At 57.9% G+C, this 113,215-nt stretch carries 106 protein-coding genes, 1 tRNA gene and 1 pseudogene (2 of these 108 only partly in view); 60 read left to right on the top strand and 48 right to left on the bottom strand.

The window, feature by feature from the left end; genetic code table 11:
- The 13 genes from K3G63_RS04715 to K3G63_RS23020 form a co-directional block, all read right to left on the bottom strand.
- Positions 1-1,646 carry the 5' portion of a hypothetical protein gene (locus tag K3G63_RS04715; protein WP_220612918.1) on the bottom strand. 25 nt of this gene lie to the left of the window's left edge, so the window shows 1,646 of its 1,671 coding nt (coding positions 1-1,646); the start codon lies at positions 1,644-1,646; its stop codon lies beyond the left edge, outside the window.
- On the bottom strand, positions 1,643-4,705 hold the full coding sequence (locus tag K3G63_RS04710) for a tape measure protein (protein WP_220612917.1): 3,063 nt from the start codon (positions 4,703-4,705) through the stop codon (positions 1,643-1,645). The genes K3G63_RS04715 and K3G63_RS04710 overlap by 4 nt, the downstream gene beginning before the upstream one ends.
- Positions 4,702-4,908 (bottom strand): hypothetical protein, encoded by a 207-nt coding sequence (locus tag K3G63_RS04705; RefSeq protein ID WP_220612916.1) that lies wholly within the window; start codon positions 4,906-4,908, stop codon positions 4,702-4,704. Before K3G63_RS04705 ends, K3G63_RS04710 begins: the two co-directional genes overlap by 4 nt.
- 107 nt (positions 4,909-5,015) lie before the next feature.
- Positions 5,016-5,489 (bottom strand): hypothetical protein, encoded by a 474-nt coding sequence (locus K3G63_RS04700; protein WP_220612915.1) that lies wholly within the window; start codon positions 5,487-5,489, stop codon positions 5,016-5,018.
- 80 nt (positions 5,490-5,569) lie between these two features.
- Positions 5,570-6,499 carry a phage tail tube protein gene (locus K3G63_RS04695; RefSeq protein ID WP_220612914.1) on the bottom strand — a complete coding sequence of 310 codons (930 nt, stop codon included), beginning with the start codon at positions 6,497-6,499 and terminating at the stop codon, positions 5,570-5,572.
- Positions 6,500-6,508: 9 nt separating this feature from the next.
- Entirely contained in the window at positions 6,509-6,916 is a 408-nt protein-coding gene (locus tag K3G63_RS04690; protein WP_220612913.1) for a phage tail terminator-like protein, read from the bottom strand.
- Entirely contained in the window at positions 6,913-7,296 is a 384-nt protein-coding gene (locus tag K3G63_RS04685) for a hypothetical protein (RefSeq protein ID WP_220612912.1), read from the bottom strand. Before K3G63_RS04685 ends, K3G63_RS04690 begins: the two co-directional genes overlap by 4 nt.
- The gene (locus K3G63_RS04680; RefSeq protein ID WP_220612911.1) at positions 7,293-7,637 is read right to left on the bottom strand and encodes a hypothetical protein; all 345 of its coding nucleotides are present in this window, start codon (positions 7,635-7,637) and stop codon (positions 7,293-7,295) included. The genes K3G63_RS04685 and K3G63_RS04680 overlap by 4 nt, the downstream gene beginning before the upstream one ends.
- Positions 7,634-8,113: a DnaT-like ssDNA-binding protein gene (locus K3G63_RS04675; RefSeq protein ID WP_220612910.1), complete on the bottom strand. Its 480-nt coding sequence runs from the start codon at positions 8,111-8,113 to the stop codon at positions 7,634-7,636. The genes K3G63_RS04680 and K3G63_RS04675 overlap by 4 nt, the downstream gene beginning before the upstream one ends.
- A 2-nt stretch (positions 8,114-8,115) precedes the next feature.
- A complete protein-coding gene (locus tag K3G63_RS04670; RefSeq protein WP_220612909.1) occupies positions 8,116-8,442 on the bottom strand; it encodes an E3 binding domain-containing protein in 327 nt (108 codons plus the stop codon).
- 55 nt (positions 8,443-8,497) lie between these two features.
- Complete coding sequence (locus tag K3G63_RS04665) at positions 8,498-9,610, bottom strand: major capsid protein (protein WP_220612908.1); 1,113 nt, start codon at positions 9,608-9,610, stop codon at positions 8,498-8,500.
- Between the two features lie 63 nt (positions 9,611-9,673).
- A complete protein-coding gene (locus K3G63_RS04660) occupies positions 9,674-10,432 on the bottom strand; it encodes a hypothetical protein (protein WP_220612907.1) in 759 nt (252 codons plus the stop codon).
- 15 nt (positions 10,433-10,447) lie between these two features.
- Positions 10,448-11,479, bottom strand: a complete 1,032-nt coding sequence (locus tag K3G63_RS23020) for a phage minor head protein (RefSeq protein WP_220612906.1) — start codon at positions 11,477-11,479, stop codon at positions 10,448-10,450.
- A 99-nt stretch (positions 11,480-11,578) separates the two neighbouring features.
- On the opposite strand from K3G63_RS23020, the gene K3G63_RS04650 reads away from it, so the two are divergent.
- On the top strand, positions 11,579-11,740 hold the full coding sequence (locus K3G63_RS04650) for a hypothetical protein (RefSeq protein ID WP_220612905.1): 162 nt from the start codon (positions 11,579-11,581) through the stop codon (positions 11,738-11,740).
- Positions 11,741-11,767: 27 nt separating this feature from the next.
- Here K3G63_RS04650 and K3G63_RS04645 read toward each other — a convergent pair whose 3' ends face one another.
- Genes K3G63_RS04645 through K3G63_RS04625 form a run of 5 tightly spaced genes read right to left on the bottom strand, consistent with a single transcriptional unit; the run spans position 11,768 to position 16,758 of the window.
- Positions 11,768-13,159 (bottom strand): DUF4055 domain-containing protein, encoded by a 1,392-nt coding sequence (locus tag K3G63_RS04645; RefSeq protein WP_220612904.1) that lies wholly within the window; start codon positions 13,157-13,159, stop codon positions 11,768-11,770.
- A complete protein-coding gene (locus tag K3G63_RS04640; protein ID WP_220612903.1) occupies positions 13,159-14,397 on the bottom strand; it encodes an SGNH/GDSL hydrolase family protein in 1,239 nt (412 codons plus the stop codon). Before K3G63_RS04640 ends, K3G63_RS04645 begins: the two co-directional genes overlap by 1 nt.
- Positions 14,397-14,708 carry a hypothetical protein gene (locus K3G63_RS04635; protein WP_220612902.1) on the bottom strand — a complete coding sequence of 104 codons (312 nt, stop codon included), beginning with the start codon at positions 14,706-14,708 and terminating at the stop codon, positions 14,397-14,399. Before K3G63_RS04635 ends, K3G63_RS04640 begins: the two co-directional genes overlap by 1 nt.
- Positions 14,709-14,768: 60 nt before the next feature.
- Entirely contained in the window at positions 14,769-16,067 is a 1,299-nt protein-coding gene (locus K3G63_RS04630) for a terminase large subunit (protein ID WP_259404266.1), read from the bottom strand.
- Positions 16,051-16,758: a terminase small subunit gene (locus tag K3G63_RS04625; protein ID WP_220612901.1), complete on the bottom strand. Its 708-nt coding sequence runs from the start codon at positions 16,756-16,758 to the stop codon at positions 16,051-16,053. Before K3G63_RS04625 ends, K3G63_RS04630 begins: the two co-directional genes overlap by 17 nt.
- 266 nt (positions 16,759-17,024) lie before the next feature.
- On the opposite strand from K3G63_RS04625, the gene K3G63_RS04620 reads away from it, so the two are divergent.
- Positions 17,025-18,785 (top strand): hypothetical protein, encoded by a 1,761-nt coding sequence (locus tag K3G63_RS04620; RefSeq protein WP_220612900.1) that lies wholly within the window; start codon positions 17,025-17,027, stop codon positions 18,783-18,785.
- Between the two features lie 27 nt (positions 18,786-18,812).
- Here the strand turns inward: K3G63_RS04620 and K3G63_RS04615 are convergent, their stop codons facing one another.
- On the bottom strand, positions 18,813-19,028 hold the full coding sequence (locus tag K3G63_RS04615) for a hypothetical protein (RefSeq protein ID WP_220612899.1): 216 nt from the start codon (positions 19,026-19,028) through the stop codon (positions 18,813-18,815).
- Positions 19,029-19,165: 137 nt separating this feature from the next.
- On the opposite strand from K3G63_RS04615, the gene K3G63_RS04610 reads away from it, so the two are divergent.
- Positions 19,166-19,675: a hypothetical protein gene (locus tag K3G63_RS04610; RefSeq protein ID WP_220612898.1), complete on the top strand. Its 510-nt coding sequence runs from the start codon at positions 19,166-19,168 to the stop codon at positions 19,673-19,675.
- A gap of 151 nt (positions 19,676-19,826) precedes the next feature.
- On the opposite strand, the gene K3G63_RS04605 is transcribed toward K3G63_RS04610, so the two are convergent.
- The gene (locus tag K3G63_RS04605; RefSeq protein WP_220612897.1) at positions 19,827-20,063 is read right to left on the bottom strand and encodes a hypothetical protein; all 237 of its coding nucleotides are present in this window, start codon (positions 20,061-20,063) and stop codon (positions 19,827-19,829) included.
- Positions 20,064-20,393: 330 nt separating this feature from the next.
- A complete protein-coding gene (locus K3G63_RS04600) occupies positions 20,394-21,212 on the bottom strand; it encodes a hypothetical protein (RefSeq protein ID WP_220612896.1) in 819 nt (272 codons plus the stop codon).
- A gap of 523 nt (positions 21,213-21,735) precedes the next feature.
- On the opposite strand from K3G63_RS04600, the gene K3G63_RS04595 reads away from it, so the two are divergent.
- From K3G63_RS04595 to K3G63_RS04565, 7 genes are all read left to right on the top strand, one after another.
- A complete protein-coding gene (locus K3G63_RS04595) occupies positions 21,736-23,922 on the top strand; it encodes a VapE domain-containing protein (protein ID WP_220612895.1) in 2,187 nt (728 codons plus the stop codon).
- Between the two features lie 107 nt (positions 23,923-24,029).
- Positions 24,030-24,917, top strand: coding sequence for an AAA family ATPase (locus K3G63_RS04590; RefSeq protein ID WP_220612894.1), 888 nt, complete (start codon positions 24,030-24,032; stop codon positions 24,915-24,917).
- A gap of 13 nt (positions 24,918-24,930) precedes the next feature.
- Entirely contained in the window at positions 24,931-25,386 is a 456-nt protein-coding gene (locus tag K3G63_RS04585; RefSeq protein ID WP_220612893.1) for a hypothetical protein, read from the top strand.
- Positions 25,387-25,408: 22 nt separating this feature from the next.
- Positions 25,409-26,482 (top strand): ATP-dependent RecD-like DNA helicase, encoded by a 1,074-nt coding sequence (locus K3G63_RS04580; protein WP_220612892.1) that lies wholly within the window; start codon positions 25,409-25,411, stop codon positions 26,480-26,482.
- Positions 26,479-26,676: a DNA-binding transcriptional regulator gene (locus K3G63_RS04575; protein ID WP_220612891.1), complete on the top strand. Its 198-nt coding sequence runs from the start codon at positions 26,479-26,481 to the stop codon at positions 26,674-26,676. Before K3G63_RS04580 ends, K3G63_RS04575 begins: the two co-directional genes overlap by 4 nt.
- Positions 26,669-27,136, top strand: coding sequence for a hypothetical protein (locus K3G63_RS04570; RefSeq protein ID WP_220612890.1), 468 nt, complete (start codon positions 26,669-26,671; stop codon positions 27,134-27,136). Before K3G63_RS04575 ends, K3G63_RS04570 begins: the two co-directional genes overlap by 8 nt.
- Before the next feature lie 336 nt (positions 27,137-27,472).
- On the top strand, positions 27,473-27,817 hold the full coding sequence (locus K3G63_RS04565) for a hypothetical protein (RefSeq protein ID WP_220612889.1): 345 nt from the start codon (positions 27,473-27,475) through the stop codon (positions 27,815-27,817).
- A gap of 16 nt (positions 27,818-27,833) precedes the next feature.
- On the opposite strand, the gene K3G63_RS04560 is transcribed toward K3G63_RS04565, so the two are convergent.
- The 5 genes from K3G63_RS04560 to K3G63_RS04540 form a co-directional block, all read right to left on the bottom strand.
- The gene (locus tag K3G63_RS04560) at positions 27,834-28,349 is read right to left on the bottom strand and encodes a hypothetical protein (RefSeq protein ID WP_220612888.1); all 516 of its coding nucleotides are present in this window, start codon (positions 28,347-28,349) and stop codon (positions 27,834-27,836) included.
- Between the two features lie 2 nt (positions 28,350-28,351).
- Complete coding sequence (locus K3G63_RS04555) at positions 28,352-28,630, bottom strand: helix-turn-helix domain-containing protein (protein WP_259404263.1); 279 nt, start codon at positions 28,628-28,630, stop codon at positions 28,352-28,354.
- 165 nt (positions 28,631-28,795) lie between these two features.
- Positions 28,796-30,526, bottom strand: coding sequence for an AlwI family type II restriction endonuclease (locus K3G63_RS04550; RefSeq protein WP_220612887.1), 1,731 nt, complete (start codon positions 30,524-30,526; stop codon positions 28,796-28,798).
- A 2-nt stretch (positions 30,527-30,528) separates the two neighbouring features.
- A complete protein-coding gene (locus K3G63_RS04545; RefSeq protein WP_259404354.1) occupies positions 30,529-32,424 on the bottom strand; it encodes a Dam family site-specific DNA-(adenine-N6)-methyltransferase in 1,896 nt (631 codons plus the stop codon).
- A gap of 288 nt (positions 32,425-32,712) precedes the next feature.
- Positions 32,713-32,786, bottom strand: a tRNA-Met gene (locus K3G63_RS04540).
- A gap of 135 nt (positions 32,787-32,921) precedes the next feature.
- Here K3G63_RS04540 and K3G63_RS04535 point away from each other — a divergent pair.
- The 7 genes from K3G63_RS04535 to K3G63_RS04505 all read left to right on the top strand — a co-directional run bounded on the left by K3G63_RS04535 (position 32,922) and on the right by K3G63_RS04505 (position 41,111).
- The gene (locus K3G63_RS04535) at positions 32,922-33,332 is read left to right on the top strand and encodes an START-like domain-containing protein (protein WP_220612885.1); all 411 of its coding nucleotides are present in this window, start codon (positions 32,922-32,924) and stop codon (positions 33,330-33,332) included.
- 127 nt (positions 33,333-33,459) lie between these two features.
- Positions 33,460-34,893: an LptF/LptG family permease gene (locus K3G63_RS04530; RefSeq protein ID WP_220612884.1), complete on the top strand. Its 1,434-nt coding sequence runs from the start codon at positions 33,460-33,462 to the stop codon at positions 34,891-34,893.
- Between the two features lie 165 nt (positions 34,894-35,058).
- The gene (rpsO, locus tag K3G63_RS04525; protein ID WP_220612883.1) at positions 35,059-35,334 is read left to right on the top strand and encodes a 30S ribosomal protein S15; all 276 of its coding nucleotides are present in this window, start codon (positions 35,059-35,061) and stop codon (positions 35,332-35,334) included.
- 201 nt (positions 35,335-35,535) lie between these two features.
- Positions 35,536-37,695 (top strand): polyribonucleotide nucleotidyltransferase, encoded by a 2,160-nt coding sequence (pnp, locus tag K3G63_RS04520; protein ID WP_220612882.1) that lies wholly within the window; start codon positions 35,536-35,538, stop codon positions 37,693-37,695.
- A gap of 149 nt (positions 37,696-37,844) precedes the next feature.
- Entirely contained in the window at positions 37,845-38,708 is an 864-nt protein-coding gene (locus tag K3G63_RS04515) for an RNA polymerase sigma factor RpoD/SigA (protein ID WP_022823752.1), read from the top strand.
- Between the two features lie 169 nt (positions 38,709-38,877).
- Positions 38,878-39,825, top strand: a complete 948-nt coding sequence (trxB, locus tag K3G63_RS04510; protein ID WP_220612881.1) for a thioredoxin-disulfide reductase — start codon at positions 38,878-38,880, stop codon at positions 39,823-39,825.
- Positions 39,826-39,959: 134 nt separating this feature from the next.
- On the top strand, positions 39,960-41,111 hold the full coding sequence (locus tag K3G63_RS04505; RefSeq protein ID WP_259404259.1) for a M23 family metallopeptidase: 1,152 nt from the start codon (positions 39,960-39,962) through the stop codon (positions 41,109-41,111).
- Positions 41,112-41,294: 183 nt separating this feature from the next.
- Here K3G63_RS04505 and K3G63_RS04500 read toward each other — a convergent pair whose 3' ends face one another.
- Positions 41,295-42,320 (bottom strand): aldo/keto reductase, encoded by a 1,026-nt coding sequence (locus K3G63_RS04500; RefSeq protein WP_220612880.1) that lies wholly within the window; start codon positions 42,318-42,320, stop codon positions 41,295-41,297.
- A 251-nt stretch (positions 42,321-42,571) separates the two neighbouring features.
- Between K3G63_RS04500 and bshB1 the strand changes: the two genes are divergently transcribed.
- Positions 42,572-43,291 carry a bacillithiol biosynthesis deacetylase BshB1 gene (bshB1, locus tag K3G63_RS04495; protein ID WP_220612879.1) on the top strand — a complete coding sequence of 240 codons (720 nt, stop codon included), beginning with the start codon at positions 42,572-42,574 and terminating at the stop codon, positions 43,289-43,291.
- Between the two features lie 36 nt (positions 43,292-43,327).
- Here the strand turns inward: bshB1 and K3G63_RS04490 are convergent, their stop codons facing one another.
- Positions 43,328-43,642: a hypothetical protein gene (locus K3G63_RS04490; protein ID WP_220612878.1), complete on the bottom strand. Its 315-nt coding sequence runs from the start codon at positions 43,640-43,642 to the stop codon at positions 43,328-43,330.
- 304 nt (positions 43,643-43,946) lie between these two features.
- The gene (gene accC / locus K3G63_RS04485; RefSeq protein WP_220612877.1) at positions 43,947-45,455 is read right to left on the bottom strand and encodes an acetyl-CoA carboxylase biotin carboxylase subunit; all 1,509 of its coding nucleotides are present in this window, start codon (positions 45,453-45,455) and stop codon (positions 43,947-43,949) included.
- A 261-nt stretch (positions 45,456-45,716) separates the two neighbouring features.
- Between accC and K3G63_RS04480 the strand changes: the two genes are divergently transcribed.
- Together K3G63_RS04480 and K3G63_RS04475 are read left to right on the top strand one after the other, a co-directional pair.
- Positions 45,717-46,967, top strand: coding sequence for an aminotransferase class I/II-fold pyridoxal phosphate-dependent enzyme (locus K3G63_RS04480; RefSeq protein ID WP_220612876.1), 1,251 nt, complete (start codon positions 45,717-45,719; stop codon positions 46,965-46,967).
- A gap of 240 nt (positions 46,968-47,207) precedes the next feature.
- Positions 47,208-47,381: pseudogene (locus K3G63_RS04475) on the top strand (histone H1); the annotation flags it as partial.
- A 419-nt stretch (positions 47,382-47,800) separates the two neighbouring features.
- Here the strand turns inward: K3G63_RS04475 and tyrS are convergent.
- A complete protein-coding gene (tyrS, locus tag K3G63_RS04470; RefSeq protein ID WP_220612875.1) occupies positions 47,801-49,099 on the bottom strand; it encodes a tyrosine--tRNA ligase in 1,299 nt (432 codons plus the stop codon).
- 233 nt (positions 49,100-49,332) lie between these two features.
- Here tyrS and holA point away from each other — a divergent pair, with 233 nt between their 5' ends.
- From holA to K3G63_RS04440, 6 genes are all read left to right on the top strand, one after another.
- Positions 49,333-50,409: a DNA polymerase III subunit delta gene (gene holA, locus K3G63_RS04465; protein WP_220612874.1), complete on the top strand. Its 1,077-nt coding sequence runs from the start codon at positions 49,333-49,335 to the stop codon at positions 50,407-50,409.
- A gap of 61 nt (positions 50,410-50,470) precedes the next feature.
- Positions 50,471-51,064, top strand: a complete 594-nt coding sequence (locus K3G63_RS04460) for a hypothetical protein (RefSeq protein ID WP_220612873.1) — start codon at positions 50,471-50,473, stop codon at positions 51,062-51,064.
- 104 nt (positions 51,065-51,168) lie between these two features.
- Entirely contained in the window at positions 51,169-51,630 is a 462-nt protein-coding gene (locus tag K3G63_RS04455; RefSeq protein ID WP_259404258.1) for an MbcA/ParS/Xre antitoxin family protein, read from the top strand.
- A gap of 9 nt (positions 51,631-51,639) precedes the next feature.
- Complete coding sequence (locus K3G63_RS04450; RefSeq protein WP_220612872.1) at positions 51,640-52,101, top strand: RES family NAD+ phosphorylase; 462 nt, start codon at positions 51,640-51,642, stop codon at positions 52,099-52,101.
- Positions 52,102-52,313: 212 nt separating this feature from the next.
- The gene (locus tag K3G63_RS04445) at positions 52,314-55,667 is read left to right on the top strand and encodes a DEAD/DEAH box helicase (protein WP_220612871.1); all 3,354 of its coding nucleotides are present in this window, start codon (positions 52,314-52,316) and stop codon (positions 55,665-55,667) included.
- A 146-nt stretch (positions 55,668-55,813) separates the two neighbouring features.
- Positions 55,814-56,095, top strand: a complete 282-nt coding sequence (locus K3G63_RS04440) for a hypothetical protein (RefSeq protein WP_220612870.1) — start codon at positions 55,814-55,816, stop codon at positions 56,093-56,095.
- 15 nt (positions 56,096-56,110) lie between these two features.
- On the opposite strand, the gene K3G63_RS04435 is transcribed toward K3G63_RS04440, so the two are convergent.
- Together K3G63_RS04435 and K3G63_RS04430 are read right to left on the bottom strand one after the other, a co-directional pair.
- Positions 56,111-57,805 (bottom strand): alpha/beta fold hydrolase, encoded by a 1,695-nt coding sequence (locus tag K3G63_RS04435; protein ID WP_220612869.1) that lies wholly within the window; start codon positions 57,803-57,805, stop codon positions 56,111-56,113.
- An 81-nt stretch (positions 57,806-57,886) separates the two neighbouring features.
- Positions 57,887-58,738, bottom strand: coding sequence for a hypothetical protein (locus K3G63_RS04430; RefSeq protein ID WP_220612868.1), 852 nt, complete (start codon positions 58,736-58,738; stop codon positions 57,887-57,889).
- Between the two features lie 201 nt (positions 58,739-58,939).
- Between K3G63_RS04430 and K3G63_RS04425 the strand changes: the two genes are divergently transcribed.
- From K3G63_RS04425 to K3G63_RS04380, 10 genes are all read left to right on the top strand, one after another.
- Positions 58,940-59,398, top strand: coding sequence for a hypothetical protein (locus tag K3G63_RS04425; protein ID WP_220612867.1), 459 nt, complete (start codon positions 58,940-58,942; stop codon positions 59,396-59,398).
- A gap of 198 nt (positions 59,399-59,596) precedes the next feature.
- Positions 59,597-62,857 carry a tetratricopeptide repeat protein gene (locus K3G63_RS04420; protein WP_220612866.1) on the top strand — a complete coding sequence of 1,087 codons (3,261 nt, stop codon included), beginning with the start codon at positions 59,597-59,599 and terminating at the stop codon, positions 62,855-62,857.
- A gap of 186 nt (positions 62,858-63,043) precedes the next feature.
- The gene (locus tag K3G63_RS04415; protein ID WP_220612865.1) at positions 63,044-64,738 is read left to right on the top strand and encodes a hypothetical protein; all 1,695 of its coding nucleotides are present in this window, start codon (positions 63,044-63,046) and stop codon (positions 64,736-64,738) included.
- Positions 64,739-64,926: 188 nt separating this feature from the next.
- The gene (locus tag K3G63_RS04410) at positions 64,927-66,189 is read left to right on the top strand and encodes an SPOR domain-containing protein (protein ID WP_220612864.1); all 1,263 of its coding nucleotides are present in this window, start codon (positions 64,927-64,929) and stop codon (positions 66,187-66,189) included.
- Positions 66,190-66,298: 109 nt separating this feature from the next.
- Entirely contained in the window at positions 66,299-67,033 is a 735-nt protein-coding gene (locus K3G63_RS04405; protein WP_110979255.1) for a MotA/TolQ/ExbB proton channel family protein, read from the top strand.
- Between the two features lie 78 nt (positions 67,034-67,111).
- Positions 67,112-67,522, top strand: coding sequence for a biopolymer transporter ExbD (locus tag K3G63_RS04400; protein WP_110979256.1), 411 nt, complete (start codon positions 67,112-67,114; stop codon positions 67,520-67,522).
- A 164-nt stretch (positions 67,523-67,686) separates the two neighbouring features.
- Positions 67,687-68,577, top strand: a complete 891-nt coding sequence (locus K3G63_RS04395) for a hypothetical protein (RefSeq protein ID WP_220612863.1) — start codon at positions 67,687-67,689, stop codon at positions 68,575-68,577.
- Positions 68,578-68,768: 191 nt separating this feature from the next.
- Positions 68,769-70,070 (top strand): folylpolyglutamate synthase/dihydrofolate synthase family protein, encoded by a 1,302-nt coding sequence (locus K3G63_RS04390; protein WP_220612862.1) that lies wholly within the window; start codon positions 68,769-68,771, stop codon positions 70,068-70,070.
- A gap of 134 nt (positions 70,071-70,204) precedes the next feature.
- On the top strand, positions 70,205-70,867 hold the full coding sequence (trmB, locus tag K3G63_RS04385; RefSeq protein WP_220612861.1) for a tRNA (guanosine(46)-N7)-methyltransferase TrmB: 663 nt from the start codon (positions 70,205-70,207) through the stop codon (positions 70,865-70,867).
- A 178-nt stretch (positions 70,868-71,045) separates the two neighbouring features.
- Positions 71,046-71,879: a maleylpyruvate isomerase N-terminal domain-containing protein gene (locus tag K3G63_RS04380; protein WP_220612860.1), complete on the top strand. Its 834-nt coding sequence runs from the start codon at positions 71,046-71,048 to the stop codon at positions 71,877-71,879.
- An 87-nt stretch (positions 71,880-71,966) separates the two neighbouring features.
- On the opposite strand, the gene K3G63_RS04375 is transcribed toward K3G63_RS04380, so the two are convergent.
- On the bottom strand, positions 71,967-72,587 hold the full coding sequence (locus tag K3G63_RS04375) for a hypothetical protein (protein WP_220612859.1): 621 nt from the start codon (positions 72,585-72,587) through the stop codon (positions 71,967-71,969).
- 316 nt (positions 72,588-72,903) lie between these two features.
- Here K3G63_RS04375 and mnmA point away from each other — a divergent pair, with 316 nt between their 5' ends.
- From mnmA to K3G63_RS04345, 6 genes are all read left to right on the top strand, one after another.
- Complete coding sequence (gene mnmA / locus K3G63_RS04370; protein ID WP_220612858.1) at positions 72,904-74,052, top strand: tRNA 2-thiouridine(34) synthase MnmA; 1,149 nt, start codon at positions 72,904-72,906, stop codon at positions 74,050-74,052.
- Between the two features lie 148 nt (positions 74,053-74,200).
- Positions 74,201-74,956: a hypothetical protein gene (locus K3G63_RS04365; protein WP_220612857.1), complete on the top strand. Its 756-nt coding sequence runs from the start codon at positions 74,201-74,203 to the stop codon at positions 74,954-74,956.
- Between the two features lie 151 nt (positions 74,957-75,107).
- A complete protein-coding gene (locus tag K3G63_RS04360) occupies positions 75,108-76,823 on the top strand; it encodes a S8 family serine peptidase (RefSeq protein WP_220612856.1) in 1,716 nt (571 codons plus the stop codon).
- Between the two features lie 207 nt (positions 76,824-77,030).
- Positions 77,031-77,351, top strand: coding sequence for a hypothetical protein (locus K3G63_RS04355; RefSeq protein ID WP_220612855.1), 321 nt, complete (start codon positions 77,031-77,033; stop codon positions 77,349-77,351).
- 202 nt (positions 77,352-77,553) lie between these two features.
- The gene (rpe, locus tag K3G63_RS04350; RefSeq protein WP_259404257.1) at positions 77,554-78,258 is read left to right on the top strand and encodes a ribulose-phosphate 3-epimerase; all 705 of its coding nucleotides are present in this window, start codon (positions 77,554-77,556) and stop codon (positions 78,256-78,258) included.
- Positions 78,259-78,269: 11 nt separating this feature from the next.
- Positions 78,270-80,822 (top strand): carboxypeptidase-like regulatory domain-containing protein, encoded by a 2,553-nt coding sequence (locus K3G63_RS04345; protein ID WP_220612854.1) that lies wholly within the window; start codon positions 78,270-78,272, stop codon positions 80,820-80,822.
- 272 nt (positions 80,823-81,094) lie between these two features.
- Here K3G63_RS04345 and K3G63_RS04340 read toward each other — a convergent pair whose 3' ends face one another.
- Both K3G63_RS04340 and K3G63_RS04335 read right to left on the bottom strand, forming a co-directional pair.
- Positions 81,095-81,253, bottom strand: coding sequence for a hypothetical protein (locus tag K3G63_RS04340; protein WP_220612853.1), 159 nt, complete (start codon positions 81,251-81,253; stop codon positions 81,095-81,097).
- Between the two features lie 105 nt (positions 81,254-81,358).
- Positions 81,359-82,345: a DUF2911 domain-containing protein gene (locus K3G63_RS04335; RefSeq protein WP_259404351.1), complete on the bottom strand. Its 987-nt coding sequence runs from the start codon at positions 82,343-82,345 to the stop codon at positions 81,359-81,361.
- Positions 82,346-82,544: 199 nt separating this feature from the next.
- Here K3G63_RS04335 and K3G63_RS22720 point away from each other — a divergent pair, with 199 nt between their 5' ends.
- From K3G63_RS22720 to K3G63_RS04285, 11 genes are all read left to right on the top strand, one after another.
- Positions 82,545-82,667, top strand: a complete 123-nt coding sequence (locus K3G63_RS22720) for a hypothetical protein (protein ID WP_259404256.1) — start codon at positions 82,545-82,547, stop codon at positions 82,665-82,667.
- A 205-nt stretch (positions 82,668-82,872) separates the two neighbouring features.
- Entirely contained in the window at positions 82,873-83,724 is an 852-nt protein-coding gene (gene hisG / locus K3G63_RS04330; RefSeq protein WP_220612851.1) for an ATP phosphoribosyltransferase, read from the top strand.
- Between the two features lie 117 nt (positions 83,725-83,841).
- Positions 83,842-85,137, top strand: coding sequence for a histidinol dehydrogenase (gene hisD, locus K3G63_RS04325; protein ID WP_220612850.1), 1,296 nt, complete (start codon positions 83,842-83,844; stop codon positions 85,135-85,137).
- 45 nt (positions 85,138-85,182) lie between these two features.
- Positions 85,183-86,235 carry a histidinol-phosphate transaminase gene (gene hisC / locus K3G63_RS04320; protein ID WP_220612849.1) on the top strand — a complete coding sequence of 351 codons (1,053 nt, stop codon included), beginning with the start codon at positions 85,183-85,185 and terminating at the stop codon, positions 86,233-86,235.
- Between the two features lie 88 nt (positions 86,236-86,323).
- A complete protein-coding gene (gene hisB / locus K3G63_RS04315; protein ID WP_220612848.1) occupies positions 86,324-87,436 on the top strand; it encodes a bifunctional histidinol-phosphatase/imidazoleglycerol-phosphate dehydratase HisB in 1,113 nt (370 codons plus the stop codon).
- Between the two features lie 144 nt (positions 87,437-87,580).
- Positions 87,581-88,171, top strand: a complete 591-nt coding sequence (gene hisH / locus K3G63_RS04310; protein ID WP_220612847.1) for an imidazole glycerol phosphate synthase subunit HisH — start codon at positions 87,581-87,583, stop codon at positions 88,169-88,171.
- Positions 88,172-88,261: 90 nt separating this feature from the next.
- The gene (hisA, locus tag K3G63_RS04305; RefSeq protein ID WP_220612846.1) at positions 88,262-88,978 is read left to right on the top strand and encodes a 1-(5-phosphoribosyl)-5-[(5-phosphoribosylamino)methylideneamino]imidazole-4-carboxamide isomerase; all 717 of its coding nucleotides are present in this window, start codon (positions 88,262-88,264) and stop codon (positions 88,976-88,978) included.
- A 15-nt stretch (positions 88,979-88,993) separates the two neighbouring features.
- Positions 88,994-89,752, top strand: coding sequence for an imidazole glycerol phosphate synthase subunit HisF (gene hisF / locus K3G63_RS04300; RefSeq protein WP_220612845.1), 759 nt, complete (start codon positions 88,994-88,996; stop codon positions 89,750-89,752).
- Positions 89,753-89,877: 125 nt separating this feature from the next.
- Entirely contained in the window at positions 89,878-90,519 is a 642-nt protein-coding gene (gene hisIE, locus K3G63_RS04295) for a bifunctional phosphoribosyl-AMP cyclohydrolase/phosphoribosyl-ATP diphosphatase HisIE (RefSeq protein WP_220612844.1), read from the top strand.
- 383 nt (positions 90,520-90,902) lie between these two features.
- Positions 90,903-91,688: a glycosyltransferase family 2 protein gene (locus K3G63_RS04290; RefSeq protein WP_220612843.1), complete on the top strand. Its 786-nt coding sequence runs from the start codon at positions 90,903-90,905 to the stop codon at positions 91,686-91,688.
- A gap of 15 nt (positions 91,689-91,703) precedes the next feature.
- A complete protein-coding gene (locus tag K3G63_RS04285) occupies positions 91,704-92,357 on the top strand; it encodes a lipid-A-disaccharide synthase N-terminal domain-containing protein (protein ID WP_220612842.1) in 654 nt (217 codons plus the stop codon).
- Between the two features lie 99 nt (positions 92,358-92,456).
- Here the strand turns inward: K3G63_RS04285 and K3G63_RS04280 are convergent, their stop codons facing one another.
- Positions 92,457-93,428, bottom strand: coding sequence for a GDP-mannose 4,6-dehydratase (locus K3G63_RS04280; RefSeq protein ID WP_220612841.1), 972 nt, complete (start codon positions 93,426-93,428; stop codon positions 92,457-92,459).
- Between the two features lie 153 nt (positions 93,429-93,581).
- On the opposite strand from K3G63_RS04280, the gene K3G63_RS04275 reads away from it, so the two are divergent.
- Together K3G63_RS04275 and K3G63_RS04270 are read left to right on the top strand one after the other, a co-directional pair.
- A complete protein-coding gene (locus K3G63_RS04275; protein WP_220612840.1) occupies positions 93,582-94,487 on the top strand; it encodes a glycerophosphodiester phosphodiesterase family protein in 906 nt (301 codons plus the stop codon).
- 71 nt (positions 94,488-94,558) lie between these two features.
- On the top strand, positions 94,559-96,241 hold the full coding sequence (locus tag K3G63_RS04270; protein WP_220612839.1) for a glycosyltransferase family 39 protein: 1,683 nt from the start codon (positions 94,559-94,561) through the stop codon (positions 96,239-96,241).
- Positions 96,242-96,396: 155 nt separating this feature from the next.
- Here K3G63_RS04270 and K3G63_RS04265 read toward each other — a convergent pair whose 3' ends face one another.
- Positions 96,397-97,467: a hypothetical protein gene (locus K3G63_RS04265; RefSeq protein WP_220612838.1), complete on the bottom strand. Its 1,071-nt coding sequence runs from the start codon at positions 97,465-97,467 to the stop codon at positions 96,397-96,399.
- Between the two features lie 392 nt (positions 97,468-97,859).
- On the opposite strand from K3G63_RS04265, the gene K3G63_RS22715 reads away from it, so the two are divergent.
- A complete protein-coding gene (locus K3G63_RS22715) occupies positions 97,860-98,075 on the top strand; it encodes an EcsC family protein (RefSeq protein WP_310794557.1) in 216 nt (71 codons plus the stop codon).
- Positions 98,076-98,259: 184 nt separating this feature from the next.
- Here K3G63_RS22715 and K3G63_RS04255 read toward each other — a convergent pair whose 3' ends face one another.
- From K3G63_RS04255 to K3G63_RS04240, 4 genes are all read right to left on the bottom strand, one after another.
- Positions 98,260-99,402: a tetratricopeptide repeat protein gene (locus K3G63_RS04255; protein WP_220612836.1), complete on the bottom strand. Its 1,143-nt coding sequence runs from the start codon at positions 99,400-99,402 to the stop codon at positions 98,260-98,262.
- Positions 99,403-99,488: 86 nt separating this feature from the next.
- Entirely contained in the window at positions 99,489-102,062 is a 2,574-nt protein-coding gene (gyrA, locus tag K3G63_RS04250) for a DNA gyrase subunit A (protein WP_220612835.1), read from the bottom strand.
- Positions 102,063-102,189: 127 nt separating this feature from the next.
- Positions 102,190-102,432 carry a hypothetical protein gene (locus K3G63_RS04245; RefSeq protein WP_220612834.1) on the bottom strand — a complete coding sequence of 81 codons (243 nt, stop codon included), beginning with the start codon at positions 102,430-102,432 and terminating at the stop codon, positions 102,190-102,192.
- Between the two features lie 16 nt (positions 102,433-102,448).
- Positions 102,449-103,144, bottom strand: a complete 696-nt coding sequence (locus K3G63_RS04240) for an HD domain-containing protein (RefSeq protein ID WP_220612833.1) — start codon at positions 103,142-103,144, stop codon at positions 102,449-102,451.
- A gap of 352 nt (positions 103,145-103,496) precedes the next feature.
- Here K3G63_RS04240 and K3G63_RS04235 point away from each other — a divergent pair, with 352 nt between their 5' ends.
- Positions 103,497-104,060 carry a fasciclin domain-containing protein gene (locus K3G63_RS04235; RefSeq protein WP_220612832.1) on the top strand — a complete coding sequence of 188 codons (564 nt, stop codon included), beginning with the start codon at positions 103,497-103,499 and terminating at the stop codon, positions 104,058-104,060.
- 161 nt (positions 104,061-104,221) lie between these two features.
- The gene (locus tag K3G63_RS04230; RefSeq protein WP_220612831.1) at positions 104,222-104,860 is read left to right on the top strand and encodes a flavin reductase family protein; all 639 of its coding nucleotides are present in this window, start codon (positions 104,222-104,224) and stop codon (positions 104,858-104,860) included.
- A 24-nt stretch (positions 104,861-104,884) separates the two neighbouring features.
- On the opposite strand, the gene K3G63_RS04225 is transcribed toward K3G63_RS04230, so the two are convergent.
- The 7 genes from K3G63_RS04225 to pdxH all read right to left on the bottom strand — a co-directional run bounded on the left by K3G63_RS04225 (position 104,885) and on the right by pdxH (position 112,270).
- Positions 104,885-106,132, bottom strand: a complete 1,248-nt coding sequence (locus K3G63_RS04225; RefSeq protein ID WP_220612830.1) for an ATP-binding protein — start codon at positions 106,130-106,132, stop codon at positions 104,885-104,887.
- 11 nt (positions 106,133-106,143) lie between these two features.
- Complete coding sequence (locus K3G63_RS04220; protein ID WP_220612829.1) at positions 106,144-106,590, bottom strand: response regulator; 447 nt, start codon at positions 106,588-106,590, stop codon at positions 106,144-106,146.
- Between the two features lie 5 nt (positions 106,591-106,595).
- Positions 106,596-108,914 carry an ATP-binding protein gene (locus K3G63_RS04215; RefSeq protein ID WP_220612828.1) on the bottom strand — a complete coding sequence of 773 codons (2,319 nt, stop codon included), beginning with the start codon at positions 108,912-108,914 and terminating at the stop codon, positions 106,596-106,598.
- Entirely contained in the window at positions 108,896-109,456 is a 561-nt protein-coding gene (locus K3G63_RS04210; RefSeq protein ID WP_220612827.1) for a biliverdin-producing heme oxygenase, read from the bottom strand. Before K3G63_RS04210 ends, K3G63_RS04215 begins: the two co-directional genes overlap by 19 nt.
- A 140-nt stretch (positions 109,457-109,596) precedes the next feature.
- Positions 109,597-110,223, bottom strand: a complete 627-nt coding sequence (locus K3G63_RS04205; RefSeq protein WP_220612826.1) for a Maf family nucleotide pyrophosphatase — start codon at positions 110,221-110,223, stop codon at positions 109,597-109,599.
- Positions 110,204-111,529 (bottom strand): DUF1015 domain-containing protein, encoded by a 1,326-nt coding sequence (locus K3G63_RS04200; RefSeq protein ID WP_220612825.1) that lies wholly within the window; start codon positions 111,527-111,529, stop codon positions 110,204-110,206. The genes K3G63_RS04205 and K3G63_RS04200 overlap by 20 nt, the downstream gene beginning before the upstream one ends.
- Positions 111,530-111,619: 90 nt before the next feature.
- Positions 111,620-112,270 (bottom strand): pyridoxamine 5'-phosphate oxidase, encoded by a 651-nt coding sequence (pdxH, locus tag K3G63_RS04195; RefSeq protein WP_220612824.1) that lies wholly within the window; start codon positions 112,268-112,270, stop codon positions 111,620-111,622.
- A 263-nt stretch (positions 112,271-112,533) separates the two neighbouring features.
- Between pdxH and K3G63_RS04190 the strand changes: the two genes are divergently transcribed.
- Both K3G63_RS04190 and K3G63_RS04185 read left to right on the top strand, forming a co-directional pair.
- Positions 112,534-113,100, top strand: a complete 567-nt coding sequence (locus tag K3G63_RS04190) for a YqgE/AlgH family protein (protein ID WP_220612823.1) — start codon at positions 112,534-112,536, stop codon at positions 113,098-113,100.
- Positions 113,101-113,145: 45 nt separating this feature from the next.
- Positions 113,146-113,215: the start of a DUF349 domain-containing protein gene (locus K3G63_RS04185; protein WP_220612822.1), read on the top strand. The gene runs 2,162 nt beyond the window's last position; only the first 70 of its 2,232 coding nucleotides appear in the window; the start codon lies at positions 113,146-113,148; its stop codon lies off the right edge, out of view.

The following is a 113,215-nucleotide window of genomic DNA, read 5'->3' as shown; positions in this document are numbered from 1 at the left end:
TGGCCCGTGGCTGCATTATCCGAGATGCCGACGACCAGAAAGTCAGCGCCATTTTCCAGACCATAACGGTCATAGGTCAAGCGTACCACATCACCCAAGAAATAGCGATACAGCGTTTTGTAAACCGGCACCTGAAAAACCATTCGCTTGACGCTGTACACGGCGGCTAGGCGCGCTAACAAGGTCTGTGCGTCGGCGACATTCGACAGGCTTGTTTCAAAGACGCGCTCCGTTGCCAGGTTGTTTTTCAGGCGCACGTTCTCGTTTTCATAGGTTATGTAGCGGAAAGCCTCGGTGACAAAACTCTGCACGTCGCCAGTTACGCCCCCCGCTAGATCGTTTTCGCTTTGCACGACGACCGCAGGGGCGTAACCGACCTTGATCCGCCAGGCGGGAGGGATTACTTGCTGCAGACGTAATCCGGCGGCGTCGATGTGCTTCACGTCGGCCACGGCGCCAGTGGGAGAGGAAACCGCACCCGCGTACAACATGCCCTGACGGGTAAAGGTCCAGTACGCGCCAGCCGGGTTGAATAGGGCATCCAGAACGTCCGAGCCGGTCACGTCGCTGTTAATGTACAGCCCGGCAGGGCCAGTCAGCACTGTCCCAAGTCGGGCAAATGAGCCTTCGTCAATGTCGGCGCTGGACAGGGAATATACCCCCAGTCGAGTTTTCAGGACTTTCAAGGCAATGGCCGTGGCAGTAATTGGAACACTGCCCTGGTTGTCGCCCTGGACATCGGCCGTCACGAGGCCAGCAGGAGTGGAGCCAAGCCGGATGAATCCGCCCGACAATTGGGTAACATACTGACTAGGGCCAGGGGTGGCCGTGGTGATATGCGCCACGTCGCCGCCGTAATCGAGAATAATGCCTCGATCGCGTACCGCATCCACGGCCGCAATTGATCCATCATGCACCTGATAAATCTGCATGGCGTAGTTGACCAGCACCAGCGGCGCGTTCTTCACCACACCATAACACAGCGGTTTCTGTGCGCCAGCCAAGGTGTCGTCCCCATCTAGGCCCCCGGTACCGCCGTAAATCGTCGCCCGAACCGGTTTGTCGGTTTTGGCGCGGTTGTCCCGAATAGTTAGGATGATCCGGGCATCGTCACTCTCCAAGTTGTCGATCGAGCCTTCAAAAATGGTGGCAAAGTCGTCGTAAGCGAAATCTAGCGCGCCCGCCTTCACCACCACGCGCCGCCCGGACCAGTGATAAGCAAAGAAACGGTCCAGCTTGCCATCGGCGTTGATGATCTCAATACCGCCATATGATTGACTGCCGCCGCTGAACCCATCCCCGGACAGGATGTTGGTGTCGAACTGCAGCGGATTGGTCACCCGGCCCAAAAACAGGCGGTTCGGGTCGCTGGCGGTGGGTTCGCTGATGAAGCCGCGATCAGACAGGCGCTCTTTCACTTCGCCGCCTACGTAGCGTGTCATCGTGTCGCCCAGGGCAGTGACACCGGGAAATAAGCCTATGGTGCGGACTGATGCTGGCTTGGTTTCATTGAATGGATACAGCTCTAACAGGTAATGGAGTTGTACGCCCGGCTGATTGGCCAGCGCCGCAAACGGATCGTGTGTGCCGACATACAAGCGCGTATCGAAGTCGCCGAGTGCGTAAAAGCCTAGTTCAAACGTCATGCTGCCGCCGCCAGTTTGTTCGAGAGGCGGAAATTCTCAGCTACCAGTCGGCCAATATCTTCTCGCATGGCCCGTATTTCCTCGACCACGCTCTGATTGGTGCTGATGATACTGGATGCTACGTTCTGGCCGCTATAGCCGGTTTGCTTGGCTACCGATTGCACCGACGACTTCACAAAACCTTCCAAACCACTGAAATCTGCGCCGGAGGCATACACGTCGCGGCCAACCCCCAGCAGGGTATTAGCCGAGGCCAGCAGATCCGGTGTGACGCTCAGATCGCCTCCCTGTGCTTTCTTGAGCAAACTATCAAAGCCTGATTGCGCCACGTTCAGCTTTTGGAGCGGATTCAGGCTGGAATTGGTCCCTAGCACCTGACCTGTGAAGAAGCCGTCAAAAGCCGCGGTTAACTGCTCAAACGAAGAAAAGCCCGCTTGCTGCGCTTTGATATTGCCTTCCAGCGCGGTTTTCTGCTTGGCATACTCGGCGTTGATTTTTTCCAGAGGGAAGCCCAGCTTGTTGGCCCAGCCGAACATGGTATCAAACTGATCGTTTAGCGCCTGCATCGGCTCTTTCAACGGATCGACGGTTTTGCCCAGGCTGTCATACCATTGGCCAAAGGTGAAGGCTTCCGACAAGCTGCCGGTATTGGGACCGACGACCTTGACAATTTTCTGAAACGTCTCGCTCAGCCCGGTGGTGCTGTCCAGCACCTTCTGCATAATGGCCGCGATAAAGGCTTGCGAGTTGGTGCCGAAATTGCCCACGCCCTGTAAACGCAGCCCGTCGCGGTTGCCCACGGTAAAGCCGACATTGCCGCTGAGCTGGCCGCCGACGCTCTTGAGCAGGTTTGCCAGGCTGGATACTTCATTGAGGATGGAATCCCGAAAATCAGCGTTTTGCTGGCTGAACTTCTTACCCGTCATGCCCTCTTTGTAAGTGCCGAGGTTCGACAGGTTGATTACACCGGTTTGCGACATATCGGACGGCTTTTTGCCCCCAAACAGCCCGCCCAAGGCCGTGCCCAGGAACGAGCCAGCCGCAGCACCCAGCGGACCACCAACAGACCCGATCAGGCCGCCGATGGTGCCGGTCGCCGCGTTGACGTAAGGGTTTTTATTGCCGAGCCCCAGCAGATTGGCCCCAATACCGCCCGCAAACCCGCCCGCCAGGTTTCCTAGCGTGCCCGCGTTGGTGAAGAACTTTTGTACCGCGAGGTTCTGAGAGAAGTTGCCGCCTAGAAACGCACTGGCCTTGCCTGCAAACTGGCCCAAGCCGCCCGTGATGCTACCACCAGCTAGCAAGGACTTGCCGACACCCAGCAGCGACGAACCGGCGCTGGCCAGACTGAAACCGTTGCTGATGCCGCTGGTGCCAGTGCCGAGTACAGAGGCTTGCGCTCCGGAGGAAATGCCCGCTGCACCCGCGCCAGCACCAATCAACGAAACCACGATGGGCCGGATAAGCGCCTGATAGGAGAGGTCAGCCAGGAAATTCACAAACATGCCCTTGATACCATCAAGCATGCGCTTGAAGATGCTGCCGTTCTTGTCGAGGCTGAATGCATTACGCCAGGCGTCGGAAAAGCTGTCGTCAATGCTCTTGGCGAAGCGCTGGAAGGTTTTGCCGGCCGGGCTGTCCAATTCCGCTTGCACGCGCAGCTTGTCCAATTCCTCACGGGCATTGGCGATGTTCTTGGTGATGGCCTCGGTCTGCTCGGCGGTTTTGGCCAGCGGCTTAAGGCGCTCCATCTCGGCCATTCTATCATAGAGCTTTTCGTACTCGTTGCGCGAGGACTTGACCGCATCGTCCAGATCGTTTTGCAGCTCTTTTTGTTCTTTCAGGGCTTCGCGCTCGGCTTTTTTACGGGCCTTCTCGGCTTCGCGGGCGGCTTTCTTGTCACCACCCAAGCCAGCTGCAATCTGAGCGTAATCTTGTGAAATAGCGCGTTTATTCGGTGTGATCACCGATGCAAAATCATCCCCGAACAAGCCTTTCTCACGAGCCTTGCGGGCGGCATTAGCAGCAGAAAATACACTGCCGACCTCAACTGTAGGCGATAGGCTGAAACTGGTCCCGTCATAGCCCGGAATGAGGCGCGATACGTCATTTATCGACTGCTTGACCTTGTTGATGGCGATGTCGATCAGGTTGACGCCTTCCTGAATGCCGGCCACCAGATAATCAAACGTGGTGCCCAGGCCGTCGTAAATCGCTTTGGCACCCTCACCAACCACGCGCAGGGCCATGCCGATGCCATTGGTGGCACCAGTGGCAGCGTTGGCTTGAGCAATAACCTGCTCAAAACTGCTGGCCATCTGCTTAGCGCCTTGAGAGGCTGTTTTGGGGAATTGTTCAAACTCGGCCCGGACCTTCTCCGTCTGGTTCAACAGCGCGGCAAACACGTCGCTCGACAGCAACTTGCCCTCAACCACGAGCAGGCGCATCTGGCCGGTAGTAACACCCAGTTGATCGGCAATGGCTTTGCCGACCGCTGGAATGTTTTCCATGATCGAATTGAATTCCTCGGCGCGGGTGTACTGGCTTGATAATGCCTGACCTAACTGCGTCAAACCGGCTTTCATGGCTTCCGGCAGGGCACCGGAGGTTACGCCCAGCTTGGTCACCGTTTCGGTGAAGGCCAGCATATCGTTGTTGGTGGCCTTAATTTCGGAGCGCACGAACGAAAGACGCTGCAGAATGGAAAGGCTGGTTTCCATCTCGCTGCCGGTATCGCTGGAAATCTTGCGCAGCTCACCCATGACCCGCGTCGTTTCGCGGGTGCTCTTGGTGATGCCGTTGATCCTCGCTTCCATGACCGTGAACTGGTCGGCCGTGCGAATAATCTCACGAACTCCGTAGGCCGCTGCCATGGCCTTAAAAGCATTTCCTAGCCCTTGGGCCGCACTCGTGGTTGAGCGGATTTGCTGCTCTAGGCGCTGATTTTCGTTTACCGCTTTGCGGGACGTGCTGGCGACATCATCCAGGGAGCGTTTGATAATCCGCGCCCCGCTATCATCGGCCTTGATGCCAACTACAATCCCGACATCGGTGGTCACTTGTTGGCCTCTTTCGCCTCATGTTGCAGCAGCACGGCTTCCAAGGCGCGGATATGGCTCTCGAACAGATCGAAGTCTCCGACATCGTAGCGTTGCGCGTACCTATCGAGGGAGGACCACGGTATCGGGCCGGCGACCATCCCTATCGGCCTATCATAGCGCAGGGAGTTGAAAGCGTCCAGATAGAAATGCAGGTGCGGCATGAGGCGCGGCTGGTGGTCAAGTGCCTCGATTCTCGCGCCTTTGGCTTGCGCCACCATCAGACCTTCGAGATGCGGACCCCAGCGCAGGTTCCACGCTAGGGCCTCGGTTAGTTTTTTTCCTCAGCCTCGTAGCGCTTGCGGAAATTGGCCCCGGTCAGGGCTTCGGCTTGCAGTAGGGTATAAAGGTCCGGCGTAACGGCCAACAACTCTTTGACTGCAGCTTTTGTAGCGGCGTTGTATTCGACCTTATTACCGGCCACGTCTTTTAGGCCAATGATGATGGTTTCCGCAAACACGTCGCGGTTCAGGGCCTCCAGCTTGGGATCGTCGCCCTTGACGGCTTTTGCTTCCGGACTGTCCTGATAGGGGACGACCTTTTCGCGGTAAGCCGTGATGAATTTCTGATTTCGGCCATGGGCGCGCAGAATGGTGAAGGTGCCGACGCCATCCACTTCGATGTCAACGCCTTTTTGAGTCTCCAAGAAGGGGTCGTTTTCGTATTTGTCGCGGGCAGCTTTTAGGATGCCGGCCAGAACATCTTTTGCAGCCGGGCTGGCTTTGTTGGCTGGTTTCGTAGTCATAGTTTGCCTTTCGGGTTAAGGGCGGCGCTTCCCGACCCGATCAGGAAGCGCCATAGCATAGGCTTCGGGTCGCCATTTGGTTAAGGGGTGGCGTCGATGCGGGTAATGATCAGCGAAGCGCCATCAGTCGTGTCGTAATTGGCCGTGAACGCCGTGTTCAGCATTACGTCCTCGTTGTTGCCCGGCGTATTTTTGGCCGTGTTGGCCAGCTTGACGCGGGACATGACGAATTCATAGGTGCCGTCCGTGTCGTTGCCGATCGTCAGTTTCAGGTCGACATAGCCGTCCGCGCGTTGCAGGTCGCGCAGGGCTTTGGTGCGGAAATATGTCGTCAACTCCCCGCCGAAGTCAAACTTGCCTTTGCGCATGCCGTCTAGATATGGCGAGAACAGCTGCTCACGGCCTTGCATATTATTGGTTCCGGAAATCGTCAAGGCCATGAGGTAGCCGACGACAGCCCCGTTGATCATCAGCTCACCACTGGCCTCGGCACTCGAAAACACTGAAGTCTGCGGCGGCTCGGCATAGGTGGAACCCGTGATCGGCGCTGTATTGGCCTGCATTTCACTGGCCATAACGCCGAACGAGCCGGTCATCAGGCTGCGCGGGCTGATGCTGAGGTTAAACGTGTTGATCTGGCAGTTTTTGAACAACTCGTAATCGAACACGCCACCGCCCATGTTGTCGGTTCGCTCATAGGCGAAATACTTGTCTAGGGTGCCGGGCTTGAGCGTGTCGGTTGCCCAGTTGTTGCACATGAATGCCGCCAACAGGTCATCAAAGCTTTCATAGGACATCTCGAACGGGAAATCGCCGCCCGCTTCTCGCGAGGTCAAGCGCATGTCGGAGTTCTGACGATCAGAGCGGATCTCGTTGCTGGTGGTGTAGCCGGATTGCTCACTTAGACCACCGCCCGTCAGGCGGAGTTTCTTGAAGGCTGGATTGGCAGGAACGGCACCGTAAGCAGATTGCATCACATAGGCGTGGCGGGTCAGGGAACTGTCGGTCATGCTTTACTCCTAAGCGTAAGTGTCGTATTCAAATTCAGTTTTAATGTTGATATGATACCAGCCCGTCGAGCCGTTGCCAACCTCATTTAAGCGCACATCTTGGAAAGCAATGCCCGCCACGCGCCCAATACGCTGGAAAATCGGGTTGACCTGATCGGCTAGCTGCATGGCCTTGATCTTGCCGTTACCAGCCGGGGTGAAAATCTGCACCGTTACCAGCCCCTCACGGCGAAAAGCATTGCTACCTGGCGCGCCTACCGTAGCCTGATAGCCCAGGGCGTGCTGCACGATTAAGCGGACCCACGGTTCGCCGTTGGGAATGTCGAAAGGCACGTCATCATATGCGGCTGGCGTGCGCTTGTTCCACTCAGCTTCGAAATGTCTGTTGATAGCGGCGGCGGCGGTTTCGTAGTTCACTTTGCCCCCCGTTTGGCCGCAGCTTCCGCCTGGCGCTTGGATAGCATGACGCCGAGTTCCACAAAATTCGCGGGAGCCTGTGTCGAAGATCCTTCATTCAGCTTCTCGATGTAGGGAAGGCCGTTGGAGACATACAGCATCTTTTCCTTGCCGGTGATCTGGGCGTCGTCATAAGACTGTGGCGTGGTGCTTTCGCTCGTGCTCAGGTCGGGCGTCTCGGCGCTCAGGTTCCAGTTGGCGCGGGCGGTTCCTTCATCGACCGGTGTGGCCTGGCTGACATTGCCAGCAACACGCAAAGCGGTTTCACGCATCAAACCGGCCTGCACGTTATAAACCTTGGCCTTCATAGCGGCGGCGATCTGGTCCTCGACGGATTTCATCGCCGCACCTGCACCTTGCTCAAAATCAGCGTGTCGCCCGGCTGGACGGCCTCGACATTCACAATAGCATACTGGTCGGCACCATCAACGATAATTTCCTTGCCATCAACCGCGTCCGCAATCAGGCAGCGCTTGTCGCCTTGCTTGATCACGGTACCGTCGATGTCCTTGGCTTTGTAGCTGGTAAAGACGGCCCGCACTGTGCGCGTCGTGTCCGTGGCATCGGTCATAGTATTAGTCAGCGGATCATATGCCCCGAGCTGCTTGTTCAACAGGGTAATGTCACGGCCTTTTTCGGCAATCTGATTGAGAGCCAGTTGCGTGAAGCGGTCATAATTCATCTGCGCACCACCGGCACATTCAGGCCGCTGAACGATAGGAGCGGGGCTAGGTAGCCAGTCACAGCCGGGCGGATCGTTGGGCGCTTAGCTGCCTCGAAATACTCGACTTCCAGCACGTCAACCTTTTCGCGCTTGACCTGCGGTTCGCTAGTGATGTTCGGGGTCAAACTTCCGGCCATCGCATCAAGCGCCAGTTCAGCCGCGGCCTTTCTCAGCGCCTCCGGGATGGTTTCGCTATCATAAGCTAGGGTATAGCGCGGCCAGGAGAGAACAGTGTTAAGGGCAACGGTACCGATAAACCGTTGGCCGTAAACCTGCTCGATGTAATCCGTGGCCCGGATTATGGCAGCTTGCTTTGCTGCATCGTTGCCGGTCCAAGAGGCATTGCCGCGAAGGGAGTGGTAGGCGTCAGCGTATTCCACGCTGATCAGCGCGTTAGCCTCGTCACCATTCAAACCCGTCGCGGCAATGAACATGTTTACTGCTGGCCTTCAGCGATGGCTTTTTCAACGTCGGCTTTGGTGATGCCGCCATTTGAGCCAGTCCCTGTGACCGTGTTCAGGTCAATGCCGTTTTCTTCGGCCAGTTTCTTTGCGGCAGCCGAGGCATTCACCGGATCATCAGATTCGTCGTCGGCAGCTTCAGTAGCGCCAGCAGCCGGTCCGTCAGCAGTAGATGCTTTCTGCTTTACCACCTGGGGTGTGGTACCGTCCGCCAGAGTACAAGCGGGCTTACCGCCGACTTTGGTGTCGTAGGGGTTGTGCTCGGTGTTGCTGTCCGAAGGCTCATAAACATCGTTGGGCATAGTGTGAACTCCTTGTGAAATGAAAAGAGCCACCGTAAAGCGGCTCCTTGATAGATTAAGCGGCTTTTGCTTTGAAAGCGATAATGCCGACTTCCTTGGCGCTGTACACGCGGTTCCAGTTGGCCGAGGTCGCCAATTCGGCGTTGTTCGGCGTCGGATCGACAGTGGTAGCGTTAACGTTCCAGTTGAAGCCGTTCGGGTGCATGATGTACTTCTTGCGGCTAACCGAATATTCCTGACCGCTGTTAACCAAAGCCTGACGCTCAGCTTCGATTGGCGTTTTTAGGCCGGCTTCCTGATAGGTCACCGCGCCACGCTTGCCCAGGTACAGGGTACCGATCCCGGTACCGGCGTCGTATGGCAGGCCATCATCCACGATAACCGTTTTGTTCAGGTATTGTGGGATTGGTTCGCCTTGTCCAGCCACTGGCAGGAAGGTGATCAAGTTCTGCAACAACAGCTGCAGGTAAAATGCCGAGTGCATAGCCACAGTCACAATTTGATCTGAACGATCACCAAGCTTATTGGAGGCGATGAGGAAGGATTTTGGATTGATTACCGCATCGGCGCCCGCATTGCCCGAGATGTCATAGACGTTTTCAGCAGCAGAAGACGCACCCAGCGCACCCTTAAGCACGTTGATTAGTACAATTTGCTGGCGGGGCAACCAATATTCGGCCCAGAACTCAGCGATATCATCAAGCGGGTCATCTCCGCCCAGGTCAACGGCCATGTCGGTAACGCCATACGATTGACCACGGGCGAATACCGGCGTGCTCTGCGATCCATAGGTGAACTTATTGACAACCAAATCTTTGGTGTCGTTCAGGATTTGCTCAGGATCGTTCGGGCGGTTGCGGAACTTGGCGGTAACGAATTTGCCACCCTTGTCCAATTCATCGCCGAGCTGCAAGCCAACTTCCGGATCGGCTGAATTGCTTACAAAGCCTGAGCGGAAGAAGGCGGAACGGTCGATCAGTTTTTTCTTGATCAGATTATTGAGGGTAACGCCGACAGTGCTGCCGGGAATAATTAAGTCAGCAAGTTTCGTGATGGTCACGAGAGCCTCCAAGAATGAAAAAGGGAACGTGTTTGGAAGCGTCTCGCCTCCGAGATGATGGGCAGCCTCTCGCTGCCCTCTTGCGCTTCTCATCTCGATAGGGCGCATATGCCAATAGTATGGCACAAGTCCAGCTATAAAAAAAGCCCCTTTTTCAGGGGCTCTAAGAAGTTACCTGGCGGCAGGTTTTTCAATCTTCGTCCGGCGTTCAATCTCGGCTTTCGCCAGCGGGTCCTTACCTTCCAAAAGCGCCAGCTCAGTGATTGATTTCTTACTGTAGTCCGTGGCTGTCGAACCGCCCTGACCGCCCGAACCGCCGCCGCTGTTATTCGGGGCCGTGACAAAGTATTTGCCCTCGTCACTCTGGGCATACGCTTTCACTTTATCAGCCACCGGCATGTTATCGATAGTGACGACAACTTCGTCGCCTTCATACTCGACCTTGATCTGATCGCGCAGCATGGCCTTAACGGCCTTTTGGGCGTGTGGCAGCGTGATATTGGCTTCGGTCATGGCCGACATCAGGGCGTTTTCGCTGTACAATCGGTCGGCGCGGGCAGTGGCTTTCTGCAGCTGCTCTTTGGCTTCATTCAATTTACTGTCATACTGCTTGGTCAGGCGTTCGCGCTGTTCGGCTAAGCGCTGATCAACCTTGCCGCCACCTCTGTCGAGCGAAGCCACGATGTCGTCGCCGGTCAAGTCGTCGGGCACGCCAGCAAAACGTTCCTGCAACTCGGCCAGCTTGGTTTCGGCATCCTTTTTCTCTTGCCGCGCTTTTGTCAGGGCGCTCTTGAGCCCTAGCGCGTCGGGATGCTCTTGCAAGCCATCCACGTTCAGGTAAAACTTTCCGTCGCGCTCAGTATAAGCTGCTTTTATGGCCTCATCCAGTACATCATAGCTGGCGCTGTCCAACAGGGCTTTTAATCTCATTCATCACCTTTCGGGTTAGGTTAAATCTTTGGCTTTCAACTGTGCCAGTGTATAGAACTGGCCGGTTTCGTCAATGAACTTCTTGACGGGCTTGCCACTCTCACGATACAGCCGCGCGCGCTTGATGCCCAGGACGTCGTTCTGAAACTCTTTGGACTGGCGCCGCAGGAACGTATCGTAATCCGTACTACCCGGTACCGGCCCGAACTGGCTGGCCCGGTTGCCGTGCTCGTCATCGGCGAAATAGGCAATCACGATACTGCGACAATTCCAGTGGCGCGGGGTCCAGATCACATCGGCATACTGGCGGTAAATGCGGTGATCGTCGCGGATGCAGACCGGGCTGGTTCGGCTGTCCAGCGTCGAAATCTGCTGCCAGGCCCTGATGATGTCGGCGTTGGCCTGGTACACCTCGGCCTTGGCGCGGGACTGCACATGCGCGACGGCGGTGCGCACCACAGCAGTCACGTCACGCTTGGAAGCGTTCAGGGTGCCATCGGTATAACTCGCGGCCTTGGTCCCGCGCAGCCGGCGCACAATCTGCTCTATGGTCTGGTTTTGCGTGATGCCGATATTGATGGCGTCCTGGATCCGATTCAGGTCGGCCATCTGGTTATTGCGCACCCATGCTTTGAGCAATCGGCCCTCGAACGGCTGTGTGGTAACAATAGCTTTCAGTTGAGCATTGGCCGGCACACCGGACAGTGTGACGCCGACGTTCTCATGCAGTCGCACCTGAAAATCTGCTTCGTACTGCGAGAAATCGACCAGTTCACCCGATAGCTGGGCCTCAATGACCGCGTACACCTGGGCGCGTTTGATCGTCAAGTCTCCCAGGAGCCGCTGCAGGCGCTTAGTTTCCGCGGCCGACAGCGTATAACCGCGCTGCTCGATCTTGACCAACCGGGCGGCAATCAGCTCGGCCAGGTCATCATTGGACTTGTCCAGCAGGGCCAGAATATCGCGCAGGACGCCGGTTTTGTAGCGTTCCAGATAGATCGAATGGCGCAACTGCGCGTCAAGAATTTGCTCGTTAATCGTGGGCACTTATGTACACCTACTACCTTTATGGCCTGAGCGGGAGGAATGGGATAAGCCCGTATCTTCACGATAGCACGTAATTATAAATTGCTCAACAGCAGACCCATGCCAACTCCATCTGAAAATGCCGCTATTGAAAAGTATGTAGGCCTAAAAATGCAAATGCAGTTCAATCCCGAAAACACGGACGAAAAAGTAAAGGAGGCTGCTCTCAACACTTTTTCTGCCGCTGAAATCGAGATATTAAAAAAGCTAGGCTGGCTATAGAGCTTATCAACAAACCTAAGGTTTCTATCAAGCCTCGGAGGGTGGTAGGACAATAGGCCCGGCCTCGACAACCTTTTCCTGGTCTTCCTCATAGTTGAAGTCGTCGGGCACGATCTCGGCGTAAGCCAGCAGGCCGCCGAACACGTCTTTTGAGAATGCCGATTGCTGCACCAGTGACCACGCTTTAGCCAGGTCGTCAAAGGTGACATTCCATGGCACGAGGTCTTTGTTCAGCTCAACCAGAATGTCTTTGGTCTCATAGCCCATCCAGTCGGCGGCAAAGGTCACCGCCTTAGTCAGCTGACGGCTAACCACGCCTACCAGTGCGGCCAGGACGCTGTTTTCCCCGCCGCGCCGGATGCTGGCGGTCTCGGCAGTCTCGGCCTGCTTCTTCTCCGGTGCCACCATACGCGCCCCAAGCGCCGCCATATGCTGTTCCTTGCGGTCCATGGCCTTTTCTATCGAGGAAAAGCCTTCCGAGCCGACTTGCAGGAATTCAACCGTAGCCCCCATGTCAGGGATGACAAGTGCGGTGCTGGTCCCTAGGGCAATTGGGCCAGCATTGTCCGGCTGCTGATAGCCAATGATCACCGCCGTGGGCAGGCCGGAGATATGCACGCCATTTTCGAGGTCGGCGCTGTTGCGGTAATGGGCGATATTGACATCGACCAGATCCTCGATCGGGGGAGGGCCAACCTCGATAGTTGGCTTGTCGGCCGAGATAGGGTAGAAGGGGATTTCCATTATAGGCCCGCCGTTTTTTAGCGGCGTAACCCGTGAATACTCAACCCAGCTTTTGCCCACTGCTTCCCGCCAAACGATCTGTTCATACTGGCCGCTGTTCATCGACAGTTGACGGATTTGCACCTTAAGCTTGCCGTCATCATCCGCATAGCTTTCCTGCAGAAAGACGTTTTTCAGCCGATACGCGCCATTGATGCGGGCGCGCTCCCAGTTGATGATGCTTTCGGCCTTGTAGAGTGTCAAGTAAGGACGAAGTTGCAGGGCAGCAGCTTGGGCGGCGGTGAGAGGTCCCGTCGATACTTCCATATCGACCAGCACGCCAGGGCGGGAGCGCAGGGTTTCGCGGATACAGTCGGCGGCGAGATCGTCTAGGCTTTCATCGGTCAGGGTGATGTCATCGCGCCATCCCAAAATAGCTTCCGGACCCTTAAGTGTCAGAGGCTTGCGCATGGCCATGCCGACATAGCCTTCCACCGTGCGCCCGGTAGCATTGAAAAAACTGGCTCGTTCCAGATAAGCGTCGTTGCTCTCCTTCTCGTGGCCGATCAGCTCCGGCAGGTACAGCTTGCCGCGTGCCTTGATTGCCCGTTGCCCGGCAATGGCATCACCGCATTTCTGCCAGACGGGCAAATAATCGAGGTAATCAGGATGCTTCAGGGAAGGGTCGAGGGTCATCAGTAAATCACCAGTTGCTCATTCAGCAGTTCGATGCTGCCCGCCAAGGGGCCACCCGTCGTGTTGGCCTCGATATTAAAACGGCCCTCAACATAGGTAGCTGCAGGAATGGCCATCGCTGGGGTGCGTAGCAGCAGCGTGCGACCTTTCGCACGCATGAATTCAAGCATGAGGTCTAGCCCCATGGGGTCAGACGTGCCTGCCCGGTCATTGCCAATGGACAGGGAACCAACAGATGTCTGCAATTCTGCGCTTAACGTGCGCCAGATGCCGCTTCCGATACCGGCATTCAAGATGTCAAGTTCGACCTCGTAATAGGCGTACTTGCCGGTTTCGCCCGATGATGTCAGGCGCTGAATGCATCGGAAGTTATCGGTAGCCGATCCGCCTGCAGGGAAGTCGAAATCCATCCGCTGACCGCCTCGGCTGGTCTTACTGAAGACGCGGCCAGCCGTTCCTGTTGGCGCACTCCCAAGCGACAGATGGTTCGCAGCGAGACTACCTGTACACCCACTAAGCGAACCGCCGCTGCCAGCGAAATTCGTGTTCACAAAGCGGTTGTTGGGGTCAAGTCTAAATTCACGTACGCCGTAAATGGGGGTGAAGATGTCATAGAGCGTGCGCATAATAAGGTTAGCGCCCGCGGCATTCTGATGCAGATCGTCCAGCGTTAGGCCGACTTTGGCCTGGCGATCAACTGGATCAACCCACAGTGAATAAGCGTCAGCATAGCGCACAACCGGGCTGGCCAGTTGCTTAAGTGCAGCATTGACAATCTCGGTATTGTCTTTGGCGGTGACGATTTCGCTGGCTGTGAATCCCGCCGCCACAAAGCTGGCATCACGACGGGGCAGGTGAGAAATGATCGTTACTTTTTTGCCGACAGCGGTGATTGCGGCCACGATTGCCGTAACGTTGTCGATGGTGGTTTGCGCCGGGAGTTTGCCTGCGCGGTCATTCGCGCCGAGTAACACGATAACCTCTTGGGCCGAGCAATTGACGACTTCCGACACACGGGCAAGCGCTTGGGCGCTGCTGTTTCCGGATACCCCAAAGTTGAGCGAGTGATTGAAAATGTACCGCTGGCCGGTAACCATGTTTAACTGAACCAGCCAGCCATTCCCCTCAAAGCGATTGGCAGCAGCAGTATTCTGCGCTGTCTGGCTGTCGCCAAAAATCGCAATCCCTACAGGCTCATAGATATTGGGTCGGGAGCCTTTGAAAGGAACTTTGAGCATTAGTTGGTGTCCTTTAGCCAGACCTTGAGGTTGGGCGACGTTGCCCCGCTCAAAACGGCCCGCAGGCGGATGCCACCCGTTCCGAATTCAAGGTTGCGCATCGATTGGGCGGTGATGTTGACCACGTTGCCGGCCTGATCGGGAATGTCGAACCACGTTACATCGTCGGGCGAGGCTTGGAATTTCAATGTGCCGCCGCCGAAGGTGCCGGCGACGAACAGCGTGCCGAGGTAGCTTTGAAAGCGCGGCACCTCGCCGACATAGCCCATATCCGTGTTGCCGTTGCCGGTGATGTTGAACGTATCAGGCATATGTCGCTCCTTGTTGTTGCCCGACAGTATGCCACAGCCCCAGACTGCGCGCAAGCCGGATTACTTGCCGAGCGTAACGCGCTGGATGCCACGGCCGCGGATGGGGTAAAGCTTGGTGATGCAGTAGCCCGCCCCATCGTTCGGATGGTCGAAGCCTGATTTCTTGTCGGGTTCGCCTTTGTCGTCCCAGACCTGACGTTCCAGTGACTTCGTATAGACCGGGCACTTAGCCGTGTTGACTAGGTAGCGCCGTTCTCCATAGGTGTTACAGAACATGGCGTTCATGCTGTTGATGCGGTCTTTCACCGACGGGTTTGCGGCATCGACTATGACGGTGTAGCCCGCTTTCCGCAGTAAAGCAATGTCGGTGGCGCTGGCGTTGGTGCTCTTGCGGTTGTCGCCCGAAGCATCCGGGTAGATGATAATGCGATGGCCCGGAAAGGTCGCGTCAATTTTCTCGATCAGCGCCGGGGTGTCGAAGATGTTGACCAACTCCATAAGAGCCATTGGCTTACCGTCGCGGATGACATGGACGATGCCGGCCATCTTGCTGACGTTGAAATCCGCGCCGATGTGCAGATCTTCACCGGGATTGATTAACGCCGTGGTGTTGTTCAGGCGACGGTCGAAGCAGTAGTAAATAACGCCCTGGTAATTCTCAAAGCTGGCCTCGTATTCCTGCCGAAACGTGCGCAGGTCCAGATTTCGCCGGGCGGCTTCGATTTCCTCGGCCGGCACGTTGCCGCCGTCGAGCGAGGTGTACAGCCAGCTTTTGTGGTCCGGCTCCTTACCCTGCCCGTCTTGATACGTGTCGTAACAGTGGTTAAATCCTTTGGGCGTACCGATCCGCAAGGCATGACCTCCGACGCGCTGCACGCCGTTGACGACGTACTTACAGGTCGAGAGCATGGGGCGCAGCACCTCTTGCCATGCCTCATAGGGGCAGTCGGCCCATTCGTCAATCAACACGAAGAACAGGCCCGAGCCGCGCAGGTTGTCATAGGTGTCAAGGCCGACAATGCGGATGACGTGGCCAGTGATCAGCGTGATGGAACATTCGGTTTCGTTGGGCTTACCTGTGCGCCAGTTGGCGGGGATAGCCTGCTTGAGCCGGCGCCAGAACACCCGCTTGGCCTGCTTGAACGTCGGGGCCGCATACCAGATCTCATCTTCAACGCTGACGTTCCACTGCATGGCCAGCCGGGCGGCGCGGCGCATTTCGGCCTTGCCGAGGAATGTTTTCCCAAATCGGCGTCCGCAGACTGCATCACGAAAACGGGCCGATACCTGCCAGCCCCAAACAAATATGTTGGCCTGTTTAGGGGTGAGCGCGACCGGGCCGTTAGAGGATTGGTGCATCAGGCACGTCCTCGTCGGGCTGCAACGTGTATTCCTGTTGTGGAATAACATCAGCGGCAGCAGGCGGTGGCGCAGGCTTCTCGGTGAACATGCCCAGGTGACGCGCCACGTTTTCCAGCGCCTTAATCTGGCTGTTTAGCTTCACTTCCATGCCGTCGCGGCTCTGCTTGATACCGGCATACAGCGCCTTAGCTGGGCCGCTGAGCTTGCGCGTGTCGCCCAAGTGGACATCCTCGCGGCCTTCACCGCGGCAATCGGGACATTTCGGGTGCGGGTCCAGCGTATGATCGAACCCAAATCCCCCAGCGTTGACAGGTATAGGCTTATTTTCCTGTATGGCGTTTTCCTCAGCACGGCGAAACTCCTTTTCGGTCCACTGATACTCATGGTCCTTGCCATAGCAGAAGCGGCAGCAGACCCGGCGCAGCTGAATGATTTCGTTGGGGTCCACCGTGGCAATCTCCCAAAAGCGTTTCAGCACCATATCGGCGGTTATCTCGGTACGCTGTGACCGTTCCTTGACCAACTGCTGAATGTATTCCTGAATTTCAGGTTTACTCAGGTTTTCATTCCCAATAGAATAGGCCGTCCGCGCCGAATAGCCCGCTTCCTTAGCGGCTCGCGTTGCATTCAGGTCGATGATGTATTCTTCGCAGAAGCGTTGCTGCTTGAGATTGAGCTTTGAGGCCATGCACCCAGCTTATCCTAGCGGCATGTCGTTGGTCAAGATAGTTTGCCCGTTTGCCTCTATTTCTCGGTGTCCTACAACCGCCACTGGCCGGCATCTCGATAAAGGCTTGGTATGCTAGGTTGACGGGCGCAACCCCCAGAATAGACGGCGTGGCATAGGGTGATTATGCACTATGCAGGGACACGTCGTCAATAGGTCAATCTAGTACTTGCCGAGTAAGGTTTAATCAATAGATTGCGAGGCAACGGGCTTAGAAAATCTATCATATGCGCCAATATCTGCTTGTAACGTTTGACCAGATCTATGACGAGCCCATTAGACCAAAGGAAGAGTATTTAGCAGGAATAGACCGGCCGACCCTACTTCAAATAGCAAATTATCTGCTTAACATCCAGCAGCTTGAAGATTTTCGGAAAACCTTCCCCCGTGTATTCGGACATCACAACCGAGAAGAGGCCGAGCGTATTTATCGAAAACTCGAACAGATAGAGCGCCAAACTAATGCGCTTGTCAGCATAGCCGCTCCAGAATCTGCCCTCAAGATTTTTCAGTTAATCTTTCCGCGTCCCGACGAGCCCGCGACACAGTCAGAAGTTGAAATAGAACAAAATCTATTTCGGCTTTTCTTTGCTGTCAATGACGAGGTAGTCAACGCTGAAAATACATCGCTAGACAATGCTCCTGAATTGCCGGGGGTTGATCGCTTTGCCCGACTGGCCCTGCTCAATAGTCATTCTCGGTTCGATATAAATCAAGAAGGGATCGAAAAGCTCATGATCAGCCAGATGGCTAAGTCGATACAGCTTTTTACTTTCTTGCAGGAACGGGAAAAGTATCACGATTTACTTGCTGCATTCCTGAAAAACATGGAGTGCGAAACATGGCAGGAATACAGCCGGCGTATTTTCAGCTTGATCAAGATCATTTGGGATCAAACCAAGAGCAATTCGACAGGTACTATCGTAGTTCAGGAAGAGGATGATCGAAGGTTTCTTGATCATTTCATACTAGCTGACGGGGCCAATTTGATTACCGACGACTATTTCTCGGTTCGTGAAACCCCTTTGTTTAAGCTAAATGAAAGGGAGTATGTTGTGGTCTATCCCCGTTTCGTGGTTGAGATGCTGCACAAAGGGCTTTACTGGCGTATTAAAAAACTGAACGATGCGTCTGGTAGGGCCTTATTGAAAGGAGAAGAATGGGGCACGCTCTATAAAAAGGAGTTCTCCGAGGAATACATGCTCAATCCAATTATGGATGCCATTTACAAAAAGCGCGGCATTGCAATAAGCGGTAAAGAGATGGAGGACAGTGGCATATTAGCTGACGATGGTGGCGTTGAACCTGATTATTATTTTCGGGAGACCAAGCGCGTCATTATCCTAGAGTCAAAAGACGTTGATATCAATAAGGTATTTAAGAAGGGTGATAACTTCAGCGGCTTCGTAGATGAGTTAGGGAGTAAATTCTTCCGGCGCAGTACCGATCCCGTTACTGACCGGCTCAGCAAAACCGCGGTGTTGCAATTGTTGCGTAACATCCAGCGCGTTTTGTCGGGAAACGCCGCGTATGATAAAATTGCGCAGCCAAACCACCTAATTATCTACCCCATCTTGCTTGTACACAATTCTGTTTACAACATGCCAGGTCTGAACGCTTTAGTAGACTCTTGGCTGCAGCAGGAACTGATCCGACTACGCGCCAAGGGTTTGATCGCGCAACACGGTCGCGTGCGCCCCATCACCATCATTGATATTGATACGCTGATTACTTATCAGGATCATCTTATTGCAAACAAGAAACTTCGGCTGTTGGACCTTTTGGAACAGTACTATTTATACGGTAAGGGTCGTGAACGGGGCTCGAACCCTAAAAACCAGCAAGATTTGATAGCACGGGTGATGAAAGGTACCAAACCGTTTGCGCAATTCTTGGAGGGTTATGCCAGCTCGAAGGGAATAGCCCCAGTCTCGGACACACAGGTTGGAATAGTCAGGAACTACTTATTGGCCAACGGAGGAAAATAACTCATCAACTATGGGCTGACATATCGTTCAGTTTTTCAATGCTAGCTTCGGGAAAATGGGCAGCTGCTTGCCGGCCTCGTGCTGGTCGGTAGCCTGAAACAGCGTTTTCAAAAAATGCTGGTTGCTCGACGTATCATTTGGGTTGCGGCGGGCTTCGGCTGCCTCCAGGTGCGCGGCGATAGGGGTATAGTCTAGGCCGGTGATAGCTTGGCGGTTTTTGGTCCAATTGGTAGCGATGGTCATGCATACCCTTTCTGCGGGCGTTGATTAGAAGCTTCGACCGTATGCAGCAGAACCGGCGCTGTCAATAATAATATGAAATAGTTGTGAAGTATTATGAATATTTATATATTAGAAATACCAACTTAATTTAAACTCCTATGGCAGAGATACCTGAAAACATTAAAGCGGAAATCCGCAAAAACGTCGATTGGATTTGGACAGAGGCTGGCGATGCAGCTCCCGCAAGCTTAAAAGCTTGGCTGGTACCAATTCCTGTAGGCGGAGGCATAACTTCAGTTAGAGGGCCGCTTGGACCCAGGACATGCGGCAACTATGCAGTATTATGGGCCTTAGCAGGTGATAGAAAGAAGGCCTTAGAATGGCTTAATGTATGCCAATCTCATAATGAATCTGTTAAAGCGCAATTCAATCAATATTCCGAATACACGGTTGACTATGCAAAAAGCCAACATGAGAAAGATGCCGTCACTCAGTTAGGGATACTTACTGCCGGAATGAGCTTCCCAGTACCTTTGCATTACATCACTGGGGTGCTAAATGCATTAAAAGGTCACAACCCAGATCGAAACCCCGCGCATCTACAGCCTCCTAAAGTAATAAAGACCAGTGATGAACGTGCAACTGGCGGGGGGAGACTCGGTAAATGACAAGCTGTATGTACGCAGAACGACTAAATAGAACCTAAAAAGATGACGCAGTGATAACGATAACAAAAAAGCCCCGCGCTGGTGAAAGCGGTGGGGCTTTTATTGGAGGGCGGCGCCGAGCTTACGCTCCTCGCCATTTGTTGCAGTGAAACTAAGAAGGGCAGACTAAATCGAACGCGCCCAGGTAAGCGTCTGGAATCCCTAATTTCACGAGAAAAGCATGAACTGTCGTCACAAGCAAGCCGATATTGATGAAGTTAAAATGTGCCATAATTTTCAGGGTTAGTTTTACGATTAGTACGGCGATGACCCCCTTGAGGTAGCCGATGACAATGATGTTTGCTAAAACAACCAAGAAAGAGATAACGGTCCATTTTTGAGGCATCAAGAGAGACCACAAGGATGGGTTCCACTGCAACAAGCAGATCTTTGATAGTACCGATTGTACCATCTACAATACAAATATACAAAAATAATTTGAGAAAAGAAAGGATATGTCAGAAATAGTTTTATGGAAAGGTTGCTGAATACTAGCAAAACTGCCTAAAGACCAAATATTTTTGTACCTTCGTAAAACAGAAAGGCCGCCACGCTTTCGCGTAACGGCCAGTCTGGCGGGCGGAATGGTTTTGGAGGCCATTCCCTCTCGTTCGGTAACACCTCAGGTCAGGATTGGTGTCCTGTCCTGCTGCACAGCATTTGCTACTAAAAAGTTGCCCTAGTCGGCAGTCGTTGGAGCGACTGCCGATTTTTCTTTTACTACATTCTGCTCCAGCATCCGCAGCAGGCCGGAATATTCTTCTTTCAGTATCTTAAAAAGGTTTTTGCTTACGAAGTCGTTTTCGGTTCCGGCTAGCGTTAAGCCAAGATCTTGCAAGCGTTCATGCAACTTCTGGCGGTACTTGTCCCGCAGTAACACGGTGGTTTCTGTTTCGTCTAGCTCGTAGAAGTGGGGGAGGGCGCTCAACATGATCTTGTAGTTCCCGCGTAATGCCGCGACGCCCACCAAATCGCTTTTACGACCATCCTTGAGCCCATCGGCCACAAGCTTGTTTTCAAATTCCTTGTCAGGTAACAACTGGTGAACCCCCTCAGCTACTTCATCGGTAAGTAGGAAAGTATCCCGTTCAGTTATAACCCGAACGATTGCATCACGCAGCTCACCCCGGACAAACACTGAGTTCTTCTTGCGCCGTGGCTTTTCATGTTCAGTGTCATTCTGCTTTCTTTTTGCAAAGAAATCCTTGATACTGTCCTGAAACTCGTTGGTCGTAGCAAGCTTAGCTTCCAATCCAGGGTATATCGTCCGAAGGGCTTCAAGTGCCGCCCCTACCTGATGCATTGCCTCCTGGATATTGCCAATTTCCTCCCGGTGGCGTTCAACCTCCCGTTCGTGGCGGGCGTATTCTTCATCTTCGTCGCGTTTCAATTCATCAAAACGACGTAAGATATCCGCGAACACAACACTACGCGCCAACGCCGCCTGATCAACAGGAGCTTGTTCGGATGGGTTGAGGTGTTGTCCTTCGCTGTTCATGTTCCAAAGGTACGGGGGTTGATTGTTATCACGCAAGCAATCTCTAAAATAAATCTCTGCCATGCGGATATGGTGCCGATTGGTGATGTCCGTAACGCAATCGGATAAAATAATGTTACGCTAACCCCGGCCTGGGAGTAAGCATTGATAGGCCTGTTATCCGATGGGCTCACGCTTGGCATGAGCCTGCTCTGGTACAGATCATTCTATGCCTTCCAATGACTTAATCACAGATTGTACCAGCGTATCCACCCAAAGTTACCCGAACGAAACCCGAATCTCTGTTGAGAGTAGGGTGTATCGTCTTTTTTATATATTATATTATTATATAGTAGTGGTACAAGTAGGGGTATCCCCCTGTTTCTATTGAAAAGATCTGTACCGAACCTGTACCGAGACTGTACCGGAAACCATAGTTTTCGTCCGAAAAAGCTTAATTCCGTCCAGTTAAAAACATCTTGCAAATGCTTTTTAGTGGGGTATGGTAGTGGTGTTCAACACCAAAAGACCAGAGTGCCCTTACATGAAAGATTTTACGGGAGAGTTTTACGACTTTCTAAAAGAAGCTGGTATCGAGCCAGTTGGCAGCACGGAAATTATAGCCGACGATAAGAAGCATCGCTACTCCACCACGACCAAACATAAGCAAAGCGCAGTATATCAACTAGCCGTAGATGGCGATTACGCCTATGGCTGGGCATTGGATTATCGCGACGGGGTGTTACACAAGTTCACGAGCGCTAACAAGCGGCGTATGACGGCCGACGAGCGAGAAGCGCACAAGGCGCGGGTAGCGCTGGCGAAGGCACGAGCCGACGAGCGGCGGCTTATGGAGAAGCAGAACGCCCAGCGGATGGCCGAGCAGATATGGGCGCGAGCGGATGCCTCCGCACTGCCTACTGATTATGAGACTCGAAAGCGGATTGGACGCTACGGGGCGCGTGTTCTGCATGGCAAGCTTCTGGTAGTCCCGGTCCTTAACACTGACGATGATATCGTCGCGGTGCAGATAATTGGTCCGGATGGCAAGAAGCGCTTCAACACCAGTGCCGACAAGGCCGGACACTGGTTTAGGTTTGGGGATTTGCCGGCGTGGGGAGAAGATTTATACTTGTGCGAGGGCTACGCCACCGGGGCCAGCATTCATGAGGCAACACAAAAAACGGTTATCTGCGCATTTGACGCCGGTAATCTGTTGAATGTGGCACAAAAGCTTGGTAAGAAATACAACATAGTTGTTTGCGCGGACGATGATCAGGAAACCCTAATCCGTGGCAAACATGTGAATATCGGTCTTCTACGGGCGCAGGAAGCCGCCGATGCAGTGAATGGGCGGGTTTGCGCCCCGCCTGGCAAAGGTGTTGAACACCCCGCCCGTTCACGTGATTTCAATGACATTCATGTTGAAGAAGGGCTGGACGCCGTTCGCGCCGCCCTGGGTATTGTAAGCCAAGCAGTTGAAGTGCCACCTGATCCCCAGGATACTTCGTGGCAACTACAGATCATGCGCGGAAAGAACGACCGTCCTATCCCGAATAGCCTCATCAACCTTGAATTGTATCTGGAGAACCATCCGGACATCAACACAATCTTTGCCTACAACGAGTTTTCCTTGCGGGTAATCGTGCATAAATGCCCACCGTGGGAGCTGTCACGCAACTTTCAGGTGCATGACCTAAATGCCAACGATATGACACGGTTTCTAATCTGGTGCGAACATCAAGGACTGAAGCCCTCTAAGGAAGCAGCATGGGATATGGTGGTGGCACGCGCCAATAACAATGCATTCCATCCGGCCAGAGCCTACTTTGATAGCCTGACGTGGGATGGAAAGCCTAGACTGGAACATGTCCTGACTGAAATCTACCACTGCGAGGATGACCCGCGATACTTGCGATTTGCTTTTCGGAAATGGCTGATCGGGGCAGCCAAGCGGATTTATGAACCGGGCTGCAAGTTCGATACCATGCTGATCCTGGAAGGGCCTCAGAACATCGGTAAGTCACGGTCTCTGCTTAACCTATGCACCTTCAATGGCAGCTCATACTTTGCTGATAACGTCAAGGATATCCAGAACAAGGACACCATTATGACGATGCAGGGTAAGCTCATCATCGAGTTTGCGGAGCTGGCAGCATGGCGAAATGCGGAAACCAACGACTTGAAGGCATTCGTATCCCGACAGGTGGACATGTACCGCCCGCCCTATGAGCGGACAGTTTCGGAGATACCCAGGCAGTGCGTATTTGCGGGCACGACCAACCCCACGGGCGGGTACTTCCGCGATGTGACGGGAAACCGCCGCTTCTGGCCGGTTTATTCCAACAGAATCAACCACGATCTGCTCAACGATTGGAAGGAACAGCTTTGGGCGGAGGCCGTTCACCTGTACAAAACAGGCGAACAGGTTTGGCTGAATGATGCCGAGTATGCTCTGGCTACCGAGGTGCAACAAAGCCGCATGCAGGAAGATGCCTGGCTGGACGACATCCAGGAGCATTTAAAAGATTATGATTATCCAGGCGCGTTCGTAGCTAATGGGGATTTGTACGGCGCAGTAGGGGTGGAGAAGAACCGCAAGGACGAATACACGCTCAAGCGCATCCAGAAAATTATGACTTCGCTGGGCTGGACGGAAACCCGTGGTAGCGTTGGCAAGACCCGGCCCAGAGGATGGAAATCAGGCAAAAAATACTTTAGCGATTTTTGATTTTTCTGCTTGACATGTTTAAACAGGGCGTTTAAACATGTAGATGCAATCAAGCAAAACCGAAAGCGGAGCCGGTCATATGCTCCCAAAGAAAAGGAGAGTGGCGAATGGCCACCAAATCCAAACTAAAAGCAGTATCGCCGAAAAAAGCGGAACCGAAAAAACCGAAGATCCTCATTTACGGCAAGCCTGGTGTCGGTAAGACATGGGCGTCTCTCGATTTCCCGTCCTGCTATTACATCGACACGGAAGGCGGGGCCAATCTTGATCATTACACGGATAAGCTGCTGGCTTCTGGCGGTCTGTACATGGGGCCGGAACAGGGCTCGCTCGACTTTGACACCGTGATTGAGCAGGTTCAGGCGCTGGCGACTGAGGAACACGATTTCAAGACGCTGGTTATCGACTCAATTTCCAAGCTGTTCAACACGGCGATTGCGGTGGAGGCCGAGCGTCTAGGTGATAAGAATGCTTTCGGTGCGGACAAGAAGCCTGCCGTGGCTAACATGCGCCGACTGATCAACTGGCTGACGCGACTTGACATGAACGTGATCTTGATCAGTCACGAGAAACCGGAATGGGGCCTTAATGCTAAGGGGGAGCGCGTCGAGATTGGCGCCACCTTCGATGCGTGGGACAAGCTGGAATACGAACTGGACTTATGCCTGCACATCCTCAAGGCGGGCAATGGTCGAGTGGCACGCATCCGCAAGTCCCGCATTGTTGGCTTTAAGGACAGCGATGCTTTTCCGTGGTCCTATGCGGAATTCGCCAAGCTATACGGTAAGGACGTGATGGAGAAAAAAGCGGAAACGATCGAGCTGGCCACCCCCGAACAACTGGCCGAGATCAAGAAGCTACTGACCACCGTCAAGTTGCCGGAGGGACAAGAAGAAAAATGGCTCAGCAAGGCCCAGGTCGAGGGATGGGAAGAAATGTCTACCGACCGCATTGCCGCCGCCATTGAGCACATCAAGACAACCTTTCTAACCTAGTGGAGCATTGAAAATGAAGTTTACCCCCAAATCCGATAAGGAACTCAACGAAGATCGTTTGCTGCCGGTCGGTGAATACGATTTTACCATCAGCAAAGGTCAAGACACAGTAAGCAAAAAAGGCAACGAGATGATTGAGTTGCTGATCCGCGTGTTCAAACCGGACGGCACTTTCATCCTTGTCACCGACTATCTGATGGAGTCTATGCTATACAAAGTCAGCCATGCCGCTCAGGCATGTGGTTTGGCCGATAAATACAACGCCGGTAATCTTCTCGGCGACGATTTTGAGGGCAAATCCGGACGCTTAAAACTTGGCATCCAGGTCGATAAAGAAGGCAATTATCCTGACCGCAATGTAGTCAAGGATTACATTGTTGATAAGGATCACGCCACTTCTCTCAAGGCCCAAGCGCCCGTGTCAAAAGTCAGTGCTTTGGCTGATCTCGATGACGAGATTCCTTTCTAATTTTTAATTCGGAGCCTATGCAATGGACTTGTCACTTGACCAAGAAAAAGCCTACCAAGCCATCCGGAATTGGTACCGGTCGAGCGACAAGTTCTTTGTGCTGGCTGGTTACGCCGGCACCGGAAAGACTACGCTGGCCAAACTGATTGCCGAGCGCCTCGGCGCGGATGACGTCGTGTTCTGCGCCTATACCGGCAAAGCGGCCAATGTGCTACGCGAGAAGGGCTGCCAGAACAGCGGCACCATTCACAGTTTCCTCTATCAGTTCATCCGTATGGAAAACGACAAGCCTGTTTTCCGGCTTGATCCAAAGTTTGGCGCGGCCAAGCTGGTCATTGTTGATGAGTACAGCATGCTCAGCGATAAAATCATTGAACATATCAACAACAGCGCGAACCGTGTCCTGTACCTAGGCGACCCATTCCAGTTACCGCCCGTCAACAACCAACAGACGCTGTTGAAGCCGGACCTGTTCATGGAGAGCATTCAGCGCCAAGCGTTGGAAAGCCCGATTTTACGCTATGCCACGAAGGTTCGACAAGGCGATCTGGTCGATTACTGTGACGAAGGCGATTTCAAATACGTTCGCCGCAATACGCTGACACTGGACGAATACATGAACGCCGATCAGTTTATCTGTGGCCGTAACGACACGCGGAAAGACTTTAACAATCGGGCCAGGCGCTACCGGGGATTTACCTCGGCGTTGCCCCAGCGGGGCGATAAGGTGATTATCACCCGCAACAATCCGGCTGCAGGTGTTTTCAACGGCATGATCGACATCGCGGCAGCGGATGCAAATCCTTTTCACGAGGGTAGCAAATATCAGCTGGCCCTATCTGAGGTCGGAACGCTCAACTTCCTAGCCGATCCCGCCCGTTTCGATTTCAGCGTGCATAAGGATCTGAACACGCTGGATTACGCCTACGCCATTACCTGTCATAAATCGCAGGGGTCCGAGTTTGATCACGTCATCGTGTACAATGAGCCGATCGGTAAGGATAATTTGGAAAAGCGTCGCTGGGCTTACACCGCGGCCACCCGGGCCAAGAAAACACTAATTTTAACTGATGCTAGAATAAGGGACTATGCATGACCCAAGACGAATTTACTGCTCTTGTTAAGGAAACTAGACGCCGCACTGGCCTAAGTGGTCCGGTGCTCGGCAGCCGCATCGGCGTGTCGTTTATGACGATCCACCGTTGGGAAAAGGGACGCACCATGCCGAAAGACGATGCAGTTGCCTATTGGGCCGCTGCCTTGCGCGCCGTGGAGCCCGCAAATGTCTAGAGCCATCCTCGGCATAGATCCTGGCATGACGGGCGGCTTGTGCCTGCTGTCAGACGCCGACCGCCTGACGTGGGAAATGCCGGTGTACGAGGTCATCAAGAACGGCGGCAAGCGCAAGAAGATCGACACGCTGGCGCTGCTGCGCATTCTGAAAGAAGCCTCGCCTTCTCACGTCTGGATTGAGCAGGTGAGCGCTCAGCCGAGCAACGGCTCGGCCTCGGCTTTCACTTATGGTTTCGGTGCTGGTGTTATCGAAACCGCAATTGTGGCCTGCGGCATCCCGTTCACCTACGTACTGCCGCAAGTCTGGAAAAAGGCGTTAAGCGTCCCCAAGGATAAGGATGCTGCCCGATTGCGCGCCTCGCAGCTCATGCCTGACCTAGCGCATAACTGGTCGTTGAAACGACAGGACGGTGTGGCTGAGGCGGCGCTGATTGCACTGTACGGAGCGCAACGATGAAGCTGGAAGTTCCACAGCGCCGCCCTAGGGATTGCGCTGGTCGAGAGTTGGCCGACGGATCGGTTCTATACCACGCCGGTATGTGTCTATACGCCCACGGGGATACTGACGAAAACTACAACACGGCTCGTGCCTATGCCAACCGTATGGGTCTGAGCCGAGCCAACGCAGAGATTTTGCGGCAGGATGGCCAAGTGCTGGTCAGACTGACGCGGGATTCCATTTTATAACAGGAGAAAATATGATCCGCGAGACTATCAAAGACATCATCGGCTTGGCCTTTCTAATAGGGATTATCGCTTGCTTCACCCTAGCTATGGTTGCGGCAGGTGTGCGATGACCATCAAGTGGACTCCACGCCTGGACAAAGAACTGCTGGACCTGCACCGGGTGCGGCTGTTCTCATTCACGAACTGCGCTACCATTCTGAGCGCCAACCATGGCTTGATCATTGGCCGCAATGCGTGTATCGGTCGCTATAACCGCATCCGAAAGCGCGAGGCCGGCGAAACGCACGGCTGGACGAATTATGAGATAGGGGAGAGCTTCTTCACGCTGATGGACCGCCAGCGGCTTGACAACTCATACCAATGGGCCAGGAAACGCTATGGCGTGGTTTTTACCATCAAGAAGGCAACGCGCAAAGGGCAATACGGCTTTTCGTGCAAGCGGATCGCCTAAGCGGGTGTGGGGGTTATTATCGGCCCCCTCTGCCTTTTTCACGGTCGCGCTGTTGTTCTTCGCGGCGCTTGTTCATGCGTTCTACGGCTTCTCTTTGCTTATCAATGTTTCCGCCTGGACGCTCGGTTTCGGATGATCTTTGTTGGGCCAATCGGTCGGAATAGCTCTGTTTTTTGATAGATCCTCGATCAGTGTAGCGCACAATCTGTTCGTCGTTGGCATCGCCGGGTATCATACTATCATACGCGGCAAAAAGAGCCTTTTCTTCTCTTTCTTGTTTCCTGACGTCTCGATCAAGGGTCTCGTACCAAGCTTCTTCCATGTCCACCTGCGGCATGGTTGCGGCGCGGTTGTCCCGTACGGCGTCCATCTGAAACTGCCGCTTGCCATCTTCCATGACTTTGCGGGCTTCCGGGCTTTCGACTTTCATCAGCCTTTTTAAAAGCTCGTTTGTCTCCGGACTTTGGGCCATAAAATAGCCCAAGTTGAAATTCAGCTTATAGGCCTCGTCAACTTTGGTTTCGTCTGCCATGGCTAAAAAGTGCCTTTAACGTACTTCTCAATATACGCCAGAATACTTTCCCGGTCGTAGAGTATAATCTTCTTTTCCGGCTGGCTGTAACGGATCGCCCCGGTGTCGCGCAGCTTCTGTAGTGTGGTGGGCGACTTGATCCGCAGCATGCGCATGGCTTCCTGACCGTCAATCCAGCGATCAAGTGCCTTTTCTCCAAACTCGGCGCGAATCTGAGCCACCACCTGTTGCAGGAGGGCTTGAAATGCCTCGTCTTCCAGGGTGATGATCTTCAGGTCCATGGTGGAAGATAGGCAGGGCCAGGGAGCCGCGCAATAGGCTGGTGTGATGTGGCTCGATGTGATGCGATAAAGTTTAACTAATGATTTTTAATAGTTGGAAGTCCTTGTGCAAAAAAAAATGGCAGGCCATAATAGCCTGCCATCCTGAGTAGTTTGATCAACGCATTATGATCTTATAGTCTGCTCAACAATTGTTGTTACAGACTGCTTCCATATGGGCGCTTCTTGGTTAGCCTGTGCTCGACATCTTAGAAGTACAGTTTGAAGAATGCCTGGCATTCGATCTAGCTTGTCTGCTCCATAAGTGAACAATTTAAGAAAGTCATCTAACCTTATCGGCACGATTTGCAAATTGATTTTGCTGTCGTCTTTCTTAAACCAGTCTCCGGTACGGAATGTATGGGCCGTATTACTATCAATATTGACAGCAATAAAAAGTCCATATACAGGCTTGCCTGAAGCACCTTGCTCTTCTGCATATTTGGCAACATGCCTCCTAACTGGCTCTCCCTCCGCAGCCTCTTGTCTAGACGAGTTAGTAAAGGTTACTTCTACTACAAGGATGGCATCCGCAAACTCGAATACTAAATCCGGACCGTTTCCAGGGGCAGTACTAGTTGGAAGAAAATCTTGATCTACTTGAAATCTTCTGGCTTCCCATGGTTTATTTGAGAGAGAATTTATAGCAAGGAAAGCCCTCCAAATAACCCATTCAAAATACGCTGGAGCCTCACCTTTAGGAATTTTTATTCTCTCTCCATTTGGCAGTAAAGCAGAACCATTAATTAGGGCTTCAATCCAGGCTTTAATATCACCAACCTTACTGGCTTGTTCTCGAGAGTAATTTTCTTCTTCAAGCTTATTAAGTTGATCCTCCAGTTCGTGTCTTCTTAATGCTAAGTCTTCACCAGTCTGCAATGCGGCGGCTGTTCCCCCTTTAGAACGGACTCTATTAACCAGGTCGTTTACTACCTTTTCAGCGGCGGTGGCATTGTCCGTTGGTAAGTCCGCCCCGTTCCAAAGATTGACCAAATAGTCTTCATCAGAAAGGGAAACCTCCGCAGATGTATGTATTAGGGATGCTAGCTCCTCCTTGATAGGATTCAATGTGATGCCGCGACCTTTTGCCTTGAATAGGCCGGTGGCCTTCAGGTAGCGCAGCGTACAATCACCATAATCGTCGAGAGTTTGTTCTTCTATAGGAATAGAATCAGCGACCGTCTTATATTCTGCACTATCAAAGGGGCGGACGCTGCCGCTATGCGCTAATCTTCTTCTTCGAAAATCAAGAATATTATCAACAACTCTATCAATACCATCGTCAGGAGACGATGTTATTACGCATAGTGCTGTTTCTTCAAATGATAAATAGTCTCCTTCTGACCGAGCTCTAAGCTCAAATAGCAGATCAATTACGAACTTAAGCGGAGAGAACTGGGTGCAAGTAAATCTATCTTCAATAGGGGAAGGAAGTTTAATGCCTAGAATTGCACGTAGAAATACTTCTTGTTGAGCCGCGATTACCTCGGCGCTTATTAATCTCTGACCACTTGGTGTAATTTCATAAGGACGTCCTGATATACCTGGTATTCGTGCAGATATAGGCGCCAATAAGGGGTCTACATCTCCTGATGCAACTGATCTAGAGAGTTTTTGAGTAATAAATCCCAGCTTGGTTAAAGCTGAGCGCCACTTTCTGCCGAAGTCAGAGAAGTTAGCGCCCGCAACATTGATACGCTTAACATCAGCAACCCCTGCCTCATGTAGCAATACGGCGAAGACGCTCTCTTGCGCTCCTGATAAGTCGCCGTTTAAAGGTGAGGCTTGGAGCGCAATCAAAGCGTCTCTCAAGCGGTATGGTGTTCTAATGGTCGTGTTGCCCAGATGCCAAAGCATACTTAATAGCCGATGAAGATATATTCCTGTGCACTATTGCCTGTTGCTCCTTCTTTTTGAGTTCCGAAGGAGTACCTGTAATCAATTTTTTCTACTTCTACGTGAGACTTGTATTTAGACATCAAACCCACCATTTCATCTAGGGTTGGAAGAGAGTTGGATGAGTATGATACTAGCAATATGCTGTCTTTGAACCTCTTGAATAACTTATCGAAAGCATCATAGGCCCCCTTTTGTGAAGAAAATGGGGTTGGATAATTTTTGAATTTGCGAGTTTTGGTATGCCATTGGATTTCTAATCCTTCCCAGTCACATGCCAGTCCTTCGATAAAGTGATATCTGCGCACATACTCATTGTCAGAAAGAGGGCTGAAGTATGGCGGGTCGATGTATACCAAATCCGCATCCTTACGGATGTTCATCGCATCACCAACTCGGGAAATATTTTCTCGGCCATTGTCAAAAACGGCCTCGTTTATCTCTTCAACAGCTTTAAGAAACTGCTCGGCAAGTGATAATTGAAGGTCCTTTCTCCCATCGTCATATCGATTACCAACATAAGTGAAAATCCCTCTTGGTCGCTTTTTAGTGCATGCTCTCATTAAGGCTGACAAAGCAATAGCTTTCTCATACTTATTAGACAGCCTTTTTATGTTTGATCGAAGTATATCAATTAATAGGTTCTCTTCGTCCGTAAAGTATAGACCCTGAAAGGTTTCTTGAACAAAACAATCAGTTAACGGAGATGAAAGGTTGAGCAATCCCTCAGCCTTTTCCTTGGAGAGCTTTGTCGAATTATTCTCAACCATAGCTTTCGTATATGTACCAGACAGGTGCATATAGTCATTGCTTATGACCTCTTTGCCCATGGACTTTAGCATGTATCCGACAATACCAGAGCCGGAGAAAAGGTCCATTGCAGTATCAAACTCAAAGCGTCTTGAGATTAACTGAATGTGAGACAGTAACTTGCTTTTGGAACCCATCCAACGGGTAGATGGATATTTATCTACTTGATTAGGTAAAAGGTCGGGTACAATCCGAATTGATGAAGTTGGCTTGGGGGGAACCGTTACAATTATATCTTCGCCGGTTCTGTTACCCGCATCGCTATTGATAAAGCGCTTAGTCTTGACAACTTCTATTTTGAAGTTGCTATATAAAGTGTGTACTAACGGATGATTAGAGTTAGTAAGTATAACATGACAGCCTAGCTCGTGCAGGCGTTGTACTTCCGCTGCCAGCTCTTTGTGATCTTCTTCGTAAAACTGTTCTTTAGTATATCTTTTGAAGTCGCTGTACTTTGAGATAGGAAGATAGGGGGGGTCTAAGAAGATTAGATCTCCGGGTTCTGCATGCTCGTTCAGAATAGCTTTGTAGTCACCGCAGTTGATAGAAGCATGTTGCAAAGCTTGAGAGGCGACTAGCAACGTATCAGTGTCGCAGATATTTGGATTAACATAGCGGCCATAGGGTACATTGAATTGTCCCTTCTTATTAACGCGATAGAGCCCGTTGAAGCACGTTTTGTTCAGATATATGGTTCGAGCTGCTGTCTGAAATGGATCTAGAGAGCCAACGTCAGTTGAACGTAGCTGATAAAAAAACTCCTCGCTATTTATATAAGATGATAGATGTTTGATGATCTGCTCAGGATCTTCTTTGAGGCACTTATATAGATTAACAAGTTCGGGATTTAAATCTGCGATGATCGCCTTTTCAGGAGTTAAGTTGAAAAACAGAGCTCCACCTCCAAAGAATGGCTCTATATATTTATTGAAGCTTTTAGGTATGCTTTTGTGCAGCTCCTTTAAGAGCTGAGCCTTGCCCCCTGCCCATTTCAGGACCGGTTTAGCTTGTATATGATCAAATAAATTTAAAGTTGCGGCTACTCTCATCACAGTCCCTGTTCTAGTTTCACCCGATGGTAACGGCGAAGCTGATTTCTTGCAATATTAACTACAGAACCCCCTTGGGCTAGCTTCCTGCAGAGGCTAATTTGAGCGTTAAAATCGGGCTTGATAGGAGCGAAGGGTATAAGTGCTTATGCCTCAAGTATCAATCATTATACTAACCTCAACAACAAGTCTTAGCCTGGCTAAATATGCCTAAAAATGAATCTTAGAGTTGTTGTCCCCATGTTGTACCAACGAAAAAGGCCACCCGAAAAGGTGGCCTTTTTAATGTAGCGGGGACGAGAGTTGAACTCGTGACCTCAGGGTTATGAATCCTGTGCTCTAACCAACTGAGCTACCCCGCCGTTTTGATGGTGCAAAGGTAAAGACAAGATTTAACGCAAAGCAAGCATTGCGCAAAAAAAAACCCGTGTATATTGGCTCCCAGGCGAGTTTTGTCGAGAAAGCGCGTCTACTAAATCCTTTACACTGTTTTGCTTATGCCCCTTTCTGCCACTCGCCTCAAACATCGGTTTACGGTTGAATATCCCATCAATGCTTCCCCCAAGATTCTGTATCCCTACCTGGCTTCCGCTTCTGGTCTCTCGCACTGGTTCTGCCAAGACGTTCGGATTGAGGGCGGGCGTTACAACTTTATCTGGGACAATCAGCCGCATTACGCGGAAATGGCCTCGCACCGTACTAACCGCTCCGTGCGCTTTGTCTTTCTCGACGAGAACAAGCGCCATGCTACCGACGCCAACTACCTGGACTTCCTGCTCGAAGAGTCGCAGCTAACGCAGGAGGTGTATCTGCGCATCGTGGATTATTCAGAGGAGACGGACACTGTTGAGCTGCAGGAAATGTGGGATAGTTTGATTCAGAAGCTGCGGGAACAGGTAGGAGGGTAGCCTTTGTTCTTACGCCAATGCTGGGGAGCAGACGCGAAACGAGCCGTATCTTCGTTTCCGTTTGCTCCCTTCGCTTTTCCTGGAAGCTGCTTGCTTACCCTAGTAGTGTAGTGGCTTCACTTTCGCCATGAAAAAACTCGATAAACTGATCTTACGGGCGTTTGCCGGCCCTTTCCTGCTCACCTTTGCCGTCGTGCAGTTCATCTTTCTGATGCAGTTCATGATGAAGTACATGGACGATCTGGTGGGCAAAGACCTGGGTATGGGTGTAATTGCGCAGCTGTTGTTTTATTTCAGCGTGCTGATTGTGCCTATTTCTCTGCCGCTAGCTGTGCTGCTTTCCTCGCTCATGACGTTTGGCACGCTAGGGGAGCACCATGAGTTAACTGCCATCAAAACGGCGGGTATCTCTCTCACGCGGATTTTGCGCCCCGTATTGATTTTTAGTGTACTGCTGGCGGGTGGGGCGTTCTGGTTTAACAACACTATTGTGCCCCTGGCGAACTTGGAGGCATACAGCTTACTCTGGGACGTGCGGCAGCAAAAGCTGGCCTTGGATATCCGGGAGGGAGTTTTCTACAACGGCATTCCTGGCTACACCATCAAGGTCAACCAGAAAATGGGGGAGAATGGCGACATTCTTAAGGGGGTGATGATTTATGACCACACCCAGAGTTCGGGAAGTATGCGGGTAATTCTGGCCGACTCCGGCCGGATGTTCACCCGCTTCGGGGGGCAGTACCTGGGACTGGAATTGTTTCGAGGGCGCATGTACATTGAGCAGCCCAGCGCTGATAACCGGGCCGGTGCCAACTTTATCCGGCAGAATTTCTCTCAAAACCTGATTACCTTTTCCCTGGCTTCTTTCGGGCTGGACCGGACCAAGAAAGACCTGTTCAAGGAAAACAAGATGATGCTGAATTTAAGTCAGTTGAATCACTATACTGACTCCCTGCATCAGCGCTTGCAAAAGGAGCGGGTGCTGCTCATTGCCCAGCTAAACCCCTACTACACGTATCTGCGCCTGGATACTACCGGGCGGGCAGCCCTGCGGCGGGTGGAGGGCTGGCAGGTACCAGTGGCCGAGCTGCAGCCTGTCAGCCTGAATATCACCCAGCAAGCGGCTAACCGGGCCCGCAACGTGCGCTCATTCCTGGGTACCTCGGCGGAGCGCTTAACCAACATGACTAAAGAAACGGCCAACTACCGGATTGAGATGTTCCGCAAATTCACGCAATCGGCGGCTATTTTGCTGATGTTTCTCATCGGCGCGCCGCTGGGGGCTATTATCAAGAAAGGGGGCCTGGGAGTGCCCATCCTAGTATCCATTGTCTTCTTTATAGTGTACTACGTGCTGTCCATTATGGGTGAGAAATATGGGCGCGAGATAGTGATGCCGGTGGGCCTGGGTATGTGGATGGCTACTTCGCTGCTGCTGCCAGTAGGGCTGTTCTTTCTCTACCAGGCTCGGCACGACTCCGGCATTCTGGATGTGGACTGGAATCGGGTGCTGCCCTCGTGGATGCGCTGGCCCCTCCGCGGCTATAAGAAAACGGTGTAGCTAGTCAGCTGCTAGAAAAGCGCCGCTCTCGCTGCGAAGAAAACCAGGGGCTTTTCTTCGCGTCGTCGTTACTCTTGCGGAAAACCTCTATCTTTGCCGACACCCCGAAGTGCGGGGTGAAATTCTTCTCATTTTTCAATCTAAGACGGGGAAACCTATCTGCCGATGCAACTCACCACTGACGCAAAACAGGCGATTTTCGAAAAGAACAGCCTGCAGAAGTCCGCTAACGACACCGGTTCGGCCGAGTCGCAAATTGCCTTGTTTACCCACCGCATTGCTCACCTCACTGAGCACCTGAAAGTGAACAAGAAAGACTACTCGACCCGCCTGGGTCTGCTCAAACTCGTTGGTAAGCGCCGTCGGATGCTGGACTACCTCCAGCACCGCGACATCAACCGCTACCGCGCCATCATCAAGGAACTGGGTATTCGTAAGTAAGCTCACGCTCCGGAGCAGGGAGCCTTTCCGCTGGGGGAGGTTCCCTGCTCTTTTTTTGTCTGAAGCCGGCTGCATTATTCTGCCGGTTTCGTTGTTTACTACCCCGGAAGAACTTTCCCCAGAGCAAACCGAGGCCACTGCCGGCCCTGGTTTTACGGCTGCTCGCCCGCTGCACGCTTTCTAAAAAAGCAACCCTAGAAGATGCCCAATTACACCGCGGTTACCAAACACATTACGCTGCCCGATGGGCGGCAGATTTCCATTGAGACCGGCAAGCTGGCCAAATTCGCCGATGGCGCCGTTGTGGTTCGCCTCGGCGACGCCATGCTGCTGGCCACGGTGGTTTCGCAACCCAGCGCCCGCGGCGACGTGGATTTCCTGCCCCTGTCGGTTGACTACCAGGAGAAGTTTGGCGGCGCCGGTAAAATTCCCGGCTCGTTTCAGCGCCGCGAAGGCCGCCTCTCCGATTACGAAGTGCTCGTTTCTCGCCTCGTGGACCGCATCCTGCGCCCAATGTTCCCCAAGGACTACCATTACGAGGTGCAGGTAATGATTTCGCTGATTTCAGCCGACAAAAACGTGCAGCCCGACGCTCTGGCTGCCCTGGCCGCTTCGGCTGCCCTGTCGGTTTCTGATATTCCGTTTGCTGGCCCGATTTCGGAGGTGCGCGTAGCACGCATCGACGGCAAACTACAGATCAACCCCCTCACTGCTGACATCGAGCGCGCCGACATCGACCTGATTGTAGGGGCCACGGCCGACTCGGTAGCCATGGTGGAAGGTGAAATGGACGAAGTGAGCGAAGAGGAAATGGTGGAAGCCATTGCCTACGCTCACGAGGCCATTAAAGAGCAAGTACGCGTGCAGCAGGAGCTAGCTGCCGCCGTAGAAAAGTCGCACGTAAAGCGCGACTACCCCAAGTACGAAGAGAACGACGAGCTGAAGCAGCGCATTACCGAAGCGGTTTACCAAAAGGCCTACGAAGTAGCCAAGTCGGGTAACACCAGCAAATCGGGCCGCAAGGAAGGCTTCGGCGCTATCAAGAAGGCGCTGGTAGAAGAGCTGCAGACCGAAAATCCGGAGCTGGACATGAAGATGTTCGGCCGCTACTACGGCTCGGCTGAGAAGAAAGCCATCCGCGACATGATGATCAAGGAGCGCACCCGCCTCGATGGTCGTCAGCTCACGGAAATCCGCCCCATCTGGTCGGAGGTCAACTACCTGCCCGGCGCGCACGGCTCGGCCTTGTTCACGCGCGGTGAAACTCAGTCGCTGACTTCGGTGGCCCTAGGTACCAAGCTCGACGAACAGATTGTGGACTCGGCCATGGTGTCGGGCTACAACAAGTTTATGCTGCACTACAACTTCCCGGCCTTCTCGACCGGCGAGGTAAAGCCAAACCGCGGCCCCGGTCGCCGGGAGGTAGGCCACGGCAACCTGGCCATGCGCTCCATCAAAAAAGTGCTGCCTTCGGAAGACGAGAACCCCTACACCATCCGCGTGGTGTCGGATATTCTGGAGTCAAACGGTTCGTCGTCAATGGCTACCGTGTGTGCTTCGTCGATGGCCCTGATGGACGCCGGTATTAAGCTGCGCGCTGCCGTATCGGGTATTGCCATGGGCCTGGTGCAGGACAAGGAAACCGGCGACTACGCCGTACTCTCCGACATCCTGGGCGACGAAGACCACCTGGGTGACATGGACTTCAAAGTAACTGGCACGGAGAAAGGCATCGTGGCTTGCCAGATGGACATCAAAATCCAGGGGCTGAGCCACGAGATCCTAACGGCCGCTCTGCATCAGGCCCGCGAAGGCCGCCTGCACATCCTGGGCGAAATGGCTAAGACCATTGCTGCCCCCGCAGCCGAGCTGAAGCCGCACACCCCCCGTTCGCACAAGATGCTCATCGATAAAGAGTTTATCGGTGCGGTAATCGGGCCCGGCGGCAAGGTGATTCAGCAGATCCAGAAGGATACCAACGCCACGGTAATCATCGAGGAGAAGGACGAAAAAGGCCACGTAAGCATCTTCGCCTCCAACCAGCCGGACATGCAAGCTGCCATTGACCGCATCCGCGCTATTGCTGCCGTGCCAGAGGTAGGCGAAACGTACAAAGGCAAGGTTCGCTCGATTCAGCCTTACGGCGCTTTCGTGGAAATTATGCCGGGCAAAGATGGCCTGTTGCACATTTCTGAGGTAGCCCATGAGCGTCTGGCTTCTTTGGAGGGGGTGCTGGAAGTAGGTCAGGAGATTGACGTAAAACTGCTCGATATCGACAAAAAAACGGGTAAATACCGTTTGTCGCGCAAGGTGCTTCTGCCCAAGCCTGAGCGTGCCGCAGACTCGAACGGCGCCGCGTAACTGCCTCTTCCCGAACTTTCGCAGGTACCGGCGTGTTGGACAGAATCAATGCCGGTACCCGCGTTCGGGTATCTTCCGTATTAATGCGTATTAATCGGACTGACAACGACGTTTACAAGCATCCATAACTCAATTCTCACGCGCCCGCAATGAGACAGCTAAAAATCAGCAAGCAGATCACCAACCGCGAAAGCCAGTCGCTGGATAAATACCTCCAGGAGATTGGCAAGGTGGATCTGCTGACCCCCGACGAGGAGGTGACGCTGGCGCAACGCATCAAGGAAGGTGACCAGCAAGCACTGGAAAAACTGACCAAGGCCAACCTGCGCTTCGTGGTGTCGGTGGCCAAGCAATACCAGAACCAAGGTCTGTCGCTGGGCGATTTGATCAACGAGGGAAACCTCGGTCTGATTAAAGCCGCCAAGCGCTTCGACGAAACTCGCGGCTTCAAGTTCATCTCCTACGCCGTATGGTGGATTCGCCAGTCCATTCTGCAGGCCCTGGCCGAACAGTCGCGCATCGTACGTCTGCCCCTGAACCGGGTAGGCTCGCTGAATAAGATTTCCAAGTCTTTCTCTGAGCTAGAGCAGAAGTTCGAACGGGAGCCCTCGCCCGAAGAAATTGCCGAAGTGCTGGAACTCACTACCTCCGAGGTAGTAGACACCCTGAAGATTTCGGGCCGCCACGTATCCGTGGATGCTCCTTTCGTGCAGGGTGAGGAAAACCGCCTTTTGGACGTACTGGAAAACGAGGACGAGGAGTCGCCTGACACGGGCCTGATGAACGACTCGCTCCGCAAGGAAGTGCAGCGCGCGCTGAGCACCTTAACCAAGCGCGAGGCCGACGTTATCACGCTTTATTTTGGCCTGAACGGGGAACACTCGCTCACGCTGGAAGAAATTGGGGAGAAGTTCAACCTGACCCGCGAGCGGGTCCGCCAGATCAAGGAGAAGGCAATCCGCCGTCTGCGCCACACTTCCCGTAGCAAAGCGCTGAAGCCCTACCTGGGGTAATCTTTTTTACCCCGTAGCAAACAACCCCGACCTAGTGTTGGGGTTTTTTGTTGTACTGTGGAGGTAGCAACGCCACCGGTTTCATGAAGGATGGTACTCCTGCTTACCTTTGCATTCCACTTCCCTTAACCACTCATGGTACTGGCTGCGGCTAGTGCTTTATTTTCTCATGGCAACTACCACTCCGGAACACATCAAGTGTTTGATTATCGGCTCCGGCCCAGCAGGTTATACTGCAGCTATTTACGCTTCTCGTGCCGGCCTTACGCCCATCATGTACCAGGGCCTGCAGCCCGGCGGCCAGCTCACCATTACCAACGACGTAGAAAACTTCCCCGGCTACCCCGATGGCATCATGGGCCCGGAGATGATGGAAGACTTAAAGAAGCAGGCGGCCCGCTTTGGCACCGATATTCGCTACGGAATTGCTACCGCCGTAGACTTTTCGGGCCACCCGCACCGCGTAACCATTGACGAATCGTTGGAGCTGACGGCTGATACCGTCATCATTGCTACCGGGGCTTCAGCGAAGTGGCTGGGCCTGCCTTCGGAGCAGCGCCTAAATGGTTCGGGCGTGTCGGCCTGCGCCGTGTGCGACGGGTTTTTCTACCGCGGCAAGGAAGTAGCTATTGTGGGCGCCGGTGATACCGCTGCGGAGGAAGCTACCTACCTGGCCAACCTGTGCTCTAAGGTGTACATGATTGTGCGAAAAGGAGAGATGCGCGCCTCCAAGATTATGCAGAAGCGTGTGCTCGATAATCCCAAGATTGAGGTCCTGTGGAACTCGGTGACGGATGAAATCCTGGGTGAGCACGCCGTGGAAGGGGCCCGCATCAAGAACGTGCTTGATGGCAGCACCCGCGACATTGCCATTGAGGGCTTCTTCGTAGCTATTGGCCACGAGCCGAACTCCAAGATTTTCCAGCCCTACCTGCATCATGATGAGCAGGGCTACTTGAAAACCATCCCGGGTACCGCCAAGACGAACGTGGATGGTGTATTTGCCTGCGGCGACGTGCAGGATTTTACCTACCGCCAAGCGGTTACGGCCGCCGGTTCGGGCTGCATGGCCGCCCTGGATGCCGAGCGTTACCTCGCTGCTCTCGGCGACCATTAACAGTGAGTGAGCGAATAAGTGAATGAGTGATGTAGCCGGTCCATACACTAGCCGAAACGGGGAAACGTTGAGCCTGCTACTTCTTTCATTCACTTATCTGCTCATTTACTTATTCACTCATTAAATTTTCGCTCTTGCTGAATTTTGTAAAACACTGGCTGCTGCCGCTGCTACTGATCGGGCTGTTTCTTGGCTTGCCCGGTCAGCTGCTGGCCCAGCGGCGCAAAGTGCCAGAGCCTAAGGCAAAAGCTGGCTCGGCGGGCAAGCGGAAAGATTTCTTCCGCATCAAGTCCCCCACCATCCGCTACGTGCGGCCCGATACCACCGTCCTCATCGAGACGGAAGAACTGCCCGATGAAGGCTCGGACGCGGCCAAGTCCATCTTCTTTAATCCAGCTAAAAAGCTCTCCATCGTCAGCGAGGATACTACTACGCTCAACGAAGGGGAGCAGCATATCGTGGAGGTGAAGGAGGAAGTGCAGATTGACTCCAGCTGGATTCAGGTGGCGGGCTACTACGCCATCTGGGATACTCATAACATCAACCCGTACCGGGTGGATGGCCGGCGCATTAAGGACACGCTCAATCTGAAGCTGACGGAGCCGGAAAAGCAGCGCTATGCCAAAATGCCGCTGAATCGCACTCCTATCACTTCCGACTTCGGGTTCCGGGGCTACCGCTGGCACTACGGCGTGGACTTGGACCTGGAAACGGGTGACTCGGTGAAAGCGGCTTTCGATGGGGTCGTGCGCATTGTGAAGTGGGACGGCTCAGGCTACGGCAACTATGCTCTGGTGCGCCACTACAATGGCATTGAAACGCTATACGGCCACATGCAGAAGACGCTGGTAACGCCGGGTACCTTCGTGAAGGCCGGTCAGCTGATAGGTTGGGGCGGCAGCACCGGACGCAGCAGCGGCTCGCACCTGCACTTCGAGGTCCGTTACGAAGGCAACCCCATTGACCCGGAGCGCATGTATGACTTTCCTGACTACCGGTTGATTAAGGATAACTTCCAGATTACTTCGGCCTTATTTGCCTACTATAGCAAGTCGTTGCGCTACCGGGGAGGGAGCGTGCCGGGTGCCGGCAGCGGAACCAGCAGTAGTAGCCATAGCAGCAGCGGCAAGCCCACAGCAGCTCGGCGTACCGTCACACACCGCATCCGCAGCGGCGATACACTGTCGGAAATAGCCCAGAAATACGGTGTTTCTCAAAGCCAGCTACGGCGCTTAAACGGCAACGTAGGCACTTTGCGCCCCGGCCGGACCCTGCGGATTAAATAAGTCGCCTGCCAACCAAGATAGATAGCAAACGCCCCGCCGAGGTAAGACCTCAGCGGGGCGTTTGCGGTAGTAAGGCCTAGCTCCCGCCTCGCGTTTCCTTGAACGATTGCTGCCGATTTGATACAGTAATCAGCAATGAAACCCGTAACGAAGCCGAGAGCTACCGTTCGGGGTTGTTATCCATTATACCAGCTTCGGGTGCAGCATGGGGAAATTGCGCTGGTGCCAGTAGGGGTAGATGGGCGGTGTGTCGCTGGCGGCATCCAGTTTGGCTATCTGCTCGGGCGTAAGATTCCAGCCCGCGGCGGCCAGGTTCTGACGCAACTGCTCCTCGTTGCGCGCCCCAATGACGAGGTTCACTACCGTAGGGCGTTGCAACAACCAGTTCAGGGCTACCTGAGCCACGCTTTTCTCCGTTTCGGCAGCTACCTCATCCAGCGCATCAATAATGTTGAACAGCAGCTCATCGGGTACTTTGGGGCCCTGGCCGCCACCCTGGGCCAGGCGGCTGCTCTCGGGAATGGACTGGCCGCGACGGATTTTGCCGCTCAGCAGGCCGGCCGATAAGGGGCTCCAAACGATAGTGCCTACCCCTTGATCCAGGCCGAGGGGTAGGAGCTCCCACTCAAACTCCCGGTTGGCCAGCGAGTAGTAGGCCTGGTGACCTACGTAGCGGGCCCAGCCGTAGCGCTCCGACACGCTCAGGGACTTCATCAGGTGCCAGCCCGAGAAGTTGGAGCAGGCAATGTAGCGCACCTTACCGCTCTGCACGAGGTCATCGAGGGCGCGCAGGGTTTCCTCTACCGGCGTGTGGGCGTCGAAGCCGTGCATGTGGTAGATGTCGATGTGGTCGGTGCCGAGGCGGCGCAGGCTGTCTTCGCAGGCTTTGAGCAGATTCTGGCGCGAAGAGCCGTAGCCATTCGGGTTGTCGCCCATGGGGAAGGTAGCCTTGGTTGAAATCAACACCTCGCCGCGCCGGCCTTCCAGGGCTTTGCCCAGAATTTCCTCCGACATGCCCTGGGAGTACACGTTGGCCGTGTCGAAGAGGGTAACGCCCGCTTCCAGGCAGATGTCGATCAGCCGCCGGGCTTCCTCGACCTGGGTACTGCCCCAGGCTTTGAAAAACTCGTTGCCGCCCCCGAAGGTGGCCGTGCCGAAACTCAGGACTGGGATGCGCAGGCCCGAGCGGCCTAGTTGTCTGTATTCCATAGGATGAGGGGGTAGGGGCGCCCGTGCGCCGCTGGTGAAAGGTGCGGACCGGTGGCAAGTTACCGGTCGTAAATCGGGTTGAATAACTTCCGGGTGTGTCCCTGGGTTTTCAGTTGGGCTGCTCCCAGTGCCCTGCTCCCCCGTAAAAGCCCCGTAACCTTGTACTTTTGCTGCCGTCTATGCCGCGTTTACCTTGACTAGGGCATGGCCGCCGAAATTCCGGCAGCTTCTCTGTTTTCTCCCCTTACCGCATGAAACTTGATATCCTGGCCTTCGGCTCTCACCCCGACGACGTAGAAATGTCGTGCTCCGGCACGCTGCTGGCAGCTGCCGCGGCCGGCAAGAAAATCGGCATCGTCGATTTGACCCGGGGCGAGCTGGGCACCCGCGGCACGCCCGCTACCCGCGCCCAGGAAGCCGAAGCGGCCAGCCGTATCCTGGGCCTGAGCGCCCGCGAAAACCTGGGTTTGCCCGACGGTTTTTTTCGTAATGACCGGGAACACCAGCTGCCCGTAATTGCCGCCCTGCGCCGCTACCAGCCCGATGTGGTGCTCTGCAACGCCATCCACGACCGGCACCCTGACCACGGCCGCGGCTCCCAACTGGTTTCGGAATCGTGCTTTCTGGCAGGCCTGCGCATGATTGAAACCCCCGGCGACGACGGGCAGCCCCAGCAGCCCTGGCGCCCCCGCTTGGTGTTCCACTACATCCAGGACCGCCAGATTCCGGCCGACTTCGTGGTCGACATTTCGGCCCATTGGCCTAAAAAGTGGGAAAGCATTCAGGCCTACCGCACCCAGTTCCACGACCCCACCAGCACCGAGCCCACCACCTACCTCTCCACGCCCGTGTTCAGCAACTTTATGGAAGCCCGCGCCCGCGAGTTCGGCCACCTGATTGGGGTAGAGTTCGGGGAAGGCTTCACCCGCGAGCGGCCCCTGGGCGTGCGCGAAATAACGGAGCTGATTTGATGAAAGTAGGGGTCCGTCTTAAGTAAAATCAGTGCGCTAGCCAGCTCCAGGCTCCGTAGAACCTGGCGTAGTAGTGTAGCGGGCACTCCATTCCGCTTCCAACGATATTACCAGTGCCGACTCGTCAGTAAGCCACTGCAAAGCCGACTCCGAATCAGAGAAATACTGCGAATCGAAGCGAATAGCTGGCTGCACTAAGTCGTGCAGCGCGTCAATGGCCAGTTGGTTGTGTACTTGGCTACTGTCAATTACCAACACTAACCGCTCAAGTGCAGACGCCACCAAAGCCGGCATCCAATGGTCGCCTAGCCACAGCTGGTCGGCAACTGGCAGGTCGGGCACCGTATTCATATCAATTAATAGGCACCGTACGCGGAGCTCCCGTATCAGTAGCATGAGCGTATGCGCGCTGATTTGCAGATTTGCCACTTGACTGCCAGGTGCCCACTCTAGGCGCAGCACGCGTAGGTGCTGTTCATATTGCAGAATAAAGTGGGGGATGTGGCGAAGAATCAAGAGAAATACAGCTCGGATAAGCGAAGGTAAGCACTAGGCCGTACCCGGGATGTGCGCTTTCCCAAGCAGAAGCCTTACTGCTACAAACGAACAGAGCCCGACTAAATTAATCGGGCTCTGTTCATTTACACATTCTCTTCTACCGCACGCCCAACCGGTTCCGCTTCCAGGCTGAGCCGGTAGTGGTAGCCGGCGCATCCGAAGCGGCTGCCGGGGCTTTCTTTTCGGTCAGGAGCATGGCCGTGAGCACGGCAGCGAGCTTGGCGGTAGCCTCGTCTGGGGCAGCGGGTTTCAGGACTTCGGGGGTAAAGTGGTCCTTGATGAAGTTCGTATCGAAGTTGCCGCTCACGAAGGCGGGGTGCCGGAGCACGTAGCGGCCGAAGCCCAGGGTGGTTTCGATGCCGGTAATCTGGTACTCGTCGATGGCGCGCAGCATCCGCTCGATGGCCTCTTGGCGGGTAGCCCCGAAGGTGACGAGCTTGGCAATCATGGGGTCGTAGTAAATCGGGATGTCCATGCCCTGCTCGAAGCCATCATCTACCCGCACGCCGGGGCCCTGGGGGCGCACGTAGGTCGTGAGCGTGCCGATATCGGGCAGGAAGTTGTTCTGCGGATCTTCGGCGTACACGCGCAGCTCCAGGGCGTGCCCGTTGATCTGCAAATCTTCTTGGCGGAAGGAGAGGGGCTGGCCTTGGGCTACCTTGATCTGCTCCTTTACCAGGTCGAGGCCGGTGATTTGCTCCGTGACGGGGTGCTCTACCTGCAAGCGCGTGTTCATCTCCAGGAAGTAGAAGTTGCGCTGGTCATCGAGCAAAAACTCCACGGTGCCGGCCCCAGTGTAGTTGCAGGCGCGGGCCACATCCACGGCGCAACGGCCCATTTCGGCGCGCAGCTCGGGCGTGAGCACCGACGAGGGGGCTTCCTCAATCACCTTCTGGTGGCGGCGCTGAATGGAGCACTCCCGCTCGAACAGGTGCACGATGTTGCCGTGCTCGTCGCCGAGCACTTGAATTTCGATGTGGCGCGGCCCGGTCACGAACTTCTCAATGAACACCGCGCCGTCGCCGAAGGCCGAGGTAGCCTCGTTAATGGCCAGCTGCATCTGCTCCTCAAACTCGCTTTCCTGGTGCACCAAGCGCATGCCCTTGCCGCCCCCGCCGGCCGAAGCCTTAATCAGGATAGGGAAGCCCACCGTAGCCGCAATCTGCTTGGCCTCGCCGACATCACTGATGGCCTCGTCGGTGCCCGGTACCAGCGGAATGTCGTAGGCCTTCACAGCCTGCTTGGCCGAGAGCTTGTCGCCCATGATGTCCATGGCCTCGGGCGAAGGACCCACGAAGATGAGCCCGGCTTCCTTCACCAGGCGAGCAAACTCGGCGTTTTCGGAGAGGAAGCCGTAGCCGGGGTGAATGGCATCGACGCCGAGCTGGCGGCAGACTTCCAGAATTTTGTCGCCGCGCAGGTAGCTGTCCTTAGAGGCCGGCGGGCCTACGCACACGGCCTCATCGGCGTAGCGTACGTGCAGGGCGTTGCGGTCGGCTTCGGAGTAGATGGCCACGGTTTGCAGGCCCATTTCTTTGGCCGAGCGCAGCACGCGCAACGCAATTTCGCCCCGATTAGCAACGAGCAGCTTGGTGATTTTTTTCATGTGAGAGAGTAGGCGGGTGGGAGAGGAAGTAGCTAGAAGCTGTGCTGAGCGGCGCTCAGAATAACAAGCAGTTTGGCATTTGTACCGTCAAAGAAACGCCATTCCGGGCGCACCAGAAAATGCCTCCGGGCATTTTCGTGGAGGTTGGATGCAGACCGAAAGCGGCTACCTTTGCGGATTGCCATAACTTTGTACATTACTCGGGCGTTAGGTCCTTGGGCCTAGCTGCTCGCTTTCGTTTCACATTCAACCCGTTCCCTCGTGGATCTATTTGAGAAGATTGCCGCCAACCGCGGCCCGCTGGGTAGCCATTCACATTACGCGCACGGTTATTTCACTTTCCCCAAGCTGGAAGGCGAGATTAAGCCCCGCATGATTTTCCGCGGCAAAGAGGTTCTCACCTGGAGCCTGAATAATTATTTAGGCCTGGCTAACCACCCTGAAGTACGCAAAGCCGATGCCGACGCGGCTGCTGAGTACGGCATGGCCCTGCCCATGGGCGCGCGCATGATGTCGGGCAACTCCAACCTGCACGAGCAGCTGGAAAATGAGCTGGCCGAGTTTGTGATGAAGCCCGACTGCATGCTGCTCAACTTCGGCTACCAGGGTGTAGTATCAATTATTGATGCCATGGTAGGCCGCCACGACGTGATTGTGTACGACGCCGAGTCGCACGCCTGCATCATCGACGGGGTGCGCCTGCACGCGGGCAAGCGCTTCGTGTACGTGCACAACGACATGGCCAGCCTGGAGAAACAGCTGGAGCGCGCCCAGCGCATCATCGATGAGACGGGCGGCGGCATTCTGGTAATTACCGAGGGCGTATTCGGCATGTCGGGCAACCAGGGCGACCTGCGCGGGGTAGTGGCCCTGAAGGAGAAATACCAGTTCCGCCTGTTCGTGGACGATGCTCACGGCTTCGGCACGATGGGCACTACGGGGGCCGGAACGGGCGAAGAACAGGGCGTACAGGACGGTATCGACCTTTATTTTTCGACCTTCGCCAAGAGCATGGCCAGCATCGGCGCCTTCGTAGCGGGCCCCGAGAACGTAATTGAATATTTGCGCTACAACATGCGCAGCCAGATTTTCGCCAAAAGCCTGCCCATGCCGCTTGTAGTGGGCGCTTTAAAGCGGTTGGAGCTGCTGCGTACCCGCCCCGAGCTGAAGGAAAACCTCTGGACCATTGTACGGGCCCTGCAGAGCGGCTTGCGCGAAAAAGGCTTCAATATTGGCACTACCACCTCGCCCGTAACACCGGTGCTGCTGGAAGGCCAAATCCCCGATGCTACGCAAGTAACCTTCGATCTGCGTGAGAATCACGGTATTTTCTGCTCAATTGTAGTGTATCCGGTGGTTCCGAAGGGTGTTATCATGCTCCGGATCATCCCGACAGCGGCCCACACCCTCGACGACGTGGCTATCACGATTAAGGCCTTCGAAGCCGTGCAAGAGAAGCTGCGAACCGGGCAATATTCCAAGGCGGAGATTCCTGCCGGGCTGCAACACTAACCGGGCCCTCCCTAAATGCAAAAGCCGACTTCTACAACGAGGTCGGCTTTTTGTTTTAGGATTAATTATAGAATATACTAGTAAGCAGGTAACCTATTGTGGAGATGTTTGCGTATAAAAAGTGCCCTAACAGGCTCGAAAACGGGTTTAAAAAAAAACTTGGCAACTTGCTTGTATTTGAAATCCCTGTATATTAGGGCCGGTTAAACACTTTTTCCACACCATACAACCCCTCCCAAAATGAGCAATTTTAGCCAACTGAAAGACCTCGTGATGTCGCTGGAAGCTGACTTCGAGAAGTTCTACGACAAGGGCAACTCGGCCGCTGGCACCCGCGTGCGCAAGGGCATGCAGGAGCTGAAGAATATGGCCCAGACCATCCGCACCGAAGTGCAAAACAAAAAGAACGAAGGTGGCGAGGCCGCTCCGGCCAAAGCTGCTCCGGCTAAGAAGGCTGCCGCTCCGGCCGCTAAGAAAGCCGCCCCTGCAAAAAAGAAGTAATTCGGCCCCGCAGCCTCTGCGGTAGTAATAGCTTCATCTAAGGCCCCATCAGATACTGGTGGGGCCTTTCTGTTGGCACCGGGGTAGGAGGCTGGCCGCCCGGGCTGGCCGCTAATGCCGTCCGGTCAGTTGACGCCCGCGCCATTCGCTTCGCCGGAAGGGTTTCCGCCTACCCCCGAAGTTGGCCCAACCCTTTCGGCAGGTCTCAGCACGAGGCCAACGAATTGGGTGCCTCTGGCAGCAGATGGGGGCGTTCTGGATATTCCAGAAAAGTAAACCCCTGCTGCTACCAAGAGCAACAGGGGTTTGACCTCGCGCAGCGTCTGGTGGACTTACACTACTTTGATCAGGTAGTAGTTCTTCTTGCCTTTCTGGGCCACCATGTACTGGTCCAGCAGCAGCGGCACTTCTATAGCTTGTTGCTCCGGCGTGGCTTTCGTGCGGTTTACGCTTACGCCGCCGCCCTGAATCATCTTGCGGGCCTCGCCTTTAGACGAGAAAATAACGCCATTGGTGGCTTCGCTCAGCAGCCCAATAACGTTCTGCTCAGCCAGCGAGGCGCGCGGCACTTCCAGGCGCGGTACCCCGGCAAACACGTCCAGCAGCGTTGCTTCGTCGAGGGTGGCCAGGTCGCCGCCGCCGAAAAGCACCTGCGAGGCCGATAAGGCTGCTTCGAAGGCTGCTTCGCCGTGGACCCGGATGGTAACGTCCTTGGCCAGGGCTTTTTGCAGGGTGCGCAGGTGCGGGGCCTGGGCGTGCTCGGCTTCCAGGGCTTCGATTTCCGCCTGGGGTAGCAGCGTGAACACCCGAATCAGGCGGGGCACGTCGGCGTCGGCGGCGTTAAGGAAAAACTGGTAGAACTGGTAGGGCGAGGTCATGGAGCCATCCAGCCACACGGTGCCGGTTTCGCTCTTGCCGTACTTGGTACCATCGGCCTTGGTGATGAGCTGGCCGGTGAGGGCGTAGGCTTTGCCCTCGCCACCCGACATGCGCCGAATCAGCTCGGTGCCCGTGGTAATGTTGCCCCACTGGTCCGAGGCGCCCATTTGCAGGGTGGTGCCCAGCTCTTTGTAGAGGTGGAAGAAATCGTAGCCCTGCAGCAGCTGGTAGCTGAACTCGGTGTAGCTCAGGCCCTCAGCCCCCGACTCCTCGTTGCCGCTGATGCGGCGCTTCACGGAGTCTTTGGCCATCATGTAGTTCACGGTGAGGTGCTTGCCTACCTCGCGCAGGAACTGCAGGAAGCCAAACTCCTTGAACCAGTCGTAGTTGTTCACCACGCGGGCGCCGGTAGGCGAGTCGTCGAACACCAGAAATTTCTCCAGCTGAGCCCGGATGCCGGCCTGGTTGCGGCGCAGGGCCTCTTCATCCAGCAAATTGCGCTCCGCTGACTTGCCCGAGGGGTCGCCAATCATGCCGGTGGCGCCGCCCACCAGAGCCAGGGGCCGGTGGCCGGCCCGCTGCAGGTGAACCAGCAGCATAATGGTAGCCAGGTTGCCGATGTGCAAGGAAGGCGCCGTAGGGTCGAAGCCGATGTAGCCGGTGATGGGCGCGTTCTGGCGCAGGTGCTCGTCGGTACCCGGCATCATGTCGTGAAACATGCCCCGCCAGCGCAGTTCTTCTATTAAATCCAAGGGTGAAGCGGAATTAGTAATTAGAAATTAGTAATGAAGAATTAGACCGGTGGGGTAGGCCAGTGGCCTAGCGCCTGCCCTGAGGGGGTAGGCAAGCAGCCGGCTAATTCTCACAAAGCAGTCCGCAAAGGTAAGAGGCTACCCGTACCTTTGTTGAGGAAGAATGACAGAGGAGCCTAGCAGACAGATGTCGGTCAATTCTTCATTATTAATTCTTAATTACTAATTAGAGCGTGACCCTCACCGCCGACGAAATTCTGAAGCAGCTCCAGCAGCGGCAGTTTGCGCCCGTGTACTTTCTGCAAGGGGAGGAGCCGTACTATATTGACCTGGTAGCCGATCTGCTGGAAAAAACGGTGCTGCAGGAGCACGAAAAGGGCTTTAACCAGGTGGTACTCTACGGCAAGGATACCGACGTGGCCGGCATCCTGGGCCAGGCCAAGCGCTTCCCCATGATGGCCGAGCGCTCGGTCATCATCGTGAAGGAAGCCCAGGCCGTGGCCGATTTAGAAGCCGAAAAGGCGTGGCCGTTTCTGGAGGCCTACCTCAAAAATCCGTTGCAAAGTACGGTGCTGGTCTTCTGCTACAAGCACAAAACCCTGGATGCCCGCAAGAAGCTGGGCAAGCTGCTCACCGGCGACAAAAACAACCCCGCACCCGCTGGCACGGTGCTGCTCACCAGCAAAAAGCTCTACGACAACCAGGTGGCGCCCTGGCTCACGAACTACGTGCGCTCGAAAGGCCAGCAGATTACGCCCCAGGCTACCAACATGCTGGCTGAGTACATCGGGGCGGAGCTGGGTAGGCTCACGAACGAGGTCGATAAGATGCTCATCAACCTGCTGCCGGGCCACAGCATCGACGAGGACCTGGTGCAGCGTATGGTAGGCATCAGCAAGGAGTACAACATCTTCGAGCTGCAGTCGGCGCTTATTCGCCGCGACGTGCTCAAGGCCAACCGCATCCTGCTCTACTTCGAGGCTAACCCCAAGAACAACCCGCTCATCCCGAACCTGACGCTGCTGTTCAACTACTTCTCGCGGTTGCTGGCCCTGCACCAGTTGCCCAACCCCACCGAAGCCGACTGGAAGCGCCTGAACCTGGCCAACGCCTACGCCCGCCGCGACTACCAAACCGGCCTGAAAGTCTTCCCCTTCGAGCGTACCCGCGACATTGTCCGCCTCATCCGCCGAGCCGACGCCCAAAGCAAAGGCATCGACTCGGGTTCCATGACCGACGGCGAAATCCTGCGGGAACTGGTGTGGCTGATTCTACACCCTGTGCCCCTGCACGCCGTGGTAGGGATGTAGCGAATAGCTTCCGCTTCGCGCTGTTTTTCTAGCAAGGATATATAAAGGTGATATACTCTAAATGATAAAGCCAGAATTCTTACACCCGCTGATTGTTCCGCGTGAATACATTGAAAATAGTACTTGGGACTTGCCGCATTTACCACTGCCGAATGACGAGTTTATCCTGTGCTGGGTCGAATACAGTGAGGCAATGGTATACTTGGATAGGGACGGATATAATGAATTGAACCAGTCAGGTTTGAACTGGCAGCAACAGGCACTAGATAATGTTCGTCAGTCGGCCTATTTCCACCGATACCGAAAAGACAATGTGGTTACGGGGCAGCCAGAATGGATTGCTTTTCTGAATGACGAAGACACTATCAGTTCCAGTAAAGTATTGTTGCACTATGAACTTGAAAGAATATTTCCGTCAGGCTACTCAGTAGTCATTCCAGACCGAGCCTGCGGTATCGTGGTTTCAAATGAATGTTCTGATGAAACGCTTGCGGAAGTAGTACAGATGGTAAGGAATATGTACAACGGTGCTAGTGTTCCTATGTCACAAACGTTTTTCAGCAGTTCAGCCTTTGCTTTGCCAACTGAATGGACGTTGCCATTAGAGAAGGAAACAACGACTCTAATCCTGCAGCTTTTCCAACAGGCAGGATAATATAAGGGAGAGGGGTAGGGCTGCCGATAAATCGAACCCGAAGAAAAATTTCCGCGTTAATCGGAAAAATTTCTCTAAGTTCGACCTGTCAAATCAACACACCTATGGCTGCCGCTGCTCATCCTCCTAAAATTACCGCTACCATGCCCGCTGCTCTGCGCAAGAAGTGGGCAGCCTGGGGGCAAGCGGGCCAAGATGCGTTTACGTTGGTAATGGAAGCGCGCAAAGGGGTGCCGGCCGCCACGGCGTTTGAGGTAGCGGAAGCCTTTCAGCTGCAGGCCAACGAGCTGGAAGCCATCTACGAGCTTTCCACGAAAACCCTGCGTACGTACTCGCAGGAAAAGAAGACCCTGAGTGTGGCTAGCAGCGAGAAAACCCTGAAGATTATCAGCCTCTACAACTTGGGGCTGGAGGTATTCGGGGAGGCGGCGGCTTTTCTGCGGTGGCTGGACAAGCCCGCCCACGGCCTCGACCAGGAGGTGCCGTTGCGGCTGCTGGAAACCAGCGGCGGCATTGACCTGGTAGCCGAGGAGCTGACCCGCATTGCCTACGGCGACTTATCGTAGCCCCGGGGTATGCTGGTATACCGCATCTGCCTGGCCAAATACGCCGATGACCTGTTTGCCTCCGGCTACCGCGCCCGCTGGAATTACAAAGACCAGTTCGTGATTTACACGGCCTCGTCGCGGGCACTGGCCTGCCTAGAAAACGTGGTGCACCGGAGTGGGGAAGGCCTTAACGACCAGTTTCGGGTGCTGGTGATTGACGTGCCCGATGACTTGGCAATCGAAGAAATAGGCCTCGCTCAGCTGCCTAAAAACTGGGAGAAGGCTAGCCGCTACGCCCTCTGTCAGCCCCTGGGCGCGGCCTGGTACACGGCGCGCCAGTCGGCGGTGCTGCGGGTGCCCTCGTCCATCATTCCGCAGGAACACAACTACATCCTCAACAGCCGCCACCCCGAGTTCAAGCGCATTCAGATAGTAGGGCGGGAAGAATTCAGCTTTGATGCCCGTATTAAGGCTGCCGATGTGGGGTAGGAAGCACTGGTACTGATTTGTAAAGACGCGTATTCGTGTCTTAGCGCCAGAACAACCGATACTGGCTGTCATTCCGACGCAGGAGGAATCTGGGTTAGCCTCCCCATGGCTTGACCCAGATTCCTCCTGCGTCGGAATGACAAAAGAACTAACCACACCAACGACTAGACGCGAAGTGTCGCGTCTCTACACCGACCACCGAAGCCGGAGCAATGCCCAACACGCCGGAGCCACTTTACGAACACCAGTTTATCTTCACTAGGCTCACCCTCCCGGACCTAACCAGCGCCATCATTGAACAGCACTACGGCGCCGATATACTGCCGGAGGGCCGGGCCCTGAATGCGGTGCTTCCTGAAGAGTTGAGGATAAACTACGGGAGGTTTAGCCTGGGCGAAGGGGTAGGGCCTGAGGTTACCGTAGACCAGAATACGGACTTGGTGGTGCAATGCACCTGCGGTGCCCCGGCAGGGCGGTTGTGCGCGCACGAGGCCCTGGTGCTGCTAGCCCTGGTGCAGCGCCGGGAGCTGCGAATTTTCTTCGATGCTCCGTTGCGCCAGAGTCGGCTGCGGGCCGTGGCGCGGGACTACGGGCTGGAGCAGCAACCCAACCTCGACGAGCATTTTCAGCTAACCTATACCGAAGGGCAAACCAGCATCACGCCCCGGCAGCCGGAGCTGCTACCCCTTACGGCGGCTACTAAGCAGGAACTAGTGCGCCAACTCCTGCCCGAGAAACGGCAGCTACTCCCGGCCGAGCCCGCCGCCACGCGCGCCGTGCTGCTGACTCGCCACCGCTACTACGGCCACCTGACGCTGCAACTCATCGAGGCGGAAACTACCGCCGCGAGCAAACTTCGCAACCCCCTGACGACCCTGAACCCGCTGGATGGCATCTGGAGCGTGTCGGACCCCGAGGTGCTCAAGTTCTACACCGGTCTGGCCCGCTTTCAGCATAATTACGAGGAGGAGCGCTCTACCCAGGCCCTGGAGGCGCTGCGGGCGGTAGTGAAAAACCCATTGGGACTGCCAGTATACGCTCACCAGGCGGCCCAGGGCGAGAAGCCCACGGCCCAGTCGGTGGCGGCGGTGCGGGTGCACCGGGCCCGGCTGGAGCTGCGCCTGCTGGTGACCGAGCAGGGCGAGTTTTACCGGGTGTCGGGCCAGCTCAGCGTGCTGGACCAGCTGCTGGATTTAAAAGACGTGACCATTCGCTACGACTACTTCGTGGCCCTGCACGACGACCTGTACCTGCTTGATGACCTGGACGTGTGGCGGGTGGTGGAGTTTTTCAAGAAGCGCAGCAATACCTTGTTGCTGCACCAAAGCAAGTTCCCGGAGTTTCAGCAGGACGTGCTGGCTGGACTCGAAGACAAGCTCCACATTCACTACACCTACGTGCGGACTGCCACGCCCCAGCAGCTGGCCCTGGGGGGGTACCAGGAAGAACCCAAGCCGCTGCTCTACCTCTCCGAGGCCGGCGCGCACGTAGAGGTGCTGCCCGTAATGCGCTACGGCGAGCGGGAAGTGTCGGTGCTGTCGCGCAAGCAGCTTCAGGACACGGACGCCCTGGGCCAGACCTTTGCCGTAGCCCGCGACGCGGCGGCCGAAACCCGGCTATTAAAAGCCTTGATGCGCCACTACCCCCACTTCGAGGAGCAACTCCACCTCGACGCCTTGTACGTACCGAAAAAGCAGTTTCTGGATGAGGACTGGTTTCTGGAAGCGTTTGAGGACTGGCGCACCCAGGGCATCACCATTTTGGGTTTCAACCAACTCAAGGGCAATAACCTCAACCCCCACAAGGCCCACATTACGGTGCTGGTGAGCCGGGAAATAAACTGGTTTGACACCAAACTGGGCGTGCGCTTCGGCAAGCAGCACGCCACCTTGCCCCAGCTCTACCAGGCCGTGCGTAACCAGCGCCGCTACGTCACCCTCGACGACGGCACCCGCGGCATCCTACCCCAGGAGTGGCTCGATAAGTTCACCCGCTACTTTGCCGCCGCCGAAGTTGTGGAGGAGCAGCTCCGCACTCCCGCTGTCAATTTCGCGGCCGTAGAGGAGGTCTACCAGCCCGAAGAACTCACCCCCGAGGCCCGCGCCCAACTCTCTGACTACCGGGCGGCCCTGGCCGATTTTGGCGGCATTCAGGTAGCGCCCGTGCCGGCGGGGCTGCAGGCTACCCTCCGTGACTACCAGCGCCAAGGGCTGAACTGGCTGAATTTTCTGGATACCTTCAACTTTGGCGGCTGCCTGGCCGATGATATGGGTCTGGGCAAAACCCTGCAAGTGCTGGCGTTTCTACTGCTCCAGCGCGAGCAGGGGGAGCGGGCCGCCAGTTTAGTCGTAGTGCCCACTTCCCTGGTGTTTAACTGGCAGGCCGAGGTAGCCAAGTTCGCGCCCACGCTGCGGGTGCATACCCTGCACGGAGCCAGCCGGACCAAGCACGCGGCGGTATTTGATGGCTACGATATTGTGCTGACTACTTACGGCACGCTGGTGGCCGATGTGCGCGCCCTGCAGAGCTACCAGTTCAACTACGTGATTCTGGACGAGGCCCAGGCCATTAAAAACCCCGATTCACAGCGCTACAAGGCGGCGCGGCGCCTGCAGGCCCGCAACCGGCTGGTGCTCACGGGCACGCCCCTGGAGAACAATACCTACGACATCTACGGGCTGCTGTCGTTTGCCTGTCCGGGTTTGCTGGGCAGCCGGGCCCATTTCAAGGCCCACTTCGCTACCCGTATTGATAAGTTCAAGGATGATAGCCAAGCCCGGGCCCTGCAGCAGAAAATCCGGCCCTTCGTGCTGCGCCGCACCAAAGCCCAGGTAGCCCCCGAGCTGCCCGACAAAACCGAGATGGTGCTCTACTGCGACATGGGCCCCGAGCAGCGCCGGGTGTACGAGGCCTGCAAGGAGGACTACCGCAACCTGCTACTGGGCCGCCGCGAAGACGTGCTCGGCAAAGACCACATGCACCTGCTCCAGGGCCTGACCCGGCTCCGGCAAATCTGCAACTCGCCCGCCCTGCTCCCCGACGGACCCGATTACGGCGCCGCCTCGGCCAAGCTGGAAGTGCTGCTGGAAGAGCTACAGAACCACGCGCCCCAGCACAAAATTCTCATTTTCTCCCAGTTCGTGGGCATGCTCGACCTGATCCGGCCCATGCTGGAAGCCCACGACATTCCCTACCAGCAGCTCACCGGCCAAACCCGCTACCGGGCCGCGGCCGTGCAGGAGTTTCAGCAGAACGAGCAGGTGCGGGTGTTCCTTATCAGCCTGAAAGCCGGCGGTACCGGCCTCAACCTCACCGAGGCCGACTACGTGTACCTGGTGGACCCCTGGTGGAACCCCGCCGTGGAAAACCAGGCCATCGACCGCGCCTACCGCATCGGGCAAACCAAGAAGGTAGTGGCCGTGCGCCTCATCTGCCCGCGCACCGTGGAGGAGAAAATCATGCAGCTCCAGCAAACCAAGCGCGAGCTGGCCCAAGACCTCATCCGCACCGACGCGGCCTTGCTGAAAACCCTCTCAAAGCAAGAGCTGCTGGAGCTATTCGAATAAGTCTGTCATTCCGACGCAGGAAGATCTTGGTTACCTTCTTAACCGAAACCCCAGATTCCTCCTGCGTCGGAATGACAGGTGGTTAACCTGAGGCGCGTAACTTGCCCCGGCCTGTTGTTTCCTCTTTCTTTTCCTACCCCCATCCCATGCCCGAAGCCCCCACCATGCAAGTGCTCGACATCATTGCCATGTCGCCGAAAGAAGTCTTCCTGGTTGGCCGGCTGGAAGGTCCGCTCAAGCCCGGCTCGTGGGAGTTGCGCCTGAACGAGGAGGTAGTAGCCACCCTGGATATCACCGGCGAGGCCCGGATTGAAGCCGGCCGCAAGGGGAAGCTCCAGCCGCCCCGTGTAGCCGTCAGCCGCACGCCCGTTGAGAAAAGCCGCTTCGACTTCACCCGCGACGAGGTGACGCTGGTGCGCCAGGGGTAGGGCAGCGCTAGAGGGCTAACGTTGCTGCAAGAACCGCAGCACGGATTTATTAAATGCCTCGGGGGCCTCTTGGGGGGCGTAGTGGGTGGTGTTGGGGAAGACAATTAACTCGCTTTGGGGCAACGCCTTCGCCAGGGCTCGGGTATGCGCTTCCAGAATTACGTCGTGCTGACCGGCCATGACCAGGGTAGGAGCCGCTACCCCTTGCAGCTCGGCAAACGTCAGCTGGGGCTCTTGCAGCAGGAGGCGCAGTAAGCGCGTACGGTTCAGATCTGGGGCGGGGAGCCGCTGTTCTTCCCGCAGCTGCCGGCGCAGCAGCGCCAGGAAATTGGGTTCAATGGCCTCGGGCGTGGGAAACAGGTTGGCGCCCATGACGGCTAGGCGACGCACGTACGCGGGGTGGCGGAGCGCCAGCGTCAAGGCCGTGTTGCCCCCGTCACTCCAGCCCAGGATATCTACCTGGCGTAGGCCCAGCGAGTCGAGCAGCTGGCGCGTGTCCTCGGCAAACAGGTCGTAGGTGAAGTTGGCAGTGGTGTGGTCCTGGCTACGGCCCTGGGCGCGGGTGTCCACGGCAATAACCTCAAAATGTTGAGCCAGCTCGCCGATCTGGCGCTGGAAGGCAGCAATGGATTGGCCATTGCCGTGCAGGAGTAGGAGCGGGGTGCCCTTCCCGTACCGCTCGTAGTACAGCCGCCCGCCCTTCACGGTTACGTAGTGGCCCGCTTGCAAATTCTCGCCGTAGTGCTGGGGGTTGGTGAGGTTAGGCAGGGTGGGCGCTGCGAGGTAGCGCAGATACCGTAGGCTGTCGGGCAGTTCGTAAGCAGCGGCAACGGTGGTAGTGGGTGCGGCTTTGCTGGCACCGTAGGAGTCGGCGGTGAGGTAGAAGCTGAGGTAACCGGATTTCTGCTGCCAGGCCGCCTGGCTTTTGTTGCGGGTCAGGATGCTATGGCCCGGCGCGAGCACCGCCGATACCCCAAAGGCCTTCGGGGTGCCTTCCTGGGCTTCACTCTGCAGCCACTGAATGGTTACGGCTACCTCCCGCTGGCCCTGCAACTGCACCTGGTAGGGCGACAGATCCACCCGCACCCAGCCGCGGGGCTGGGTTACGTCGAAGCGCACATCCTGGCGGAGCAGGGGTTGGTCGGGTAGGCCGGCTTTTACACTGTAAATGTTTAGCCGGAACTTAACTGATTTGAAGCGGTTGAAGGCCACGTGCATGTTGAAGTCGCGCAGGCGGCAGTCTTTATCAATGCCAATGATGGTGCCCTGCTCTTTGGCCAGGGCGTCGCTCACCAACCCGGCCTCGGTGTACATGCTGGCCCCCATCAGCGTGGAACTGCTGGTGCGGCCAAACGTTTTGGTTTTCACCTTGCCCGGCCGAACCGTCACGGCCGCCAGACTAACGCCGCTGGAACGCAGGCGCACTACCTGCCCGGCGGCCTGCAACGTAGCAGCAGGCCGGGTGGCCGACTGGTAGCCCACGCACGAAACAACTACGGGTTCGGCTAGGTCGGTGGGGATAGTAAACCGGAAGCGGCCCTGCTCATCGGCCACCGTCCCGAGGGGTTTGCCCGCTACGCCCACCGAGGCAAACGGCACCGGCGCCTGGGTCTGCGCATCCAGCACGGTGCCCTGCAGCAAGGTTTGAGCAAGTAAACGAGGGGTAGTAACTAAACTCAGCAGGCAGAGCAGGTATAGGGACAGACGCATGGAAAGAAGGTAGGGAGTTGGCTAAGGGAGCCGCCCGGCAGACGGAAGGTTGCCTTGAACCACCCAAGTGCCCGGTTTGGCTTAGTACCGCTCCTCGTTGCGCACTGAACTCAAATCGATAAGATATTCGCAGGCTTTCCGGAAGCCATCCCGCTCCTCGGGACTTTGGCGGGCTACCATATGGTAGCCGCGGGCTTGGTGAATTTCCAGTAGCCATTCTGAGCCATCCAACATACCAGGTTGAGGCTGGCAAGGACACATTCCTGAGAACTTGGCTTGGGTTAACAAGTCTTGCAGATGCTGCCACTGCTCTGGCGTAACTGCTACAGTAGTTTCTTCCGCTTTAACTGGCCCGGCCCGGCGTTTACCTTCGGCAACTTCCCGTTGAAACTCCGGGTCAGCCATTGTTTCGTTATAGTACTTCCAAGCGTCTGCCCGTCTTTTGGCCGAAGCAGTCGGGGGCAAGCTATTCGGATGCAAAACGGTCAGGGTTTGAAAGCCGGGAGGTTTATCCAAAAGCTGGGTGTGAAGAGTTGCACCAGTCGAAGTGTGGCGTAATGTGAGGAGTACGGGCCGGTGGAAGGAACGCAGCCAGAGAAAACGTACGATGTCGGCTCCTAAGTAATAGTTGGAGAGAACGGGAGCCTCAAAATAGGTGAGCGTGTAGGAAGCATGTTCTAAAGTACCAGCGCAGTTAGCAAACCTGATATCTGTGTTATATCGAACAGCGGGCCATTTATTTTTAGGAACATACTTAGCATGCAATGAATCCGCCGCCGGAAAGTAAAACGTCGTCGAATCCCGCGGATGGCCCTGTGCGTCGGAAATGGCGGGGTTTTGCGGGTAAGCAGAGGTAGGAAAAGTAGGAGCGGAGCACCCCCCGAGGCAGAGGCCGGTAAGCCCGGCGAGCAAAGCAGAATAGAACCGTTGCATAGAGCTATACAGGAAACAAGTTCCCCAATCACGGCAGAATCCTCGGGTTTTCTACACTAAACCAGCCGCGTACCGACTTAAAATCGGTCGAGCTTTTCACTACATTTAGCGGCGCCAGTAGCAGTCCAAACACGCTCTAACAACTAAGTAGCGGCTATTGGTAAGGGAAGTAACTAGCTCTGATTTTTACCGGAAATAAAGATGAACAAGTATTCGCACTACGGGACTTTGCTTCTCTTAAGCGCAGCAATGCTAAGCGCTTGCCAAAAAATGGTGGATGAGGAACAGAAAGGTGTTTTTATCATTAGCAATCAATCCGGCTACGACCTTGAACTGAAAATATACAGCACCAGCAACCGGCAGCGGTTGCCCTTGATTCTGGGGTTGCCTAATACCACAAGCGTAGAGCGTGTCAGCTATGGTGGGGCGGGTAATATTGCTCATCCTGAATTGTCTTCGCAGGGTGATTCCGTTCGGCTGCTATTCCAGGACGGGAAGCAGTTGCTGCACTATTGCCCCCAGCCACAGCAGACCGGCAGCCAGTGCCTGCCATTGCGTAATCTATTGGCCTTGAATCAATACCAAGTGGAGGCCCTGAATGAGCATACTAGTCGGTTCACCTACACAATAACTGCTGCGGACTACACCTTGGCGCGTTAAAAATCAGTTGACAACAAGGTGAGACGAGAGGGGAAACCTGAGCTGCCGATCCGCTTATGAACACCAAACCGACCGCGCACCGCGTTACCACCGGCAAAAAGGGCCGTTTCCGGGCAACCTCGGCCGAACTTTTCGCTACTTTTGGCTGATTCCCGGTGCCCTGGCGGCGCCGGCCTCCCTTGTGCGTAACGCTTTCTGATGAAACTATTCCCCCGCCTGGCGCTGGCCGCCTCCCTTTCCGCTGCCGCCCCCCTGGCCGCGCAGGCCCAGCAAACGCAGGTGTTCACCGCCGACGAACGCCACTACCAGGAAGGCCTCGAACTCTTCGACCGCGGCAAGTACGGCGCGGCCCAGCAAGCCTTCCAGCGCTACCTCGACCAGACCCAGCGCCGCACCGGCGAGCTGGCCCCCGGCCGCACCACCGATGCCGAGTACTACTACGCCGTGTCGGGCCTGTACCTGTTCCACCCCGATTCGGAGTCGCGCATTCTGGCTTTTGCCACCAACAACCCGGCCCACCCCAAAGCCGCCCAGGCCTACTTCGAGTTGGGCAAGTTCTACTTCGATAAGAAGGACTACGTGAAGGCCATTGACTACCTGCAGAAGGTAGGGCCCGACAACCTCTCCGACGACCAGCGGGCCGAGGCCGAGTTCAAGCTCGGCTACGCCTATTTTGCCCAGAAGGAATTCGACAAGGCCAAGCTGCAGTTCGACCGCAACAAGGCCGGGGCCAGCGAGTACCGCTACGCCAGTTCCTACTACGCCGGCTACCTGGCCTACCGCGCCGGCGACTACGCCGGGGCCCGCAAGGACTTAGCCGTGGCCGAGCAGAACGACGCCTACAAGCCCGTGGTACCGGCCGTGATGTCGCAGATTTACTACAAGGAAGGCGACTACGAAGGCCTGATTACCTACGGCACCCAGGCCCTGCAGCAAACCCCACCGCCCCAGAGCGCCGACGAAATTCAGCTGCTGGTGGGCGACGCCTACTACCAGAAGGAAGATTTCAAGCAGGCCGCCGAGTACTTCGATAAATACGCCGCCGGCCGCAAGAGCATCGACCCCAAGGTGCAGTACAAAATAGGGTACGCCAACTTCAAGCAGGGCGACTTCAAAGGCGCTATTGGTAGCCTGAAGGGGGTAGCGGCCCGCCGCGACTCTCTGGGCCAGAACGCCGCCTACCACCTGGGCCTGAGTTACCTGAAAACCAACCAGAAGCCGCTGGCCCTGAACTCCTTCGATGCGGCCCGTAAGGTGACGTTTGATAAGGTTATCACCGAAAACGCGACCCTGAAGTACGCCCAGGTAAACTACGAGCTGGGCAACACCCAGGAAGTTATTGCCGCCCTGCGCGACTTCTCCAAGCGTTTTCCCCGCTCCAAAAACCAGGCGGCCGCCGACGACATTCTGAGCGAGAGTTTCCTGAACTCCTCCGACTACGCCCAGGCCCTCAACTACCTCGATAACCTCGACGAGCGGAGCCAGAAGCTCAACGCTACCTACCAGCGCGTGGCTTACCTGCAGGCCGCTACCCTTTACAATAACAACCGCTACCAGGACGCGCTGCCCGTGCTGGACAAGAGCCTGAAGTACCCCCAGGACGAGGCCCTGCGCGCCGCCGCTCAGGTGCTGAAAGGTGAAATCTACAGCTACGGCCAGCAGTACCAGCCCGCCATTACGGCCTACACGGCCGCCGCGCGCACAGCCCGCACTGGCTCGGCTTCGGAAACCGACTTCGACCAGAAAGCCCGCTACGGCCTGGGCTACGCCTACTACAATACCAAGCAGTACGACCGGGCCCGCCAGCAGTTCCAGGCCTGGCTCCAGGACCCGGTAGCCAAGCCCGCCGACCCGAACTACTACGACGTGACCCTGCGCCTCGGCGACACCTACTACGTAGCCAAGCAGTACCAGCAGGCCCTGGATCAGTATAACAAAGTCATTCAGGCCAACGCCGCCGACAAGGACTACGCCTACTACCAGAAGAGCGTAACGCTGGGGCTGATGGGCCGCCGTGAGGAAGCCAGCAGCACCTTGAGCACCCTGCTGAAAACCTCGCCTACCTCGCGCTACGCCGATGACGCAGTGTACCAGCAGGCCCAGCTCGATTTTGAGGCTGGCTCGTTCCAGCCCGCCGTGGAGGGCTTCTCCCGCCTGATTACCAACCGCCCCAACTCCCTCCTGATTCCGCAGGCCCTGCAGAAGCGCGGCGTGGCCTACCAGAACCTGGAGCAGCACGCCAAAGCGGCCGAAGACTTCAAGCGAGTGCTCAGCCAGTATCCGCGCACCAAAGCAGCCGGCAGCGCCATCTATAGCCTGCAGGAAAGCCTGTCGGCCCAGGGCAAAACTGAGGAGTTCGACCAGTACCTGGCTCAGTTCAAGCAGCAGAACCCCGACAGCAAGGCCACCGAAAGCGTAGAGTTTGAGGCCGCCAAGTCGTTGTACCTGGCGGAGAAGTACGCCCAGGCCATTCCGCGCCTGGAAAGCTACCTGCAGCAATACCCCAACACCACCCTGGCCGCCGACGGCCGCTACTTCCTGGCCGATTCCTACCTGCGCACCGGCCGCAAAGCCGACGCCCTGCCTCGCTTGAAAGCCGTGGTAGAGGAAGGCAAGAGCGAGTTCGTGAACCGGGCCGTGGGCCGGGTGGCTGATCTGGAGTTTGAAAACAAGAACTACTCCGAAGCGGCCCGCTATTACAGCCGTCTGCGCGAAGTGTCCCAGAACAAGCGGGAGGTAGCCAACGCGGGTATTGGGCTGATGAAGAGCTACTACGAGGCCGGCGACCTGGAGGGCACCCGCCGGGTAGCGCAGGAACTGCAGGCCCAGGGCGGTGCTTCCATCAACGCCACCAACCTGGCCCTGCTGTATTTGGGCAAGGCCAGCTACAAAGCCGGCAGCCTGGAGCAGGCCATTGGCGAGCTGACTACGGCGGCTAACACGGCCAAGGATGAGAGCGGGGCCGAAGCTCAGTACCTCATTGCCAGCGCGCTCTACCAGCAGAAGAAATACCCCGAAGCCCTGGACGCGGCCTACAAAAGCAACTCCGACTTTGCCAACTACGACCTGTGGCTGGGCCGGGCCTTCCTGCTGATTGCCGACGTGTACAAGGAGCAGAACGAAATCTTCCAGGCCCGCGCCACGCTCAACTCCATCATCGACAACAAATTTCCGGTAGCCGAAATCGTGGAGGGCGCCAAGCAGCGCCTGGCTGCCCTGCCCGCTGACCCGGCCGCCACGCCGGCCCCGAGCGCGCCCAAAACCCAGCCGGGCAAGACCCCGCCCGCTACCCCCAAAGCCGCGCCCAAAGCCACCACACCGGCTACCAAACCAGCCACCGGTAAAACCACCACCAAGCCTGCTACCGGCAAAACGTCGGTGCGCAGTTCCCTGGTGCCGAGCGAGGCCGTGCCCACCGATTCTACAACCAACTCCACGGCCTCACCCCAGGAAGAGTAGCCGACCCCACCGCAACTCGGTCCACAACGAGCGGACCGGGTTGCGGTGGAATCTTCCTGAAGTACATATCCAGGAAAAAGGTTGTAAATCATTTAAAGTCAGAAAATAATAGGAGAGGGGCGTCAAGCAAGAATGAGCTTATGAGCATCATTCAGGACCCAAAGCCCCAAGTCCCCACGACCCTATATGAAGCATAAACTACTGGCCGCCGCGGCCCTGCTGACTACCACCGTTCCGGCTACGGATGCCTGGGCGCAGAAGACGCGCGGCAAGATTGAGGACGCCGAAATTGAGATTGTAAAGGAGCGGGTAAACGAGCTACCCGAGGCCACCCGCAACTTCGAGAAAGTGAAGATTGAAGCCCCGGCCAAAACCGGCGAGGCTGTCGGCTACACCTACCCCGACTTCCGTCTGCCGGCCGATAAGCTCAACCCCTCGGTACGGGTACTTACCATCCGGCAGGAGGAGTTGGCCCCGCTCACGGGCAACTACCTCAAGGCCGCCCTGGGCAACTACGGCACCGCCTACGGCCGGGCCTACCTGCACAACACCCGCTCCGAAACGGCCTCCTACGGCCTCGACTTCCAGCACCTGTCGTCTTCCCGCGGCCCCATCGACAAGAAGAACTCCAGCCAGGCTCAAACCAGCCTGGGTCTCAACGGGGAAACCTACAGCGGCCCCGTGGCGCTGGGCGCCAAAATCGACCTGGGCCGGGAGCGGTACAACTTCTATGGCTACAACCGCAACGTAGCCGATTTGCCTACCCAGGACAGCATCAAGCAGGTGTTCAAGCGTGCGGCCATCAAGGTGTACGCCCGCAACCGCGCCCAGGACGCCGCCTTCCAGTACGACTTCGGGCTGGGCTTCAACTACTGGAGCGACTACTACCAGGCCCGGGAAAGCAACGTGTACGCTACGCTGCGTTCGGGCTACCGCCTGGGCGAAACCAGCCGCGTGAGCATCAACGGCGACGTGTCGTTCCTCTCTCACAAGGACTCCCTGACCGTGAGCCGGCCCTTCGTGCAAGTAACACCCGCCTACGAGGTGACCCTGAACCGACTGGCCTTGTCGGTAGGCGCTACCCTGGGCTACACCGGCGACACCATTGGCAAAGCCCGGCAGTTCAACGCCTACCCGGCCGTACGCGTCGCCTACACCGTAACGGAGGATAAGTTCGTGGCCTTTGCGGGCCTCGGCGGCGCCATCCAGCGCGTGACGATGTACGACCTGACCACCGAGAACCCCTGGCTGGCTCCCAACGTGCGCGTGGCCGACACCCGCCGCGGGCCTACCCTCTACTTCGGTTTCAATGCTACCCCGGCCCGGGCCCTGCAGGTAAACGCCCGCGTGACCCTGTCTAACGACCGGAACCTGTACTTCTACAACAACTCCCGCCGCGACTCCAGCAAGTTTGACCTGGTGTACGACCCCAAGGCCACTCAGCTGATCAACGTGCACGGCGAAATTATTTACAACGCCGCCGAACAATTTCGCCTCGGTTTCAAGGCCGATTACAACGGCTACAACGTGAAAACGCTGGACAAAGCCTTTCACCGCCCGGCCTTCCAGTCGGTGCTGTTCGGCACGTATAACCTCTACGACAAGCTCCTGCTAGGAGCCGAGTTGTATACCTATAGTTCGAGCTACGGAACAGGTTTGGTGGCCGCTTCTCCCATTGATCCAGGCTTCTCGCCCAAGATCCGTGGCTCCCGGCCGACGGATGCCGTCATCGACCTGAATCTGCGCGGGGATTACCGCATTATGGAAAATCTGTCCATATTTGCTCTGGGCAACAACCTCATCGGCAAGAAATACGAAAGATTCCTTAACTACCCCGTGAAAGGAATCAACGTCCTGGCCGGTGTCACCTACGACTTTTAATCTGATCTGAAATTGATGCAGGAATGGACCGCTAACCCCGCTGCCTGCTGAGTACAGCCAAGGACCTTTTTCTGCTCGTGGAAAGCCTAGAAACGCTTTCCGGGGGCGCGAAGAGGTCCTTTGCCGTGCCTGGGCTGCTACCTCCTCTCTGCGCTTCAACTTCTTCCCACCTCGCCTACTCCTCCAGAATGCTATCTGACCATATCCGCACCTTGCTCCGGGACCATGACTGCGTCATCATCCCCGATTTTGGCGGCCTGATTGCCGATTATGCGCCCGCCCAGATTCATCCGGTGCGGCACACGCTGGCTCCGCCAGCCAAGCGCGTGGCCTTCAACCAGTCCCTGACCCGCAACGACGGGCTGCTGGTAGATGCCCTGAGCCGGGAGCTGAATGTGAGCACGGCCCAGGCCCGCCAACTGGTGCGCGAAGCCGTGGTACGGATGGAAACCGAGCTGGAAACCGGGCAGCGCACCGAGCTGCAGGGGGTAGGCGTGTTCCGCCGGGCTCCCGGCCGCGGCCTGGATTTCGAGTACACTGGCGGCCAGAACCTGCTCAACGCCAGCTTCGGGCTGCCCGAGCTGGTGTCGCGCCCCGTGCGCGCGACGGACGCCCTGCTGGCCCGCGAGCGGCCCGTGGCAGCGCCCTTGCTCGCTTCGAACCGCTCGGCGCGGGCAGCCCGCGTCTTCCGCGTTATCGGCTCGGTGGCTATTGCTGGGCTGGTGCTGTCGGCCAATTACATCTTTGCCGATATGTTCGGCTACCTCCCCGAAACCCTGCGGGTGAACGCGCTGTCGGCTACTACGTCAGAGGCTCCGGCGGCTACCCCCGCCTTGGCCACCAAACCCGTATTGCGCCAGCAGGCAGACCTGGTGAATACCGCCCGGCCCTCGGAGCTGGCCGCTACGCCTACGCCGGCCATCACGGCCGCCGAAGCCGCTGCCAACGACGAGTGGGAGAAAGCTGCTACCCCGGCTGCCGCTCCTAAAGCAGTAGCCCTGAAGCCGGCTGCCAAGCCCGTTACTACCCCCACCAAGGCAGTTAAACCGGCTGCGAAAGTCACAGTACCCGCTTCGGCAATTAAGCCCGCCGTGACGGTAGCTGCTGCACCGGTACAAACCGTAAAAGGCAAGCCCGCCGTCAAGCCTAAAGCACCGGGTTGGGAAAAAGCTGCCGCTACCAATGCAACCGCCGGGGCCTCGGCCGCGACAATTAAAAGCCGGACGGGCCGTTACTACATCGTAGCGGGCTCGTACACTAGCCTGGCTAACGCCGAGAAGGGCCGCCAGGCGCTGGTGCGTCTGGGTCACCCGGCCCGCGTTATTCTGCCCGCGCCCGGTAGCCGCCAGTACATGCTGTCTGTAGCCGACTATCCCGACCGGGCTTCGGCTGACCGTCAGGCCAGCATCCTGCGCAAGCGCATGGGCGACCTGTGGATTAAAAACTACTAACCAGACTTGAATCAATAATTCGAAATTTTGAATAGCTAAAACACTCAGGCAAAGCATTATAAGCCTTGGGTGTTTTAGCTATTCTTTTGCTTCTCACCGTATCCCACGCATGACGCACCTGCTCTCCCTGCTGCTGCAACTCCAGGTTGGCAGCGACGCGGCTCCCGCCGCTTCGCCCGCCGCTGCCGACTCGGCTGCTACCGCTGCCAACGCGGCCGCCAATGCCGCGCCCGGCCTCTCGCTTATCGACCTGATTCTGGCCGGGGGCTGGATTATGGTGCCGCTGTTCCTGCTCTTCTTCGTTTCCGTCTACATCATTCTGGAGCGCTACCTGACCATCCGCAAGGCTGGCGCCGTACCCGAGTCGTTTATGCCGGGTATCCGGGGGCTGATGGTGAAGGGCGATTTGCAGGGAGCCAAAATGCTGTGCGCCCAGAACCCTACGCCGCTGGCCCGCATGATTGAGAAAGGTATCCGCCGCATTGGCCTACCCCTCAAGGAAATCGAAACCAGCGTGGAAAACGTGGGGAAAATTGAAATTGCCCGCCTCGAGAAGAACATTAACGTGCTGGGCATTGTGGCCGGTATTGCGCCCATGCTCGGCTTCGTGGGTACAATTATTGGCGTAATCAAAATCTTTTACGCCATCAGCTCCACCGGCGACTTCGGCATTGCCCAGATTTCGGGCGGTCTGTACACCAAAATGGTAACCTCGGCGGCCGGCCTCATCGTGGGTATCGTGGCGCACATCGGCTACCACTGGCTCAGCATTATGGTGGAGCGCATGGTGTTCCGCATGGAAAACTCGGCCATCGAGTTCATGGACATCCTGCAGGATAATTAGTAATTGGTAATTAAGAATTAGTGAGCGTGCCAGCCTCAATTCTTAATTACTAATTCTTAATTCTTAATTGAGAATTGAATGGACCTCAGCCGGCGCCGTAAAGTTTCTTCCCACGTCGAGACCAGCTCGATGAACGACATCATGTTCTTCCTGATGCTGTTCTTCCTGATTGTCTCGACCATGGTGAACCCCAACGTCATTAAGCTCATGCTGCCTAACGCCCGCTCGGGCAAGCAGGCCATGAAGCAGCCCATCACGGTTTCCGTGGATGCGGCCGGTAAGTACTTCATCGACCGCCAGAACATCACCCCCGATCAGCTGGAGCCCGAGTTGGCCCGCCGCGTGCAGGGCCTGGAGAGCCCGACGGCCGTGCTGCGCGTAGATGCTTCGCTGAACGTGCAGAAGCTGGTGGATATTCTGGAGGTAGGTAACCGCCTCAAGATAAAGATGGTGATGGCTACCCAGGCTCAGCAAGCGTCGGGTAAGTAGACTGATACCTCCGCCAGCGGCTCGTGAACCTGCCCAGCGGGTTCGGCCGTTACATATAGCAACACAGCGCCCCGTCTGCCGTTTTTCGGAGCGGGGCGTATTGATTACCAGAAGCTGCCAGCTGGTTGTTACCGGCGGGGTAGCCCTCTTAAAAGACAAGTCCCATGGCAACCGAATATCGGGAAGAGCATCGGCGGGAAGCCCTCCTGGGCACGGTGATGATAAATGCGGCGCTGGCTGCCCTGTTCTTCTTTACCGTGTTCAAAGGCCCCGATCCGCCCCTGGAGGAGCTGGCCGGGGGCGACGGGGTAGAGCTTAACTACGGGGTGGATGAGGTAGGCTCCGGCGACATCCAAAGCCAGGCCCCGGCCAACGAGTCGAAGAACCGGGAGGACAGCCGTCCGCCCGCCTCGCAGCCCGACCCCACGCCACCCCGGCCCGTGGCGCAACCTGACCCTACACCGCCCACCGAGCAGCGGGTAGTCACCAGTGAGGCCGAGGAAAGCCCCGTAACGGTGCCGCCCGCGAAAAAGGTAGCCGAGGCGCCCAAGGAAGAAGTAAAGCCTGAGCCTCCGCGCCCGAAGGTGGATCAGCGGGCCGTGTTCACGCCCCGCGCCAACCGCGCTGATGGCGGCGGTAACGGAGTAAACGGCACCAGCAACGCCCCCACCGGCAACAACAACGGCGACAACCCCGGCACTGTGGGCGACAAAGGCGACCCGCGCGGTACCTACGGCGGCACCGCGTACTCCGGCGAGCCGGGCAAGGGCGGCCGTGGAACCAGCCCCGGCAGCGGCGGCCTGGAAATGGCTGGCTGGGCCGTGGTCAGCAAGCCAGATGTTGTTGGAGTAGACAATAATTCCGGCTTCGTGCGCTACAAAATCAAAATCAACGCCGATGGGGAAGTGGAATCGGTAACGAAGGTTTCAGGCAACGTCTCGCCCGCGCAAGACCGTATGTGCCGCGATGCTCTGGAGAAGGTAGAGTTCCGCCGTACTAGTTCGGCCGAGGGCGGAGCCACCGGTTTCTACACGTTCCGCTTTACCGTTCAGTAAACTTGTCATTCTGAAGGAAGTGAGGAATCTGGGTTACTCACTAGAAGCTAATTCAGATTCCTCGCTTAAGCTCGGAATGACAGCCGAAAGCGCCGCTCTACCACGTAGGGCGGCGCTTCGTGCTTTCATTGGCAAACACAAAGCAGACGTAGCCGCTTACCTTTGCAGCCTGCATATCCGCTTCGCTACCCATGACCTACCAGCAAACCCTCGATTACCTCTACCACCAGTTGCCCATGTTTCAGCGGGTAGGGGAAGCGGGGTACAAGCCGGGGCTGGAGCGCACGGAGGCCCTGGCGGCGGCTACGGGCAACCCCGAGCGGAAATTTAAGAGCGTACACATAGCGGGGACCAACGGCAAGGGTAGTTCCTCGAACCTACTGGCAGCCGTACTGCAGGCGGCCGGCTACAAGGTGGGCCTCTACACCTCGCCCCACCTTAAGGAGTTTACCGAGCGCATCAAAGTAAATGGTCAGGACCTGGCCCCCGACTACCTCGTGGCCTGGGTGGAACGCTGGCGCGGCTATTTCGAGGAGGTGCAGCCCTCGTTCTTTGAAATGTGCGTGGCGCTGGCCTTCGATTACTTCGCCGAGCAGCAGGTGGACATTGCCGTGGTGGAAGTCGGCCTGGGCGGGCGCCTCGATTCCACGAATATCATCCGGCCCCTGGTGTCCCTGATTACCAACATCAGCTTCGACCACCAGAACCTGCTGGGCAACACGCTACCCCAGATTGCCAGCGAAAAGGCCGGCATCATTAAGCCCGGCGTACCGGCCATCATCAGCCAAACCCAGCCAGAAGTAGCCCCGGTGTTCGAGCAGAAAGCCCAGCTAGAAGGCGCCCCGCTGCTGTTTGCCGACGCCCGCTACCGCGCCGAACTGCTGCACGAGCCTACCCCCGAAGACGACACCCAACGCCTCCGCCTGACCTACCAGAATGCGCCCTACCTGGAAGATGTGGACCTGAGGCTGGTAGGAGACTACCAACGGCTGAACCTGCCCGGCGTGCTGGCCGTGCTGGATGAGCTACGCCGCCAAGGTTTCGTGATACCCGAAGCGGCCGTGCGCGAAGGACTGCGGGAGGTAGGTCGCCTCACCGGTTTCCGGGGCCGCTGGACCATCCTGGGTCGCCAGCCCTTGGTGGTTTGCGACACGGGCCACAACGAAGCGGGTATCCGTTTTATCACCGGGCAGCTGGCGCGTCTACCATACCGGCAGTTGCACATTGTGCTGGGGGTAGTAAATGACAAGGACGTGAGCAAGATGCTGAGCCTGCTGCCCCAGCACGCTACGTACTATTTCTGCCAGGCTACTATTCCGCGGGCATTGCCGGCTGCAGAGCTGGCCGAGCGGGCCGCCGCCGTGGGACTGCACGGCCAGGCGTATGGACCCGTGCCAGCTGCCGTAGCCGCCGCCCGCGCCGCCGCCGCGCCCGATGATGTGGTCTTCATTGGGGGTAGTACTTTTGTGGTGGCCGAAATCGAGGAGCTGTAAAAGCTGTCATTCCGACCGCAGGGAGGAATCTGGGTTAAACCGCTATAGGGTATCCCCAGATTCCTCCCTGCGGTCGGAATGACACTCCCACTTCTGCCAAACCCTCTATTTCACCATCTCACCATTTCTCCGTTTTGAGTCGAGTAAAACTGAAGCGCTTCGCCGATAATGCCGAGCGCCCTGATGTAATTGAACCTGGTAAAGCCACGTATCAGCAGTTGGGCGGGCGCTGGCACGAAGAATTCTTCCGCAACACTAACCCCATTACCCTGGAGGTAGGCTGCGGAAAGGGCGAGTACACCGTGGGGCTGGCCGAGCGCTACCCCGAGCGCAACTTCCTGGGCCTCGACATCAAGGGGGAGCGAATCTGGCGGGGCAGCACCCGTGCTGAGGCCCTGGGCCTGACCAACGTGGGCTTCCTGCGCACCCGCGCCCACGATTTGCTTACCCATTTTGCGCCCGGCGAGCTGCACGAAATCTGGATTACCTTTCCCGATCCGCGCCCCCGCGACCGGGACATCAAGCGCCGCCTCACGGCTCCGCGCTTCCTGGACCTCTACCAGCAGGTGCTGCGCCCCGGCGGCCTTGTCCACCTGAAAACCGATAACGAAGGGCTGTTCGATTTCACCCTCGAAACCCTGCAGCAACGGCCCGGCGCTACCATCCTCGCCCACACCAAAGACCTCTACGAGACGCCCGAACTGCTCCCGCACGCCGAGGACATCCAGACGACCTTTGAGCGCAAATACCGCACCCTGGGTGTACCCATCAAGTACCTGCAGTTTCAGCTAACCTAGGCGTGAGGTAGCTGCCCACGGCGCAGACGTAGCCTTCTCCCGGAAGGTACCCGGGGCGGCCCGTGGGCCGGGCCGGGTGAGCCACATGCTCCAGGCTCAACCGTAAGGAGAAGTGAAAGACGTTCCTAAAAGGCAGACAGGTAGCCGCTACAAAACGCGCAAATTGCTAGTTTCGGGCATGCAACCTACCTCGATTCCTGTCACACTACCCCTGTTTCCTGAGCTGGACCGGCTGCTGCTGGAGGTGCTCGGCCGCCTTTCGCCTTCTGACTGGGACCGGCCGACGCTGGCGCCTGCCTGGAACGTGCGAGACGTAGCCCTGCACCTGCTCGACGGCAGCTTGCGCAGCCTGTCCATGCTCCGCGACGGCCATTTTGCCGGTCCCGGCCCGGCCAGCGGCGAGTACCCCGATGTGGTGCGCTACCTCAACGAGCTGAACAACTCCTGGGTGCAGGCGGGGCAGCGTTTGAGCCCAGCGGTACTGCTGTGGCTGCTGGAGCTGGTAGGTCCGGCCTATAACGCCTTTCTGGCGTCTCTGGACCCGGCTGCGCCGGCTACCTTTTCCGTGGCCTGGGCCGGCGAGGCCGAATCAACCAACCTTTTTCATATTGCCAGGGAGTACACCGAAAAGTGGCACCACCAGCAGCAGATCCGGCAGGCAGTAGGGCAGGAGGCACCGCTGCTGGAGCCGGCCTTGTACCGGCCTTTCGTGGCTACCTGCCTGCAGGCGCTGCCGTATCATTACCGGGAGGTGGCGGCCGCGGAGGGTACTGCGGTTCGCTTTGGCATTACGGGGGTAGATACCTGGTTTCTGCTGCGTGCCGAGGGAGCCTGGAAGCTAGGGCTGAACTACCACGGCCCGGTAACAGCCGCGGTAGAGCTGGCCGGGGAAGTGGCCTGGCGGCTGTTTACCAAAAGCCTGCCCCGGGCTACGGCCGCAAGTCACCTGATTTTCCAGGGGCCCCCGTCTTTAACCGATCCACTCTATTCGCTGGTAACGGTAATGGCTTAGGTATTAACCAACCGGCGTACCCCCTAACGCGGCATTTCCTTGCCACAGGTAAGCGCTGCGTTAGGGGGGGCACACGCAGGGAGTACGCTAGTCTTCTAGCTGCTCGAATACAGCTTCCATTTCGTCAAAGTCGCGCAGGCCGGGTTTGATTTCGTCGCCGCCCTGGAGCACAATGCCGGCCGGCCCTACGGCCTCCACGTACGCGCGCAGGTTGTCGGGAGCAAAGCCCGCGCCCAGCCACAGGTGGTAGAGGCGGGCATGTTCCGTGAGGCGAATTACTTCGGCCGGGTTGGGCAGCGGGTCGGGCGCAGTGGCTATAACGAAACCCGCGAAGTGCGGAGCCTGCTCGCGCAGCAACAGGTCTACATCTTCAGGTACCATGTCCGGAATCCAGGTAAGTAGGCGCAGGGCGGGCACTAGCAGCTCAGCCAGCTCATCGGCGGGTCGGCGGCGGTGGAGGAGCACTGCGTGCAGGCCGCATTGCTGGGCCAGGGCATTGATCTGGTCTACCGGCAACGTATCAAATTCGCCAATAAGCTGCACGCCGGCCACCCAGCCGCTCAGCTCCTGCACGGTTTCGGGCGTGAGGTAGTCGGCAAAAGCGGGGTCCAGGCGGAAGGTCAGCGAGTCGGCACCCATACCGGCGCAGTAGCGGGCATCCGAGAGGTTATTGATGCCGCGCACCATCACGGGAACAATTAAAGACATAAGCGGGGTAGTCAGGGACGAAAGTTACACGAGAGCCGCGGCCTGTTCCGGCCGCGCTTGCGCTATCCGACTGCAATATTCGGTGATTTTTATGGGCGTAAGATGAATTCATCGACCGGCCTGCAGGCAAGCGCTTCAGAATGATGGTTCTACCCGGTAAGAAAACTTTTCGGCGTTGCGTACGCCCTCCCCAATGGGAGCAGAACGGTGCGTTTCCGGGCAAACTTGCCGGCGCATCACCAGGCAAACTGGCAATTGACGTACCTTTGCATATTCGGCCGGAACCTTTCACGCTTCGGGCGCAATTTCATTCAGTATGAACACAACGAAAGGACGGGTGCTGGTTGCCATGAGCGGCGGCATCGACAGCTCCGTGGCCGCCGTGCTGCTGCACGAGCAGGGCTACGAGGTAGTGGGAATGACCATGAAAACCTGGGATTATGCCTCGGCGGGCGGCAGCAAGAAGGAAACCGGCTGCTGCTCCCTCGACAGCATTAACGACGCCCGGCAGATCGCCGTGGAACTGGGCTTCCCACACTACATCATCGACATCCGCGACGAGTTCGGGGATTTTGTTATCAGCAACTTCACGGAGGAATACCTGGCGGGCCGTACGCCCAACCCCTGCGTACTCTGTAACACCCATATCAAGTGGGACGCGCTGCTGCGCCGCGCCGATCAGCTGGGCTGCGAATTTATTGCTACCGGCCACTACGCTCAGGTGCGGCACGAAAACGGGCGCTACGTTATCAGCAAGGGCATCGACGAAAACAAAGACCAGAGCTACGCCCTGTGGGGCGTCACGCAGGAAAGCCTGAGCCGCACGCTGTTCCCGCTGGGCCAGCTGCGCAAAACCGCTATTTATGACTTCGCCCGCGAGCGGGGCTTCACCGAGCTGGTAAACAAGCCCGAGAGCTACGAAATCTGCTTTATTCCCGACAACGACTACCGCGGCTTCCTGCGCCGCCGGGTGCCGGGGCTGGAGGAGCGCGTGGCCGGCGGCGAGTTTGTGCTGCGCGACGGCACGGTGGTAGGCAAGCACGAAGGCTACCCCTTCTACACCATCGGGCAGCGCAAAGGCCTGGGCGTGGCCCTGGGCTTCCCGGCCTACGTGACGGCCATCGACCCGGAAACCAACCGGGTAGTGCTCGGCAACTTCGACGACCTGGCCAGCACCCGCACGGTAGTAGGCAAGCTCAACATGGGCAAGTATGCCTCCCTCGAAGGGCGGGGCCTGGTGCCCAGCGTCACTAAAATCCGCTATAATCATGATGGCTCCCCGGCTTTCCTGGAGCAGAAGGGCGACAAGATGTATATCTACTTCGAGGAAGCGGTGCACGCCGTCACCCCCGGCCAGGCCGCTGTTTTCTACGACGGCCAGGATGTGCTGGGGGGGGGCTGGATTGAGCGCCACACCATTGGCGAAATTCCCGAGCCATTGGCTGCGGCCGTAGCCGCTGAGTAAGTCCGGCTTTCTACCCGAGGCGCGAACGAAGGTTCGCGCCTCGTGCGTTGGGCGCGAACCGGCCCCCACCGGGTTACCGTAAGGTTTAGGCGGGAGCTGGCCGGAAATATGCTCACCCTGTCGTATTTTCCCCACGTATTGCGCTACTATGAAGAAGACCTATTCGCTACTACCGCGTTTTTTGTCGTTTCCCGGGCGGGCGGGGCTGGTGCCGCTGCTGGTGGGCGCGACGGCCCTGGCTGGCTGCCAGAATGAAACGGAAGCTGTGCCGGACCAGGGCCGGGACTACTACCCCCTGGAACTGGGCGCCTACCGCATTTACGACGTAGTAGATAGCTTATACCAGGCCAATGTGCCCACCGTCAGTCGGTTTCAGTTTAAAGAGCAGGTCGACTCGGCCCTGGAGCCCGATGCGACCGGACAGCCGGCCTACCGTATTATTCGTTCCCGCCGCACCCTGGCCACGGATGCCTGGCGGGTTGACTCGGTGATAACCGTGACCAACACCGGCCGGGCCCTGACTGAGCAGCGCCATAACCGCCGCACGGTGGAGCTGGTGTTCCCGGTGCAGGAGGGCAAGACCTGGAATGTAAATGCGTTTAATACCCTGGATTCCATCACGGTGGTTAACCGCTTCTATGTGGGCGCCGAGCAGCCATTCAGCATTACGCGCAGCGGTCAAACCTACCAGTACGAACACACTGTCACTACGCTCAACGACGTGGCCCAGGACGTAAACGCGGCGTACACCACCGTTGTGCGCACCACGTTTGCCCGGGGCGTAGGGCCCGTGTACCGGGTGCGCCGGCGCTTTATCAGCCGCTGCGACGCGGTAGGGTGCAACCCGGCCTTTAAGCAGCAGGGCCAGTCGCGTAGCGAGGTGCTGATTGACTACGGTAAGTAAGGCAAGGTAACCCGCCGCCCCCGGACCTGCCAAACGTTCGCTTCAGCCGGTTACGGAGGCGTCGGGCTAAGCTAGCGGGTGCAAACCGCCTCCGAAAAGGACAAACCACTTGATTCCTTCGTATCTTCCGGCACGTCAATTCGGCATTTGAATGGTACTATCTCGTCTCTTTTTTCGCCTGCTGTTGGTGGCTGGCCTGAGCCCCCAGGCCCTGCCCGCGACGGCCAGGACGGGTGGCCCGTCCGCGGCGGCCCCCGGGGCCGCGACCCCCACGGGTACGGTGCGCAAGCACCTGATTTATTTCAAAGATAAAGCCGGTACGCCCTATAGCGTTACCCAGCCCCAGGCGTTTCTTTCCGCCCGGGCCGTGCAGCGCCGGCAGCGGCAGAATATTGCCATCCTACCCCGCGACCTGCCGGTGAGCCCCGCCTACGTGCAGCAACTCAAGGCCGTGCCGGGCGCCCAGCTCTGGTACACCTCGCGCTGGTTTAACGCCGCCGTCGTGGCGTGCGACTCGGCCACGCTGCAGCAGGTGCAGGCGCTGCCCTGCGTACGCGCGGCGCGCACCCTGAACCGGGGAGGGGCGGGCACTCGCAAGCGTGGGGAGGGGGACCAGTCGCCCACAACTCAGGAGCGCGGCACCCGCAGCCAGTACGGGAAGGCCTTCACGCAGGGCCAGATGCTCGGGGCCGTGCAGATGCACGACGCGGGCTTTCGGGGTGAGGGCCTGCAGATTGCCGTCTTCGACGCGGGTTTTCCGGGCGTGGATACCGCCCCGGCCTTTGCCCGGCTGCGGCAGGAGCAGCGCCTGGCCAGTACGTTTAACTTCGTGGACAAAAACACGAGCGTCTACCAGCGCAACAACCACGGGACCCACTGCCTCTCTACCATGGCCGGCAACCAGGCGGGCGTTTACATCGGGACGGCTCCCAACGCTACCTACCACCTCTGCATCACGGAAGATATCTACTCCGAGCATCCGGTGGAGGAAGCCAATTGGCTGATAGCGGCGGAGTACGCCGACTCGGCCGGGGTCGACATTATCAGTTCCTCGCTGGGCTATACCACTTTCGATTATCCCTCGATTGACTACACGTACGCCGACTTAAACGGCCGCACCGCTATTTCCACCCGGGCTGCTACCGTGGCCGCGCGGGTAGGAATGCTGGTGGTGAACAGCGCCGGCAACGAGGGCAATAATTCCTGGCGCTACCTTACGGCCCCGGCCGATGCCGATTCCATCCTGACCGTAGGCGCCGTTGATTCCCTGCTGGTCCGGGCCTCGTTCAGCTCCCGCGGACCCACGGCCGATGGACGTATCAAGCCGAACCTGGCGGCCATGGGCCTGCAAACCGCCATTGTAGCGCCCGATGGCAGCGTAAACCGGGGTAGTGGCACTTCGTATTCCTGCCCGGTGCTGGCGGGTATGGCCGCCGGCTTCTGGCAGGCTAATCCACAGCTCACGGCCCAGCAGGTCATCAGCTTTCTGCAACGCTCGGGCACGCGCGCTATTACCCCCAACGATGAGGTCGGCTACGGCATTCCCAACTTTGTGCGGGCGTATAACTTGGCGAACCCCGGTACCCCGCTGGCGGCGGCCACCACCTCCGCGCGCGAGGACCTCTTTATTTATCCTAACCCGGTAAAAGAAACGGAGCTGTACTTGCAACTGGCCGTGGGCTTCCAGGCCGTGCCCCTGCGCGTGCGGATTTATGACGCGCGCGGTGCCCTGGTTTCGGAGCAGCAGGTAGCGCCCACTACGGCGGCGGCCGTGCGCCTGCAGCCCGGCCTGCTGGTAAAAGGCGTGTACACGTGCACCGTCAGCGCCGGGCGTGAGCAGCGCACCATTCGCTTTGTAAAGCTTTGACCTGCCCGTCATTGCCCGGGCTGTAGTTCCGGGCAAGCGGGTAACGCAAACCCAACGCCCGGTTTTTCAGCGAAAATGGGGCGTTGGGTTTGCTATTTTAGTTAGTATGATGCAAATTTAATTAGTCAATCGGGCACTTATCGGGGTGCTTGTGGTGTTGCATAGAACAGCCGCAGAGGCATTTTACACTTCCAACTCTCTTCCAGTATGTTACAAATGATGGTCTCCAAGCGCATTGGGCGCCGCCAGTTTCACTTCACGGTGCAGGGCGCCAACTTCCACGAAGTGGTAGCCGAGTACGACCGGCTTAGCTTTCCCGATGTGCCCAAGTGTGGCCTCTGCGGCTCCGATAACCTGGACCTGACGGCCCGGGTCGCCCAGGATAAGTTTAAATACACTTCCGTCAAATGCCTGGATTGCCGCGGCGACGTGACCTTTGGCAAACGCCAGGACGACGACCAGACGGTGTTTCTGCGCAAAACCGAGGACAGTAAGCTTGATTGGCGCGCCTGGGAAAAACCCAGCTAAACGGCCGCCGCAATAGCTATCCACAACGAGGCGCCCGAACAATACCAGTTCGGGCGCCTCGTTGTATAAGGGGCCCAGGCTTTGCCAGCAAAACCTCAGCAAAGCCTTTTACCTCACCCGCAACCCCTGTGCCACCGCTTCCCGCTAGTTTATCCGGTACCTGCGCTATCCGCACCTGCGTGCAATCTGCTACTTTCGCGCTATGAACCTTACCCGTCGCCTGGCCCCCTTGCTGGCCCCTTCACTTCTCGCCGCCGACTTTGGCAATCTGCAATCCGAAACGGAGCGCCTGGCTGGCTCGGCCGCCGACTGGCTGCACTTCGATGTGATGGACGGGCGCTTTGTTCCCAATATTTCCTTTGGTATCCCTGTGTTGCAGGCCGTACACCGGCACGCCCAGCAGCCCATTGACGTGCACCTGATGATAGAAGAGCCCCAGCACTACCTCAGCGCCTTCCGCGACGCTGGGGCGGCTAATATCACGGTCCACTATGAGGCGTGCCCGCACCTGCACCGGGTGGTGCAGCAGATTAAGCAGCTGGGCTGCCGGGCCGGGGTCGCCCTGAATCCGCACACCCCGGTGGGGGTGCTGGAAGACATTGCCGCCGACCTGGATCTGGTGTGTGTAATGTCCGTGAATCCGGGCTTCGGGGGGCAAACCTTTATTCCAAACACCCTGCGTAAGGTAGCGGCCCTGAAAGAGCTGCTGGTAGACAGCGGGTCATCGGCCCTGATTGAAGTGGACGGCGGCGTTAGCCTCGACAACGCTGGCGCGCTGGTGGAAGCCGGGGCAGATGTGCTGGTGGCTGGCTCGTTCGTGTTTAATTCACCCGACCCGGTGGCTACTCTGGCCTTGATGCGCCAGCAGTTAGCTGCCGTGGCCGCTGGTGAGGAAGAGGATAAGTAAGCGCACCGCGGATGTTGAACCGTTTCCGCTCTTATTCGGGCCTGTGGCTAGCCTGGCTGCTGCGCCCGTTGCCCGTGGGAGTCACCCTGGCCCTGACGGCGGGCCCCCTGCCAGTTGCGCTGGCCCAACAGCCTGCGGCCCGCGTGGTAGTTTCCGGCACCGTGCGCGATGCGGCGGGCCAGCCGCTGGAGCAGGTGGCAGTGGGAGTGGAGGGCGCGCCCGGCGGCACCACTACCGACGAGCGGGGTCGTTTTACCCTGAGCGTGGGGCGCCCCGTGAGTGGGAAAGCGCCGGTGCTGGTGCTGCGCCGCCTGGGCTATCAAACCCAGCGCATCCCCCTGAGCTCGTCGGAGCCGCGCGAACTCACCCTCACGCTGGCCGAAGATGCCCGCAGCCTAGGCAACGTAACCGTGCGCGGCCGCACCGACGTAGCCGATACCCGGGAGCAGGTTAGTCTGCTCCAACTGGAGCCGCGCACGGCCAAGGAAATTCCCTCGCCCTTCGGCGACTTCAGTGCCGTGCTCAAAACGCTGCCCGGGGTTGCCAGCACCAACGAGCTGACCAGTACGTACTCCGTGCGGGGCGGCAACTACGAGGAAAACCTGGTGTACGTGAACGGGTTTGAGGTGTACCGCCCGTTTTTGGTTACGGCCGCCGCCCAGGAAGGCCTCAGCTTTATCAACCCGGACCTCGTAAACCGGGTGGAGTTTTCGACCGGAGGCTGGCAGCCTAAGTTCGGCGACAAGCTTTCCTCGGTGCTCAACGTGGAGTACAAGCGGCCGACCGCCTTCGGGGCCTCGGCTACGGCCAGCCTGGTAGGGGGTACGGCCCATGTGGAGGCTGCCTCGCCCTCCCGGCGCGTAAGCTACCTAGCCGGAGTACGCTACAAAAACGCCACCTACGTCTTTAACTCCCTGCAGCAGCAGCAGGGGCGCTACACCCCCACCTTCTACGACGGGCAAAGCCTGATTACCGTCGCGCTGGGCCCGAAAGACAACGTGGAGCGCACGTCACTGGGTATTTTCAACACGGTGGCCCACAACGATTTTCGCTTCAACCCCGAGAGCGGGGAAAGTACCTTCAGTACGGCCGCCGGCCAGCTTTCCCGCCTTTACATCGGCTATGGCGGCCGGGAGCGGATGCAGTACGATACCTACCAGGGTGGGCTTAGCCTGCGCCACGAGCTGCGGCGCAATCTGCAGGTGGAGCTGCTGGGCGGCCTGCTGTACTCCCGCGAGTTTGAGTACCGCGACGTAGAAGCCGCCTACGACATTGCCGAAATCAACCGCGACCCGGATTCTCCGGATTTTGGCCTGGACCGCAACCGCCGGGGCCTGGGCTCCCGCTTCGACCACTCCCGCAATACGCTCACGGCCCGCATTGCCACCCTGGAAACCCGCGGTACCTGGACGCCCGGTGAGCGAAGCGCCGTGCGCTGGGGGCTGAAAGTGGGTCGGGAAAGAATTCAGGACGAGCTAAACGAGTACAGCTTCACCGACTCGGCGGATTACGTGCCTGAAGCCCGCCGGACGCGCCTGGTTTCGAGCCTGGGCCTGGCCAGCACCCGCACCCAGGGCTACCTGCAGCATACCTACCAGTTCGATTCGCTGAAAACCCTAACCTACGGGCTCCGGCTTAATCACTGGACCGTAAACCAGCAGCTCACGTTCAGTCCCCGGGTGCAATACGCCTTCACCAGTGCCCGCAACCCGCGGGTGTCGTGGAAAGCGGCGGCCGGGGTGTACTACCAGCCCCCGTTCTACCGGGAACTGCGCTACCAGTCCGGCGCGCCCCAAGCCCAGCAGGGCGAGCTTAACCTGGACTTGCGGGCCCAACGCTCCCTGCACGTTATTGTGGGCAATGAGCTGCGCTTTACCAAGTGGGGCCGGCCGTTCCGCTTTACCGGGGAGGCCTACTACAAGTACCTGACCGACGTGGTGCCCTACGACATCGACAATGTGCGCCTGCGCTACTACGCCCGCAACAATGCCCGGGCCTACGCCGCCGGCCTCGACACCCGGGTGAGCGGGGAGTTTATTCCAGGTACGGAGTCGTGGTTTAGCTTGGGCGTGCTAACTACCCGCGAAAACCTTGCCGACGACTCCATTTCCCGCTACGAGGAAGGAAAGCTAGTCGGCCGCGACCCCAAGGGCTATATCCGCCGCCCCTCCGATCAGCGCCTGAACCTAGGCGTGTTCCTGCAAGACAACCTGCCGGGCAACCCCTCGGTGAAAGGCTACGTGAATCTGGTGTTCGGTACGGGGCTGCCGTTCAGCCCGCCGGCCGAGCCGGAGCTGCGCGGCACCAGTAAGCTGACGCGCTCCTACAAACGGGTGGATCTGGGCTTCACCAAGGTGCTTACCCTGCGCACGGCGGTGGAGGAAGCCAGCGGCCGGGCCGTGCAGCTCAAAACGCTCTGGGCCAGCCTGGAAATCCTCAACATCCTCGCCGCCGACAATCTGGCCGGCTACAACTACCTCCAGGATCTGAATGGCCGCACCTACGCCGTGCCCAACTTCCTGTCCCGCCGCCTCGTGAACCTGCGGGTCATTGCTCGGTTCTGAAGCGGCTCCGTCAGCCGCCGCACCGGTACTCCTGCGTGAGGCCAGAGCCCAAGTCCCTCGAACAGGAGCACGTGCAACAGCCGCAGTAGAGGAAAAACCAGGCAGGCAACGAAGTGACGGAGTTACGGCCCCGGATTTCTGCTGGCTTCCTTTCAGCACGAGCAAGCCGTAGGCCGGGAGCAGGCTCAGGAACAGGAAAGCATGGATAACGCCCTGCCCCTCGGCATCGTAACTGCCGCCGAAGAGCGGTAGCCCGATAGTGGGCCCGCAAATCAGCAGCGCCGGACGGCAGCTGGCGCCGGGCTACGGGCCTGAGAGAGCAGGGCAATAGCTCCCTCTACCAGCAGAGGTAGCAGAATTTCGGCGGGCGCCAGGTAGTAGGCCCGCAGCACGGTGCCGCCGGCGAGCAGCAGAGCGTGTAGCAGGCCCATGGCTGCGGGGCCGGGGTAGTGGGAGCAGCAGGAGAGGCAGCAGGAAAGCTGCCGGGCGCCAGCCGCCCGGGCACTTCTTGAATTGCTCTTTCTGCTAACGGGCCGTTAATACGCTTTGGCCTGCCATTCCGTGAGGGCAATACGCATGCTGGGTAGCTGATTCTTGAAAGTACTGTCTTCCTTGTCTCCAAGCTTGATAGCCTTGCGGGCGTACACAATGGCCGTCCCGAAATCTTGCTGCTGGGCCAGCAGCCGGGCCTTAATCCAATTGTTGGAAGCCGCATCCTGCAGCCGCAACGACTCGTTGATGTAGGAGAGGGCACGCTCGGCCTCAATGTTGTTCTGCACCAGGTAGTCGGCGGCCTGGGCCAGTAGCTGCCAGTCGCCGGGCTTCTGTTGCAGCACCTGCTCGATGCCGCTAAGCACCTGCTTGTGGACCTCCGTTTCGATGGGCAGGGTCAGGGTGCGCTTTTCCCAGGTGAGGTTGAGGTGGGCGCCTGTGGGCTTGATGTCGGAAAACCAGTACAGTAGGTTTTCGTGGAAAGCGGCCGTTTCCGGCATCGTCGGCACCCGAATCACGTCGTCGCGCTGATCGTAGCCCTCGGCGCCCCAGTGCGTGGTAACGCGGTTGAGTACCAACTCCCAGTCCCGATCCTGGTGCGGCATCACGTAAAAGGAGTACTTGCCGGCCGGCACCAGTTGCCCCCGCAGCAACACCGGAGTCGAGAAAGTGATGAGCGTGTTTTCGTTGGCACCCGCCCGCCAGATTTGGTCATAGGGCACGAGGCCCCCCCACACGGCCCGGCCCCGAACGGCCGGCGCATGGTAGTCTACGGTTACTTCCGTCAGGCCAAAGGTTTGGCTGACGATGGCGTGGGGGCTGGCCTGGGGCAGGGGCAATTGCACGGCCGGGGTTCCGCTGGCCGGGGCTGCCGGCGCGGGCGCCGAAACAGGAGCAGCAGGTTGGGCAGGCGTTTCGGGGGTAGCCGATGAGGGAGGGGTAGTAGTAGACTGGGCCCGCACTAGGGTGGTAGCGCACAGTAAGCTGATTCCTAATCCCAGACGAAGAGCCGAAAGCCGGACACTGTACATACGCAAGAGCAATAGGGGGTAGAAGCAAGACCCGAGGGGGCACGAGAGTTCAGGGAATTTCGCCTGAAACAATGATGCCAGAAATCAGGTTGCAGGGGGACGTAAAACGCAAAGGTCCGGCTTTCACGTAAAATTTTTGCTGAAAAGTTTTCATCCTACCCGTTGGCCCGTACATTTGCCCCGCTACTATCAGCCCCGTATGTCTTTCTCCGCGCTATTTCTAAGCCCCCGCCATTCCGTGGCCGCCCGCATTCTGGGCCGCCTGGCCGGGCCGAGCGCGTCGCAGCAGCACCATCATCACGGGCATCATTCCTCTTTCTAGAGGAATATACGCATCATATTGACCCCGTTGGGCGAACCGCACTGAGGTTCCCCGGCCCCCGCAAACAGGTGGCCCCGGCAGCATGTTGCCCTGTCCCAACGCCCCGGGTCGCACGGTTTTCCCCTGAATACATTTCGAATTTCGATGAAGATCGTGGCCCGTGGCCGGTCTTGCTTCCTGATTCCTCATTCTTACCACCGAAGATATGCTCCGTCTGGCCATCCAGAAATCGGGCCGCCTTAGCGAAGACTCCCTGAACCTGATTCGGGAGTGCGGTATCAGCTTCCTTAGCTCTTCCTACAAGCTCAAGACCGAAGCCACCAATTTCCCCCTCGAAATCCTTTACCTCCGCGACGACGACATTCCCGGCTACGTGCAGGATGGCGTGGCCGATCTGGGTATTGTGGGCCAGAACGTGCTGGTGGAAGCGGGCCTGCCCCAGCTTGAAATTGAAGGGCTCGGCTTCAGCAAGTGCCGCCTGAGCCTGGCCGTTCCCCGCGCCGCCGCGTACGATTCGGTGGCCGACCTGCAGGGCAAGAGCATTGCGACTTCCTACCCCCAGATTCTGGGTAGCTACCTGCAGGAGCGCGGCGTTTCGGCCCACCTGCATACCATTAGCGGCTCGGTGGAAATTGCGCCCAGTATTGGCCTGGCCGAAGCCATCTGTGATATTGTCAGCAGCGGCTCAACTTTGCTGGGCAATGGTCTGCGGGAGGTGGAAACCGTGTTTCGTTCCGAGGCCGTGCTCATCGCCACCCAACACCTGAGCTCCGAGAAAACGGCGTTGCTCGAGCAGCTGCAGTTTCGGATGCAGGCCGTGCGCCGTGCCCGCCGCAACAAATACATCGTGCTCAATGCCCCCGTGGCGGCCCTCGACGCCGTGAAAGCCCTGCTGCCGGGGATTAAGTCGCCGACGGTAACGGCCCTGGCCGAGGAAGGCTGGGTATCGGTACAGTCGGTAGTGAATGAGGACGATTTCTGGGATATCACCGGTCAGCTGAAAGCCGTCGGCGCCGAAGGCATTCTGGTGTTGCCCATCGAGAAAATGATTGCCTGATAAGCTACCGGGCAAGGCCGTAGGTCTGCACTCTATATATATAAGGAGTAGCAACGCACCAGCCGGCCCTCGCCCCGAAGAACACCAGCCGCTTATCACCCCTTCAGCTTTTCTTCTATGCAACTCTTTCACTACCCCGTTCAGAGCGAATGGCCCGCGCTGCAGCAGCGGGCGGCGGCCCAGCAGGCTCAGGACATCGACCAGCGGGTACAGCAGATTTTCGACGATGTGCGCCAGCGCGGCGACGCGGCTCTTATCGACTACGCCCGGCAGTTTGATGGGGCCGATGTATCGGGTGGCCTGCGCGTAACGCTGGAGGAGCTATCGGCCGCGGCCGCTCAGGTGCCCGCCGAGCTGCAGGCCGCTATCCGTCAGGCCCATGCCAACATTCTGCGGTTTCACGAGGCGCAGGTTCCTCAGCCCGAGCAGGTAGAAACCATGCCGGGCGTGCAGTGCTGGCGCCGGGCGGTGCCCGTGCAGCGGGTGGGCCTCTACATTCCGGGCGGCACGGCGCCGCTGTTCAGCACGCTCCTCATGCTGGGGGTTCCGGCCCGGTTGGCGGCCTGCCCGGAGGTAGTGCTGTGCACTCCGCCCCAGCGCGACGGCTCCGTGAATCCGGTGATTTTATTCACGGCCCACTTGCTGGGCATTCCTACCATTGTGAAAGCCGGTGGGGCCCAGGCCGTAGCTGCCCTGACGGGCGGTACCGCCGCGGTGCCCGCCGTCGACAAGATTTTCGGGCCCGGCAACCGCTACGTGACGGCCGCCAAGCAGTTGGCCACCCGCTACGGGGTAGCCATTGATATGCCGGCCGGCCCCTCCGAGGTACTCGTTATTGCGGACGCCTCGGCCAACCCGGCTTTCGTGGCCGCCGATTTGTTGAGCCAGGCCGAGCACGGCCCGGATTCGCAGGTGATTCTGTTGTCGGATTCGCCGCAGATGCTGGCGGCCACCCAGGCCGAAGTGGCCCGCCAGCTGGTGGAGCTGCCCCGGGCCGAGGTAGCCGCCCAGGCTCTGGCCGAAAGCCGGGCTATTCTGCTGCGCACTCCGGAGGAAATGCTGTATTTCTCGAATCAGTATGCCCCCGAGCACCTGATTCTGGCGGTGCAGAACCCGGAGCAATTGGCCGAGGGAGTGACCAGTGCGGGCTCGGTGTTTCTGGGCCACCTCACGCCGGAGGCCGCCGGCGACTATGCCTCGGGCACTAACCACACGCTGCCGACCAACGGGTACGCCCGCAACTACAGTGGCGTGTCGCTGGATTCCTTCCTGAAGAAAATCACGTTTCAGCGCCTTTCTCCGGAAGGGTTGCGCCAGGTAGGCCCGGTAGTAGAGCGTATGGCCGAGGCGGAAGGGCTCCGGGCCCACGCCCGCGCCATCACGCTGCGGCTGGAGTCGTTGACTGGCCAATAAAACAGAACGCGCGCTCCGGCGCGCCCTCCTAACCATTCGTGATTCATGTTTGATTTAGACAGCTTGGTGCGGCCCAATATCCGGGCCATGAAACCCTACTCTTCCGCGCGTGACGAGTTTCAGGGGGAGGCTCATGTTATGCTCGATGCCAACGAGAACAGCCTGGGCAGCGCCGGACCGGAGCGGTTCAACCGCTACCCCGACCCCGTGCAGCGCGCCGTGAAAGCCGGGCTGGCCCCGCTGAAAGGGGTGCAGCCCGAACAGATTTTCCTGGGCAACGGCTCCGACGAAGCCATCGACCTGCTGGTGCGGCTGACCTGTACGCCGGGGCAGGACAGCATTCTGATTTTGCCACCAACCTACGGCATGTACGAGGTAGCCGCCCACCTCAACGATGTGCGCATTGAGCGCCTGCCGCTTACCGCCGACTTTCAGGTAGCGCCCGAAACCGTAGCGGGGGTAGTGGCTTCCGAGGCCAAGCTGGTCTTTCTGTGCTCTCCCAACAACCCGACCGGTAACCTGCTCCACGCCGAAGCCATCGAGCAGATTCTGCGCGGCTTTCGGGGCCTGGTTGTAGTGGACGAAGCCTACGCTGACTTTGCCGCTGCCCCAAGCTGGACCACCCGGCTGGCGGAGTTTCCGAACCTGGTCGTGCTGCAAACTTTCTCCAAGGCCTGGGGGCTGGCGGGCCTGCGCCTGGGCATGGCCTTCGCAAGTCCGGCGCTCATTGGCTACCTCAACAAAATCAAGCCGCCCTATAACGTGTCGGAAGCTACCCAGCAGCATGCTCTGCAGGCCCTGCGCGATGCGTCCCGTTTCGAGGCCATGATTCAGGAGTTGTTGCAGGGGCGCACCTGGCTGGCCGAGCGCCTGCCGGCGCTGCCCAGTGTAGAAACGGTGTTTCCATCGGATGCCAACTTTCTGCTCGTGCGCTTCCGCCCCGATGCCACCGCCGTGTATGATTTCCTGGTGCGCCGCGGCATTATTGTGCGCAACCGCACCACCCAGCCTGGTTGCGCCGGCACGCTCCGGCTTACCGTGGGCTCGCCTGCGGAAAACGAGCAGCTACTCGAAGCCTTGCGCGAGTTCCAGGGGTAGCGCCGAGTTTAGCGCGTATTACGGCCGCGCGTGCGGCTTCTATTATTGACCATGCAGGCGTGGGGAACTCTCCGCGTCAGATCTACCCATGAAAAAAGTTCTCTTCATTGACCGCGACGGCACCATCCTCGTTGAGCCGCCAACGGATTTTCAGGTTGACTCGCTGAGCCGCGAGAAGTTTCAGTTTGTGCCCGGCTCCATCACGGGGCTTGCCCGCATTGCCCGCGAGCTGGAGTACGAGTTGGTGCTGGTCAGCAACCAGGATGGCCTCGGCACCGAGAGCTTCCCGGAGGATACCTTCTGGCCGGCCCATACCCTGATGCTCGACATTCTGCGCTCGGAAGGAGTGGAGTTTGCGCGGGAGCACATTGACCGGAGCTTTCCCCACGAAAACCTTCCTACTCGCAAGCCCGGCATCGGGATGCTGCAGCAGTACGTAGGGGAAGGCAGCGGCTACGACCTGGCCGGCTCCTTTGTCATTGGCGACCGGCTAACCGACGTGGAGCTGGCCCAGAACCTGGGGTGTCAGTCTATCCTGATCCGCCCGGAAGGGGAGGCCGACGACCGCGCCGCGCTGACAACTACGAACTGGGAAAAAATATACCAGTTTCTACGGCTACCCGCCCGCACTGCCGTAGTACAACGCGACACGAATGAAACTAAAATACGCATTGAGGTAAACCTCGACGGCAACGGGCGCCCACAGATGCATACGGGCCTGGGCTTCTTCGACCATATGCTGGATCAGCTCAGTAAGCACTCCGGCGTGGATATGAAAATTTCGGTACAGGGCGACCTGCACATTGACGAACATCACACCATCGAAGACACGGCCATTGCTTTAGGCGAAGCCTTCACCCAGGCTCTGGGCGACAAGCGAGGCGTGGCTCGTTACGGCTTCCTGCTGCCCATGGACGACGTGTTGGCCCAGGCTGCCATCGACTTTTCGGGCCGGCCGTGGCTGGTGTGGGACGCCGAGTTTAAGCGGGAGAAAATCGGGGATATGCCAACCGAAATGTTTTACCATTTCTTTAAAAGCTTCTCCGATGCTGCCCGGTGCAACCTTAACATTAAGGCCGAAGGTCAGAATGAGCACCATAAGATAGAAGCCATTTTCAAGGCCGTGGCGAAGTCTATCAAGATGGCGGTAGTGCGGGATGCCGGCCGTATGGAAATACCCAGCACTAAGGGTATTCTATAGCTTGCCCATTTGTTTAAACATATGGATAGAGCTGATGGCTTGTCGTATACGAGCGCTAAGCGAGAGGTAGCCCGAAGCGGTATTCAGTGTTTGAACATATGGTTAAGCAAATAACTTTTCCGGTTTTCTCATTGGTATATACAAATGGAAATAGCAGTAGTTGATTATAAGGGCGGCAACGTGCAGTCCGTGCTATTTGCCCTGGAGCGCCTGGGGGTGCAGGCTACCCTGACCTCCGAGCCGGAAGTTATCCGGCGGGCGGACAAGGTGCTGTTCCCCGGTGAAGGCGAGGCCGCTTCGGCCATGCGGGAGCTGCGGGCGCAAGGCCTTGATGAGTTGCTGCCGACCCTGACCCAGCCCTTCCTAGGCATCTGCCTGGGCATGCAGTTGCTGGGCCAGCACAGCGAGGAAGGCGGCGGTACGGACCTGCTCGGAATTTTGCCTTTTAACGTGATTCGGTTCCCGGCCGCTGCCGAGTATAAAGTGCCCCACATGGGTTGGAATACGCTGCAGGCGCTTCGCTCTCCGCTCTTCGCCGGGCTGCAGCAGCAAGACTATGTGTACTTCGTGCACAGTTACTACGCTCCGGTAGGAGAGTATACCATTGCGGAGGCGGCTTACCCTGCGCCCTTTAGTGCGGCCGTGCAGCATAAGAACTTTTATGCCGTGCAGTTCCATACCGAAAAGAGCGGCCCCGTTGGTACGCGCATCCTGGAAAACTTTCTGCAGCTGTAAGCAGCGGAGAAGGTAGCCGCGGGGGTGTGCACACCCCCGCGGCTACCTTCTCCGCTGCTGTCTGCCTTACTACCTCTTCTGATAAACCCCATGGAAATCATTCCCGCTATTGACCTGATCAATGGCCAGTGCGTGCGCCTCACGGAGGGCGACTTCTCTCAGCAGACTACCTACGACTCCGACCCGCTGGCCGTGGCCCAACGCTTCGAGCAGCACGGCGTCCGGCGCCTGCATCTGGTAGACCTGGATGGGGCCCGGGCCAAGCGGCCGGTTAACCTGCCCGTGCTGGAGCGCATTGCCCGGCACACGAGTTTAGTGATTGACTTTGGCGGCGGGCTGCAAAGTGAAGAAGCGGTTCGGCAGGCCTTCGACGCCGGGGCCCGCCAGATTACGGCGGGTAGCATTGCCGTGCGGGAGCCTGAAACAGTAGGAGGGTGGCTCCGCACCTTCGGGGCCGAGCGCATTATCGTGGGGGCTGATTTCCGCGACAACACCATTTCCATTAACGCCTGGGCCGAGCAGAGCGAGCGGACCCTGCGGGAGTTTGTGAGCGACTACCTGACGGCCGGAGCCACGACCTTTATCTGCACCGACGTCAGCAAGGATGGCAAGCTGCAGGGACCGGCGCTGGCTACCTACCAGGAGTTGCGCCAGCAACTGCCCGCGGCCCAGCTGGTGGCCAGCGGGGGCGTCACGACGATTGCGGATGTGGAAGCCCTGGCCGAGGTCGGAATGCACGGCGCCATCATTGGCAAGGCTATTTACGAAGGCACGATAACCCTGACGCAGCTGCAGCCCTGGTTGTAAGCACTACCCACCCTCATGCTAACCAAACGAATTATTCCCTGCCTCGACGTAAAGGATGGCCGCACCGTGAAGGGCGTCCGCTTTGAGGGGCTGCGCGACGCGGGTGACCCCGTTGCCCTGGCCTCCCGCTACGCCCGTGAAGGCGCCGACGAGCTGGTCTTTCTCGATATTACGGCCACCAACCAGAAGCGCGCTACCCTAGTAGCGCTGGTGCGCGACGTGGCCCGGGAGCTGGACATCCCCTTCACCGTCGGCGGCGGTATCGGGACGGTTTCCGACGTAGAAGCCTTGCTGCTGAACGGAGCCGATAAAGTCAGCATCAACTCTGCCGCCCTGGCCCGGCCCGAGCTGATTGACGAACTGGCCGCCCGCTTCGGGTCCCAGTGCATCGTGGTGGCCGCCGATGCCCGCTTCCACGAGGCTGGCGGCTGGCAGATCTATACCCGGGCCGGCACCCACAACACCGGCCGCGACGCGGTGCAGTGGTGCCGGGAGGCGGCGGAGCGGGGCGCCGGCGAAATCCTGCTGACCTCCATGAGCAACGATGGCACCAAGGATGGCTTTGCCCTGGATATTACCGGGGCCGTTAGCCGGGCCGTGTCGGTGCCGGTAGTGGCCTCGGGGGGAGCAGGTTCCAAGCAGGATTTCACCCACGTCTTTCAGCAGGCCCACGCCGATGCTGGGCTGGCCGCCAGCATTTTTCACTTCGGCGAAATTGGTATCCGGGAGCTGAAGGAACATCTGCGTCTCGACGGCATTCCCGTGCGGTTGTAAGCGTGGAGCCGCCGGCATAGGGTAGGGACTCCTAGCGGGTGGGCCTGTTTCCTTGCTTTCGGCGGCATACCTAGTGGCTACTGGCTTGCTACCCCCATTTCTACTCTTCTACCTCACCACTACTGATGGACTTTGCTAAAATGCCCGACGGGCTGATTCCGGTTATCGTGCAGGATGCTCATACGGGCCAGGTCCTGATGCTGGGCTACCAGAACGAGGAGGCCCAGCGCGTCACCCACCAAACCGGCCGCGTGACGTTCTACTCCCGTTCTAAGCAGCGCCTCTGGACCAAGGGGGAAACCTCGGGCCACTACCTCACCGTAGTCAGCCAGCATCCCGACTGTGACCAGGACGCGCTGCTCATCCGGGCTATTCCCGACGGGCCCACCTGCCACCGCGGCACCACCAGCTGCTTTGAGCAGGCAGACCAAACGGCGTACCCGGCCCCGGCCGTGAGCTTTATTGCCGAACTGGAGCGGCTGGTGCAGCGGCGGCAGCGCTACCCCGAGGAAGACCCCAAATCCTACACGGCGTCGTTGTTTCGGAAAGGAATGCCCAAGATTGCCCAGAAAGTAGGAGAGGAGGCCGTCGAGACGGTAATTGATGCCGTGGCCGGCAACCGGGAAGGCCTGAGCGGCGAGGCCGCCGACCTGCTCTATCATTTGCTGGTGCTGCTCACCGCCTCGGGGCTTTCACTAGACGACGTGGTGCAGGTGCTGCGCCAGCGCCACACCGTTATTGCCGGGGGCGTGCGGCGGGAAGAGTAATCTGATTTGGGTTGGGAATAAGAAAAGGGGTAGGTGAGTTGTAGCTGCTGGCCGGCCCACCCGTCGTCCTTCGCCTGCCAGAGGCCTGCTGCGAAGCGAGAATGTACCCACTCCTTTTTTGCAGAAGGCCTCTGGAGTACTACTGCTCTACTGTAGTACTACTGTAAAGGCGATAAAGGGATTTGCGTGCTGGGCGAGTACCGCGCCTGGCGGCGGCACTGGCAAGCCTTTACCCGCTGGCCCGCCGTGTCCCTTACGCCGCTCGGTCTGAATTAAAAAAGCGCCCCGCCGACCCCGGCGGGGCGCTTTTACGTAGGACAGGGCACACGCAGAATCCTGCGTACCTTGCAGCCCTTTTCCCTCAGCCCTCTCCGTATCTGCGTATGCCCGACAATGCCTCCTATTTAGCCCAGCAAAGCCTGACGGTGCTCGTGCCCGTCTATAACGAAGAAGAAAGCCTGGGGCAGTTTGTGGTGGAGATGAACAAGTTTTTGGCCGTCACGCCGGTGGCTACTACCGTCCTGTTCGTTAATGATGGGTCTACCGATGGTTCGCTGGCTATTCTGCGCGACGTGTGCCGGCAGCATGCGGCCTATGAGTTTATCAGCCTTAGCCAGAACCGCGGACTGAGCACGGCCATCAAAGCCGGTATTGACCATACCCGCACAACCCTGATCGGCTACATCGACTCCGATATTCAAACGACTCCGCTGGACTTTCTGGAGTTCTTTCCCTTTTTCCCCGAGTACGACATGGTCAACGGTATCCGGGCCAAGCGCCAGGATACCTTCGTGAAGAAGCTTTCCTCTAAAATAGCCAACGGGGTGCGGCGCACCCTTATCAACGATGGTATTCAGGATACGGGGTGCCCGCTGAAAATCATTAAAATTGAGTACGCCCGTCGTATTCCCCTGTTCCACGGCATGCACCGCTTCCTGGGGGCCCTGGTGCAGCTGCAGGGTGGGCAGGTCAAGCAGTTGCCCGTGCGCCACTTCCCGCGCTTCGCCGGTACGGCCAAGTACAACCTCTGGAACCGGGCCTGGAAGCCCCTGGTAGACACCTTCGGCTTCCGCTGGATTCGCTCGCGCTGGAAAAACTACGACATTGGCGAGCATCATCGCCAGCCGGTGGCCCAGGCCGAGGGTAGCACTCCTGTCCGGGGCAATTAATCTGGGGCCTCGGTGATGACCACGCAAACTATTGCCTTGGGCATTGGGCTGGTGTCGCAGCTCTTGTTTTCGAGCCGGATTGTGCTGCAGTGGATACAGAGCGAGCGGGCCAAGCGGGTGCTGGTGCCGGCCTTGTTCTGGCAGATCAGCCTGGTGTCCTCGTTTCTGATGATTGTCTACGGCATTCTGCGCCACGACCCGGTGATTCTGGCCGCTCAGCTCATTAGCTACGCTATCTACATTCGTAACCTGCAGTTGCTGGGCGAGTGGAATAAGCTGACCCCCTGGTTTCGGGCGGGGGCCTACGTGTTTCCGGTGGCCATGCTGGGCTGGTTTGTGGCCGGCAATCAGCACTTCAGCCTGCGGGCCATGCTGGGCAGCCGCATTCCGCGGGGAGTACTGCTGCTGGGGGCCGTAGGGCAGGCCATCTTCTTGCTGCGCTTCGTGTACCAGTGGCTTTACTCCGAGCGCAAGGGCGAATCGTCGTTGCCCCTGAGCTTCTGGGTGATCAGCTTCCTGGGTTCCGTGCTGATTCTAGTGTACGCCCTATTGCGCCAGGACGTGGTCCTGCTCCTTGGCAACCTCTTCGGCACGGTCGTATATGCTCGCAACATCGTGCTACTGCGCCGGGAAGAGGCGCGCGGGGTGTTCCGCGCCCCACGCGTGTAGCCTTGCGCCCTACGGGGGGAAGAGCTTGCGGAACTTCCATTGCAGGCCCGCCAGATACGTATCTGACGGGCCTGCAATTGGGGGTAGATAACTAGCCGGTCAGCTCCTGGTCTGGTCTAGCCAGTGGACAAATTCCTGCAGGCCCTGGGCCAGGGTAGTTTGGGGCGCGTAGCCCAGCAGCCGTTGCGCCTTGCTGATGTCGGCGTAGGTAATATCTACGTCGCCGGCCTGCATGGGCTGGAAGGACAAGGCCGGGGTCTGGCCAACGGCCCGGCCCACCGCGTCGATAAGCTCAAGCAGGGGTACGGGCCGGTTGTTGCCCAGATTAAGAGTGTCGTAGACGTTTTCTTGCCGCAACAAGTAGTCTACGCCCCGGGCAATGCCATCTACTGTATCCAGCACAAAGGTATAGTCGCGGGCCGTGGTGCCGTCGCCGAATACGGGAATGGGCTGCCCGTCGCGCAGCAGGCGCACAAATTTGTGAATGGCCAGATCGGGGCGCTGGCGCGGACCGTACACCGTAAAAAACCGGGCATTGAGCACGTCCAGGCCGTAGAGGTGATGGTAGGTGTAGGTCAGTTGCTCCCCGCTGAGTTTGGAGGCGGCGTAAGGCGAAATGCAGGCGGCTAACAGGGGCATGTCCTCCCGAAACGGCCGCTCCGGCGTGTTGCCGTACACCGACGACGAGGAGGCGAAAAACAGCTTTGTAATCTCGCGGTGGCGCATCCATTCCAGCAGATGCGTGGTGCCGATGACATTGTTTTCGAGGTAGGCAACGGGCTCCCGGACCGAGGGGCCTACCCCGGCCTTAGCGGCCAGGTGCACCACTACCTCGATGGGGTCGGCGGGCAGGGCGTCCACCAGCGCATCAAGGCCCTGGCGCAGGTCGGCTTCGTGAAAGGTAAAGCGGGGGTGCTGCAGGCAGGCCCGCAGATTTTCCTGCTTGCGGGCCCGCGGATAAAAGGGGTCGAAATTATCCAGGCCAACCACGCGGTGCCCGTCGTGGAGCAGCCGCTCGGCGAGGTGCGAGCCAATAAAGCCCGCGCAGCCAGTAACCAGAATGGAAGCCATGCGTGAGGTGCAGGGAGAAGGTAAGGGGAGAGTCCGCTGCCCGGAGGGCGGGGCGCAAATGTAACCGGAATTGCCCATCTACGGTTATGCTACGTATAGGGCGGTGCCCCGACGTGTTGCCGGGAATTACTGCCCCCGCCTACTTGCCCAACCATGAACATCTTTTTCCCTGCGTGGCTGCGGCCGTTGGCGGCGGTAGCAGCAGTTCTGCTGCTGGGCTCCGCCGCCGGCGCCGCCGTTGATGAGCCCGCTCCCCGCGTGCCCAATCACCAGCAGCGCCGGCCGCTGGTGATTGGGCACGCGGGCTCGGGCTTCCTGCACCTGTTTAATGGGTTGCCGCCCAGCAGTCTGCGCAGCATCAACCGGGCCCTGCGCCGGGGCGCCGATGGAGTGGAGGTCGATGTGCGCCTGAGTCAGGATAGTATCCCGGTGCTCTACCACGACCATACCCTCAATTCCATGACCAACGGGGCGGGCTGCGTAAGCCAGACCCCCGCCGCCCGGCTGGTTGGCCTGCGCTACCGGACCGGCTGGCCCTACGACTGGTTGCAGCACGAACGCATTGCGACCCTGGAAACTCTGCTGGCCGTGCTACCCCAGGGCCCCTCCTTTCCCTACCTGCATCTGGATTTGCACGAGGAGGATGCCTGTTCCGGGGGCGAAACCGCGCGTAGCCGGGCCCTGGCGCGCCACTTGACGTTGCTGCTCACCCAGTACCACGTGCCGGCCGAGCGGGTCCTGATCCTGACGAACCGGCCGGCTACTCTGCTGTATTTGCGCGAGCTGTTACCCGCCGTGCCCCTGGGGCTGGAGTTTACGGATACCTTTGAGAGCGGCTTGGCCCAGTTGCAGCAACTGCCCGCCGTACAGGCCGCTGTGCTCCACAAAGACGACGTTACCCCGGCGCGGACTGCTCTCCTCCACGGGTTAGGCCGGGCGGTAGTGGTATTTGGCGGCCGTTCGGCCCGGGCCGTAACGCGGGTAGTGGCCGTGGCCCCCGACGCCTACGAAGTAGATAACGTGCGGCAACTACAGGCTACGCTACGTCGAAAGCGGTAAACCAGAGGTTCCAGTGTTCGACTTAACTGGAGCCGGTGGCTCCCACAATGTGCTGAACTTCTATCTAGCCTATGCGCAGCTTACGGAATAGTAGCTCCCGATGGGGACGAGTGGTAGCAGTGTTGGTGGTATGCGGGGTAAATTTCTTTGTCCACAGTGGTGCTCCTGACGTGAGCCTGATGGAGTCGCGTAACTTTGTAGCGGCCCGGGAAATGGTAGCCGGGGGCTCGTGGCTGATTCCGACCATGAACGGGGAGTTGCGGCTGGCCAAACCTCCGCTGCCCACCTGGGCTGTCGCGGCCCTGCAGAAACTTACCGGTCCTACCGAAGACCTGGGGCTGCTACGCCTGCCGGCGGCGCTAGCCGCTACCCTGCTGGTGCTCTTCTTCTGGGGGCTGGCCCGGGAACTTACCCGCAACGCTCCGGGCGAACAGTCCCAGCCTGGGCGAACGGCCTGGTGGAGTGCTCTGGTACTGGCTAGCTGCCTGCTGGTGCTTACCAGCGGCCGGGAGGGGCAGTGGGATATCTTTGCCAATAGTATGATGGTCGGTAGCCTGTGGCTGTTAGTCCGGGGCTGGGGGCAGTCGGGGAAGGCCTGGCTGCCTTTCCTGGGAGCCGGTATCCTGGCCGGGCTATCCATGCTCAGCAAGGGGCCCGTGGCCGTGTACGCGCTGCTGCTGCCTTTCCTGCTGGCCTACCTGATCCGGCAGCCGCAGCACCGCCGGCAGGTGAGGCGGCAGCGGTGGGGGACCCTGGCCGCGGCCGTACTGGGGGTGGGGGTTGGAGCCAGTTGGCCGGCGTATATCGGCCTACACGTAGCTCCCGCCGCCCTGCGGGTAGCCCGCACCGAGATTTCCTCCTGGGGCGACCGGCACGTGCAGGCCCCGTGGTATTACTGGTCGTTTTTTGCTTTTACCGGCCTGTGGGCCCTGGTGGCTTTGGCTAGTTTGGTGTGGCCGTATGCCCGAGTCCGGGCCGGGCGGTTTATACCCTATGCCGTGGCGTTGGGGTGGGTGGTGGCTGGACTGGTGTTGCTGAGCCTGGTGCCTGAAAAAAAAGAGCGCTACATGCTGCCTCTTATGCCTCCCTTGGCATTGCTGGTTGCCGGGCTGCTGCGGTACTGGGAAACCATGCGGAACGAAACCTCTGCTTTCTCCGGCCCCGACCGGTGGGTAGTGCGGGGCTGGGCCGGCCTGCTGCTGCTGCTGTTTCTGGGGGTGCCCGTAGCGATGATCCTAACGCATTTGCCGGGCTTTGGCTGGTGGTCTCCCCGTTTTCTGTGCGGTAGCGCCCTCTTTACCGGTCTTGGTCTGTGGGTGGGCTGGCAGGGAGTGCGCCATGCCCGGGTAGTGGGGGTCGCGCGGGCGACGGTGGTGGGAGTGGCGGCTGTTGTCGCCGTGCTTATGCCTGCTTATCCGGCCTGGGAGGCCCGTAAAGACACCCCCGGGCTTCGTCGGATGCGCGATACGCGGCAGCTACCCGCGTTGGCAGCCATTACTACCTGGCGGAGTTTAGATACCCTGCACGTAAAACAGATATGGGCCGCTGGCCGAGCCATACCCGTCTGGCATCCCACAACCAAGGAATTAACCAAACTCTCCACGCCGGTAGGGGTATTCAGCGCTTCGCCCACGGGAGAGCGTCTGCCGGCTGGGTGGGCCGGTCATGTCCGGCTGACGGTGCTGGACACCTTTTACCTCGGGCGAAATCGAGAGTCCGGGTACTGGTACGTATCCCGACTAGATCCTATTTGATAGGTTCGGTACTTCTGGAGCTTTCTCGCAGGAAGCCAGCCAGGTAAGGCCATACTCTATTTAACATAATGTATAAATGAACACTTGCTCCTCCTCTAGCGAACCTGGTCGTGTTGTTAGAGACGGAGCAAGTGTCCGGGAGAGGGTAGAAGTGCCTAGCGACTTAATCGACGACGTATTTTATCGAGAAGTGCGCTTACAATCTCTAAGTCGTCTAAGTCATGAATAGAGAGTTGTGTGTCCATCCCAGGTCCGCTGATATGAATGGTGTATGCCGTGGTTTCCAAAGAAGCTGGAGTTACAGGAGCTGCCGCTACAGGAGCCACAGTACCTGTAGCCAATGATTCCGTTACCGCGGGTATGGGAGCAGTACTGGCGGTGGTGCTGGGTACAAACACTGCTTCGGGCCCGGCGCCAGCGGGGGAGGATAAGGTGCTGTCTGGGGCGGTGAAGTCATCCGGCTCCGCTGCATCAAGCCCAAACAAAGTAGATACAGTATCGGCAACGCGGCCGGGAGTTGGTATATAGCCGGGCAGGGAAGATATACTACTTTGTTGTTGGAGAGAAGCAGGTGGGGGAGCCGTGGAAGCAGTAGTCCCGGCTACACCTATAGGTTGTCCAGGATCAACAGCAGCAGCCCGAAACATGTTTAGGGGCATTTCGGAGCTAGCCAATTCCCGGCGGGGAGTTTGCGTGGCTAATTGGTCTATATCAGCTATAACGTTCCGCTCATCCAATACGCCGGCCATACGTGCTCCATCCACAAATGCTTTTGCTACGCCCTGAGCGTTTATCTCTTCTACCCCAAATTCGCGGATGAGCATTACATCAAACATATGTACGGGAAGCTCACGGTTCCGAAACTTGCGACATATCTGGGTAAATAAGGGAGGGTGTAGAAAGGCTTCCCGATGATAGATTTTCTCCTCCTGCTTATCATACGCGTGTTTTATCCTGCGAAATAAGTTGGTAGTGGTGAGCAGTTCTCGTTTGCTGGTAAGCAAGCCAAACTTTACAGCCGAGCCAATGATAGCTTTGAAAGAGCCGCTGACCTTCCGGTTAAGTTTACGCGCTGCTGTTTCGATAGCACATTTACCACCGGTGTCATCTACTATTTCTGCCACCTCCCAGGCACTGGCATAGCTGGTTCTTGGGTAGTCAATAGTCTTAGGCATAAAAAAGAAAACAGTATGAAGTTCAAAAAAGAAGCGGTAGTAAAGATACAAGGGAATACCAATAAAAGTTAGTATAAGTATAAAATAGTAGTATAAAGTTAAAATTAGTAATTATGATGCTTTTTTATACTTTTATTTACTTAATATAATACTTCCTCCACATGCCGGATGTATTATATCTATCCAACATCAATAGGAGTGAGGAAGAGCAACAAGAAGTACATATCACGGTTGGGTAAGATCCACTCAGCATATACCAGAGAAGCACCAAAGTCAACAAAAGCGCAGTATAGAAGTCAGCTTAGTACGTACTCAAGCTTGTGATACTTTGACAACGAATGGACTCGTTCAGAACAATAAGAAGCATAGAGCAACAGATACTACAAGGCGTAACAGCCAAGCAGCCACAACATGGTGGGTGGCAAGCAAATCCGAACCTAGTGGTGAACACTAAAGTAACCGGGACCGGGGGCTTCTTGCTGGGCCTGACCGATTCTCGGCTGCTGGGCCTCAAGCTCAAGTTCCTGTCCGACGTGGCAGCGCTGTATGGCTACGATGTGCGCGACTACACCAAGCGCCTGTTTTTGCTGCACATCTTTCAGCTTGCGTTCAGCAGCCAACATACCCGCAACCAGGCGTACCAGCACGTAGCCACCTGACCAGAGGAAGACAAAGGAGGAACATACCTATAAACAGAGTCTCTCGAACTCTAAAAGAGCAGTACGTACTTTGTCTTATAATTTATATTATGTTAAGTAAACTTTTAAAAGAGTAGCCCAGACTTCTATATAGTCTGGGCTACGCAGTTCATCTCTCCCCTAGGTAGCGGAAAGAAGGCAATGGTTACTTCTTTAGCCCATCGAGCTTAGCCGACATACGCTCAGAGTCAGCCGTGCGACCTACCCGCAGATAAGCCTTTTGCAACGACGAAATGGTTGCCCGATCATCAGGTTGTGCCTGCAACGCTTTCTCAAAGTACGGCAACGACTCTTGGAAATACTTCTTGCCATCGGCCTCGTACTTCTTACCCGACTTCTGATACTCCGCTAAGCTCATTTTGCTGGCCCGCGTGTACAGATCAGCTGCCTTGTTGTAGTTGTATACACCCAGGTTAAAGTTAGCATCGAAGTTATTGGGATCTACTTCAACAGCTTTCTTATAGGCCTCCAGCGCTTTGGCCGGCTGCTTATCCTGGTCATAAATAGAACCCAGAACCGCATACAGGTTAGAGTTGGTAGGATCTGCGGCGATGGCCTTTTCGATTTTGCTGATGGCCTCTTTGCCCCGGCCAGCGCTCAGCTCCATATTCAGATCTTCCAGCATAAAGCCCTTGTTGTTGGGATATGCTACCAGCGCATCCTGCACTACCTTGCGGGCAGCGGCATCATCTTTTTCTTGGCGGGCAATCTGCAACAGGCGGCCGTACATCTGGGGCGACTTATAGCCAATCCCCTGGAGCTTGCCGTACATTTCCTTCGCGCCGCCGAAATCCTGGTTGGCTTCCGCCGCGTACGCCGCGTAGAGATACGCTGTCGAATCCTGGGGGCGGATCTGCTGAGCCATGCGGTACGAATCAATGGCTTTGGCAAAATCCTTACTGTTATAGCTTTCAACACCCGAGTTCAGGGCCAGCCCGTACAAGCCGTCCAGTTTCTGGGAAGCCATTTTCCCATACTCGCTGTCTTTGCCTTCCAAGCTCACCGCTTTCGAGTAAGATTCAAATGCCGTTTTAGTTGCTTCCGTAGCGGGCATCGTCTTGCCATAGATCGGGCTGGCTACGATGCCCTCGTAGATTTCTCCTCGGGTATACCACGTCTTGGCTTTACCCTGGGTTTTTTCGTTGGTAATAGCTTTATCGATTTCCGTCCGGGCCTTGTCCAGCGTACCTTGCTTTTGGAACAGAATAGCATTCGTGACGGCTGAGTTCTGGGCCGAGGCCGTGTGAAGAGCGGCCGCAGCCAGGAGAGTCAACAGAGTCTTCTTCATGGGAGGTTTTCTGAAGAATGAGCAGGTTAGTGAAAGGAATTGCAACGCAAACGGCAGAACTCACCGATGAGTTCTGCCGCCGCAAGTTAATTAGCGCTGAGGGAATCCGGCGCCGTGAGGTCTGCGTCCTCAGAAGCCAGTAGCGCCGGCTCGTTCGGGGCACCACTTGAAAACAGTCCGTCCAAGGGTTCCTCCAGCCCGGCTTCTTTCTCTTCCGAGGCCACCTTGGCTACGGAAGAGATTTCGTCACCCTGACTGATTTTCAGCAGGCGTACGCCCTGCGTGGCCCGGCCAATGCTCCGCAGCTCGCTCATTCGCAGCCGGATAGTAATGCCAGACTTGTTGATAATCATCAAGTCGTCCGCGTCGCTAACGGCTTTAATGGTCACCAGTTGCCCGGTTTTGTCGGTGAGCTTCATGGCCCGCACGCCTTTTCCCCCGCGGTTAGTAATGCGGTACTCTTCCAGGGGGCTGCGCTTACCGTAGCCGTTCTCCGACACGACCAGCAGCTCGTCCTGACTGTCTTTATCAATGCACACCATACCGACAACCCGGTCATCGGGCATGTCCTCGGCCAGCGTGATGCCCCGCACCCCGGCGGCCGTGCGGCCCATGGAGCGCACTTTTTCTTCGGGGAAGCGTACGGCCCGACCCGAACGCAACGCCAGCACTACCTCCGAGTTGCCGTTGAGCAGCTGTACGTCCAGCAGCCGGTCGCCTTCGTTGATGGTAATGGCGTTGATACCGGCGGCCCGCGGCCGTGAATAGGCCTCCAGCGGAGTTTTCTTTACCGTGCCCTGCTCGGTGCAGAACATCAGGAAAGTATTGTCGAGGTAGTCCGGGTCGCGCAGGCCACGCACGTTCAGCACGGAACGTACGGAGTCTTCGCGCGGAATCTCAATCAAGTTCTGAATGGGACGGCCCTTGGTGTTCTTGCCGCCTTCCGGCACCTCGTATACTTTCAGCCAGAATACGCGGCCGGCTTCGGTGAAAAACAGCAGGTACTCGTGGGTAGTAGCCACAAACAGGTGCTCGGTAAAGTCGTCCTGCTTGGAAGCTGCCCCGCGGGCCCCTACTCCTCCCCGACCCTGGGCCCGGTATTCATCCAGGGCCGTGCGCTTGATGTACCCTTCGCGCGAGATGGTAATGACCATGCTCTCGTCGGCAATCATGTCTTCCATCGAGAAGTCGCCACCGGCGTACTCAATGGTGGTACGGCGGGCATCGCCGTAGCGCTCCTTGATGTCAACCAGTTCCTGCCGGATAATGTCGCGCTGCATGTCCTCCGAGGCCAGTACGGCCTTCAGGTGGTCAATGAGGGCCATCAGGTCGTTGTACTCCTGCACGAGCTTGTCGCGCTCCAGGCCGGTGAGGCGCTGCAAACGCATGTCCAGGATGGCGCGGGCCTGCACTTCGCTCAGCGAGAACCGCTCAATGAGCTGCAAGCGGGCGGCGTCACCATCGCGGGAGGCGCGGATCAGGGCAATTACCTCGTCGAGGTGGTCGAGGGCAATGAGCAGGCCTTCCAGGATATGGGCCCGCTTCTGGGCTTCAGCCAGCTCGTAGCGGGTCCGGCGCACTACCACATCGGCGCGGTGCTCCACGAAGTGCTGAATCAGATCCTTCAGGTTGAGCGTCATCGGGCGACCCTTTACCAGGGCCACGTTGTTGACCCCGAAAGAGGACTGCAGCTGGGTGTACTTGAACAGGTTGTTCAGGACCACCGTGGGCATGGCGTCGCGCTTCAGGTCATACACGATGCGCATACCGTCGCGGTCCGACTCGTCGCGCAGGTCAGCAATGCCCTCGATCTTCTTCTCATTGATCAGGGCCGCCGTCTTCTCAATCATCGAGGCCTTGTTCACCATGTAGGGAATTTCGGTCACGACAATCTGCTCCTTGCCCGAAGCAGTGGTTTCGAAGTGGGCCTTGGCCCGCATCACCACCCGGCCCCGGCCGGTTTCAAACGCCTGCTTCACGCCCTCGTAGCCGTAGATAATCCCGCCCGTCGGGAAGTCAGGCGCGGTTACGTGTTCCATGAGCTCGGCCACCGTAATGTCGGGGTTCGAGAGGTAGGCCGTAATGCCATCGACAACCTCCGTAAGATTGTGCGGGGCCATGTTGGTCGCCATACCCACGGCAATACCGGTGGTACCGTTTACCAGCAGGTTCGGAAACTTGGCCGGCATCACCGACGGCTCCTCCAGGGAGTCGTCGAAGTTGGGCTGGAAATCCACAGTATCCTTGTCCAGGTCGCCGAGCATTTCGTCGGCCAGGCGCTTGAGGCGGGCTTCGGTGTAGCGCATAGCCGCCGGCGAGTCGCCGTCGATGCTACCAAAGTTGCCTTGACCGTCTACCAGGGGGTAGCGCAGGCTCCAGTCCTGGGCCATGCGCACCATGGTGTCATAGACCGAGGAGTCGCCGTGGGGATGGTACTTACCGAGCACTTCCCCCACGATACGGGCGCTCTTTTTATAGGATTTGTTGTAGGATACGCCCAACTCCGACATGCCGTAGAGTACGCGCCGGTGCACGGGTTTCAGCCCGTCGCGCACGTCGGGCAGAGCCCGGGAGATGATAACCGACATCGAGTAGTCGATGTAGGCCCCACGCATCTCATCTTCAATGTTTATCGGAATGATCTTTTCGCCTTCCGCCATAGGGAGAGTGTAGTCGGCCAGCGGGGCTCCAAAGGAGGAGCTTCCTGGCCCGTGAGAGTGAACTTCTTTAAGACTGCAAGATAGGCAAAAAACCCCGATTTACCTAGCCAGAAGCCCGATTTGCGGGCTATTTCAGCGTCTTGCTGCGGTCGTTTTTGTGCTTGCCTGTTTCCTGCTTGTGCACCTTGATTTTCTCGCCAATGGCCGGGTTCTGCTTCTTGAAAAAGGGCTGTCCACGGTACTTCACCCCGCTGTGCAGATGCACCTTACGGGTGTGGCAGGAAACAATGGGGCAGGTGCGGCACGAAACCACTGATAGCAGGCACGCTGCCAGCAGCAGGCAGCGGGAAATAGTAGAGACGAAAGGCATGGGGTAAAGATAGAAATTAGAGCTCGGCCACATCCTGCCCTTCCCACTCGCGCAGGAACTGAGCCAGAAACTGCTCCAGATAGGCATGTCGTTCCTCGGCCACCCGACGGGCAGCGGGCGTGTTCAGCCGTTCCCGCAAGTGCAGCAGCTTCTCGTAGAAGTGGTTGATGGTTGGGGCCGTATTCTGCTTGTAGCTCTCGAAGGAATCGTGCCGGACGGGCGGCACGCTGGGGTCATGCAAGGGGCGGTTTTTGTGGCCGCCGTAGGCGAAGGCCCGGGCTACCCCAATAGCCCCAATGGCATCGAGGCGGTCGGCATCCTGTACCAGCTCCCCTTCCAGGGTGCTCATGGGGGTAGCTACTCCGAGGCCCTTGAAGCTGATTTCGCGGATAATCTTTTCTACGCCTTCAATAACTGATTCCGGAGCGTGCTGGCTTTCCAGCCACTGCCGGGCCGCCCGCGGGCCCGCTTCCTCATCGCCGCCGTGGAACTTCCAGTCAGCTACGTCGTGCAGCAACGCCCCTAGTTCGGTCACCAGCGCATCGGCCTGGGGCGTCTGGCGGGCCAGGGCACGGGCAACCTGCCACACCCGGCGAATATGCTCCCAGTCGTGGCCTGAGCCTTCGTGCAGAAATTTCTCACGGATAAACTCGACCGTACGGGTAAGTAAAACTGCAGCAACGTCGGCCGGAACTGTTGGGATGGGTGACATACAGGGGAGATAAATACAACGCCTAAAAGTACAGCCAAAATGCGGGCCGGCGGTCCCCCTCTCCCTCCGCCTCACCCCATCCGCCCCGGGTAGGTCTCCTACCTTTTCGGAAAGTATTTAATCATGTCCAGCACAAATTGACACTAGCAGATAATTTCAAGCAGTTGCACTGCTACAATTCCTTTTACCCTGCCGCAGCGTTACTTCACTACTGCTTATTTAGTTATCGAGTTAAATACCAGAATACTACTACAGGGCTAAAAAATATTTTTTCAGGCACCGAAATCCGATGGGAAATACCAGGGCGTAGATGCCAGCAAGTTACTTCTTACCCACCCTTTTCCTGTTGTTTATGAAAAAGCAGTTCTTTTCCCTTGCCTTCCTAGCCCTGCTGGGTACTACCTCCGCCCTGGCGCAGGCCACGCTTACTCCCGGGACCGTATCGGTGGGTGGGGAGGCGATGTATCCCAACAAGAATATTGTCGAAAACGCCGTAAAGTCCAAGGACCACACCACGCTGGTAGCCGCTGTGAAAGCCGCCGGTCTGGTAGAAACCCTGCAAGGCAAGGGCCCTTTCACCGTATTTGCTCCCACGAACGCGGCCTTTAGCGCCCTCCCCGCTGGCACTGTTGAAAGCCTGGTAAAGCCCGAAAACAAAGCGACTCTGACCAAGATCCTAACCTACCACGTGGTAGCCGGCAACCTAACGGCCGATAAGCTTATGGCAGCTATCAAGTCCGGTAAAGGCACGGCTACACTTAAAACCGTTAGCGGCGGTACGCTCAAAGCCATGATGAACGGACCGAAAAACGTAGTCCTGCAAGATGAAAAAGGAAATATCTCCAGTATTTCAACGTACGACGTACTTCAAAGCAACGGTGTAATTCACGTAGTTGATAAAGTACTGATGCCGTAGGCACGAACAGCACCTATTTTTTTCGTGTAAAGCTGTATTTATTTTTCTGCTTCTGCAGAAAAATAAATACAGCTTTTTTGGTGCTGCCAGCGCTAATGCGCACGACTTTTTACCCGCCCGCCCGTTAGTACTGTACCGCACCCTGACTTTCGCCCGTACCCATGCTCCATTTTACCGCCGCTGACTTCCCCGAACTGGAAAAGGTGTTTCGCCTCAACCTCATCAATGGTATTACCGGCTTTAAGTCCGCCAACCTGTTGGGGACCCAGGATGCCACGGGCCATCCGAACCTGGCGCTCATCAGCTCCGTGGTACACCTGGGCTCCGATCCGGCTTTGCTCGGGCTCATGATGCGGCCTCCTACCGCACCGCGCCACTCCTACGATAACATCCGGGCGACGCGCTACTACACGCTCAACCATGTGCACACGGGTATCTTGCGGGCTGCTCATGCTACGTCGGCAAACGTGGCACGCGAGATTTCCGAGTTTGCCGCCTGTGCCCTCACCCCGCAGTATCACGACAACTTTGCCGCCCCCTACGTACGGGAAAGCCACGTGCAGATCGGCTTGGAACTGGTGGAAGAACTTCCTATCCAGGCTAACGGTACCGTGCTGCTCGTGGGGCACGTACGGCACCTCTACCTCCCGCCCGCCGCCCTGCGGCCGGATGGCTCACTCAATCTGCCGGCTGCCGGTACCGTGGCCCTGAGCGGGCTTGATACCTACTACACTGCCGAGCCGGTGGCCCGCTACGGGTACGCCCGTCCCGGCGAGCCGGTGCCTGAGCTTCCCTTTTAAGCCGAGCCACCGGCTCCGCCTCGACTACAGGTACAAGCGAAACGTGGTGCCCTCGTCGGGTTGGCTTTCCACCTCGATGCGTCCACCCCGTCCTTCCACCAGCCGGCTCACCAGGAACAGGCCCACGCCGGTACCTTCGCCAGCCTGGTGATGAAAACGCCGGAAGAGCTTGAACAGCTCCGCCCCATGGCGTTGTAAATCGATACCTAAGCCGTTGTCCCGCACCTCCAGCACGGTTTGTCCCGCTACCGCCTGACTGCGTAGCCATACCCGCGGCCGGCGGGCGGCGTGCCGATATTTGAGGGCATTGGTCAGCAGATTCAGTAAAATAGTACGCAGGTTACTGCGTACGTAGGGAAGCTCGGGCAGGGCCTCGAAGTCGGTGTGAATTTCGGCCTCCGTCTCCAGCACCTGGGGCCGCAGGGTTTGCAGCACCTCCGCAACTACTTCACGCAGGGGCACGGCTTCCACCTGCTGCTGCCCCGGCTGCCGGGTTTCCTGCACGATAGCAGCCAGCCCATTGATGGTAGACGAGAGGTCGCGCAGCGACTCGTCTACGAGTTGCAACACGTAGCTTTCTTCCGGATCGTGAAAGGTAGCACTACGCCGCAGCTCATCAAACAGGCCCTGCAGGTTATTGACGGGCTGCCGCAAATCGTGAGAGGCGGCGTACACAAAGTTATCCAGGTCCGCGTTGGTGCGGGCCAGTTGCTGGTTCGTTACGCGCAGGATCTGATTGCGGGCCTCCACTTCGGCATTCGCAGCCAGCAGCTGACGGTTGGAGTGCTGCACCTGCTGGCGCGCCTGCGTCAGCTCGGCCAGCGACTCGCGCAGTTGTGCATTCACGGTGGCCAGCTCCTCATGGTGCTGCGCCACGCGCTGACGCCACTCGTTTTTCTCGATGGCGTGGATAACAGTTTTGCAAAGCAGTTCCTGATCAAAGTGCTGCTTCACCAAATAATCGAGGGCCCCGTTGTTGAGCGCGCGTACGGCCAGCTGCTCGCTGCCGCCCCCGGTAATCATCACCACGCACAGGGTATCAGGCGGAACCAGCTGCCGCAGCTCCTCAAGCAAGGTCAGACCATCGGTATCGAGCAGGTTGTAGTCGAGCAGTACGCAGTCGGGCTGCCAGCGCTGAAACAGAACCACGCCGTCCTGGCCGGAGGCGGCTTCCTCAATGGCAAACTCCACCGGGCCCACGGCCCGGCGCAGGTAGCGTTTGTAGAGCACCCGGTCCTGCTCGTTATCATCAATCAGTAAAATCTTTTTCACTCCGCTCATGCCTAGCTCAGCCGTGGCAGCTCGGCAGCGCCAAGCCAATAGTGAACCAACAGCCGGGCTTTTTCTTCCAGCGAAGCGTATTCAATAGGCTTGGTCAGGTAGCTGTTGGCCCCTAAACGGTAGCAGTCCTCAATGTCCTGGCTGCTGGAAGAAGTACTCAGGATAATCACCGGAATAGACCGCAGCCGGGGGTCTTGTTTCAGCACGCTAAGCACCGTGCGCCCGTCGGTACCGGGCATGTTCAGGTCCAGCAGTACGAACGCAGGCAGCAGGGCCGGCCAGCCGGGCCGCTGACCATACCCCTGCAGATAGTCCAGGGCCTGGTCCCCGTCCTCGCAGCGGAGCACCGGGTTGGGTAGGGCTTGTTTGCGGAAGGCCCGGCCCAGGGCCGTAAAGTCTTCCGCGCTGTCTTCCACCACCAGGATAGGTTTTAGAGATGAAATGGTCACTTAGTTTACAGGTACTTTGAAAGAGAAAAGTAAAAGGTAGCCCCTTGTCCTAGTACGGATTCCACCCACAATTCGCCGTCGTGCCGCTCAATCATTTTGCGCGCAATAGCCAAGCCTGCCCCCGTACCGCCCCCGTACTTATCCTGGGCGTGCAAACGCTTGAAGATCTTGAAAATAGTGTGGTGGTGCCGGGGGTCAATGCCGATGCCGTCGTCCTGCACGTAGAACACGTAATAGTCCTGCGGATTCCCCGTACCGCGCGGCCCGGTAACGCCGGCCGGGGCCACCCCAATTCGCACGGCTCCCTCGGGAGCATCGTGGTAGCGCATGGCGTTGGTGAGCAGGTTAATGAGCACTTCCTGCACCCGGATTCGGTCGCAGCGCAGCGTGGGCAGCGGCTCCACCACCGTGACGGTGGTGCGCAGTTGCTCGAGACGGGGCTGCAGCAGCTCCAGTATTTCGGCTACGACCTCGCCCATGTTGGTTTCTGAGACGGTAAGCTCCTGCCGGCCCAGACGGGAGAGTTGCAGCAGCGACTCAATCAGGGCTTCCATGCGCTGGCTTAGCCGCACCAGGGTTTGCAGCTTACTTACCCCGTCGGCATCGAGCTGATCGGCATAATCTTCCAGCAGGAACACCGAATAGTTGTGAATGCCGCGCAGGGGTTCCTTCAGGTCGTGGGAGGCGACGTAAGCGAAGGAGTCCAGCTCATCGTTGCTGCGCTCCAGCTCGGCGTTGAGCCGGTTTAAATCGGCTGCGCGGGCCTGCAGCTCGTTGAAAATCTTCAGCCGCACATCGGCCAGGTGCAGCCGGATTTCTTCGGCCGCCGCCACTTCCAGCTGCCGCCAGGGCAGGGCCGTGTTATCCACCAGCTGCCGCCAGGCGTCAAACGATTGCCGGGGCGAGAGCTGCAACTGCCCGTCGCGGAGCACTTCGGCCTTCTGGGTTTTACCGGCCCACGTGACGGTTTGCAGCTGCTCGGGCCGGAACCAGATAAGGTAGTCGCCCGGCTCCTGGGCCAGCGAAATGGCCAGTACCCCGCTGGCGGTGCCGCGCATGGCCAGCCCGGCGGGGTTGTGCTCGGCGTAAGAGTTGGTGTAAAACACATCCTCCCGCATGTGCTGGCCCAGCCACTGGGTTAGTTCCCGGATCTGGGCCTGCGAAGGCGTAGCGCCCAGGGTAATGATGGAATCAGCAAAGCAAATGGCCGCCCCGCCGCATTCGAACACGTCCTTCACCGTAGGCGTGTGCTGGTAAAGGCCCTCCAGGAAGTTAGCCTGCCGGCCCACGTGCTCAAACAGGCGGGCCTGGGTCTGGCGGATGTGCAGCTGGTAGGCGTAGTCGTCGTGCTGCTGCTTGTTGGCCAGCAAGGCCGAAAACGTCTTCCCGATAAACAGACACAACTCGCGCAGCTCGTAGCTAAGCAGGCGTGGGCTCAGGTGGTGGCAGGTCATGAGCCCCCAGAGCTTGCCGTCCTGAATCACGGAAATGGTCATGGTTGCGGCCACGCCCATGTTGCGCAGGTACTCCAGGTGAATGGGCGAGACGCTACGCAGCACCGCGTGGGTCATGTCGGGCGGGCGCCCGGCTGTGGGGTGCAGCACCGGCACGAGCGGGGCGGGCACGTAGTCGACGTCGGGAATAAAGCGCAGCCAGTTTTTCAGGTACAGGGCCCGGGCCTGCTGCGGAATGTCGGTGGCGGGATAATGCAGGCCCAGGAAGGGCTCCAGGTCGGCGCGCTTGGCTTCGGCTACTACTTCTCCGCTGGCATCCTCGGCAAAGCGGTACATGAGCACCCGGTCAAAGCCCGTAAGGGCCCGGATTTCGTCCACGGCCCGCTGGCAGAATTCCAGCACCGACCCGGCCGACAGCATCTGTCCCAGGGCCGCGTTGAGGGTGGGCAGATCCAGCGCGGCGCCCTTCTCCGTAGCGGGCACCGGTTCGAACTCCAGCCACAGCAGCTGGTCGTAGCGGTGCAGAATCAGCTTGTAGTGGGGCCGGTCGGGCAGCTGCGCCAGCTGCACGCTCAGCAGCTGGGCGTCCTGGGTGAGGGCCGCGTAGCGCTGCTCTACTTCGGCAACCTGCGCCGGGCTCAGCAGCCGCTCCAAGCCTGCCCCGAGCAGGTCCGAGGCAGCAATGCCCAGCAGCGCGGCAGTGTTGGCGCTGGCGTGCACGATCCGGCGGGTGCTTTCCTGCAAGGCCAGCAGAAACCCGTGCGGCTGTACCGAGCCGGGAATATGAATCGGTTCCCGGTCGCAGGTAGTCAGCGCGACGGGTGCGTTGATCAAACGCTCATCGGTAGTGATTACGGCTGTTCGATCCACGCGTGTAAGTGTTGAAAGGTAAGAATAGCGGACCCGACGATTTCCGCCTGCGGCGGCTCTTCCTCGGCTTCAGCGGCCAGCAGTAGGCAGAACCGTTTCCACCGGCTGCCCGTTTGCTCGCCGTACCCGGTAAAATACGTACGGAGCGTACTACCGGCTTTGGCCAGCTGCCGGCTGATGAGCTGCCCGCCCAGGGTAGAGCCTTCCAGCACGTACATGGCGCCCAGCACCTGCGCCCGGGTGCGTAGCGGGGGCATACGCGGGCAGTCGGGCAGGGCCCCTACCCCCGGCAGGTCCTGCGCAATCAGGTGGGCCCGATGCCGGGCTTCTATCTCCCAGTCGGCACTAAAGAACTGCTGGTCCAGGGCGGCCTCGTAGGGCCGCAGAAAGGTGTAGAGCTTGCCCAGAAAGTGCTCCGTTGCCGCAGCCGAAACGGTGCCGGCCAGCAGCTGACGGTTGAACTCGTTTTGCTCCAGGGCCGCGTGGTAGGGCTGCGTGGCGTGGCGAAGCAGGGACAGGATGGGGGAAGCAGCGGGCAACATTACGGAAGGAACAGGGCACTCAAACTGCGAAGTAAGTCAAACCACAGGAAAGCGCTAGCTCAACCGAAGACTTTTCCCGTCTTTTAACTGCCGGCTGGCCGGGGTTCCTGGGATAGGTCCGGATGGTCCTCTGCCCTCCCCTACACGCCAACGCGCACGGCCCCCAGCCGGACCAGTTCTTCCCAGACCCGGTGCACGGGCAGGCCCATCACGTTGAAATACGAGCCTTCGAGCCGGGTAACGGCCACCATGCCCAGCCAGTCCTGGGCTCCGTAGGCGCCGGCCTTATCCAGCGGGCGGTACTGGGCCACGTAATGCTCAATTTCGGCCAGCGTGAGCGGGCGGAAGTGCACCCGGGTCTGGTCGGAAAACACTACCTGGCGGCCGTCGCCGCAGAGCAAACACACGCCCGTGTATACGTCGTGGGCACGGCCTTGCAGGCGCAGCAGCATCTGCACGGCCTCGGCCGCATTGGCCGGCTTGTTGAGTACATCCTGGTCCAGGCATACAATCGTGTCAGCCGTGATGAGCAGCTCGTCCGCGGCCAGATCGGGGGCGTAGGCCGCCGCCTTGCGGGCGGCCAGGTACTCGGCTACTTCCGCCCGCACCAAGTGGGCCGGGAAGCTTTCGTCCACCTCGCGCAGGCGCACTTCGTAGGCCAGGCCCAGCTCCCGCAGCAGCTGGTGGCGGCGGGGTGAGTTGGAGGCCAGTACTAACCGGGGGGCCGCGGGCAGCAGAGCGGCGGAATCAGGGGCGGAAAGCGGCATAGAAGGGCGCGGCGGTTTCGTCAGCGTGAATACTGCTGAAGAGAAAGCCGCCGATGGTTTTAGGGTAGAAAAAAGTAGATTTGGGCGGCATCACGGCTCCCGAATAGCACACGCGCTCCACCTCGGCCATGCTGACCTCGTTGGTAATCAGGGCGGCGCAGGCCTCGCCCTGGTCAACCCGGCTCAGGCACTCGGAGAAGTTGCGCACGTAAGCCACGCCCGGCCACTGCCGCTGCGCCTCGGGGCCCACAATGCCCAGGGCCTTTTCCAGCACGAAGTAGTGGAGTACCGTCAGGTCCAGCGCCTTTACCTCGGGTGTGGTGTGCCAGTTGAGCTGGGTGTGCACCTCAGGGCGGAGCCGGATTTTGTAGCCCTGCCCCTGCCCCTGCCCCAGATAAAGGCCAAAGGCCCAGGGCTTGCCCGCAATACGCTCGGGCAAGTCGTAGGGGTCCTCCAGGGGAAGTACGGTAAAGTACGGGGCCAGCCGCGCGAGCAGCTGCTCCGGCACCAGGCCGGGTAGCTCCAGCAACAACCGGTGGGTGGGCAGAATGCGCAGGTCGTCGGCGGCGGCATTGGTCAAATACATCAGGTGGAAGTTCCAGGCCTCCTGCCCCGTGTAGGCCGCTCCGGCCGCGGCGCGGCGCACCCGCCGGTAGGCCAGGGAGCCTTCGTAGCGGTGGTGACCGTCGGCCAGAATTACCTGCCGCCCGGCCAGCACCCGCTGAAAGCGCTGAATCACGCGCGCGTCCTGAATGACAGCCAGCACGTCCCGGGCGCCCTGGTAATCCTCTTCCGTCTGGTAGAGCGGGTTCTCAATGGCCTCGTCCAGGTAGCGCTCCAGCTCAAAGGCCTCGTCGCGGTAGAGGCCGTGGGTGGCGCTGGTCTGAAATTCGGTGCAGGCCAGCAGCTCGGCCCGGTCGCTGACGGCGGCGGGCAGCGTGTTTTCGTGGCGAAGCACCACCTGTTCTTCCCACTCCGTTGCCCGGATGTGGCACATAAAGCCCTTGCGGCAGTACTCGCGCGGGCTGCCCGGCAGCCGGAAGTACTGGTAGTAGGCGTAAATACCCGGCAGCGCATCCTGTTCCAGCACGCCCTGCTCCTGCCACTGGCGCAGGCGCTGGCGGGCGGCCGCGGCCGGGTCCTCGCCCCGCGGCACCGATAAATGAATGCTGTTGAGTGGATTGCGGTACAGCGCCTCCCGCTGCCGGGGCGACACCACGTCGAACAAGGGGGAAACGTACTCGTCAATCTGCTGGCTTAGCGCCGCGTTGTAGCGCCAGCCGCGCACGGGTTGAATTTCAGCCAAACCGATAGGTAGTGGAGTTTTGGGGAAGAACGGACGGGGTGCCAGACGGCCAGAAGCCGCGTGGTACTCCGCGGGGAATGGGCTGCTGCCTCAGGGGGCCAGGCGGCTCAGGCGCCACTCCAGGCCCACCCGCTCAAACACAATCCGGTCGTGCAAGCGCGAGGGCCGGCCCTGCCAGAACTCAATCCGCTGGGGCCGGAGCAGGTAGCCGCCCCAGTGCGGGGGGCGGGGCAGGGGCTGCTGCCCGGCAAACTGCTGGACAACCTCCTGCTCGCGCTGCTCCAGCTCTTCCCGGCTCCGGATAGGCTGGCTCTGGGGGGAGGCCCAAGCCCCGATCTGGCTGCTACGGGGCCGGCTCTGGAAGTAGTCGGTTGACACGGCCTCGGGGGCTTTTTCCACCCGGCCTTCTACCCGCACCTGGCGCTCCAGCCCCGGCCAGAAAAAGGTAAGGGCCGCCAGCGGTGAGGTAGCCAGTTCCTGGCCCTTGCGGGAGTCGTAGTTGGTAAAGAACAGAAATCCTTCGTCGTTGGGCAGTCCTTTGAGCAGCACCACCCGGGCGGCGGGCTGGCCGGCCTCATTCACGGTAGCCAGCGTCATGGCCGTGGGCTCCTCCAGCCGGGCGGCAATGGCTTCGTCCAGCCAGGTCCGGAATTGCCGCACGGCGTGGGGTTGCACGTCGGCTTCGGTGAGGGTACGCTGGGAATATGTCTGCCGTAAAGCGGCCAGTTGCGAGTCGGTCATGACAGGTAGAAGTCAGAATGAAACGAAGCGCGAAAGCGCCCCCCGCGCCCCACGCACGGCAAAAGGTGGGGAAAGATGCGGGCGCGAAAACAATCATCGCCGCTGCAAGGTAGCACAATAGCGGCGGGGGACGGAACCTGCGCCCCCCTGCTTCGCGTACTTCTTGTGTACCGGAGCCCGCGCCAGCGCGGCGCCCTCAAGAAACGGGGGCCGTCGCGCCGGCGTGAGGCAACTCCCGTTTGACGCTTAACTTCCTGCTTTTCATGCCTCGTCTTCGTCCCGGCAGTCTGCTGATTTCTCAACCCTTCCTTGGGGACCCAAATTTTGAGCGCACAGTGGTGCTGCTCTGCAGCCATTCCGAGGAAGAGGGTTCCTTCGGGCTGGTGCTCAACCGCCCGGCCACCCTCCAGCTCGGGGATGTGCTGGAGTTGCCGGGGGAAGACCTGCTTCCCGCCGCCCACATCCCGCTCGGGCTGGGCGGGCCCGTACAACCCGATACGCTGCATTACGTGCACCGGCTAGCCGATCTGCCCCAGGCGCTGAGCCTAGGCCAGGACGTGTACTGGGGTGGGGACTTTGCGACCCTGCTCGAACGACTGCTCACGGGCAGCGTGGCCCCCGAGGACGTGCGCCTGTACGTGGGCTACTCCGGCTGGACGGCCGGACAACTGGCTGCGGAAGTACAGGAAAATGTCTGGATTGTACACCCTAATGCTGCCGGGAAAGTATTTACTTTGGACACGGATGCTTTCTGGCAGTCCATTTTGCGCGAAAAAGGGGGCCGATTCCGAGTTCTATCCAACTATCCGACCGACCCCCGTCTCAATTAAGCGCCTCCACGTACCCCGCCTTCCGGGGTCTTTCCGCTGACTTTTATGCTACCCGAACAAGACGCCCCTACCCCTGCCGATTCGTCCAACGACGCTGAATCGCCCCAGAGTATTC

Origin of the sequence: Hymenobacter sp. HSC-4F20 (assembly GCF_019599275.1) — a bacterium.
Taxonomy (GTDB): domain Bacteria; phylum Bacteroidota; class Bacteroidia; order Cytophagales; family Hymenobacteraceae; genus Hymenobacter.
The sequence above is the reverse complement of the archived record's forward strand: the minus strand, read 5'-3'. Positions and strand labels throughout refer to the sequence as shown.

What these genes read in the sequence shown, in the direction of transcription:
- K3G63_RS04650 (WP_220612905.1), top strand. Translation starts at nt 11,579, where the DNA reads ATGCCAACTCCATCTGAAAATGCCGCTATTGAAAAGTATGTAGGCCTA.
- K3G63_RS04270 (WP_220612839.1), top strand. Translation starts at nt 94,559, where the DNA reads ATGCGCAGCTTACGGAATAGTAGCTCCCGATGGGGACGAGTGGTAGCA.
- K3G63_RS04590 (WP_220612894.1), top strand. Translation starts at nt 24,030, where the DNA reads ATGGCCACCAAATCCAAACTAAAAGCAGTATCGCCGAAAAAAGCGGAA.
- K3G63_RS04500 (WP_220612880.1), bottom strand. Translation starts at nt 42,320, where the DNA reads ATGGAATACAGACAACTAGGCCGCTCGGGCCTGCGCATCCCAGTCCTG.
- K3G63_RS04205 (WP_220612826.1), bottom strand. Translation starts at nt 110,223, where the DNA reads ATGCCGCTTTCCGCCCCTGATTCCGCCGCTCTGCTGCCCGCGGCCCCC.
- trxB (WP_220612881.1), top strand. Translation starts at nt 38,878, where the DNA reads ATGGCAACTACCACTCCGGAACACATCAAGTGTTTGATTATCGGCTCC.
- hisC (WP_220612849.1), top strand. Translation starts at nt 85,183, where the DNA reads ATGTTTGATTTAGACAGCTTGGTGCGGCCCAATATCCGGGCCATGAAA.
- K3G63_RS04335 (WP_259404351.1), bottom strand. Translation starts at nt 82,345, where the DNA reads ATGTACAGTGTCCGGCTTTCGGCTCTTCGTCTGGGATTAGGAATCAGC.
- K3G63_RS04255 (WP_220612836.1), bottom strand. Translation starts at nt 99,402, where the DNA reads ATGAAGAAGACTCTGTTGACTCTCCTGGCTGCGGCCGCTCTTCACACG.
- K3G63_RS04355 (WP_220612855.1), top strand. Translation starts at nt 77,031, where the DNA reads ATGTTACAAATGATGGTCTCCAAGCGCATTGGGCGCCGCCAGTTTCAC.
- K3G63_RS04230 (WP_220612831.1), top strand. Translation starts at nt 104,222, where the DNA reads ATGCTCCATTTTACCGCCGCTGACTTCCCCGAACTGGAAAAGGTGTTT.
- pdxH (WP_220612824.1), bottom strand. Translation starts at nt 112,270, where the DNA reads ATGACCGACTCGCAACTGGCCGCTTTACGGCAGACATATTCCCAGCGT.
- K3G63_RS04635 (WP_220612902.1), bottom strand. Translation starts at nt 14,708, where the DNA reads ATGCCTGATACGTTCAACATCACCGGCAACGGCAACACGGATATGGGC.
- hisB (WP_220612848.1), top strand. Translation starts at nt 86,324, where the DNA reads ATGAAAAAAGTTCTCTTCATTGACCGCGACGGCACCATCCTCGTTGAG.
- hisG (WP_220612851.1), top strand. Translation starts at nt 82,873, where the DNA reads ATGCTCCGTCTGGCCATCCAGAAATCGGGCCGCCTTAGCGAAGACTCC.
- K3G63_RS04675 (WP_220612910.1), bottom strand. Translation starts at nt 8,113, where the DNA reads ATGTTCATTGCCGCGACGGGTTTGAATGGTGACGAGGCTAACGCGCTG.
- K3G63_RS04530 (WP_220612884.1), top strand. Translation starts at nt 33,460, where the DNA reads ATGAAAAAACTCGATAAACTGATCTTACGGGCGTTTGCCGGCCCTTTC.
- K3G63_RS04615 (WP_220612899.1), bottom strand. Translation starts at nt 19,028, where the DNA reads ATGACCATCGCTACCAATTGGACCAAAAACCGCCAAGCTATCACCGGC.
- K3G63_RS04405 (WP_110979255.1), top strand. Translation starts at nt 66,299, where the DNA reads ATGACGCACCTGCTCTCCCTGCTGCTGCAACTCCAGGTTGGCAGCGAC.
- mnmA (WP_220612858.1), top strand. Translation starts at nt 72,904, where the DNA reads ATGAACACAACGAAAGGACGGGTGCTGGTTGCCATGAGCGGCGGCATC.
- K3G63_RS04390 (WP_220612862.1), top strand. Translation starts at nt 68,769, where the DNA reads ATGACCTACCAGCAAACCCTCGATTACCTCTACCACCAGTTGCCCATG.
- K3G63_RS04490 (WP_220612878.1), bottom strand. Translation starts at nt 43,642, where the DNA reads ATGAATACGGTGCCCGACCTGCCAGTTGCCGACCAGCTGTGGCTAGGC.
- K3G63_RS04375 (WP_220612859.1), bottom strand. Translation starts at nt 72,587, where the DNA reads ATGTCTTTAATTGTTCCCGTGATGGTGCGCGGCATCAATAACCTCTCG.
- rpe (WP_259404257.1), top strand. Translation starts at nt 77,554, where the DNA reads ATGAACCTTACCCGTCGCCTGGCCCCCTTGCTGGCCCCTTCACTTCTC.
- hisF (WP_220612845.1), top strand. Translation starts at nt 88,994, where the DNA reads ATGCTAACCAAACGAATTATTCCCTGCCTCGACGTAAAGGATGGCCGC.
- rpsO (WP_220612883.1), top strand. Translation starts at nt 35,059, where the DNA reads ATGCAACTCACCACTGACGCAAAACAGGCGATTTTCGAAAAGAACAGC.
- K3G63_RS04565 (WP_220612889.1), top strand. Translation starts at nt 27,473, where the DNA reads ATGACCATCAAGTGGACTCCACGCCTGGACAAAGAACTGCTGGACCTG.
- hisD (WP_220612850.1), top strand. Translation starts at nt 83,842, where the DNA reads ATGCAACTCTTTCACTACCCCGTTCAGAGCGAATGGCCCGCGCTGCAG.
- hisIE (WP_220612844.1), top strand. Translation starts at nt 89,878, where the DNA reads ATGGACTTTGCTAAAATGCCCGACGGGCTGATTCCGGTTATCGTGCAG.
- K3G63_RS04580 (WP_220612892.1), top strand. Translation starts at nt 25,409, where the DNA reads ATGGACTTGTCACTTGACCAAGAAAAAGCCTACCAAGCCATCCGGAAT.
- K3G63_RS04435 (WP_220612869.1), bottom strand. Translation starts at nt 57,805, where the DNA reads ATGCGTCTGTCCCTATACCTGCTCTGCCTGCTGAGTTTAGTTACTACC.
- bshB1 (WP_220612879.1), top strand. Translation starts at nt 42,572, where the DNA reads ATGAAACTTGATATCCTGGCCTTCGGCTCTCACCCCGACGACGTAGAA.
- K3G63_RS04360 (WP_220612856.1), top strand. Translation starts at nt 75,108, where the DNA reads ATGGTACTATCTCGTCTCTTTTTTCGCCTGCTGTTGGTGGCTGGCCTG.
- K3G63_RS04245 (WP_220612834.1), bottom strand. Translation starts at nt 102,432, where the DNA reads ATGCCTTTCGTCTCTACTATTTCCCGCTGCCTGCTGCTGGCAGCGTGC.
- K3G63_RS04680 (WP_220612911.1), bottom strand. Translation starts at nt 7,637, where the DNA reads ATGAATTATGACCGCTTCACGCAACTGGCTCTCAATCAGATTGCCGAA.
- K3G63_RS04595 (WP_220612895.1), top strand. Translation starts at nt 21,736, where the DNA reads ATGAAAGATTTTACGGGAGAGTTTTACGACTTTCTAAAAGAAGCTGGT.
- K3G63_RS04410 (WP_220612864.1), top strand. Translation starts at nt 64,927, where the DNA reads ATGCTATCTGACCATATCCGCACCTTGCTCCGGGACCATGACTGCGTC.
- K3G63_RS04445 (WP_220612871.1), top strand. Translation starts at nt 52,314, where the DNA reads ATGCCCAACACGCCGGAGCCACTTTACGAACACCAGTTTATCTTCACT.
- K3G63_RS04670 (WP_220612909.1), bottom strand. Translation starts at nt 8,442, where the DNA reads ATGCCCAACGATGTTTATGAGCCTTCGGACAGCAACACCGAGCACAAC.
- K3G63_RS04190 (WP_220612823.1), top strand. Translation starts at nt 112,534, where the DNA reads ATGCCTCGTCTTCGTCCCGGCAGTCTGCTGATTTCTCAACCCTTCCTT.
- K3G63_RS04645 (WP_220612904.1), bottom strand. Translation starts at nt 13,159, where the DNA reads ATGACCCTCGACCCTTCCCTGAAGCATCCTGATTACCTCGATTATTTG.
- K3G63_RS04545 (WP_259404354.1), bottom strand. Translation starts at nt 32,424, where the DNA reads ATGAGAGTAGCCGCAACTTTAAATTTATTTGATCATATACAAGCTAAA.
- K3G63_RS04365 (WP_220612857.1), top strand. Translation starts at nt 74,201, where the DNA reads ATGAAGAAGACCTATTCGCTACTACCGCGTTTTTTGTCGTTTCCCGGG.
- K3G63_RS04640 (WP_220612903.1), bottom strand. Translation starts at nt 14,397, where the DNA reads ATGCTCAAAGTTCCTTTCAAAGGCTCCCGACCCAATATCTATGAGCCT.
- K3G63_RS04695 (WP_220612914.1), bottom strand. Translation starts at nt 6,499, where the DNA reads ATGACCGACAGTTCCCTGACCCGCCACGCCTATGTGATGCAATCTGCT.
- K3G63_RS04700 (WP_220612915.1), bottom strand. Translation starts at nt 5,489, where the DNA reads ATGACTACGAAACCAGCCAACAAAGCCAGCCCGGCTGCAAAAGATGTT.
- K3G63_RS04685 (WP_220612912.1), bottom strand. Translation starts at nt 7,296, where the DNA reads ATGAAATCCGTCGAGGACCAGATCGCCGCCGCTATGAAGGCCAAGGTT.
- gyrA (WP_220612835.1), bottom strand. Translation starts at nt 102,062, where the DNA reads ATGGCGGAAGGCGAAAAGATCATTCCGATAAACATTGAAGATGAGATG.
- K3G63_RS04665 (WP_220612908.1), bottom strand. Translation starts at nt 9,610, where the DNA reads ATGCGCCCTATCGAGATGAGAAGCGCAAGAGGGCAGCGAGAGGCTGCC.
- K3G63_RS04275 (WP_220612840.1), top strand. Translation starts at nt 93,582, where the DNA reads ATGAACATCTTTTTCCCTGCGTGGCTGCGGCCGTTGGCGGCGGTAGCA.
- K3G63_RS04575 (WP_220612891.1), top strand. Translation starts at nt 26,479, where the DNA reads ATGACCCAAGACGAATTTACTGCTCTTGTTAAGGAAACTAGACGCCGC.
- K3G63_RS22720 (WP_259404256.1), top strand. Translation starts at nt 82,545, where the DNA reads ATGTCTTTCTCCGCGCTATTTCTAAGCCCCCGCCATTCCGTGGCCGCC.
- K3G63_RS04455 (WP_259404258.1), top strand. Translation starts at nt 51,169, where the DNA reads ATGGCTGCCGCTGCTCATCCTCCTAAAATTACCGCTACCATGCCCGCT.
- K3G63_RS04280 (WP_220612841.1), bottom strand. Translation starts at nt 93,428, where the DNA reads ATGGCTTCCATTCTGGTTACTGGCTGCGCGGGCTTTATTGGCTCGCAC.
- pnp (WP_220612882.1), top strand. Translation starts at nt 35,536, where the DNA reads ATGCCCAATTACACCGCGGTTACCAAACACATTACGCTGCCCGATGGG.
- K3G63_RS04570 (WP_220612890.1), top strand. Translation starts at nt 26,669, where the DNA reads ATGTCTAGAGCCATCCTCGGCATAGATCCTGGCATGACGGGCGGCTTG.
- K3G63_RS04210 (WP_220612827.1), bottom strand. Translation starts at nt 109,456, where the DNA reads ATGTTGCCCGCTGCTTCCCCCATCCTGTCCCTGCTTCGCCACGCCACG.
- K3G63_RS04460 (WP_220612873.1), top strand. Translation starts at nt 50,471, where the DNA reads ATGATAAAGCCAGAATTCTTACACCCGCTGATTGTTCCGCGTGAATAC.
- K3G63_RS04240 (WP_220612833.1), bottom strand. Translation starts at nt 103,144, where the DNA reads ATGTCACCCATCCCAACAGTTCCGGCCGACGTTGCTGCAGTTTTACTT.
- K3G63_RS04285 (WP_220612842.1), top strand. Translation starts at nt 91,704, where the DNA reads ATGACCACGCAAACTATTGCCTTGGGCATTGGGCTGGTGTCGCAGCTC.
- K3G63_RS04345 (WP_220612854.1), top strand. Translation starts at nt 78,270, where the DNA reads ATGTTGAACCGTTTCCGCTCTTATTCGGGCCTGTGGCTAGCCTGGCTG.
- K3G63_RS04425 (WP_220612867.1), top strand. Translation starts at nt 58,940, where the DNA reads ATGAACAAGTATTCGCACTACGGGACTTTGCTTCTCTTAAGCGCAGCA.
- K3G63_RS04535 (WP_220612885.1), top strand. Translation starts at nt 32,922, where the DNA reads ATGCCCCTTTCTGCCACTCGCCTCAAACATCGGTTTACGGTTGAATAT.
- K3G63_RS04620 (WP_220612900.1), top strand. Translation starts at nt 17,025, where the DNA reads ATGCGCCAATATCTGCTTGTAACGTTTGACCAGATCTATGACGAGCCC.
- K3G63_RS04515 (WP_022823752.1), top strand. Translation starts at nt 37,845, where the DNA reads ATGAGACAGCTAAAAATCAGCAAGCAGATCACCAACCGCGAAAGCCAG.
- hisA (WP_220612846.1), top strand. Translation starts at nt 88,262, where the DNA reads ATGGAAATCATTCCCGCTATTGACCTGATCAATGGCCAGTGCGTGCGC.
- K3G63_RS04705 (WP_220612916.1), bottom strand. Translation starts at nt 4,908, where the DNA reads ATGCCGCACCTGCATTTCTATCTGGACGCTTTCAACTCCCTGCGCTAT.
- K3G63_RS04290 (WP_220612843.1), top strand. Translation starts at nt 90,903, where the DNA reads ATGCCCGACAATGCCTCCTATTTAGCCCAGCAAAGCCTGACGGTGCTC.
- K3G63_RS04550 (WP_220612887.1), bottom strand. Translation starts at nt 30,526, where the DNA reads ATGCTTTGGCATCTGGGCAACACGACCATTAGAACACCATACCGCTTG.
- K3G63_RS04430 (WP_220612868.1), bottom strand. Translation starts at nt 58,738, where the DNA reads ATGCAACGGTTCTATTCTGCTTTGCTCGCCGGGCTTACCGGCCTCTGC.
- K3G63_RS04660 (WP_220612907.1), bottom strand. Translation starts at nt 10,432, where the DNA reads ATGAGATTAAAAGCCCTGTTGGACAGCGCCAGCTATGATGTACTGGAT.
- K3G63_RS04625 (WP_220612901.1), bottom strand. Translation starts at nt 16,758, where the DNA reads ATGGCCTCAAAGCTCAATCTCAAGCAGCAACGCTTCTGCGAAGAATAC.
- K3G63_RS04415 (WP_220612865.1), top strand. Translation starts at nt 63,044, where the DNA reads ATGAAGCATAAACTACTGGCCGCCGCGGCCCTGCTGACTACCACCGTT.
- K3G63_RS04420 (WP_220612866.1), top strand. Translation starts at nt 59,597, where the DNA reads ATGAAACTATTCCCCCGCCTGGCGCTGGCCGCCTCCCTTTCCGCTGCC.
- hisH (WP_220612847.1), top strand. Translation starts at nt 87,581, where the DNA reads ATGGAAATAGCAGTAGTTGATTATAAGGGCGGCAACGTGCAGTCCGTG.
- K3G63_RS04450 (WP_220612872.1), top strand. Translation starts at nt 51,640, where the DNA reads ATGCTGGTATACCGCATCTGCCTGGCCAAATACGCCGATGACCTGTTT.
- K3G63_RS04235 (WP_220612832.1), top strand. Translation starts at nt 103,497, where the DNA reads ATGAAAAAGCAGTTCTTTTCCCTTGCCTTCCTAGCCCTGCTGGGTACT.
- K3G63_RS04630 (WP_259404266.1), bottom strand. Translation starts at nt 16,067, where the DNA reads ATGCACCAATCCTCTAACGGCCCGGTCGCGCTCACCCCTAAACAGGCC.
- K3G63_RS04585 (WP_220612893.1), top strand. Translation starts at nt 24,931, where the DNA reads ATGAAGTTTACCCCCAAATCCGATAAGGAACTCAACGAAGATCGTTTG.
- K3G63_RS04380 (WP_220612860.1), top strand. Translation starts at nt 71,046, where the DNA reads ATGCAACCTACCTCGATTCCTGTCACACTACCCCTGTTTCCTGAGCTG.
- accC (WP_220612877.1), bottom strand. Translation starts at nt 45,455, where the DNA reads ATGAAAAAAATCACCAAGCTGCTCGTTGCTAATCGGGGCGAAATTGCG.
- K3G63_RS04400 (WP_110979256.1), top strand. Translation starts at nt 67,112, where the DNA reads ATGGACCTCAGCCGGCGCCGTAAAGTTTCTTCCCACGTCGAGACCAGC.
- K3G63_RS04600 (WP_220612896.1), bottom strand. Translation starts at nt 21,212, where the DNA reads ATGAACAGCGAAGGACAACACCTCAACCCATCCGAACAAGCTCCTGTT.
- K3G63_RS04555 (WP_259404263.1), bottom strand. Translation starts at nt 28,630, where the DNA reads ATGGACCTGAAGATCATCACCCTGGAAGACGAGGCATTTCAAGCCCTC.
- K3G63_RS04560 (WP_220612888.1), bottom strand. Translation starts at nt 28,349, where the DNA reads ATGGCAGACGAAACCAAAGTTGACGAGGCCTATAAGCTGAATTTCAAC.
- K3G63_RS04610 (WP_220612898.1), top strand. Translation starts at nt 19,166, where the DNA reads ATGGCAGAGATACCTGAAAACATTAAAGCGGAAATCCGCAAAAACGTC.
- K3G63_RS04340 (WP_220612853.1), bottom strand. Translation starts at nt 81,253, where the DNA reads ATGGGCCTGCTACACGCTCTGCTGCTCGCCGGCGGCACCGTGCTGCGG.
- K3G63_RS04395 (WP_220612863.1), top strand. Translation starts at nt 67,687, where the DNA reads ATGGCAACCGAATATCGGGAAGAGCATCGGCGGGAAGCCCTCCTGGGC.
- K3G63_RS04440 (WP_220612870.1), top strand. Translation starts at nt 55,814, where the DNA reads ATGCCCGAAGCCCCCACCATGCAAGTGCTCGACATCATTGCCATGTCG.